97 protein-coding genes and 1 riboswitch (2 of these 98 running past the window's edge) are annotated in these 115,343 nt (G+C 54.3%); of the genes, 50 read left to right on the top strand and 47 right to left on the bottom strand.

Annotation, left to right across the window (positions count from 1 at the left end; genetic code table 11):
* From N512_RS0104145 to N512_RS0104110, 8 genes are all read left to right on the top strand, one after another.
* Positions 1-722: the 3' portion of an ABC transporter ATP-binding protein gene (locus N512_RS0104145; protein ID WP_028779504.1), read on the top strand. Its footprint begins 1 nt before the window's first position; only the last 722 of its 723 coding nucleotides appear in the window; its start codon straddles the left edge of the window (only 2 of its three bases are visible, at positions 1-2); the stop codon is at positions 720-722.
* Between the two features lie 11 nt (positions 723-733).
* On the top strand, positions 734-2,044 hold the full coding sequence (locus N512_RS0104140; protein ID WP_028779503.1) for an ABC transporter permease: 1,311 nt from the start codon (positions 734-736) through the stop codon (positions 2,042-2,044).
* 10 nt (positions 2,045-2,054) lie between these two features.
* Entirely contained in the window at positions 2,055-3,254 is a 1,200-nt protein-coding gene (locus N512_RS0104135) for an ABC transporter permease (protein WP_025008869.1), read from the top strand.
* A 126-nt stretch (positions 3,255-3,380) separates the two neighbouring features.
* Positions 3,381-4,805, top strand: coding sequence for a sigma-54-dependent transcriptional regulator (locus N512_RS0104130; RefSeq protein ID WP_028779502.1), 1,425 nt, complete (start codon positions 3,381-3,383; stop codon positions 4,803-4,805).
* Entirely contained in the window at positions 4,802-6,136 is a 1,335-nt protein-coding gene (locus N512_RS0104125; protein WP_028779501.1) for a sensor histidine kinase, read from the top strand. Before N512_RS0104130 ends, N512_RS0104125 begins: the two co-directional genes overlap by 4 nt.
* 164 nt (positions 6,137-6,300) lie before the next feature.
* Positions 6,301-6,723 carry a curli production assembly/transport protein CsgE gene (locus N512_RS0104120; protein WP_037474129.1) on the top strand — a complete coding sequence of 141 codons (423 nt, stop codon included), beginning with the start codon at positions 6,301-6,303 and terminating at the stop codon, positions 6,721-6,723.
* 12 nt (positions 6,724-6,735) lie between these two features.
* Positions 6,736-7,128, top strand: coding sequence for a curli assembly protein CsgF (locus tag N512_RS0104115; RefSeq protein ID WP_028779499.1), 393 nt, complete (start codon positions 6,736-6,738; stop codon positions 7,126-7,128).
* The gene (locus N512_RS0104110; protein WP_025008874.1) at positions 7,125-7,910 is read left to right on the top strand and encodes a CsgG/HfaB family protein; all 786 of its coding nucleotides are present in this window, start codon (positions 7,125-7,127) and stop codon (positions 7,908-7,910) included. Before N512_RS0104115 ends, N512_RS0104110 begins: the two co-directional genes overlap by 4 nt.
* A 192-nt stretch (positions 7,911-8,102) precedes the next feature.
* Here the strand turns inward: N512_RS0104110 and N512_RS0104105 are convergent, their stop codons facing one another.
* Together N512_RS0104105 and N512_RS0104100 are read right to left on the bottom strand one after the other, a co-directional pair.
* On the bottom strand, positions 8,103-8,717 hold the full coding sequence (locus N512_RS0104105; protein ID WP_044735184.1) for a TetR/AcrR family transcriptional regulator: 615 nt from the start codon (positions 8,715-8,717) through the stop codon (positions 8,103-8,105).
* Positions 8,714-10,162 carry a coniferyl aldehyde dehydrogenase gene (locus tag N512_RS0104100; protein WP_028779497.1) on the bottom strand — a complete coding sequence of 483 codons (1,449 nt, stop codon included), beginning with the start codon at positions 10,160-10,162 and terminating at the stop codon, positions 8,714-8,716. The genes N512_RS0104105 and N512_RS0104100 overlap by 4 nt, the downstream gene beginning before the upstream one ends.
* A 199-nt stretch (positions 10,163-10,361) precedes the next feature.
* On the opposite strand from N512_RS0104100, the gene N512_RS0104095 reads away from it, so the two are divergent.
* A complete protein-coding gene (locus N512_RS0104095) occupies positions 10,362-10,745 on the top strand; it encodes an STAS/SEC14 domain-containing protein (protein ID WP_028779496.1) in 384 nt (127 codons plus the stop codon).
* Positions 10,746-10,796: 51 nt separating this feature from the next.
* On the opposite strand, the gene N512_RS22220 is transcribed toward N512_RS0104095, so the two are convergent.
* Positions 10,797-12,041 carry a lysozyme inhibitor LprI family protein gene (locus N512_RS22220; protein ID WP_197021428.1) on the bottom strand — a complete coding sequence of 415 codons (1,245 nt, stop codon included), beginning with the start codon at positions 12,039-12,041 and terminating at the stop codon, positions 10,797-10,799.
* 89 nt (positions 12,042-12,130) lie between these two features.
* Between N512_RS22220 and N512_RS0104085 the strand changes: the two genes are divergently transcribed.
* A complete protein-coding gene (locus N512_RS0104085) occupies positions 12,131-12,562 on the top strand; it encodes a universal stress protein (protein ID WP_028779495.1) in 432 nt (143 codons plus the stop codon).
* 25 nt (positions 12,563-12,587) lie between these two features.
* Here N512_RS0104085 and N512_RS0104080 read toward each other — a convergent pair whose 3' ends face one another.
* The 3 genes from N512_RS0104080 to N512_RS23680 form a co-directional block, all read right to left on the bottom strand.
* Positions 12,588-13,139: a DUF924 family protein gene (locus N512_RS0104080; RefSeq protein ID WP_443018266.1), complete on the bottom strand. Its 552-nt coding sequence runs from the start codon at positions 13,137-13,139 to the stop codon at positions 12,588-12,590.
* Positions 13,140-13,176: 37 nt separating this feature from the next.
* On the bottom strand, positions 13,177-14,505 hold the full coding sequence (locus N512_RS22215; RefSeq protein WP_051472646.1) for a PH domain-containing protein: 1,329 nt from the start codon (positions 14,503-14,505) through the stop codon (positions 13,177-13,179).
* 155 nt (positions 14,506-14,660) lie between these two features.
* Entirely contained in the window at positions 14,661-15,209 is a 549-nt protein-coding gene (locus N512_RS23680; protein ID WP_051472645.1) for a PH domain-containing protein, read from the bottom strand.
* Between the two features lie 225 nt (positions 15,210-15,434).
* On the opposite strand from N512_RS23680, the gene N512_RS23980 reads away from it, so the two are divergent.
* Positions 15,435-15,740 carry a winged helix-turn-helix domain-containing protein gene (locus N512_RS23980; RefSeq protein ID WP_025008880.1) on the top strand — a complete coding sequence of 102 codons (306 nt, stop codon included), beginning with the start codon at positions 15,435-15,437 and terminating at the stop codon, positions 15,738-15,740.
* Here N512_RS23980 and N512_RS0104060 read toward each other — a convergent pair.
* From N512_RS0104060 to N512_RS22200, 8 genes are all read right to left on the bottom strand, one after another.
* On the bottom strand, positions 15,642-16,700 hold the full coding sequence (locus tag N512_RS0104060) for a hypothetical protein (protein ID WP_028779493.1): 1,059 nt from the start codon (positions 16,698-16,700) through the stop codon (positions 15,642-15,644). The genes N512_RS23980 and N512_RS0104060 overlap by 99 nt on opposite strands.
* 206 nt (positions 16,701-16,906) lie before the next feature.
* Positions 16,907-17,248 carry a DUF2956 domain-containing protein gene (locus N512_RS0104055; protein ID WP_028779492.1) on the bottom strand — a complete coding sequence of 114 codons (342 nt, stop codon included), beginning with the start codon at positions 17,246-17,248 and terminating at the stop codon, positions 16,907-16,909.
* Positions 17,249-17,417: 169 nt separating this feature from the next.
* Positions 17,418-18,263 (bottom strand): heme ABC transporter ATP-binding protein, encoded by an 846-nt coding sequence (locus tag N512_RS22205; RefSeq protein ID WP_081737081.1) that lies wholly within the window; start codon positions 18,261-18,263, stop codon positions 17,418-17,420.
* 8 nt (positions 18,264-18,271) lie between these two features.
* Positions 18,272-19,291 (bottom strand): iron ABC transporter permease, encoded by a 1,020-nt coding sequence (locus N512_RS0104045; protein WP_037474124.1) that lies wholly within the window; start codon positions 19,289-19,291, stop codon positions 18,272-18,274.
* Positions 19,292-19,293: 2 nt separating this feature from the next.
* A complete protein-coding gene (locus N512_RS0104040; protein WP_025888647.1) occupies positions 19,294-20,133 on the bottom strand; it encodes a heme/hemin ABC transporter substrate-binding protein in 840 nt (279 codons plus the stop codon).
* Positions 20,134-20,196: 63 nt separating this feature from the next.
* Positions 20,197-20,604 carry an ExbD/TolR family protein gene (locus N512_RS0104035; RefSeq protein WP_025008886.1) on the bottom strand — a complete coding sequence of 136 codons (408 nt, stop codon included), beginning with the start codon at positions 20,602-20,604 and terminating at the stop codon, positions 20,197-20,199.
* Positions 20,601-21,317 carry a MotA/TolQ/ExbB proton channel family protein gene (locus tag N512_RS0104030; RefSeq protein ID WP_028779489.1) on the bottom strand — a complete coding sequence of 239 codons (717 nt, stop codon included), beginning with the start codon at positions 21,315-21,317 and terminating at the stop codon, positions 20,601-20,603. The genes N512_RS0104035 and N512_RS0104030 overlap by 4 nt, the downstream gene beginning before the upstream one ends.
* A gap of 14 nt (positions 21,318-21,331) precedes the next feature.
* Entirely contained in the window at positions 21,332-22,138 is an 807-nt protein-coding gene (locus N512_RS22200) for an energy transducer TonB (protein ID WP_051472644.1), read from the bottom strand.
* Between the two features lie 427 nt (positions 22,139-22,565).
* Here N512_RS22200 and N512_RS0104020 point away from each other — a divergent pair, with 427 nt between their 5' ends.
* The 4 genes from N512_RS0104020 (at position 22,566) to N512_RS22195 (ending at position 27,572) form a co-directional block, all read left to right on the top strand.
* Entirely contained in the window at positions 22,566-24,617 is a 2,052-nt protein-coding gene (locus N512_RS0104020; protein WP_028779488.1) for a TonB-dependent hemoglobin/transferrin/lactoferrin family receptor, read from the top strand.
* A 68-nt stretch (positions 24,618-24,685) separates the two neighbouring features.
* Positions 24,686-25,177 carry a heme utilization cystosolic carrier protein HutX gene (gene hutX, locus N512_RS0104015; RefSeq protein WP_231473518.1) on the top strand — a complete coding sequence of 164 codons (492 nt, stop codon included), beginning with the start codon at positions 24,686-24,688 and terminating at the stop codon, positions 25,175-25,177.
* A complete protein-coding gene (gene hutZ, locus N512_RS0104010; RefSeq protein WP_025008892.1) occupies positions 25,174-25,707 on the top strand; it encodes a heme utilization protein HutZ in 534 nt (177 codons plus the stop codon). The genes hutX and hutZ overlap by 4 nt, the downstream gene beginning before the upstream one ends.
* A gap of 62 nt (positions 25,708-25,769) precedes the next feature.
* Entirely contained in the window at positions 25,770-27,572 is a 1,803-nt protein-coding gene (locus N512_RS22195; RefSeq protein WP_081737080.1) for an ABC transporter transmembrane domain-containing protein, read from the top strand.
* A gap of 2 nt (positions 27,573-27,574) precedes the next feature.
* Here N512_RS22195 and N512_RS22190 read toward each other — a convergent pair whose 3' ends face one another.
* Genes N512_RS22190 through N512_RS0103990 form a run of 3 tightly spaced genes read right to left on the bottom strand, consistent with a single transcriptional unit; the run spans position 27,575 to position 30,147 of the window.
* The gene (locus N512_RS22190) at positions 27,575-28,324 is read right to left on the bottom strand and encodes a PepSY-associated TM helix domain-containing protein (protein WP_051472641.1); all 750 of its coding nucleotides are present in this window, start codon (positions 28,322-28,324) and stop codon (positions 27,575-27,577) included.
* Complete coding sequence (locus N512_RS22185; RefSeq protein WP_156029050.1) at positions 28,321-28,884, bottom strand: FMN-binding protein; 564 nt, start codon at positions 28,882-28,884, stop codon at positions 28,321-28,323. Before N512_RS22185 ends, N512_RS22190 begins: the two co-directional genes overlap by 4 nt.
* 42 nt (positions 28,885-28,926) lie before the next feature.
* Positions 28,927-30,147: a porin gene (locus N512_RS0103990; RefSeq protein WP_037474121.1), complete on the bottom strand. Its 1,221-nt coding sequence runs from the start codon at positions 30,145-30,147 to the stop codon at positions 28,927-28,929.
* A gap of 401 nt (positions 30,148-30,548) precedes the next feature.
* Between N512_RS0103990 and N512_RS0103985 the strand changes: the two genes are divergently transcribed.
* Positions 30,549-31,277 carry a DUF3581 domain-containing protein gene (locus N512_RS0103985; protein ID WP_028779485.1) on the top strand — a complete coding sequence of 243 codons (729 nt, stop codon included), beginning with the start codon at positions 30,549-30,551 and terminating at the stop codon, positions 31,275-31,277.
* Positions 31,278-31,279: 2 nt separating this feature from the next.
* On the opposite strand, the gene N512_RS22180 is transcribed toward N512_RS0103985, so the two are convergent.
* A complete protein-coding gene (locus N512_RS22180; RefSeq protein WP_037474118.1) occupies positions 31,280-33,259 on the bottom strand; it encodes a GGDEF domain-containing protein in 1,980 nt (659 codons plus the stop codon).
* A 370-nt stretch (positions 33,260-33,629) separates the two neighbouring features.
* Positions 33,630-35,228, bottom strand: coding sequence for a TerC family protein (locus N512_RS22175; protein WP_051472639.1), 1,599 nt, complete (start codon positions 35,226-35,228; stop codon positions 33,630-33,632).
* Positions 35,229-35,475: 247 nt separating this feature from the next.
* Between N512_RS22175 and N512_RS0103970 the strand changes: the two genes are divergently transcribed.
* The 10 genes from N512_RS0103970 to N512_RS0103925 all read left to right on the top strand — a co-directional run bounded on the left by N512_RS0103970 (position 35,476) and on the right by N512_RS0103925 (position 51,004).
* On the top strand, positions 35,476-38,487 hold the full coding sequence (locus tag N512_RS0103970) for an ImpA family metalloprotease (RefSeq protein ID WP_028779484.1): 3,012 nt from the start codon (positions 35,476-35,478) through the stop codon (positions 38,485-38,487).
* 195 nt (positions 38,488-38,682) lie between these two features.
* Positions 38,683-39,297, top strand: coding sequence for a CDP-alcohol phosphatidyltransferase family protein (locus N512_RS0103965; protein WP_028779483.1), 615 nt, complete (start codon positions 38,683-38,685; stop codon positions 39,295-39,297).
* A gap of 25 nt (positions 39,298-39,322) precedes the next feature.
* On the top strand, positions 39,323-41,092 hold the full coding sequence (locus N512_RS0103960; protein WP_037474115.1) for a bifunctional alpha/beta hydrolase/class I SAM-dependent methyltransferase: 1,770 nt from the start codon (positions 39,323-39,325) through the stop codon (positions 41,090-41,092).
* Entirely contained in the window at positions 41,092-42,477 is a 1,386-nt protein-coding gene (locus N512_RS0103955) for a phosphatase PAP2/dual specificity phosphatase family protein (RefSeq protein WP_037474113.1), read from the top strand. The genes N512_RS0103960 and N512_RS0103955 overlap by 1 nt, the downstream gene beginning before the upstream one ends.
* Positions 42,470-42,898: a hypothetical protein gene (locus N512_RS23675; protein ID WP_051472638.1), complete on the top strand. Its 429-nt coding sequence runs from the start codon at positions 42,470-42,472 to the stop codon at positions 42,896-42,898. The genes N512_RS0103955 and N512_RS23675 overlap by 8 nt, the downstream gene beginning before the upstream one ends.
* A gap of 19 nt (positions 42,899-42,917) precedes the next feature.
* On the top strand, positions 42,918-43,556 hold the full coding sequence (locus tag N512_RS0103945) for a lysophospholipid acyltransferase family protein (protein ID WP_025889733.1): 639 nt from the start codon (positions 42,918-42,920) through the stop codon (positions 43,554-43,556).
* The gene (locus tag N512_RS0103940) at positions 43,553-44,476 is read left to right on the top strand and encodes a phosphatidate cytidylyltransferase (protein WP_025008904.1); all 924 of its coding nucleotides are present in this window, start codon (positions 43,553-43,555) and stop codon (positions 44,474-44,476) included. The genes N512_RS0103945 and N512_RS0103940 overlap by 4 nt, the downstream gene beginning before the upstream one ends.
* Before the next feature lie 99 nt (positions 44,477-44,575).
* A complete protein-coding gene (locus N512_RS0103935) occupies positions 44,576-45,433 on the top strand; it encodes a pirin family protein (protein ID WP_028779480.1) in 858 nt (285 codons plus the stop codon).
* A gap of 352 nt (positions 45,434-45,785) precedes the next feature.
* On the top strand, positions 45,786-48,146 hold the full coding sequence (locus N512_RS0103930) for a TonB-dependent receptor plug domain-containing protein (RefSeq protein WP_051472637.1): 2,361 nt from the start codon (positions 45,786-45,788) through the stop codon (positions 48,144-48,146).
* 68 nt (positions 48,147-48,214) lie between these two features.
* Positions 48,215-51,004 carry a M16 family metallopeptidase gene (locus N512_RS0103925; RefSeq protein ID WP_051472636.1) on the top strand — a complete coding sequence of 930 codons (2,790 nt, stop codon included), beginning with the start codon at positions 48,215-48,217 and terminating at the stop codon, positions 51,002-51,004.
* A gap of 92 nt (positions 51,005-51,096) precedes the next feature.
* Here N512_RS0103925 and N512_RS0103920 read toward each other — a convergent pair whose 3' ends face one another.
* From N512_RS0103920 to N512_RS0103865, 12 genes are all read right to left on the bottom strand, one after another.
* Positions 51,097-54,171 carry an efflux RND transporter permease subunit gene (locus N512_RS0103920; RefSeq protein WP_028779477.1) on the bottom strand — a complete coding sequence of 1,025 codons (3,075 nt, stop codon included), beginning with the start codon at positions 54,169-54,171 and terminating at the stop codon, positions 51,097-51,099.
* Positions 54,171-55,232 carry an efflux RND transporter periplasmic adaptor subunit gene (locus tag N512_RS22165; RefSeq protein ID WP_081737079.1) on the bottom strand — a complete coding sequence of 354 codons (1,062 nt, stop codon included), beginning with the start codon at positions 55,230-55,232 and terminating at the stop codon, positions 54,171-54,173. The genes N512_RS0103920 and N512_RS22165 overlap by 1 nt, the downstream gene beginning before the upstream one ends.
* A gap of 196 nt (positions 55,233-55,428) precedes the next feature.
* Complete coding sequence (locus N512_RS0103910) at positions 55,429-56,562, bottom strand: site-2 protease family protein (protein WP_443018264.1); 1,134 nt, start codon at positions 56,560-56,562, stop codon at positions 55,429-55,431.
* Between the two features lie 113 nt (positions 56,563-56,675).
* Complete coding sequence (locus tag N512_RS0103905) at positions 56,676-57,038, bottom strand: DUF4144 family protein (protein WP_025008910.1); 363 nt, start codon at positions 57,036-57,038, stop codon at positions 56,676-56,678.
* 94 nt (positions 57,039-57,132) lie between these two features.
* Positions 57,133-58,803, bottom strand: coding sequence for a DUF342 domain-containing protein (locus N512_RS0103900; RefSeq protein ID WP_028779474.1), 1,671 nt, complete (start codon positions 58,801-58,803; stop codon positions 57,133-57,135).
* A gap of 301 nt (positions 58,804-59,104) precedes the next feature.
* Positions 59,105-60,139, bottom strand: coding sequence for a class I SAM-dependent methyltransferase (locus N512_RS0103895; protein WP_028779473.1), 1,035 nt, complete (start codon positions 60,137-60,139; stop codon positions 59,105-59,107).
* A gap of 124 nt (positions 60,140-60,263) precedes the next feature.
* Positions 60,264-61,580, bottom strand: a complete 1,317-nt coding sequence (locus N512_RS0103890) for an alkaline phosphatase (RefSeq protein ID WP_028779472.1) — start codon at positions 61,578-61,580, stop codon at positions 60,264-60,266.
* Positions 61,581-61,587: 7 nt separating this feature from the next.
* Complete coding sequence (gene gshB / locus N512_RS0103885; RefSeq protein WP_025889743.1) at positions 61,588-62,547, bottom strand: glutathione synthase; 960 nt, start codon at positions 62,545-62,547, stop codon at positions 61,588-61,590.
* Between the two features lie 43 nt (positions 62,548-62,590).
* Entirely contained in the window at positions 62,591-63,322 is a 732-nt protein-coding gene (gene rsmE, locus N512_RS0103880; protein WP_028779471.1) for a 16S rRNA (uracil(1498)-N(3))-methyltransferase, read from the bottom strand.
* A gap of 18 nt (positions 63,323-63,340) precedes the next feature.
* Positions 63,341-64,096: an endonuclease gene (locus tag N512_RS0103875; protein WP_443018265.1), complete on the bottom strand. Its 756-nt coding sequence runs from the start codon at positions 64,094-64,096 to the stop codon at positions 63,341-63,343.
* Between the two features lie 95 nt (positions 64,097-64,191).
* Positions 64,192-64,761 carry a SprT family zinc-dependent metalloprotease gene (locus tag N512_RS0103870; RefSeq protein WP_037436206.1) on the bottom strand — a complete coding sequence of 190 codons (570 nt, stop codon included), beginning with the start codon at positions 64,759-64,761 and terminating at the stop codon, positions 64,192-64,194.
* Positions 64,762-64,832: 71 nt separating this feature from the next.
* Positions 64,833-65,981 (bottom strand): pyroglutamyl-peptidase I family protein, encoded by a 1,149-nt coding sequence (locus tag N512_RS0103865; protein ID WP_028779468.1) that lies wholly within the window; start codon positions 65,979-65,981, stop codon positions 64,833-64,835.
* Positions 65,982-66,171: 190 nt separating this feature from the next.
* Between N512_RS0103865 and blaOXA the strand changes: the two genes are divergently transcribed.
* A complete protein-coding gene (gene blaOXA / locus N512_RS0103860) occupies positions 66,172-67,041 on the top strand; it encodes an OXA-55 family carbapenem-hydrolyzing class D beta-lactamase (protein WP_028779467.1) in 870 nt (289 codons plus the stop codon).
* A 196-nt stretch (positions 67,042-67,237) separates the two neighbouring features.
* On the opposite strand, the gene N512_RS0103855 is transcribed toward blaOXA, so the two are convergent.
* On the bottom strand, positions 67,238-68,149 hold the full coding sequence (locus N512_RS0103855) for a LysR family transcriptional regulator (RefSeq protein ID WP_025008920.1): 912 nt from the start codon (positions 68,147-68,149) through the stop codon (positions 67,238-67,240).
* Between the two features lie 121 nt (positions 68,150-68,270).
* Here N512_RS0103855 and N512_RS0103850 point away from each other — a divergent pair, with 121 nt between their 5' ends.
* The 3 genes from N512_RS0103850 (at position 68,271) to fusA (ending at position 76,764) form a co-directional block, all read left to right on the top strand.
* Positions 68,271-72,824, top strand: coding sequence for an ATP-binding protein (locus tag N512_RS0103850; protein ID WP_028779466.1), 4,554 nt, complete (start codon positions 68,271-68,273; stop codon positions 72,822-72,824).
* Between the two features lie 154 nt (positions 72,825-72,978).
* Positions 72,979-74,412 (top strand): diguanylate cyclase, encoded by a 1,434-nt coding sequence (locus tag N512_RS22160; RefSeq protein WP_051472634.1) that lies wholly within the window; start codon positions 72,979-72,981, stop codon positions 74,410-74,412.
* Positions 74,413-74,673: 261 nt separating this feature from the next.
* Positions 74,674-76,764 (top strand): elongation factor G, encoded by a 2,091-nt coding sequence (gene fusA / locus N512_RS0103840; RefSeq protein WP_025008927.1) that lies wholly within the window; start codon positions 74,674-74,676, stop codon positions 76,762-76,764.
* A 333-nt stretch (positions 76,765-77,097) separates the two neighbouring features.
* On the opposite strand, the gene arcA is transcribed toward fusA, so the two are convergent.
* Positions 77,098-77,814 carry a two-component system response regulator ArcA gene (arcA, locus tag N512_RS0103835; RefSeq protein WP_025008928.1) on the bottom strand — a complete coding sequence of 239 codons (717 nt, stop codon included), beginning with the start codon at positions 77,812-77,814 and terminating at the stop codon, positions 77,098-77,100.
* A gap of 560 nt (positions 77,815-78,374) precedes the next feature.
* Between arcA and N512_RS0103830 the strand changes: the two genes are divergently transcribed.
* From N512_RS0103830 to N512_RS24755, 4 genes are all read left to right on the top strand, one after another.
* On the top strand, positions 78,375-78,809 hold the full coding sequence (locus tag N512_RS0103830) for a DUF3293 domain-containing protein (RefSeq protein WP_025008929.1): 435 nt from the start codon (positions 78,375-78,377) through the stop codon (positions 78,807-78,809).
* Between the two features lie 82 nt (positions 78,810-78,891).
* Positions 78,892-79,068: riboswitch (Lysine riboswitch) on the top strand.
* A gap of 136 nt (positions 79,069-79,204) precedes the next feature.
* Complete coding sequence (lysC, locus tag N512_RS0103820; RefSeq protein ID WP_025888665.1) at positions 79,205-80,572, top strand: lysine-sensitive aspartokinase 3; 1,368 nt, start codon at positions 79,205-79,207, stop codon at positions 80,570-80,572.
* On the top strand, positions 80,562-81,668 hold the full coding sequence (locus tag N512_RS0103815) for a succinylglutamate desuccinylase/aspartoacylase family protein (protein WP_037474109.1): 1,107 nt from the start codon (positions 80,562-80,564) through the stop codon (positions 81,666-81,668). The genes lysC and N512_RS0103815 overlap by 11 nt, the downstream gene beginning before the upstream one ends.
* A gap of 192 nt (positions 81,669-81,860) precedes the next feature.
* Positions 81,861-85,730 carry a S8 family serine peptidase gene (locus N512_RS24755; protein WP_028779464.1) on the top strand — a complete coding sequence of 1,290 codons (3,870 nt, stop codon included), beginning with the start codon at positions 81,861-81,863 and terminating at the stop codon, positions 85,728-85,730.
* A 152-nt stretch (positions 85,731-85,882) separates the two neighbouring features.
* On the opposite strand, the gene asnC is transcribed toward N512_RS24755, so the two are convergent.
* Both asnC and rluA read right to left on the bottom strand, forming a co-directional pair.
* Positions 85,883-86,344 (bottom strand): transcriptional regulator AsnC, encoded by a 462-nt coding sequence (gene asnC / locus N512_RS0103805; protein WP_025888669.1) that lies wholly within the window; start codon positions 86,342-86,344, stop codon positions 85,883-85,885.
* 108 nt (positions 86,345-86,452) lie between these two features.
* Positions 86,453-87,130 (bottom strand): bifunctional tRNA pseudouridine(32) synthase/23S rRNA pseudouridine(746) synthase RluA, encoded by a 678-nt coding sequence (gene rluA, locus N512_RS0103800; RefSeq protein ID WP_025008931.1) that lies wholly within the window; start codon positions 87,128-87,130, stop codon positions 86,453-86,455.
* A gap of 197 nt (positions 87,131-87,327) precedes the next feature.
* Here rluA and N512_RS0103795 point away from each other — a divergent pair, with 197 nt between their 5' ends.
* The gene (locus tag N512_RS0103795) at positions 87,328-89,436 is read left to right on the top strand and encodes a winged helix-turn-helix domain-containing protein (RefSeq protein ID WP_028779463.1); all 2,109 of its coding nucleotides are present in this window, start codon (positions 87,328-87,330) and stop codon (positions 89,434-89,436) included.
* 188 nt (positions 89,437-89,624) lie between these two features.
* A complete protein-coding gene (locus tag N512_RS0103790) occupies positions 89,625-89,813 on the top strand; it encodes a hypothetical protein (RefSeq protein WP_025008933.1) in 189 nt (62 codons plus the stop codon).
* Between the two features lie 204 nt (positions 89,814-90,017).
* Here N512_RS0103790 and N512_RS0103785 read toward each other — a convergent pair whose 3' ends face one another.
* Genes N512_RS0103785 through N512_RS0103775 form a run of 3 tightly spaced genes read right to left on the bottom strand, consistent with a single transcriptional unit; the run spans position 90,018 to position 91,267 of the window.
* Positions 90,018-90,308 carry a hypothetical protein gene (locus N512_RS0103785; RefSeq protein ID WP_028779462.1) on the bottom strand — a complete coding sequence of 97 codons (291 nt, stop codon included), beginning with the start codon at positions 90,306-90,308 and terminating at the stop codon, positions 90,018-90,020.
* Between the two features lie 33 nt (positions 90,309-90,341).
* On the bottom strand, positions 90,342-90,860 hold the full coding sequence (locus N512_RS0103780; RefSeq protein ID WP_028779461.1) for a class I SAM-dependent methyltransferase: 519 nt from the start codon (positions 90,858-90,860) through the stop codon (positions 90,342-90,344).
* Entirely contained in the window at positions 90,857-91,267 is a 411-nt protein-coding gene (locus N512_RS0103775) for a hypothetical protein (RefSeq protein WP_025008935.1), read from the bottom strand. The genes N512_RS0103780 and N512_RS0103775 overlap by 4 nt, the downstream gene beginning before the upstream one ends.
* 390 nt (positions 91,268-91,657) lie before the next feature.
* Here N512_RS0103775 and fccA point away from each other — a divergent pair, with 390 nt between their 5' ends.
* The 3 genes from fccA (at position 91,658) to N512_RS0103760 (ending at position 95,547) form a co-directional block, all read left to right on the top strand.
* Complete coding sequence (fccA, locus tag N512_RS0103770) at positions 91,658-93,442, top strand: fumarate reductase flavoprotein subunit FccA (RefSeq protein ID WP_025888678.1); 1,785 nt, start codon at positions 91,658-91,660, stop codon at positions 93,440-93,442.
* Between the two features lie 198 nt (positions 93,443-93,640).
* The gene (locus N512_RS0103765; protein WP_028779460.1) at positions 93,641-94,630 is read left to right on the top strand and encodes a 2-hydroxyacid dehydrogenase; all 990 of its coding nucleotides are present in this window, start codon (positions 93,641-93,643) and stop codon (positions 94,628-94,630) included.
* 179 nt (positions 94,631-94,809) lie between these two features.
* Positions 94,810-95,547, top strand: a complete 738-nt coding sequence (locus tag N512_RS0103760) for a dienelactone hydrolase family protein (RefSeq protein ID WP_028779459.1) — start codon at positions 94,810-94,812, stop codon at positions 95,545-95,547.
* Here the strand turns inward: N512_RS0103760 and N512_RS0103755 are convergent.
* Positions 95,544-96,089 (bottom strand): mechanosensitive ion channel family protein, encoded by a 546-nt coding sequence (locus N512_RS0103755; protein WP_025008938.1) that lies wholly within the window; start codon positions 96,087-96,089, stop codon positions 95,544-95,546. The two genes, N512_RS0103760 and N512_RS0103755, sit on opposite strands and share 4 nt — an antisense overlap.
* A 93-nt stretch (positions 96,090-96,182) precedes the next feature.
* Between N512_RS0103755 and N512_RS0103750 the strand changes: the two genes are divergently transcribed.
* The 5 genes from N512_RS0103750 to N512_RS0103730 all read left to right on the top strand — a co-directional run bounded on the left by N512_RS0103750 (position 96,183) and on the right by N512_RS0103730 (position 101,423).
* Positions 96,183-96,926 carry a spermidine synthase gene (locus N512_RS0103750; RefSeq protein WP_028779458.1) on the top strand — a complete coding sequence of 248 codons (744 nt, stop codon included), beginning with the start codon at positions 96,183-96,185 and terminating at the stop codon, positions 96,924-96,926.
* Between the two features lie 89 nt (positions 96,927-97,015).
* Positions 97,016-98,554 carry a leucyl aminopeptidase gene (locus N512_RS0103745; protein ID WP_028779457.1) on the top strand — a complete coding sequence of 513 codons (1,539 nt, stop codon included), beginning with the start codon at positions 97,016-97,018 and terminating at the stop codon, positions 98,552-98,554.
* A 190-nt stretch (positions 98,555-98,744) separates the two neighbouring features.
* Positions 98,745-99,314: an alkyl hydroperoxide reductase subunit C gene (ahpC, locus tag N512_RS0103740; protein WP_028779456.1), complete on the top strand. Its 570-nt coding sequence runs from the start codon at positions 98,745-98,747 to the stop codon at positions 99,312-99,314.
* A gap of 104 nt (positions 99,315-99,418) precedes the next feature.
* The gene (gene ahpF, locus N512_RS0103735; protein WP_028779455.1) at positions 99,419-100,978 is read left to right on the top strand and encodes an alkyl hydroperoxide reductase subunit F; all 1,560 of its coding nucleotides are present in this window, start codon (positions 99,419-99,421) and stop codon (positions 100,976-100,978) included.
* 196 nt (positions 100,979-101,174) lie between these two features.
* Positions 101,175-101,423, top strand: coding sequence for a hypothetical protein (locus N512_RS0103730; RefSeq protein ID WP_025008940.1), 249 nt, complete (start codon positions 101,175-101,177; stop codon positions 101,421-101,423).
* A gap of 78 nt (positions 101,424-101,501) precedes the next feature.
* Here N512_RS0103730 and N512_RS0103725 read toward each other — a convergent pair whose 3' ends face one another.
* A complete protein-coding gene (locus tag N512_RS0103725) occupies positions 101,502-101,702 on the bottom strand; it encodes a hypothetical protein (RefSeq protein ID WP_025008941.1) in 201 nt (66 codons plus the stop codon).
* Between the two features lie 165 nt (positions 101,703-101,867).
* Positions 101,868-103,268, bottom strand: a complete 1,401-nt coding sequence (locus tag N512_RS0103720; protein ID WP_028779454.1) for a hypothetical protein — start codon at positions 103,266-103,268, stop codon at positions 101,868-101,870.
* A 288-nt stretch (positions 103,269-103,556) separates the two neighbouring features.
* Between N512_RS0103720 and N512_RS0103715 the strand changes: the two genes are divergently transcribed.
* Entirely contained in the window at positions 103,557-105,449 is a 1,893-nt protein-coding gene (locus N512_RS0103715; RefSeq protein WP_028779453.1) for a methyl-accepting chemotaxis protein, read from the top strand.
* A gap of 118 nt (positions 105,450-105,567) precedes the next feature.
* Here the strand turns inward: N512_RS0103715 and N512_RS0103710 are convergent, their stop codons facing one another.
* Together N512_RS0103710 and N512_RS0103705 are read right to left on the bottom strand one after the other, a co-directional pair.
* Positions 105,568-105,987, bottom strand: coding sequence for a hypothetical protein (locus tag N512_RS0103710; RefSeq protein ID WP_028779452.1), 420 nt, complete (start codon positions 105,985-105,987; stop codon positions 105,568-105,570).
* Positions 105,988-106,496: 509 nt separating this feature from the next.
* A complete protein-coding gene (locus N512_RS0103705) occupies positions 106,497-106,913 on the bottom strand; it encodes an organic hydroperoxide resistance protein (protein WP_025008945.1) in 417 nt (138 codons plus the stop codon).
* Positions 106,914-107,026: 113 nt separating this feature from the next.
* Here N512_RS0103705 and N512_RS22155 point away from each other — a divergent pair, with 113 nt between their 5' ends.
* The 3 genes from N512_RS22155 (at position 107,027) to rlmC (ending at position 109,866) form a co-directional block, all read left to right on the top strand.
* On the top strand, positions 107,027-107,458 hold the full coding sequence (locus N512_RS22155) for a MarR family winged helix-turn-helix transcriptional regulator (RefSeq protein ID WP_037474106.1): 432 nt from the start codon (positions 107,027-107,029) through the stop codon (positions 107,456-107,458).
* Positions 107,459-107,471: 13 nt separating this feature from the next.
* Positions 107,472-108,659: an FAD-dependent oxidoreductase gene (locus N512_RS0103695; protein WP_028779450.1), complete on the top strand. Its 1,188-nt coding sequence runs from the start codon at positions 107,472-107,474 to the stop codon at positions 108,657-108,659.
* A 73-nt stretch (positions 108,660-108,732) separates the two neighbouring features.
* A complete protein-coding gene (gene rlmC, locus N512_RS0103690) occupies positions 108,733-109,866 on the top strand; it encodes a 23S rRNA (uracil(747)-C(5))-methyltransferase RlmC (protein WP_028779449.1) in 1,134 nt (377 codons plus the stop codon).
* A gap of 11 nt (positions 109,867-109,877) precedes the next feature.
* Here rlmC and N512_RS0103685 read toward each other — a convergent pair whose 3' ends face one another.
* Genes N512_RS0103685 through N512_RS0103670 form a run of 4 tightly spaced genes read right to left on the bottom strand, consistent with a single transcriptional unit; the run spans position 109,878 to position 113,008 of the window.
* Positions 109,878-111,071 (bottom strand): ATP-binding protein, encoded by a 1,194-nt coding sequence (locus N512_RS0103685; protein WP_028779448.1) that lies wholly within the window; start codon positions 111,069-111,071, stop codon positions 109,878-109,880.
* Positions 111,068-111,778 carry a response regulator transcription factor gene (locus tag N512_RS0103680; protein WP_037474101.1) on the bottom strand — a complete coding sequence of 237 codons (711 nt, stop codon included), beginning with the start codon at positions 111,776-111,778 and terminating at the stop codon, positions 111,068-111,070. The genes N512_RS0103685 and N512_RS0103680 overlap by 4 nt, the downstream gene beginning before the upstream one ends.
* Positions 111,775-112,149, bottom strand: coding sequence for a DUF3019 domain-containing protein (locus tag N512_RS0103675; RefSeq protein WP_037436155.1), 375 nt, complete (start codon positions 112,147-112,149; stop codon positions 111,775-111,777). Before N512_RS0103675 ends, N512_RS0103680 begins: the two co-directional genes overlap by 4 nt.
* 7 nt (positions 112,150-112,156) lie before the next feature.
* Entirely contained in the window at positions 112,157-113,008 is an 852-nt protein-coding gene (locus N512_RS0103670) for a MipA/OmpV family protein (protein ID WP_028779445.1), read from the bottom strand.
* A 683-nt stretch (positions 113,009-113,691) separates the two neighbouring features.
* Between N512_RS0103670 and chrA the strand changes: the two genes are divergently transcribed.
* Both chrA and N512_RS0103660 read left to right on the top strand, forming a co-directional pair.
* Positions 113,692-114,840, top strand: coding sequence for a chromate efflux transporter (gene chrA, locus N512_RS0103665; RefSeq protein ID WP_028779444.1), 1,149 nt, complete (start codon positions 113,692-113,694; stop codon positions 114,838-114,840).
* Between the two features lie 100 nt (positions 114,841-114,940).
* Positions 114,941-115,343, top strand: partial view of a methyl-accepting chemotaxis protein gene (locus tag N512_RS0103660; RefSeq protein ID WP_028779443.1) — the beginning only. Its footprint extends 1,256 nt past the window's final position; 403 of the gene's 1,659 nt are visible here — the first part of the coding sequence; the start codon lies at positions 114,941-114,943; its stop codon lies off the right edge, out of view.

Below are 115,343 nucleotides of genomic sequence, written 5' to 3'. Positions count from 1 at the left end.
TGTTAACCATGAAAAATATCAACAAGGTGTTCAAAACGGATTTAGTGGAAACCCATGCGTTACGGGATTTCAATCTGTCGGTGCAGGAGGGGGAATTTGTTGCCGTGACCGGACCGTCGGGCTCGGGTAAAACCACCTTCCTCAATATCGCAGGTCTGCTCGAAGGCTTTACCCATGGCGAGTATTTTCTCGATGATGTCAATATCTCCAACCTGAGTGACAACAAGGCTGCGGCCATTCGTAATGAGAAAATTGGTTTTATCTTTCAGGGTTTTAACCTTATCCCTGACTTGAATCTGGCGGAGAATGTTGAAGTACCACTGCGTTATCGCGGCTTTGGCGCCAAAGAGCGCCAGAAGCGGGTGAAGCAGGCACTGGAGCAGGTGGGCCTGGGGGCGAGGATGAAGCATCTGCCCTCACAACTCTCGGGTGGTCAGCAGCAGCGGGTGGCCATCGCCCGCGCCTTGGCCGGGGAGCCGAGATTCCTGCTCGCCGACGAACCTACGGGTAACCTGGACAGCCTGATGGCCCGCCAGGTGATGGAACTGCTGGAAGAGATCAACAAGGCCGGCACGACCATCATCATGGTGACCCATGACCCGGAGCTGGCCCGCCGCGCCCAGCGCAATATTCAGATAGTGGATGGCCAGGTGTGTGACTTCAGCCGTTATCAAACCGAACAGGCGCCGCAGCTGGATGTGGCCGAACAAGTGGCCAGCTAAGGAGCGCGAGCATGTTTATTTACTATGTTGACCTTGCTTGGCGCAGCATCAAAAAGACGCCGATATTGTCGCTGTTGATGGTGTTGGCCATCTCAGTGGGGATAGGGATCACCATCACCACGCTGAACGTGTATAGCATGATGTCCTTCAACCCGGCCGGGGATCGCGCCGAGCAACTCAACACAGTGCAGCTGTGGAGCCAGGGACCCGATTCCTGGGATGAGTTTAACTCGCTGATCACCTTTCAGGATGCCATGAATCTGCGTAAGGGGGATCTTCCCAAATCGCAGGCCGCCATGTTCCGCAGTGGTATGGCGGTGCAAACGGATGACCCTGAAGTTCTACCCATGTTGCAGGGCGTCAGGGTGACAGACCGCGGCTTCTTCCCGCTGTTCGAAGTGCCTTTTCTCTATGGCAACGTTTGGGACAAATCAGTGGATGAGCAAGCGGCCTATCAAGTGGTTATTGGCAGAAAGCTGAACCAGAAGCTGTTTGGCGGCGAGAACAGCGTCGGCAAGACTGTCTATCTCAACCGCAAACCCTTTCAGGTGGTGGGCGTGATAGCCGACTGGAACCCTCAACCCAAGTATTACGATCCTACCAGCGGCGCCTTTGCCAGTGCCGAGCAAGTGTATATTCCGTTTTCGCTGGCCGCCCATGAAGAGTTTCCGATTTGGGGGAATGTCTCAGGTTGGAAGTATGAGCGTCTGGACAACTATCAGGACAGACTGGTTTCAGAGAAAGTCTGGCTCGAGTACTGGGTCGATCTGCCAAGCGCAGAAGACAGAGCCGCCTATAAGAACTTCCTCGCTCAGTATGTCGAGCAGCAAAAAGAACTGGGGCGCTTTACCGATGGCAAGTCTCCCTCTGAGTCGGCGCAGCTGTCCGATGTAGACGCCTGGCTGGAGAAAAATCACGTAGTGCCCGAGGACAATAAGATTCTGGTGGGGCTGAGCATACTGTTTCTCAGTGTTTGCCTGGTCAATATTCTGGGGTTGATGCTGACCAAGTTCCTTAAGCGAGCTCCCGAGGTTGGCGTGCGCCGCGCCATTGGGGCCAGCCGCGGGCAGATCTTCTCTCAATACATGGTCGAGGTGGGCGTGATCGGGCTATTGGGTGGCTTTCTCGGCCTCGCCTGGGCCTGGGGAGCACTCTATAGCCTGTCGGCGCGCTTCGGGGTTGCCGAAGGGCTGACGCACCTGTCTTTGAGTATGTGGTTTATCACCCCCGGGATAGCGGTAGGTACCGCCATGTTGGCGGGTTTTTATCCGGCTTGGGTTGTGTGCCGCACTAAACCAAGCGTTTACCTCAAGAGCCAGTAAGGGATTGACTATGCTAAATATTAAACCGGTTTTCAGCAGCCTGATGCGCAGCAAGAGCGGCCCGATACTACTGCTGATGCAGATCATCTTATCGGTGGCCATAGTCGCCAATGCCAGCTTTATTATCCATGAACGTTTGACCATGATGCAGCGTGATTCCGGGATTGCCGAGCAGGAGATCCTGGCCTTTACCGTCTACAACTTCGACCCCAATATAGATACCAAGCTGCAGAACAAGGTCGACCAGCAGATCCTCCGCCGCCTGCCCAATGTCGTCACGGCGACGTCCACCAATATGTTGCCGCTCAGTGGCAGTGGCTGGTCCACCACGCTGAATCTGGGGCCGGATCCGGAAACGTCCAAGACGACGCCCCAGCTTGCCATGTACCTGGGGACAGAGCACACCCTGGAAACCTTGGGGGTCAAGTTGGTGGATGGGCGTAACTTCTACGCCAACGAGATCAATGATGATGTTAACGGCAGCAATAAGCTGGTGATCATCAGCAAGGCGCTGGCCGATGAGGTTTGGCCGAATGAGTCCGCCGTGGGCAAGACCCTCTGGGCCGACAGGGACGAGAATGTCACAGTGATAGGTGTGGTCGACAAACTGCAGGGTGCTTGGGTGGACAGCAAAGATCTCGAGTACAGCCTGATCCAGAACGTCGATTACACCGGGCATTTCTACATGGTGCGGGCGCCGAGTGAGCATCACAAGGCGCTGAAAGAGCAGATCCTCGAGGCCTTGATGAAGGAAAACCCCAATCGGGTGATCGATGATTTCCAATCTATCCAGGAAGTAAAGCAAAGCTCCTATCGTGACCACGAGCTCATGGTCAGCGTGCTGTCCATGATGGTGATTTTGCTGCTGCTGATCACCAGTTTAGGCCTGACAGGTATGGTGATGTTCAACATTCAGCGCCGCACCAAACAGATTGGCACCCGGCGGGCCTTGGGGGCCACCAAGGCCGATATCCTGAGTCTGTTTCTGACGGAAAACTACCTTATCTGTATCGCCGGAGGGCTGTTGGGGGCTTGTCTTGCCGTGGTGTTGGGGCAACAACTGATGCAGCACTATGACCTGCCACAGCTCGACCTCATCTATCCGCTGCTAACAGTGGTGGGCATGTTGCTGGTGACGACAGTGGCTGTGGTCTTGCCTGCCCGCAGGGCGGCGAATATCTCACCGGCAATGGCGACCCGCAGCGTCTGAACCGCCTGCCGCCCATTCGAGCCGAGGGCATGGCTCATGCAGTTTGGCTCGCGTTGGCGGTAGCTTTAGGGTAGTTTTACTCATAATTTTTACAATAGATATAACAGGATGTAACAAGCAGGCATGATGGATACTGTACTCGTTGTCGATGACAATCAGGCCGTATGTCAGGCGTTGTCGCTGATGTTGGAAATTGCCGGTTACCGGCCGCTCAGTTGTCAGAGCCCTCAGGAGGCGCTGTACTTTATTGAGCAAGAAGAGGTCAGCCTGGTGATCCAGGACATGAATTTCAGCCGCGACACCACCTCGGGGGAGGAAGGGCGGGAACTGTTTCACGCCTTGCGCAGTCGCCAGCCGCAACTGCCAATCATCTTGCTCACCGCCTGGACCGAGCTGGAAATGGCAGTGGAATTGATGAAGGCCGGGGCCGCCGATTATCTGGCCAAGCCCTGGGATGACAACAAGTTGCTCAACAGTGTCGCCAACCTGATTTCCCTCTACAAGCTGCAACAGGATAACCAGCAGTTGCAGCAGCGTGAGCAGCAACGGCAGGCGGCTTTCGACGGCGCCGATCTCTGTGGCTTGGTATTTGCCAGCGCTGCCATGGAGCGCTGTGTTGATCTGGCGTTGCAACTGGCACGCTCGGATGTCTCTGTGCTGATCACAGGTCCCAACGGCGCTGGCAAGGATAAGTTGGCGGATATACTGCACGCCAATTCGCCACTGAAACACAAGCCACTCATTAAGGTCAATGTCGGCGCCTTGCCGATGGAGCTGATGGAGGCCGAGTTGTTTGGCGCCGAGGCCGGTGCGTTTACCGGCGCCACCAAGGCCCGTATCGGCCGTTTCGAAGCGGCCGATGGCGGTACCCTGTTTCTGGATGAGATAGGCAACCTGCCGCTGTCCGGGCAGATAAAACTGCTGCGGGTATTACAGACCGGCGAGTTTGAACGCCTGGGCAGCCACCAGACCCGTAAGGTCAAGGTCAGGCTGCTGAGTGCCACCAACGCCGATCTGCGCCAGGACATTATCGAAGGCCGTTTTCGCGAGGATCTTTTCTATCGCCTCAATGTGGTGGAACTGGCATTGCCGCCATTGGCGCAGCGCAAAGACGACATCTTGCCGCTGGTGGAGCACTTTTGTGCCGCCGCGGCCTTGAACAAGAGTGCGGCGCTGAGCAAGAGCCTTACGTTGGACAAGAGTGCCAAAGAGGCACTGCTGGCCCACGACTGGCCCGGCAATGTACGCGAGCTGGAAAACGCCTGTAAACGCGCGGTTTTGCTGAGTCGCGGCGAGTCTTTGAGCTGCAGTGATTTTGGTTTGGCAGCGGGAACCGCCTCGAAAACTATCTTGGATTCAAGTGTCGGCCAAGCTCCAGAGAGCCATGGCCAACCAGCCGGGGCAGAGGAGCCGGGCAAGGCGGAAATAGAAGCGGCGCTGGCCGAGCACGGCGGCGTTATCGCCAGGGTTGCCAAGTCATTTGGCATCAGCCGTCAGGCGCTCTATCGGCGGATGGAGAAGTTTGGTATCGACGGCAAGAGGCAGGCATGACAGGGGAACTCAGTCTAAGACACAGGCTGCTGCTGGGCATGCTGCTGAGCACCTTGCTGGGTTTGCTGCTCGGGTGGCTTTGTCTGTTGTGGTTGGGGCCTGAATGGTTATGGCTGGCGGCGGTGGCAGGGTTGCTGGCAGCTCTGGGCATAGGGCTCAGGTTAACCCGAACCCTGGGTGACAGCCTGGCGGGGCTGGAAATCGGCATGCTTAACCTGATTGATCGAGATTTTAGTGTCTCGTTGCCGGACAGCGGCATCAGCGAGCTGGATAGACTGGCTCAACTGTTCAACGAGGCGTCGGCCCGACTCAGGCAGGAGCGGCAGCATATCTATCAGCGGGAATTGCTGCTGGATAAGGTCATTCAAAACTCGCCCAATATCATGCTGCTGTGCGATAGCGTGGGTCATATCATTTATGCCAACGACGCCGCCAAACATCTGTTCAATGCCAGGAAAGGCCTGGAAGGAAGCAGCCTCTCTGAGCTCAAAGCCAAGGTGAGCGAAGAGATGCGCCAAATGTTGGAGAGTGAGCGCGATGGCCTGTTCAATCTCGGCTTGCCGGAAGGCGAAAACCAGAGCTGGCACCTGAGTCGCGGCCAGTTCAACCTCAATGGTCAGCAGCATCAGTTGCTGCTGCTCAAGCAGATGACCCGTGAGCTCAACCGCCAGGAGGTGGCGGTGTGGAAGAAGGTGATCCGGGTAATCAGTCATGAGCTCAATAACTCGCTGGCGCCTATTGCCTCCATGGTCAACTCGGGTCGGCGCTTGACCACAGAGAACCGCGATCCCAAGCTGAGCCTGATTTTCGATACCATAGAAAATCGCACCAATCATCTGGGGCAGTTTATCGAGGGTTATGCTCGTTTTGCCAAGCTGCCCAGCCCCAGGAAACACGTTATTCCATGGGCCCGCTTGCTGCCTGAGTTGGCTGAGCATTACGCCTTTGTCTGCCGGGAGATCCCTACGCTGACTTTGCTGGCCGATGAGGTGCAACTGGAGCAGGTGTTGCTGAATCTGCTCAAAAACGCCCATGAGTCCGGCTCGGCACCTGAGGAGATTGAGCTGCAGATAGCCAGCCGCTCTGGTTGGCGCAGTGATGCTGCCGACCCGGTTGCCGGCGTCAGTATCTGCGTGATGGATCGCGGCAGTGGCATGTTAGCAGAGGTGTTGTCGCAGGCGCTGTTACCCTTCTATTCCACCAAGCCTCAGGGCAGTGGCCTGGGACTGGCGTTGTGCCGAGAGATTGCCGAGGCTCACGACGGTCGTCTCAGCCTGCAAAACCGTCAGGATGGTGGCTTGTTGGTTCAGCTGTGGTTACCGCAACAATGAGTCATACTTTCGGGTGATTTTCAACGGATCTCGACTCAGCCGAAATAGCTATTTTTCAGGTAAATATGTCGGTGGCGGGTGACTCGGTTCCGGCGCTGCTGTTAATGTAATGCTCTTGTTAAAGGAATGGCCTTTTCAGGCAACAAAGGGAATTTTCGGGGACAATGCCGCACTCTGTCTTGTTATCCATGCGCTGTATCTTGTGCTTACTGATGCTGACACTTCCGTCTGCTCCGGCGTTGGCCGCAGCCGAGGCGGATGACATAGAGATCAGTGGCCTGGTCATAGACAGAACCCTGACCCGCTTTGGCAAGGATTTTGGTTTTTACTACTCGGGGTATTGGCGGGATCTGCCCTTTACCCAGGGATTCAATGTCACCCTTTACGAAACGGTTTTCCCTCAGGCCGGCACCTTGCTGACACTGGAGGTTAACGGTACCCGTATTTACCAAACCCATTTTGGCCGCAGAGCCAGTCCCATCAAGGAGCGGGCCGAACAGGCGATTCTCTTGACCATAGATTATATCGCCTCGGTCAGAGCCCAATCCATGACAGGGGAATTGGGATCCAATTGGGATGGAATTTAGGAAGCAAGCACAATGACACTCAGGATGTTAATCGTAGCCGGCACCTTGCTGGCTTTTTCGGGGCAGGCCACCGAACTGGTCTATACCCCAATCAACCCCAGTTTTGGCGGTAACCCTCTCAACGGTTCGTTTCTGCTGAGCAAAGCCCAGGCCCAAAATGACAATCAGGCCGCCGGCAATGAAAAGGACTTTGTTACCCGCTTCAAGGAGTCGCTGGAGCGTAACATTATCAACTCCATCACCCGCGGTGTGGCCGACGGTGAGATAACCGACGGTGTGTATGACACGGGGGACTACCGCGTCGAAGTCGCCTCCACAGGTAACGGCGTGATGTTGACCATTACCAACCTGCTTTCCGGCGAAGTCACAGTGATAGAGATGCCTATCTATGGAGGTAATCCATGAGGTGGCTGGCACTGGTTCCACTGTTACTGCTGGGGGGCTGCAGCCTGGTTCCCAAGCCTGATTTGAATATCAATGAGGCCCAGGTAAATCCCTTGAGTGAAACCATGAAGGCGCTGCAGTCGCGTCCCGGGCCGCGTTTTCCTATCCCGGTTGCGGTTTACTCTTTCCGGGATCAGACCGGGCAATATAAGCCCCAGGCCAATGTCAGTTCCTTCTCGACCGCAGTGACCCAGGGGGCCACTTCCATGTTGGTGCAGACTCTGCTGGATTCCAGGTGGTTTACCCCTGTGGAGCGGGAAGGACTGCAGAACCTGCTGACCGAGCGCAAGATCTCAGGTAAGCAGCAGGGGCGCAATAATGAAGTGCCGACCCTGACCAATGCCAGGCTGCTTCTGGAAGGCGGGATCATCAGCTATGAAACCAACGTGGAAACCGGCGGCAGCGGCGTGGAATACTACGGCATAGGCGCCTCCGAGCTGTATCGGGAAGATCAGGTGACCATTTATCTCAGGGCAGTGGATGTACACACAGGCAAGGTGCTGATGTCGGTCAATACCACCAAGCGGGTGTTCTCTCAGGAGATGCGTGCCGGTCTGTTTCGATACACCAGTTTGAACCGCCTGGCAGAGGCCGAAGTGGGCTTTACCACCAATGAGCCGGTACAGTTTTGTGTGTTGCAGGCGATAGAACTGGCGGTCTCCGAGCTTATCGATAAGGGGAGCCGCATGGGGTACTGGAGCGCCGAGGCTTCGGGCGACGACAACAGCCTGAGTCAGGGATAAACAGCTTGAGCGAGAGAGCAACAGCTTGAGCGATAGATAAACCGCAGTTTGTTGATTTTCAAAAAGAAGGGCCCGCAATTGCGGGCCCTTCTTTTTGACTAACTCCAGGGCGTTCATTTCAGCTGGCTCATTTCAGAAGGCCGATTTCAAGCGGCAGGTTTCCGGCTGCCATTGGATTTTGACTCCAAATGGCTAGGCTGCCACACCGCGCCAGAATAGGCGAAAGCTGGCGTTTCTGGCCTCACTGGTAGCCTTCTGAGGCTGGTTGCAGAAGAAGCGCGCCGCCGCCAGGAACTGGCTGTGGCAAGCTTCCAGCAACAGCTCTCTGGGTAAGTCTGCCAATACCCCTTGGTTGATGCCCTGCTCCAACAGTTCAGAGATAAAGCCGAGAATGCCATGCATTGCCTGCTGCCTGACCGCTTCACTGACACTGGGTGACATGGCGTATTGCACAAAGAAGCTCAGCTTCAGAGGCTGTGCCAGCGCCCAATCTAGCCCGGCCTGCCACAGCATTTCTGCCCGCCGCGGTAATTCAGTGGTGGTAGCCGGCGCCTTTGGCAAGCTTGCTGAAATGGCGTCGGCAAACTCTGTCTTGATGGCCAGAAACAGCTGGTCCATCAGGATTTCTTTACTGCTAAAGTGATGGAACAAGGTGCCCGTGGCCACGCCGGCGTGGCGGGCTATGCTGGCGGTCGAGGTGGCATAGAAACCTTGCTCGACAAACAGTTGCAATGCGCTGCCCAGGATCTGCTGCTTCTTGTCCTGTTTGCCGCTCAATGCCCGGGTTGCTTCGTTGCTGCGCTTCATCTGAGAAACACCTTCAGCAGCAGCTTCTGGATCCCCTTGCCGTAGGGCGGATGCACCAGTTTGCCGGTATTGAGTCGCCCCCGGGACAGCACAGTGCGGGCGTGGCTGAAGGTGCGAAACCCTTCCTGGCCGTGGTAGTGCCCCATGCCGGACGGACCTATGCCACCGAAGGGGGCATCGTCGGCGGCCACATGAAACACGGTTTCATTGATACAGACTCCGCCAGAGTGGGTTTGGGACAATACTTGCTGCTGCACTTCTTTATCGAAACTCATCAGATACAGGGCCAAAGGTCTGGGGCGCGCCTTGATATAGTCGAGCGCCTGCCCCAGCTCTTGATAACTGACCAAGGGCAGCAAAGGGCCGAAGATCTCTTCCTGCATCAGTTTCATATCGTCGCTGACCTTGGTCAGCAGCAAGGTGGGCCATTTGCGCTGTTCGGCACTGGGCAGTTTGCTGAGTGGTTGCTCGCGGTCGGCGGCAAATACCTGTGCCCCTTTGGCGGTGGCATCTTCCAGGAGGGCGACCAGCCTGGCGGCCTGACGCTCGTTGAGTATCTGGCCATAGTCCGGGGTGTTGGCAAAGTCGGGGTAGAACTGCTGGAAGCGGCGCCGATAGGCGCTAATAAACTCGGCCTCTTTACCACTGGGGCAGAGAATATAGTCGGGGGCGACACAAATTTGCCCGGCGTTGAGGCACTTGCCGTAGATGAGGCGTTCTACCGCTGTCTCCATGGGCATGTCCCGGGCGATTAACACAGGAGACTTGCCTCCCAGCTCCAGGGTGACAGGGGTGAGATTATCGGCCGCCGCGCGCATTACATGGCGTCCTACCTGAGTCGAGCCGGTAAACAGCAGATGATCGAAGGGCAGGGCGGAGAAACTAGCGGCAATCTCGGCTTCCCCTTCAATCACACAGACCTCGGAGCCATCGAAGACTTCGGCCAACAGGGTACGCAGGGCGGCATTGGTGTGGGGAGTAAATTCAGACAGCTTCAACATGGCGCGGTTACCGGCGGCAATGACTGTGGCCAGCGGACTCAAGGACAACATGATAGGGAAGTTCCACGGCACTATGATGCCCACCACACCTTTGGGTTGATACTCCACCCTGACGCTGGCCGGGGCCAGCAATAATCCGGCATGGCGGCGACTGGGTTTCATCCAGCGTTTGAGGTGCCTGAGGCTGTAGTTGATCTGGGTAACGACCGGCAGTATGTCGGAGATCAGGCTATCGTCGGTCGACCTGTGGCCATAGTCGCGACTGAGTGCATCCGTTAGGGCCTGTTGGTGTTTCAGCAAGGCTTGTTTCAGCGCCTTGAGCTTGGCCTTGCGCTCGCCAAGGCTTGGCATGGGGGCGGCACTGAAAGCCTGGCGCTGCACGGTGAATTTTTGCAGTAATTGCTGATTCTCCACTGTGAGCGGCTCTGGGTTAACAAGCGACATTTTGCCTCCTTCGGCAGCCATTAAGCTGCCTTTAAAGTAACCGACTGATTAGTCGGTCTGATGTTAGTTCAGTCTGCGCCGGTTGGCAATAGCAGAGCTATATTTGATATGGATCACAGAATGCATCACGGCCGCCAACTAGACTGAAATCGAATAGATGGGGCCTTGTTTTTGAAATCGTTGACATAAGGAATTGATGATGAGCTTGAACATGCATGGTATTTCAATCGGAATTGAGCGTTATGGTGATGACGATTTCTTTGTCACCATGAAAGCCGTGGGAAAACTGACCCACGAAGACTATGAATACATGGTGCCTATGCTGGAATCGGCGATAGCCGGTGTGAAGGATCCGGATATTTACGCTCTGCTGGATGTCACCGAAATGGATGGTTGGGAAGCCAGGGCCATGTGGGACGATCTCAAGTTGGGGATCAAGCATGGACGCCATTTCGAGAAGATTGCCATCATAGGCAATACCAGTTTGCAGGAATGGATGACCAAGATGGCCGACTGGTTTACGCCAGGGGACATGAAGTTCTTTGTTGATCGCCTCGACGCCATTGACTGGCTGAAAGACTAAATCGCTTTGCCATGAAACGCCCGCGACCTGTGAGGAGGTGCGGGCGTTTTTTTATTGCCATTCCAACAGGGTTTTGAGCTGCTCGCTACGCTCCTGAGTCAAGAGTGCCTGCCACTCTTGCTCAGTGGTGGATTCCTGGAGCGCGGCAAATAGGCGTGCATTGCTGTCGCGGTATTTAAGCCACAACCTCTGCACCGCGCGAAGGTCTTCTTTGGTCACTTCAAACATATAAAGCTCGGGGTCATCCGCCGGGCGCAGTTTCTTCATCAAGGCGCGGTACACCTGGTTGAGCTCTTTGTCGGCGCCGGCAAAGTCAGGGAAAGTGCTCACCACTTGCTCTCCTTTACTGAGTATTTCCAAACGTGTCAGATAGTTTTGCCGCTGCTCGCTCTGGGAGCCGATAATAAAGGCGCTGCGACCACTGCCGCCATGGCCTTCCTCCCTTGAGGTTTTCGCTTGTAGCCACAGCTCGAATGCGCTGTTGGCCGGCTCGAGTAATTTAAGCGGCGCTTGCCCCAGGCGTTGCTTGATGCTTTGGTTGATCCCTTCTTGTTTGGCGAGGCGCTGTTGCTCCAGTCGCTGCTCTTCCCGGGAGGCGCAAAAGCCCATTCCCATACCACTGGTAATAGCGTTGCAGAGATCAAATTCAGTGGTCTGTTTGGCACCAGGGTCGAGTTTGAGCCTGTCTTTGACGGCGATATCCAGCTCGGCCGGTACCTCGGCGCCATAACAGATGAGCTGCAGCACCTGGCGATCATAATTGTTGCCATCTTGCAGTTTGGAGAGGTTTTCAGCCTGTTGCCACAAACGATAGCTGTAGCCTTCCTCTAAGGGAGCGCTCAGAGCATTAAGCCGGTTGAAATCGGGCTTGTCCGCATAGATGCAGGCATCCAGTGTGGTTTGATAGTCGAAGTTAAAGTCCGGATGATGACTTTGATACTGTTTTAACACCTCGCCCAGCCTGACAGGATCGGCACTGTTTTCTGTGCCGCCGCGGGTCAACAGGCGATCTGTCAGGTAATAGAATGCCTTGGGGTGACCGGCCCTTGCTGCCTGGCTTAAATGCGCTATGTCTTCGGCCAAAGGTAAAGAATAACTGTAGCTCAGCATGAAGTGGGCTTCGCTGCTGCCAAGGGCCGCCGCCTGCTCATAGAGCGGCTTGGCCAGCGGGCTCTGTCCGGCTTGTTGCAGCGCCTTGGCACGCTCTACCAGGCTGGCGGCATCCTCGGCGTAAACTGGGGTAAAAATAATCACCAATAGGCTTACTGCCGCGGGTAAATGGAGTAAAGTATTCATAGGGTGCTTCAAAATATTGCAATATAACTTGTTGATATTATTCGACAGGTATCTCATCAGTCGATGCCTGTCGTGTCAAGGAGGTCACTATGCGTAACAAAGATATCCTCTGGCCCACTGATTTCAGTGATACAGCTGCCAATGCATTGAGGTATGCCATTGAAATGGCCAACCTTTACCATGTTGGGCTGCGTATTTTGCACGTAGTGGATCAGCCCATAGGTGATGAAAACTATCAGTTGTTGATCATCACTCCGGAAGAGTTGGCGCAAACCATGGAGAAGGCCGCCGCCGAGAAGATGCATGAGTTGCTGGCCAAGCTGAACAGTCCGCTGAAAATTGAAACTGTCATTCGCCGCGGTGACGCAGTTGAGGAGATCCTGGCCGAAGCCGAGTCTGCCGATGTCGGTATGATAGTGATTGCCAGCCACGGTCGCAGTGGCCTGGCCCATTTTCTCAGTACCAATGTGGCCGAGGCCGTGGCCAACAAGGCTAGCTGCCCCGTGTTGGTGGTGAAGTAACAAGTCGATGCGGCTTGAATGAGTACTAGAACGAGGAGCCGGGCTGCTCGAGAAAGGCCAGCTCCTCGGCGGTCGACTGCCGTCCCAATATGGCATTGCGATGGGGATAACGGCCAAACCTGTCAATAATCGCCTTGTGCCTCAACTCAAAGTCATAGTTGTCCTTGGTTTGTTCCGAGGCGAACAGTTTCTGTGCCTGCTGATGAATAACCGCCGACTCGCTGTGCATAAAGGGCATATAAAGAAATGCCAGCATAGGGGCTTGCAGCTGTTTGTCGGCGCCTATGCTGATCGCCTCCTGCGCCAGAGCCAATGCCATGGGATCGGCACTGAAGGCATCGGGAGTATTGCGGTGAATGTTGCGCGAGAACTGATCCAGCAGCAAAATTTCCGCCAGGCGCCCTTGTGGCGTTTGTCGCCAATGCCATAACTCGCCCTGACGGGCAGCATTCAGCAAGGCACCGAAACGATGCTCAATTGTGTTGTCAAACTCAGGATCCTTGACCCACCAAGCCTTGGGGCTTATCTCTTCAAACCAAAAATGGATTATCTGTTGTGGCCTGTACTCGGAAGCGATTTGAACTGACATGGCAATTCCTTCTATTTGAATGGGATTAAATCCAGTTGCTGTGATCATGGGCGATAAGCCCAAGGGTTTGCGCCGCGATATCCTGCGCCTTGGCCAGCGGGATGGCAGGCAGTGTCAGTTCGCCGCTGGCCAGCCCAAGTTTGAGGCTCGCGAGGCCTCGGCGTTTTTGCCCCCGGCTTTGGATCAGCTGCAGATGTTGCACCTTGCTCAGCGATACCAACTGCCAACTGTGGCCTAGGAGCCCTTTGTGGATCCAGAGATCGTTTTCAACCTGCCAAAAACCCCATTGACGATAGCGCAGATAAAGCGCCAGGACAGCCAACACTCCGGCCAGCAACAGCAACCAGGTCTCTGCTGCCGAGCCGGTAAATGCCCATGTCAGCGGCGCCGGCGTTAAGCACCACAGCGCCCTATGGTAAAACCAACTCGGGTGAATGGGGTGCCAACGATTCGGAATACGGTCGGCCTTGCTGCTTCTTTGGTTGAGCCTTTTTAGCAGGCGATGCACTTCGCCTCTACCGAGCGATGGCACCAACATGTGATTGTTGCTGCCGCCTTCCACCTCATTGCCTTTTACCTGCTTGAAGCTCAGAGTCCAGCGTTTCAGCCAGCGGGCCAGCAACGGCTGCTGCAAACTGATGAGTTGAATTCTGTGCTGCTTGAGTATGTCTTGCTGGTGGGATAGCAGGCCGCCGCTACGCTGTAATGTTTCCAGTTCCTGGGTCAGGCGATAGGGGGCATATTTCAGCAGCGCCGCGACTATTGAGATCAAGGAAAACAGCAGATAGCCAAGGAGCAGAAGGCCGACAAGGAACCCCAGCTCCAGCAGCAGGTTGCCACTGAGCTGCTGCTGATGCCAGCCGAAGACTTGTGTCAGCCCCAGCTCCATCAGTTGACTGCCTTCGAGCTGGCTGAGTACCGGACCTGCGATAACGGCAAACCAAACAAAATTATTCTGATACAGGCCAAAGAGTGCCAGCTCTGCCAGAGACTTTTTCACCAGTAAGCGGGAGTTTGGCGGTGCTGAGGTGGGGGCGCTTTCGTCTGTGTCGGCTCGTTTCATCAATTGCCGCCTCAGTGATTCGGCCTGAGCTTGGGTGACTGCACTTAAGCAGGCTTCATCCTTGGCCGAACCCGCAGTTTCCACTATCAAGTTACCCAGTCGCAACGGCTTGAAGTAAAAAGGCTGTTCCAGACGCACATTCTGAATTCTGTCTATCGGCAGCTCGACTTTGCGCTTGAACAGGGCACCGCTGTGGACCTCGAGTTGTCCTCGAGTCAAGCGATAACGGAATTTGCGCCAGCTCAACAGCCCATGGGCAAAAATCACTATCAGGGTCAATGCCAGTGCCAAGGGCAGCCAGACGGAGTCAAATCCCTGCTGCCAGCCGGTATAGAGGATAGGTACCAGGGCATAGCCGTTGCTGAGGAAGTGTTTCAGGCTGGTGAGGCTGAAACTGATGATCGCCCAGGGTGAGAGCGAGTGTCAGTTGGCTTGCTGCACCTGGCTCAATTCGGCGTCTCCATCGAGGTTTCACCGCCATCCTTCCCCGCCAGAGACAACAGATGTTGGCGCAGCGCTTCGGCTACTTCAATATCCAGCCCGGACAGGCTGACCTCGGCCGCCGAACTGCCGGCACTGTAGCAGCGCAAACTTGTCAGCCCGAAATGGCGCTGCAATGGCCCCTGAGACAGGCTCACATGTTGCAGCCTGCTGGCCGGCATGGCGGTATGGCTCTGCCACCAAAGCCCTTCACGCAGCAAAATGCCATATTCACAAACGCCATAAGCCGTGGCTTCGGCTTGTTTTTGATTGAGCCAGGTCTTGAATCCCAAAAGCAGCAGTGCCAGCGTGACCGAGATGATGACTCCAAGACCACTCAGCTTGGCGCTGAGCAGTAACGCAGGCACTAGCAGCAGTATGACCAGCACCATCAGCAGCAGGTTTTGCCACAGCAATTGTTGGCGGTAGCGGGGAGACAAAGGGGTCAAGGGTTGGCTGTCAAAGCCCAACCACTGCTGCTGAGGCAGGGGTGAGTGGGGCGAGCGGGTATCCATGTGCTTTGAGTCCTTGAGGCATTGACCTGACTATAGCAATAGAGAGTTTGTCGCTTCAAGCCGCGAGCTTGGATGGCAGAGACTTGATGCAGTTCCGGATCCTGAGCGATTGCACTTGTGTTAACAACTGGATATCAAGTAGTTTGGTAGCAAGACTTTGTTGCCCGTGTGGCGCTTGCCTCCCAAACGCGCCGTTACTGGCTGTAAACCATCAGGACGATGAGTATGTTCCAAGCCGATAAGGTATCCAAACAGCAAACCGCCTTTCTGCGTAAGCTCTATCTGGCCCATCTGATAGACGATACCCAACATAACCTGTTGTCCTTACAGAAGGAAACCGGTATGCCGCGCCGCACCTTACAGGACGCCATTGCCGCCTTCGGCGATATAGGTATTCAGGTGGACTTTATCCAGGATGGCCGCCGGAATAACTCAGGGCACTACCACATCCGTACCTGGGGCCCGATTAACAGCGCCTGGGTCGGCACTCACCTGGAGCAGATCCGTGCCCTGCTGTTCGCCGACAGTTGAATCCGCCTGTTGTAACAGCAGCATACCGGCCAGAACCGCCTGGATATGGCGTTGCTGGATAAATTCATAGTAACGCTGATCCTGCAGTTGATTGCCTTTAGCCTTAAACTCGCACTGCGTCTGCATTCCCACTACTAGATCACCATTGCTGCCAAATGGCGGTAACTCCAGGTTATAGCCTTTGAAATAGTTGTGGGGCAGTTCTTTGTTCCAAAACAGTTGCCAATGATTGTTCCCGCAGTTGGGAATGGGCTCGGCCATGGCCGCCAGGGTTTGCCGTGCCAGTAGCTCACGAATGGCATCATAATTCAGCTTTGAGTCGGTTGTCGGGCATGGTAAATCCTCCAGCTCTATAGTAACCGGCGATGAATCTATCGGATCCTTGATGCCATAGAACTTGGCTCTGTGCTCCCCCTTGAGATAGTGGGTAAGCTTGGTTGTGAACAGCGGAAACAGGCCAACAAGGGACGGCCCGTGATAGACGGGGGTGACATGGGCGGGCACGCTGACATCCTGCAACAGATGCAGCAGGGCACCGACAAAGTAATCCCGCTGGGCCGAGTCATTGGCTATGGTTAACCCAAGTTGCGCCCTGGCCCATAGGCGTTGCTGTGACATATTGACAAGGCCGGGCTGCACTGTCTCTTTGTCCGTTTTATCCGGATGATAAAAGTGCCAGTTGCCAACGCGGCGATAGGCCGGAAACAGTTGATCACTCCAGGGATTATCATACAGGGAAGAGGGCAGTTTGGCGGCGCCTTCATCCATGGCCAGGTTGCCGTCCTGCAGTCGCTGTAATCTGGCAGGGTTGACTACTTCACCGCGGCATTGCGCCAGTTTCTGATAGCTGAGTTCGGTGAGGCGCAGGTGTCCGGGTTTGGGATCATAGGCCATTGCTGAGTTGCAAAGCAGTAAGCTACACAACAAAGCTACGCCGGCCGAGAGAGTAGTGGTTTTCATCGAGTCTTCCTGACAGGCTTCCTAAAGGGTGAGTCGCAAAATCGCGGGTGCGACCAAGGTTTATTTAATAGCTTTCGCCGCTCATTTTCGCTAAATAAATCCGCTTCTATGCGCAGCGACAGAGTAGCCCTGTCGCGAGTTGGCACTGTTTACATTTTTATGGCCAAGCCCGGCTTTTTCAAGTCTGGTTTTTAAGACCAGGTTTTTCAAGCCAGGTAGAGAGCAAACCCAAGCCAGCTAAGGCCAAGCAGTATCCAGGGAAACAACAGCAGCCACTTGGGGGCATGGGATGGCGTTATTTCTGCCGCATCTGCGCTGTCATCCGAGTCGTGCTGGAGCCTGTTTTTCTGTCTCAGCTCTTGCTTGCGCGCCTTGTCTCTTGCTCTGGCCTTGGCCTTTTGTTGCTTCTTGTATTCGGCAATGCCTTTCTCTATGCCCTGGGCAATGAGGCGGGTTTGCTCCTTGGTCTGCCCCGCCTTTTGAGTGGCTTTGGCCATGCGCATGGCTTCGGTTTGGGTTTCGTTGGAAATCGCTGGCTTCTTGTTCATCTCTGATGGGGTTGATGACTGACCCAAGGATTATACCTGCCTGCGTGGAGTTCTGACCACAGACGGCTTCACATCAAAGGCGCTTGTCGGTGCTGAACTTGTTCGGGGTCAAATGCTCTTATGGCAGGGCCATATTGCAAGGGCCTTTATTGTCAAGATTTTGATCGCTTCAAAAATAGAGTCTCTGCCCCTGCGCGTCGGCGAAGGTGCCCGGTTCATAGTGCCAGACCCTGGAAATCAGTTCAGGCGTCAAAGCCTGTTGGGGCTCGCCCTGAACCAGGAGTTTTCCTTTGTCCATAACCAGCAACTGATCGGCATAGTGACTGGCCTGGTTGAGGTCGTGCAGCACGGCCAATACAGTGTAGTCCTGCTCATGAGCCAGCTCTCTGGCGAGCCGCAGTACTCTGTGTTGCTGGGCCAAATCCAGCGCCGAAGTGGGTTCATCCAGCAAGAGTACAGGCGAGTACTCGGCCTGGGCCAATTGAGTCAAAACCCTGGCCAACTGAACCCGCTGGCGTTCACCGCCGGACAGTGCCGGATAGCTGCGCTCACTCAGGTGAGCCAGATCCAGACGCCACAGTTGCTGCTCAACCAGTTGGGCGGCATCTCTGGCACTGAGACTGAGAGGATACAGGCCCATGGCTACCACTTCACGAACGCTGAAGGGAAAGCTGAGACTCGAGTGTTGCGGCAACATGGCCAGATGCCTGGCCAAGGCTTGCTTCGGCCACTGCCCAAGAGGCGATCCGTGAAGGCTTATCCGCCCGGCATCGGCCTTGAGCTCCTGAGTCAACAACCGCAGCAGACTGGACTTGCCGGCGCCATTGGGCCCCAGTAGAGCGTAAAATTGGCCGCTTTGCAGTCGGCAACTGACATCGGTCAGCAAGGGCTTGTTGTCGACTCTGGCATGTAGATGTTTGAGCTCCAGTACTTGCTCAGTAACTGCGGTGGACTCAAATGATATAGCCGGTGTTTGTGCGGCAGCTGTCGTGGTCACGGATTCGAGTGAAGGCATGGAGTACCTCAATAAAGCTTACGTCGCTGACTCAGCAGCAGATAGAGGAAGAAGGGAGCGCCGAGCAGAGCCGTCATCAGGCCGACAGGGATCTCGGCCGGTGACATCAAGGTGCGGGCCCCTGAGTCGGCCAAGGCCAGCAGCACGGCGCCGAGAATGGCACTCAGCGGCAGCAGTTGGCGATGATCCGGCCCCTTGAGCAGCCGCACCAGATGCGGTACCACCAGTCCGATAAAACCTATAATGCCGGTGGCCGCCACGGCAACACCGACACCCAAAGAGCAGAGTAAGATCAACTTCAGCTTGAGCCTGTCTACCTCTATGCCCAGATGACGCGCCTCGGATTCGCCCAGCAGCAGGGCGTTGAGCGCCAATGCCTGTTTGTTGAACTGCCAACTCACCAAGGCCAGTACCGGCAGACAGATAAATACGGATTGCCAACTGGCACCGGCGATGGCCCCCAGTTGCCACAGGCTGAGATCCCGCAGTGCCATGTCGTTGGCAAGGAAAGTCAGCATGCCAATTCCGGCACCGGCCAGGGCGGTAATAGCCACCCCGGCCAGCAAGAGTAACACCACTGAGGTGCTGCCACCTGAAGTGGCGAGCCGGTAAACCAGTAAACTGGTTGCCAGACCGCAGAGAAAAGCACCAAGGGGGACGGCATAGCTGCCAAGATGTGGCAGTAGCACTATGCAGATGGCGGCTCCCAGCGCCGCGCCCGAGGACACACCTATGATGCCGGGATCCGCCAGAGGGTTACGAAACAGGCCTTGCATTACGGCGCCGCACTGCGCCAACAGGGCGCCGACAATCAGTGCCAGCAAGGTTCTCGGCAGACGGACATTTTGCACTATCAGGGCATTGGCTTCCTGCCCGGCGGCGACTGAGCCAAACAGGGAGTCGATTATATCGCGCAAGCCTATGGTCACAGGCCCGGTTGCTATCGAGAGCAATGCGGAAAACACCAGCAGGCTGGCGAGTCCAGGCCAGAGCCAGGGATGGCGGTGGATGGGCAGCACGGCAGCCATGATTATTGCTCCAGCAGTTCCTGATTCAGGGACTCGGCTGCTTCAATGGCGGAGATACCCAATCCCCCGAGTAATGCCTGAGGTTGAAGATCCCGGATCAAACCGGCTTTTCCGGCCGGAGTATGGGCCAGTAGCGGCATGCTCTTCAGTAGCTTATCGGCTTGAGGCTCGGGTTGCTCGCTGGCGCTTGAGAGTAAAATCAGCTCTGGCTTGAGCGCCAGAATGCCTTCCTGAGACAGGCTACGGTAGCCGCTGAAGTCGGCGGCGTTGGTGGCACCGGCCAGCTGGATAATGATATCGGCGGCCGTATCGGCGCCGCCGACTCTGGCGGGACGCTCTGACTGCAGCAACATAAACATGACTCTGGGTGGATGTTCGAATTTGGCCGCAGATTGCGCCAACTGCTGTAACCTGCCACCCAGGGTATCGGCCAGTTCGGTGGCGGCTTTCTCCTTATTCAGGGCCTTTCCCAGCGTGAGGATATTTTGCTGTAGTTGCTCGGCGGTATCGGCCGCCTTCAGGGTGATAACCGGCACACCGGCCTGTTTTACCAGGTCTATGCTGCTGGCCGGTCCCATCACAGAGGTGCCAATCAGGAGATCCGGTTTTTGCGCCAATATGCCCTCGGCTGACAGCATTCTGTGGTAGCCGAGTCTTGGCAGTTTCAGCGTCTTTGGCAGGGCGCTGCTGGCGTCGACAGCCACCAGTTGTGGGGCGGCATCCAATGCCAGCACCAATTCAGTGACACCGGCACCGGCACTGATCACTCGCTTGGGGGGCTCTTCAGCGGCAAAAAGCGGCATGGCGAGCAGGCCACAGAGGAAGATAAGAGAGTTTTTCATTCTAGCTCCAAAATAATTCAGGGACTCACGCCACAGACTTGTGTCTGAGGTTTTATCAGTTGTTTAGGGTTCCATCAGGACCCGGGTCTGGCTGATCTCCAGCCGCTGCAGCAGACTCAGCAGTTGCATCAGCGGCTGGACTCTTGCCTCCTTGTCGGCGGCTACCACCAAGGTCAGTTCGGGATTGTCGGCCAACGCCTGAGTCAGTGCCTGCTCGAACGCGTCGAACCGGGCAAATTTTTGTTCGTTGAGCGCCCAGAACGGCGCCTGGGGTAACACGCTTACCGTCAATTGAGTCTGTGCTTGTGGGCTCAACGTCGTGGCGCTGTTATCCGGCACTTCAATCGGCAGGCTCAATAACTTGGGATTGGCTGTGAGCAGCAAAAACACCAGCACAATGAAGATGATGTCTATCAAGGGGGTTAGATCCAGGCCGCTATCCAGGCCATGCTCTTCCTTAATTTCAATCATGACAGCGGCTCCGGATGGCGACGCTTGCCATTGATTTGACTGAGTTTGGTCAGGTTAAAAGCAGCGTAATCATTGTCTTCGCCCTGCAGTGGAACCCCTTCCAGCCAAAGGTTGAGTTGATTCAGTACATGGGCGCAGGAGGCCACTGAGCGCTCGGCCCAGAGTCCGAACAGCTGCGCTCCCAACAGCGCGGGTACGGCGATCAACAGGCCGGCGGCTGTGGTGTACATGGCCAATCCCAAGCCCGAGGCCAACAAGGCCGGAGTGATACTGTCACTCTGATTGGCGCCAATATCGTTGAACATCTCCAGTAGCCCCAGCACAGTGCCGAGCAACCCCAGAAGCGGGCTGATGGCACCTATGTATTGCAGCAACTTGAGCCCGGCGTGGAGTTTGCGTTTCTCCTTTGCCAGCCAAAGTGACAACAACTCTTCCCGCAGCGCCTTGGGTTGTGCGGCCTGTCTCAGCAAATGGCGGGCACCGCAGGAAATCAGTCCCCGGTTATCTTTCAGGCGTTCAAGCAGGCTGTCACAACTTTCATCCAGTGTGCCGCTGCGCAATTCACCGAGCCAGGATTGGCGCCTGAACAGGCTCGGCAACAAGATGGCAAAGCGCTCCAGCAATATCATCAGGGTCAGAAAGGCGCAGATGAGCAAAGGCCAGGTGAGATCGCCAAGTTGCTGGTGCAGGCTTTGGTACAAACTTAATTCCATCGTGTCTCCAACTGTTAATTAAGGGCGAAGCGAACCGGCACCCTGACTTTGAAACGGGCGGCTGAGGCTTGGGAAGGAATGCTGAACTGCCAGTGGCGTACGGCGGCCAATGCCGCTTCATCCAGAATGGAATAGCCTGAGCTGCTGACGAGCAGGGCGTTTTGGGTTTTGCCTTGATGATCAAAGAAGATGTCCACCAAAGCCGTGCCCTCAAAGCCCCGCTTGCGGGCGAGTCTGGGGTAGCTCGGCGGCGTTGGCGGGCTGGCAAATACAGGCTCAGCCAGCTCTATGGTGTGATTCAGCCCTGGGGTGCCGGCTGTTTGAACCGGCGACGAAGGAATGCCCGGCTTCTCCTCACGGGGCACAGGTTCTGCTCGCGGAGTCGTTGAGGCGTGTTTCGGTTCAGATTTCTCTGCTATCTCTCGAGGCTTTTCCTGAGTCGGTAGTGGCTTGCTCATCTTTGAGGCTTGTTTCTGACTCGTTTTGAGCGGCTTGGTTTTGAGCTGCTCTGACTTTGGTGGCTCAGGTTTCGCCACATTCTGTTTCAGCGGTTCTTGGTGTTGAGGGGCTTTATGTTCAGCTTCTTTATGCTTAGCGGATGGGGCTTTTGCCGCAGTGTGGCTTTCGGCGTTAGCAGCCTGGTTTTGAGTCTGGACAGAGGCAGTTTGGGCCGCTGCAGCAGGGGCTGCGCTGAAACTCAGCTGCAAACCGCCCTTGGTGGGCATTACCAAAGGATCTGGGGTGGCTGTCTGAGAGGCTAATACGGCACTCTGAAGTGACAATGCCATGAGCGCAAAACCACAATAACGCTTGGGGGTCACGCCGTTACTCCTGTTTACAACCGCTTGTTGCGGCTGGTGAATGTTCAAATTCAACTAAGCAATGACCCGTAAGGCTCAATGCTGTTCTGTCTTGGGTCGGCTCTGTCCCTGAGCCGCCACCATTCCATGTTTCCTGCCTTTACTGTCCGGCCAGCCTTTACCGTTTGGATAGCGCCGCTATTCTGCTGCTACAGACGGTACCACTCCCGGAACTTACCCTTCCTTTGGGTTAAGATATACGAGCGTAAATAAGATCGCAAATGATAATAATTATTATTTGATCCTTTTCTAAAGCTAAGCTAGAGTGCCAGCTTAAGTGGTGTTATCCCAGGCCTGCGGCCCTCTGTCTCAACTTGTTTTTCAGAAACACCACTTCCATGAGAAAGGCTGGAGATACAGCCTGATAATCTGTTTGAGGATCAAGATGATGAATAGAAAGCCGCTGGTTATGGCTATTACTCTGGCATTGGGAACCCCCTTCCTGAGTCTGGCCGCTGTTGCCGAGCAGGTGAAAACAGCAGAATTTGATGAGGTGCTGGTAAGTGCTACCCGCATTCAGGAGAAAGTCTCTGAGTCCAGCCGCAGTGCTGCGGTTGTCGGCGAAGAGCAGTTGGCCGAGAAGCAGGGCGACTCGGTGGCCGAAGTGCTCAAGACTGAAGCCAACATCAATATCGCCAATGGCCCCAGGGCGTCTGCCCAGCAGGTGGAAATTCGTGGTCTCAGTGGTCAGAGGGTATTGCAGACCATAGATGGCGCCAGGCAAAACACCAGCGCCGGCCACAGAGGTACCTTCTTTATGGACCCTGAGCTGCTCAGTTCTGTTGAGGTGGTACGCGGCCCGGCTTCCAGCCTTTGGGGCAGTGGCGCCATAGGCGGTGTGGTATCACAAAACACCAAGTCGGCCAGGGAGATGCTCGACGAAGGCCAGAGCTTTGGTGGTTATCTAAAGCAGGGCTATGAAACCAATGGCCAGCGCAGCAAGAGCAGTGGTGCCATTTATGGCACCAAGGGCAGTATCGACTGGTTGTTGAACGGCAGCTACAGCGATGGTGACAACATCAAGGCAGGTAATGACAATACCCTGGAAAACAGTGCCAGCCGCAGTCGCAGTGGCTTGGCCAAGTTCGGTTGGCAGTTGGATGAGGCGCAAAGGCTGCAACTTTCCGGCAGGATCAATGAGATCTCCGAAGCCGTGCCCAGCAACCCGGCCACAGATGTCAGCAACAGTGTGCCTCTGGTGCGCCGCGACAGTAAAGATTCCAACCTGACCCTGGACTACAGTCTGGCACCAAGTAGCAACGCCCTGCTGGATCTGGATGCCAAGTTCTACTGGAATAAGACAGATTATGATGAGAATCGCCTGACCAAGGGCCAGTTCGACACTACAGAATATGAGACCCTGGGGTTTAGTATTGCCAATCGCAGTCAATGGCAGGGGCTCAAATTAACCTATGGTCTGGACGGCTACCGCGACCAGATAGAAACCTTCCGTGATGACAGCGGCCAGAGCGGTCAGCGTCCCGGCAACATAGATGGTGAGTCTCGGGTGTGGGGCGCTTTCGTGGCCGCCAATATCGCTCTGGGGGAAAACTGGTCATTGGATCCGGCGCTGCGTTACGACAGCTTTGAAAACGAAAGCAATAACCTGGGCCATTCCAGTGATGACGATGCCTTGTCTCCCTCGTTGGCACTGGTGTGGAAGACAGCACCATGGCTGACACTCAGCGCCCGTTACGATGAAGCCTTCCGCGCGCCATCAGTGGAGGAGATGTACTCCAGTGGCACTCACTACTGTATTCCTCCCATCCCCAATTTCTTGCCCAACGGCCTGTGCAATACCTTTGAGGTCAATGAAAACCTCAAGGCTGAAAAGGCCAAGAACAAGGAACTGAAGGCCGATATGCGCTTTGCCGAGCTGGCGGGCAACGATGAACTGGCTCTGAGCCTGAGTGTATTCAGAAACGATGTCGATGACTTTATCGAGCAGCGGGTGACCAATCCTCTGCACGGCATCCCCGGGCTCGAGCAGAACACCCGCTGGGATAACGTCGACAAGGCCAGACTGACCGGCTTCGAGCTGACAGGAAAGTATCGCATCAATCAGACCCGCTTATCGCTCAGCTACGGCCAGACTGAAGGCAAAGACAGACATGATGGGGGCTATCTGGCCAATATTCCGGCCAACAAGCTGGTGCTCGACTTGTCGCAGGGGATCATGGCGGGCGATATGAAGCTGGGAACCCGGGTCAGCTATAACGCCAGTCAAGACAGGGTGCCCGAAGATAACCCGGTTAACCGCTACCAGGACTACACCCTATGGGATGTGTATCTGGCTTGGGAGCCTGCCATGGGGACCTTCGAAGGGCTGCGGGTCGACTTTGCCATTGAAAACATTGGCGATGAAGAATACATCCAAGCCTGGCAAACCCTGATGGATCAAGGGCGCAACTTCAAGCTCTCGGCCCGTTACCGTTTCTGATGGAGCAACAGATGCAGATAAGCGATACAACAAGGGCGGCCGCTGGCCGCCTGCAGATAGCAGCCGCCATGCTGGAACACCCTGAGTGGTTGCCGGCCGATGCCGCCGCCAATCTGGGGATTTCTGAACTTGAGGTGGTGCAGGCATTACCGGCCGAGCAGCAGCAATTCTTGCCGCTGGAATGGCTGGAAACCCTGCTGCAGGCACTGCCTGAGTGGGGCAAGTTGACCACCATAGTCACAGTTGCCGGGCAGATATTTGAATTTAAAGGCGACTTCCCCAAGGGAAAGACGGCTCATGGCTACTTTAACCTCTACAGCAAGGGAGATGGCCTGCATGGCCATCTGAAATTGGAGAATTTCAGCGCCATCGCCTTGATAAGTCGTCCATTTCGGGGCACTGAAAGCCATTCGATTAACTTCTTTGGCCCTGATGGCGCCATCGTTTTTAAGGTCTATCTGGGCCGGGATCAACAACGCAAGCTGCTGCCGCCACAGTTGGCACTGTTTGCCGACTGGCGTCACCGCGGTGAAGTGGTTGCCAAAAAGGGGGAAATATGACCAGTGAAAACCAACGCCTGCAGGAAAAACTGCTGCCGGAAATCGAAGATTTCAAACAGGGGCGTACCACCTTGCAGTTGGCGACCCAGGACGCCAACGGGATCCCCAATGCCAGTTATGCGCCGTTCGCGCTGGCCGATGATGGCTTCTATATTCTGGTAAGCGATCTGGCGCGTCACGGTATTAACCTCAAACAGTCACCGCGGGTATCTGTGATGCTGGTGGAAGACGAAGCCGAGGCGCGCAGCGTGTTTGCCCGCCGCCGCCTGACCTTTGATGCCGCCGCCGAACTGATAGCAAGAGACAGCCAGGGCTTTGCCAAAGGGGTACAGGTGCTGTCCGGACGCTTCGGTGAGATGATAGATAACCTGGCGGCATTGACCGATTTCAACCTGTTTAAGCTGGTGCCCGAGCGCGGTCTCTATGTCAAAGGCTTTGGCCAGGCGTTCAGTCTCAGCGGTGCCGAGTTGTTGGATGTCAACTGGATGCGTGATGGCCACCATGGGACGCCCAAGGCTGTGCCTGCCTGAGCTGGACTCATCGGCGCTTTGGCGCCACAATCCTGATTAACAGTCATTGTCTGGATTTTCGCTTGTCTGCTCCTCAAATCGCTTCGGCTCGGATCCTGCCCTGGATCCTGAGCTTTCTTAAGCCTTATCGTCTACGAGTCGCCCTGGCGCTGCTGTTTTTGCTGCTGGGGTCACTGGCCTGGCTGGCCCTGGGGCAAGGGGTTCGCTTGATAGTGGATGAGGGCTTTATGGCCGACAACTCGGGCCGCCTCAACGAAATTGTGTTGTTTATTCTGGGGATCACCCTGGTCAGTGCCGTGGCCGTGTTCTGCCGCTTTTATCTGATGACCTGGCTCGGTGAGAAAGTCAGCAACGATATTCGCCGCTTGGTGTATCACAGGTTACTGGAACAAAGCCCGGTGTTTTTCGCCCGCTTGCGCACCGGGGAAATAATCTCCCGTTTTACCGCCGACAGCACTCTGTTGCAGACAGTTATCGGTTCTAGCCTGTCGATGGCACTGCGCTCTTCAGTGACCACTATAGGTGGCTTGGTGATGATGGCTTTTACCAGCATCAAGCTCACGGCCTTGGTGCTGCTGGCCGTGCCGCTGGTGTTGGTGCCTGTGGGTTTGCTCGGGCGGCGGGTACGCAAGCTTGCGCGCACCAGTCAGGACAGTGTCGCCGATCTCGGCACCTATGTGGATGAAACCTTGCATGAGATCCACACGGTACAATCCTATGGTCATGAGGCTCGCGATCGCGACAATTTTGACGGCTACCTGGCGGCGGTGATGCGTGCTGCCAGTGGCCGCATCCGCTATCGCTCGGCGTTGATCTCCTCTGTCATGTTGCTGACTATCGGTGCCATAGTGGCTGTGACCTGGGTGGGGGCCAGAGACGTAATGGCCGGTGTGGTCAGCGCCGGTGAGCTGTCGGCATTCATGTTTTACGCCATGATGGTGGCCGGCGCCGTGGCCACCATAAGCGAAGTGATAGGGGATATTCAGCGGGCTGCCGGTGCCAGCGAACGCTTGATGGAGCTGGCCGAGTCCAAGGCAAATATTGCCGAGCCGGCCAAGCCGCTGGCGCTGCCCAGTCCGCTCAAGGGAGAACTCAAGATAGAGCAGCTGAGTTTTGCCTATGATGAGGGCGCAGCTGTGCTTGAGGATCTCAATATCCATATTCAACCCGGTGAACGGGTGGCTCTGGTTGGGCCCAGCGGCGCCGGCAAGAGTACGTTGTTTCAGCTGCTGCAGCGTTTCTATCAGCCGAGTTGCGGCCGCATTCTGCTCGACGGCGTCGATATCGCTTCTGTATCATTGGCGAGCCTGAGGGCGCAGTTTGCCCTGGTGCCCCAGGAGTCGGTGATCTTCGCCACCAGTGTGCTGGAAAATGTGCGTTATGGCCGCCCGGAGGCCAGCCTGGATGAGGTGGTTGCCGCCTGTAAGGGCGCCAGAGCTCATGAATTTATCAGTGAGTTTGCCCAGGGGTATGATACCTATTTAGGTGAGCGTGGCGTGCGCCTTTCCGGTGGTCAAAAGCAGCGAATTGCCATTGCCCGCGCCATCTTGGCCCGCAGGCCTTTACTGCTGCTCGATGAAGCCACCAGTGCCCTGGATGCGGTCAGTGAAGTCAAGGTCAAGCAGGCTTTGGATGAGTTGATGGCGGGACGCACCACCCTCATCATAGCCCACAGGTTGGCGACAGTGCTCAATGCCGACCGTATTCTGGTGCTGGAGCGGGGGCGATTATTGGCCAGTGGCAGCCACAGCGAGTTGATGCAAACCAGCCCGCTGTACCGTGAGTTTGCCAGTCTGCAGTTGCTCGCGCCCGATAGTCTGGCCGGTAGCTCAAACGAGCCCGGGCAGGCATCATCGCTGGCTTGATCTCAGCGCTTCTGTTTTAAATAAATGATCAGGCCAGTCACGGCCAGCAATAATAAGGCGATCGCCGCTAGATCCATCAGATAACTGCCGGCAGCGCCGAAGATTCGGCCGCTGTGAAGATCCTGAAGAACCCTGTGCCAGGACAGGCGACTGGCGCGAATATCTCCGAGCAACTGCTGCGTTTGTATCTTTGCCCCTTCGAGTGGTTTTATCCAGGGGAGGGCGACCAGGCTGGTGGCCGCTTGCCAATCCAACAGTTCGCTGTCGCTGCGATATTGGCCCCGGGATGTTTTCAGCCAGACACTGCCGGACTCGACCGCCATGGCGTTTATCTGCGGCGGCAAACCTGTCAGCTCGGTTTGGGTTTCCAGCACAGCAAGATCCTGGCTCAAAATCGTCAAACTGTTTCGGGTCAGCAGTAGCCACTTGTCTTCAAAGGGGGCTATGGCCAGTATCTCATCGGTTTTCTCGGCTAGCGGCGTGCCGGCTATCCAGGCCTGACCCTTACTGCTGCCCGCCAGCGGCTGGGCTTGCCAGACTTTGACATCTTCCGGGGCGCCAATGCCGTAATAGTCTTGCAGCCATTGCCAGTGCACGCCTTGGGATAGGTTCAGCTCACGGCTGTGATTCAAGGCCAGGCCGGTCAGAGTCAGCAGCAACACAAGCACACTGCTGATGATGCCAATACGTCTGTGCCAGGGGCGCAGGGTGCGCAGGAGACGGACTCGAAAGTCCGGATGTTTACGTGTCATCTGGGCTCGCTGTGTTGTTGCAGACCGTGTTGCAGGCTGAGTTGCCGGTCAAGATAGAGGGCGATGCGGGCCAGTTTGGTCAGGGCCCTGACGGAAAGTGTCGCTCCGGTAATGCCATCTATATGTTTGTCCAGCTGTTTATCTTTTGTGAGTGTCGCCGATTTAAATTGGTCGGTAAAGAAGTCGTGCCTGACCTCATCGCCGCGGCTCTCGCGGTAGATAAGCACCTTGGTGCGATAAATCTGCCCATGGCGCACCTGAATGCCCACAGTGATTGGCGCTTCTTTGCCAATTTCCTCCAGGATCCAGACAGTGTCGTCTCCCTGCTGCCAATAGCGGGTACGCAGCGGCCGAAAATCGTGGGCCAGTATCTCTTCTATGACCTGGCGTTGCTCGGCACTGAACCAAAAAACTTTGGCTTTCGCTTGGTCTTGACCTTTACCTTGGGCTCCCAAGGCCTGGGTGACAAAGTCTGCCGGACTTTGATAAACGCTTTGCGCCGCCTGGGTTTGAGTGAATGGCAGCAAAAACAGTGAGAGTAGTGCAATAAGGGTCTTCATAAGTGCCTCAATGAGGGCGCCCCAGAGGGCACCCAAAGATCATCAGAACTGATAACCTACGCCCAGATTGAACCCATCTGAGTCTGACTTACCGCCACGTTTTTCGTAGTCGGCCTTGAACACCACATTCTCGTGCAACCAGTAGTTGATACCCACATTGGTTTGGGTTTCTTTGGTGTCTTGATTGTCACCGGCGTTGTTGTCCCATTCGTTGTAGCGGGCGAAGATACCGAACTGCTCGTTAAAGCGGTAGGACGGTTCTATGTACCAGCCATTTTGCTTGTCGCGGCCCAGGGCTTCGGCTTCAAATCCATCTATGTCCCACTCGGCATAGAGGGCTCTGATGCTGAAGTTTTCTATGTGGTAGATGGCGTGCGCCGACCACATCAGGGCCGAGGCTGTGTCTACAGCGGCTTCGCCTTGAGTCAGATCCGATTGGTACTGCACCGTGGCGGCCAGCTCCAGGCCGGGAACGGCTGTGTATTTCACCCGGCCGGTATAGGCCAGATCGTCAGCCTTGGCCTCGGAAACCTTTTGGCGACCGCTTCTTGGCTTATAGGCATTTTTACCTGTGGTAGGGACATTCAGGCCCGAGGTCACGGCCGCATCGAAGGCCAGTCCGGGAGCCGCCTGGATATTCATTGCCAGACCCGCTTCCCACCAGGTAGCCGGGAGTATGTCTTTCTCAACCGGGTTGCGCTCGACACCATAAAATGCCGGTGGCTCGTGGGTTTCATTGATGATGCCAACCGGCATCAGGAACAGACCCGCCTTGGCGGTCAGTGCTTCGTTGAAGTCGTGCTCTATGTAGGCCTGCTCCAGCTCGACTTCGCCATTTTGACCATCGCCTGAGATGGAGTGCTCCACTTCCAGCTCGGAGAAGAAACGGGTGTTTTCGGTAAACTCATGGCCGAAGAAGAGCACGAAACGGTGGAAGTCGAACTCTTTCTTATCCTCGCCCAGCTTGTTGTCTATGTTGTTGTAGTGCAGCTCGCCATAGCCGCCAATAGTGGTGGCGGTTTTTTGCGGCGTAGCATCTACCACCTCGGCGGTCTGTTCAACCCGCTCAGCAGTTTGCTCGACATGCTCGGCAGTTTGTTGCTGACGCTTTTCGGTTTCTGCCAGACGGCGCTCCAGATCCTTGAGGACTTTTTGTTGCTGTTCGATGATTTTGCGCAGCTCCTGAGTCTCGTCCGAGGCGAACGCCTGCGGGCCGCACAGGGCTGTCAGTAGCGCACTGGCAATGAGAGTTTTCTTGATCATCTTGCTTCCCGTTGTGATGTTACTGTTGTTGAAATCGGGCGAATTCTAGCAATTGATTTAATAAATGCAAACGATTTGCATTTATTAATGTGATAAAAATTAACAAATGTCAGCATCTGTAAACTTGCTTGTTATTGTTATGGTTTTGTCTGAAAACGGATGCTTACAATGTAAGTTTTTGATCTTTTTATTAAAGTATTAAGACTATGTTTTAGTCGCAAGGGGAGAGCCTGACGTCATTCCCGGATAAATCCGCTGAAGTGCGATTGCTGAATTTTTGAACTTTCAACCTTGGTCGGAAGCCTGGGGCAACAGATCGGGTGAGTTATTTGTCAAAAGGCGGTTAAACTGGTCGGCCTTTTTATTCCGGTTAGCCTTGGCTTTGTGAGTGTTCGAACAAGATGTTTCTAGTTGATTATTTTAAAAGAGAAAATAACCAAATAACCATAGGCCGCAAACAGGCCAGTGATTTTGCCAAGGGTGTAGCAGGGGATTTCAATCCCATCCATGATGAGGATGCCAAACGTTTTTGTGTTCCCGGCGATCTCCTTTTTGCCCTGGTGTTGAACGATTATGGCCTCAGCCGCCGGATGCAGTTCAAGTTTGAAGGCATGGTAGGAGACGGCGTATGTCTGCATTTTCCCAGTGACCAGGGGGCCGAGCTGGCGATAGAAGATGAGCGCGGCAAACGCTACCTGAATGTCCATCGCGATGGTGAAATGCGCCACTGTGAACGACAGTTGGAGTCCTTTATCCGTAGTTATGTGGCTTTTTCCGGCCTCAACTTTATCCATGTTTTGGTGCCTTTGATGCGTGAGCATCAGGTAACCATCAATCCGGCGCGGCCATTGGTTATCTATGAAAGCATGGGCTTTGAGCTGGACACCCTGGAGTTTGAGCAGGTTAAACTGGAACTGGTTAACAGCAGTCTCAAAGTCGATGGCAAGCGCGGTGATGTGACGCTGGATTTCGCGCTTATCAGCGATGACAAGCAGGTGGGCACCGGGCGCAAGACCTTGGTACTCAGCGGCTTGCGCCCCTTCGATGAGGCGGCTGTCGAGGCTATGGTCAGCGAGTATCAGGCGCGCCGCGATGGCAGCTGGAATGGCTGCTCACAGACAAACGCCTAAATTCAAACTGCGGCGGCTTCTGAGCCCGGCGCCAGCCTGCTTTCGACCCGGTTACGCCCCAGCTGCTTAGCCTGATACAGGAGTTTATCTGCAGTATCAGTGAGTTGGCTGAAGCTCTGGCTGCCGTCGGCGTCCAAAGCCACCCCCTGACTGACGGTGAGCCTAAGCGGCTCACCACTTTCCAGGGTGAATATGTGTTCGGCCACACTTTGCCTCAGGGTTTCGGCGACAGCCACAGCGTCATTCAAGCCGGTATTGGGCAGCAATAACATAAACTCTTCACCGCCAACCCGAGCCAGCAGATCATCTTCCCGCAGCGAGGTTTTCATGACCTTGGCCAGTTCGGTCAGCACTCTGTCGCCGTTATTGTGACCATGGGTATCATTGACCTTTTTAAAATGGTCAATGTCGAGAGTAATCAGTGCCAACGGGCCATGGCTGCTCCGGGCCTTGGCCGGCAGTAATACTTCTTTCAGCCGGCCAAGCCACATGCGCCACTTTGGCTGCGCTTCCTGGCTTTGCTCCTCTGTGGCCTGATGGTACAGCAACCAGCCGGCCAGATAGCGGCGGTTATAGAGGCCGGTGAGGCTGTCAGTCTTGGCCAGCAGTCCCCACTTCAAGCGTGAGCGGTTGAGCCAGAGAATGACGGCGGTGGCCAGCAACAGCAGCAACAGGATTATGCTGCTGATGATATTGAGCTGATTCAGGGTAGTGCGGTTGGTTTCCAACTCCAGCTTTTGCAGTACGTTGTTCCAGTTGAGATCTTGGTTCTCAAACTCGAGGCGCTCTAAGTTAAACAGCAACTGTTGGCGATCCAGGTTACTGACCAACTCTTTGGAGCTGTATGCGGCGAAGCGCTGCTGGTATTGCTCCAGCACCTCGTAGGCGCGCTTGAAATTGCCCAACCCGGCAAAGCCTTCGGCGCTGACCTTTAACAGCTCTATCTGAGAGCGCAACAAGGTTTTTTCCTTGGCAAAGCCGATAAGCAGAGGGTCGACATAGACAGCCATCTCGGCATACTGATGCTTATTGAGCAAGTCCTGGGCCTTGAGCAGTTGAAAGCGACTGGTGTAGAGGGTTGAAGTCTCGCGATACTGCAGGTTGTCGGCCAGTTGCAGGTGCCTGGACATGGATGACACATCTTCCAGCTCCCGGTACTTCAGCGCCAATTCCACATTGATGCGAAAGCGATACAGGCCGTAACCCAGTACTCTGGCCAGCTCCAGCGCCGCTTGATACCTGTCAACGGCGACTTCAGCCTTGCCTTGACGTTCAGCCAACTGCGCCAGATCCAATTGCACCAGCATCTGGTTGTAGGACATCCTTCTGTCCTTGAAGAAATTAAACGCCTTCTTGAGCAGTTTTTCAGAGCGTTCAAAGCCGTTGAGGCGCACCAGGAGGTGGCCCATGCCAAAGGAGATCCGCTCAAGCAACTCCTTGTCCTGGCTCTGATCGGCAGCGTCCAATGACAGCATCAGGCTGGCGTAGGATGCATCCAGCTTGCCTTGCTGCTCAAATGCTTTGCTCTTCAGTAGCAGGGCTTCGGCCTGAACCGCCTTATCGGCAGAGTTCTGGTTGCGATCTATTATTTTTTGCAGTTCGCTGATGGCCTGTTTGACCTTGCCGGTTTGCAGCATTACCTGTACCAGTCTCAGCTCCAGCAGGGTATGTTCGCTGGTTCCGGCATCCGCCAGTTTAAGGCCCTCTTTGGCGGCTTGCTCGGCGGCGGGGACCTCATGCAGCAGCAGAGACACTGTCGCCTTGGTCAGATAAAAACGGGTCACTAAGGGCTTGGGCAGGTCCTTGAGCTGATCGCCTTCCATCTCGTACAACTGCGCCTGTGCCCGTTGCGGCAGGGAATAGAGTTGGCTTTCGGCCCCTTTAAGCAAGCGGGAGAATTGCTCTGCATTGGCCGCCAACAAGGTCGGGCTCGCCAGAACCATAAAGATTGCGATCAAGGGGTGGCAGAAGCGTTTCTTCATACTCTTAGTGCTCTTTGAACCGAAAATGTCTGATAAAAGTCATATTTTGGAGAGATTATCGCGTTCGCTGACGGGGTTTGTCTAATTATTCGCTACTAACTACCCGGATTTGGGAATTGTCTGATAGAGGTGGGGTGATTAAAAAAGCTACATCATGGCCGAGCCTGAAGCTAACCCTGGTTGAAATCCAAAGTGAGGAGTTCACCGTGAGTTGCCTTGAAAGTGCTTCGAAAAAGAAGTGAGTAAAGAAAGATGTTAATCAAGAGAAAGAAGCTGAAACTTCAGTAGGATGATGGTTGAAATGAAATCCGGGTAAAGCAAAAGCTGCGCCGATAGCCAAGCAATGCTGGCTGCTATCGGCGCTTGTTGATCAGTTTTCTGCCAGCGTTTGATAGGGGCCGTCGCTGGCTGGGCTGTTGTCAGTTTGCTGATCAAGACGGCTTATTCTGACTTCGGCTATCTGGTGTTGATTCATCGCCGTTACCTCAAAGCGCCAGGGCATCAGAGTCAGTACGCTACCTGCTTCCGGGATCCGGCCAAAGCGTGCCAGCAGCATGCCCGCCAGGGTGACGTACTCGTGATTATGGCTCTCGAGTTCGTCGCAGCCCAGTAGCTTCTCCAACTGATGCAGATTTATGCTGCCGCGAGCGCACCAACCATCGCCATCAATGCGGATCTCTTCGGCCTCGTCTTCCTGAGGCAGTTCGCCGACTATGGCTTCGAGAATGTCGTGGCCGGTGACCAGTCCCAATAGGGCACCGAATTCGTCCGTGACCAGTGCCATATCTGCCTTGGCGCGTTTCAGCTCTTCCAACAAACGGAATACGCTGATGCTTTTCGGCACTATTACCGGCTTGTGGCCGGGGCGCAGACTCTGCAGTGGCCGTTGTTGTTCTATGGCTGCCAGCAACTCCTTGGCACTGACCAGTGCCACGACCTTGTCTATGTCGCCGTCACACAGGGGATACTGGCTGAAACTGTCGCCATGCAGTTGCTGTTTTATCTGCTCGGGGCTGTGGCTGAGGTTGATCCAGCTTATTTCGGCCCGAGGCGTCATAATGCTCTTGATGCTGCGCTCGGCCAGAGTCAGCACCTCGCCGACCATGTTGCGTTCATCTTCGGCAAAGCACTTGCTCAAGGCGCGCTCAGTTTCGGGCACCTCTTCATCTTCTTCAATTTCCTCAAACTGTTTCTTGCCGCCCATCAGCTTGAAGATGGCGTTGGCCGTCCTGTCCCTCAAGGGTTTACGGGACTCACGTTGTTCGAACCTGCGTTGCCCCAACTGGTTGAAGAACTCGATCATGATGGAGAAACCTATGGCGGCATATAGATAACCTTTGGGAATATGGAAACCAAAGCCTTCGGCTACCAGGCTGAAACCTATCATCAGCAGGAAACTGAGACAGAGCACCACCACGGTTGGATGGGCGTTGACAAAGCGGGTCAGCGGTTTGGAGGCCAGTAACATCACTGTCATGGCCACCACTACGGCTGTCATCATCACCCAGAGTTCATCCACCATGCCGACCGCGGTGATGATGGAGTCGATGGAGAATACCGCATCCAGCACCAGTATTTGGGTAACAACTATGCCAAAACTTGCGTAGGCGACTTTCTGGCCAATTTCCGGCTCTTTGGACTCCAGCCTTTCATGCAGTTCACTGGTGGCCTTGAACAGCAGGAACAGACCACCGGATATCAGGATCAGATCCCGTCCGGAAAAACTGAAGTCGGCAAGGCTGAACAGAGGTTGGTTAAGGGTAACCAGCCAGGACACCACGGCCAACAGGCCAAGGCGCATCAACAGGGCCAGCGACAGGCCTATGACCCGGGCTTTGTCTCTTTGATGTTGAGGGAGTTTTTTAACCAGAATGGCAATAAATACCAGGTTGTCTATGCCGAGAACTATCTCGAGGATGATAAGGGTAAAGAGTCCGATCCATATGTGTGGGTCGAGCAAAAGTTCCATAGTGGTGAACCAAGGGCCTCAAAGTGGGTTTAACTTGGGCCTATTGCAGCACAAATTGGGCGGAATGCTGAATTAATTATGGTTAATCCTTTGCTGGCGCAGCAGTGCTTGAACGAGTGTCAAAAAACTGCCTTGGAGTCATAAAATTTACGTATTGTGTATTATTTAAAAACTTGATTATAAAGGTTTTATCTTTCCGTGTCAGACTTTAGAATTAACCCAAAATAACAAATGGGAAACATCTGTGATGGCAAGAAAAAAGCCCCTGTTGCTGCACTCGATATTACTGGGTAGTTTACTGCTTGGCGCTTGCGGCGGTGGTGATGATGAAAGTGGCGCCGGGTCAAGCGACGATAATCTGCAGCCGCCTGCCGGCGTCAATCAAGCGCCCAAGGGTGACGATATTCAGCTGGCTTATGACAGCTCGCTGCAGAGTATTGCGGTCAACTGGCAAGGTTATGTGTCAGATCCCGATGGCGATCCCTTGCAGGCCAGCATTGCCGAGCAGGGCAAGCTGGGGCAGTTCAGTCTCGATGGCGATATGCTGAGCTACAAAGCAGATAAAGATGCCAAGGGCAGCGATCAAGGGCTATTGCAGGTCAGTGATGGCCGCGGTGGCAGTGTCAGCCTCAAGTTGGCAGTTTTTGGTGTGGACGGCCAAAGCCCTCTGGAGCGGGCGCTGGCAAGCGGTGATGCAAGCGGGCTGAACCCGGATACTCTGCTTGAGGCGATTGCCGCGCAGATAACGCAGCTGCGCTCGAATGAGCAAGCCCTGCGGCAAAGGGTATTTGCCGATACGGCGCTGGCCTATGCTCCAGGCAACCGAACTCAATTGTTCAATATCATCGAGCCGGAAATGGCCACACCTCTGCTGCGTGCCAACACGGGGCAGGTATTGGCCGTCGCCGGCGAGCAGCATACCGGGCGCTTTGCAGCCTTTGGTACCCATTTGTTTGCCCGTTTCCAAGCCGGTGAACTCACCGCCATGGAGCCAGCCAATGACAATCTACTGGCTTGGTTGCTGAACAGAGCGCAAGCGGCAGAACTGCAGCAACCATTGACCGTGTCCTTGAGCTTTCTTGGTGGCCAGGAGAGTGCCAGTCGCAGTTGGCTGCAAGGGCGGTTTCCCAATTGGACCATCAAGAGTTGTAATCAGGTCGCTACTTTGGAAGCCTGTATCGCCGATGCCCAGTTGTTAATCAGTGGCTGGCGCGCGGCCGATACCGATGCCGGGCAGATAGCCGGCGTCTATTCCCGGGCGCTGGCATCGGGCAAGGCACTCTATTATCAGCACAACTGGTATGAAGCGACCAATGCGGTGGCCGACGCCATTGCCGGAACCATGGGGGTCAGTTTGCCCTATGGCGGTAACTTCTGGGCCAACGCCGCTGCCGATTGGTCTTCGGACACGGCCATAGCGGCCGCTTTCCCGCTGCTTGGCGGTGAGCAGCGCCTGACACAGCACCTTATTGATGATGACTTCAACTTTGACTGGTCCGGCTGTGAAACCTATGTGGGTAAAGTGAGCTGTGACAAGGTCAACGGCTTTGAGTCTGAGTTCCTTGCCGGTGCCAGAGCGCTTAAAAACTCACTCAATCAACTGGATAGCCGTGGTCAGGTGTTGTTCGGCAACGAGGGGCGCAGGCTGCTGAAACTCTTTGTGTTGCTGGGCGATCTTTACCGTGCCGACATAGCTTATCCCATGGATAAGGACACCACGCCGCAAGGGCGTTTTCTGGCGGCCTACCTGGCCGACCACTTGGCGCTGTATTTGAGGGGGAATAATCCAGCGCAGCCGGATTTGGGCAATTTCAGCGATCCTTTGCCGCAAACGCTGACTCTTGAGAACGTCAGCCTGGAAATGGCACTGGGCAAAGAGAGTGGTTATCGCGGCAGCGGTTTTTACTTGTTGCCCGGCCAGAGCGTGCGTCTCGAGCGTAAAGACACACTGCCGCTGACGGTCAAGGCCTTTATCAATACCCAGAGAACCGGCTCAACCCGGGAATTCAATAACCAGGGATACCAGCGCCCCAAATTTTTGCGCTCGGTCGAGCTGACCCTGAAACCCGGGCAACCTCTGACCCTGAGTAGCCCTTATGGCGGGACTTTGATGCTGCAACTGCCAGCCGGTGAGGGCGTGGTGAGTGTTGAAGCGCAAAATGTACTGGCCTATCCCTACCTCAAGGATTTCAACCAAGCGAGTGGCTATTTGACGGCGCTTGAAACCAGCCCGCTGAGCTGGGCCGGGCTGCGCACCGACTTTGTCGAAATTAACTCCCGCAAGCATATGATGAAACAGTTCATTTATGCCGAGCCTTACCGCGGCGATGTGGAGCAGGCCCTGAATGATGTTTGGCGCTATATGATCAAGGGGACCTATGATCTGGCCGGCTTCAGTGGCGAAGGACTGGCGCTGGCTCCCAGCGTGGCCGCCCGCTGCGCCCTGCTGGGGTGGGATTGCCAAAATGAACAGATCCATGCCAAACCCAAGGTGCAGCACATCAATGTCGATGAGGCGGCACACTGCGGTGGCGGCTGCTCGGGTAACCCCTATGATCAAGCCTGGGTATTGAGCCCCTTCGGCTGGGGCGAGAGTCACGAGATAGGCCACAATCTGCAGCGTAACCGGCTGAAAATCTATGGTGGCCGCTCCGGTGAAGTCTCCAATAATATTTTCCCTCTGTACAAGGGCTGGCAACGCTTTAAAGATAGTGGTGAGCGGATCGCCAGCTGCGATCGCCAGTCGCCTCAAACCACCTTCGAGTGGCTGAAACAGGCGCAAAACAGCAGCGATCCTGTGACCTCTGTCTACGACAAGCTCTGGAGTCAGACCGGCACCTATGACAACGCCGGGCCCAGACTGGATTTCTATCTGCAGCTGGCGGCATTGGCCGAAGAGCATGCAGGTTTGGACAACGGCTGGCAGATTTTCACCTTGCTCTATTTGCATGAGCGTCTGTTCAGCCATGCGATTGCCGACGCCGCTCGCTGGGTCGGAATGAAGGATGCACTGGGCATGAGCAGTTATATCGATGCCCCGAACTTGGATGGCAACGACTTCATGCTGCTCAGCCTGTCGAAGTTGCTGCAACTGGATATGCGTCCCTGGTTTGATCTCTGGGGTGTGCGTTATCAGGCCCAGGCCGCTAACCAGGTAGCTGCCTATGGTTACCCGGCCGCCGAAGCCGTGTTCTATCGACTTTCGAGCCAATGTGCTGAGCTGGCGGTGCCCAAGCTCACTCTGGATGCCAACTGGTAACTGAGAGGAAAGGGCGCTTCGGCGCTCTTCCCCTATTGCCGACAGCGCTGCAATCGAGGCGTGATTCAGCCGCGGCTTTTTCCCTCAAGCACTTTGAAGCACACTAAAAATCAGGCATAGTGCACTCTGGTCATTTGCTCGATACTCAAGGATGACTGTGAGAACTTTCCTTTCTCGATTAGGATGTTGTAGCCAATGAGTTTGTCTGTTTATCAGTTGAAATCCCGCTTTCAGGGCCTACTGAGGCCACTGGTTACCCGTCTGTATCGGCGCGGCGTCAGCGCCAATCAAGTCACGTTGTTGGCGGCGCTGGGTTCTATACTGCTGGGAACCCTGTTGCTTATCTGGCCTCATCCTTGGCTCTTTGCCCTCATCCCGGTGTGGATGCTGAAAAGAATGGCGCTCAATGCCATAGATGGCATGTTGGCCCGCGAGTTTGGGCAGCAATCCCGTCTCGGCGCCTATCTCAATGAGCTCGCCGATATTGTTTCGGATGCGATACTCTATCTGCCTTTTGCCTTGCTAGGTGGTGTGGAACCTGCACTGGTGATCGCCCTGACCTTACTGGCCGTTGCCAGTGAATACGCCGGGGTGCTCGGCCTGATGGTGGGGGCAGAGCGCCGCTATGATGGCCCCATGGGCAAGAGCGATCGCGCGTTTGTCTTCGGTATTCTGGGGCTGGCCGTCGCCTTGGGTTGGTTGACGCCATTCTGGCTCAATTTGATCCTGTCATTGGTTCTCCTGTTACTCTGCCTGACCATATTCAACCGGGTAAAATCCGGTTTGAAGCAGGGCGAGAGCGCAAGTTAAGTTGTTTATCAAAGGAATGAAATATATGGATAATGCCGCAAGGGTACCCGAGGAACACTTTTTTACTACCCATGATGGATTCCAGCTGTTTTATCGTTTCTGGCCGGCGCTGGAAACCAATGAACAAGAGGATCCCGGGGCCGTGTTGCTGTTTCACCGTGGCCATGAACACGGTGGCCGAATGGCGCACCTGGTGGATGAACTGGCGCTGCCTGAGCAGGCTTTTTTCGCCTGGGACGCCCGTGGTCATGGGCAATCACCGGGCGCCAGAGGCGACAGTCCCTCCTTTGGTACCAGTGTCCGCGACATTCAGACCTTTGTGGAACACATAGAGCACAAACATGGTTTCAGCCAAGAGCAGCTGTGTGTGGTGGCCCAAAGTGTCGGCGCCGTGCTGGCCAGCACCTGGGTGCATGACTATGCGCCTTCTATTCGTGCGCTGGTGCTGGCGTCGCCGGCCTTCAGCGTCAAACTCTATGTGCCTTTTGCTATCCCTGGGCTCAAGCTGCTGAAGAGCCTCAAGGGCAACTTTTTCGTCAACAGCTATGTTAAGGCCAAGCTGTTGACCCATGACCCAGCCAGACAATACAGCTTTGAGACAGACCCACTGATCGCCAGGCCGATCTCGGTCAATGTGTTGTTGGGACTCTATGATGCCGCCGAAAGGGTGGTGGCCAATGCCCAGGCGATTACTGTACCGACTCAGGTACTGATCTCGGGCGCCGATTATGTGGTTCGGCGCCAGCCGCAGCAGCTGTTTTTTGAGCGTTTGGGTTCCCAGCGTAAAGAATTGCACCTGCTGCCTGGGTTTTACCATGACACCCTGGGAGAGCTGGACCGGGCCGACCCGATAGCCAGGATTAGACGCTTCCTGCGGGCCAATATCGCCTCGCCGCAGGCGGCAGTGAATTTGTTGCAGCAAGATAAATTCGGCCCGAGCTGCGCCGAGAGTGAATCGCTCGCCGCCCCTCTGCCCGAGGCTTCCTGGCAGGCCAAGTACTGGCAAGCCACCCGCGCAGTGATGAAGCTGGGGGAGAAATACTCAGAGGGTATCGCCTTGGGGTTCGAGCGCGGCTTCGACTCGGGCAGCACCCTGGACTATGTCTATCGCAACACACCCTCCGGCAAGGGGGAGTTTGGCCGCTTTGTCGACAAACAATATCTCAATGCCATTGGCTGGCGCGGCATACGCCAGCGTAAACGCCATATCGAAGAGCTGCTGGCGCAGGCGCTGTCGACGCTGAGAAAGGAAGAAAAGCCGCTGCATTTGATGGATGTGGCCGCCGGACATGGCCGCTATCTGCTGGAGAGCCTGGCGAACAGCGATATCAAGCCCGATTCTGTGCTGCTGCGTGATTACAGTGATATCAATATCCGCGACGGCCGCGCCCTCATCGATGAGCTTGGTCTCGGTGACATAGTGCGCTTTGAAAAGGGCGATGCCTTCGACTTTGATTCGCTGGCGGCGGTCGAGCCCAAGCCAACCCTGGCGGTAGTCTCCGGCCTCTACGAGCTGTTTGGTGACAATGAGATGGTGTCCCGCTCCCTGGCGGGTATTGCCGCGGCGCTGGCGCCCGGAGGCCTGCTTATCTACACGGGCCAGCCCTGGCATCCGCAGCTGGAATTCATCGGCCGGGCCCTGACCAGCCACAGAGATGGTCAGCCTTGGGTGATGCGTCGCCGCAGTCAGCAGGAGATGGATCAACTGACCAAAGCCAACGGCTTTCACAAGTTGACTCAAAGAGTGGATGAGTGGGGCATATTTACCGTGTCCATGGCGCGTAAGGCCGACTGATGCCTGAGTTGCCCGCCCGTCGACGCGAGGTCGGCACCATTCGCCGGGGCCTGCTTTGGCTGGCCTTGTTGGCGCCGTTTTTCTTTGCCAGCTATGGTTTTGCCAATTGGTATGCCTCGCAGCAAAGTGAGGTTCCCAGTCTGGTGTTTTCCTGGGAGCACGCCATTCCGCTCTGGCCCTGGACCATAGTGCCTTACTGGTCGATAGATCTTCTCTACGGCCTGGCGTTTCTGCTCCCCCTCAGCCGCAAGGGGATAGACAGACTGGGGCTCAGGCTGCTGAGCGTACAGCTTCTGTGTATCGGCTGTTTTCTCATCTGGCCACTTAAATTCAGTTTTGAGCGCCCGCCGCTCGATGGCGTTTTTGGTGGTTTGTTCGATCTCCTGATGGGGTTTGATAAGCCTTTCAATCAGGCGCCCTCTTTGCACATCGCCCTCTTGGTGGTGCTCTGGAGTGAATACAGTCAGCGGGCCAAGGGCGCCTGGCGTTATCTGCTCCACGGCTGGTTTGCCTTGATTGGCCTGTCGGTGCTGACGACCTGGCAACATCATTTTATCGACCTGCCCACAGGGCTGGCGGCCGGTCTGTTCTGCCTCTGGCTGTGGCCACGAAATTCGTTCAGCCGCTTGAGTTTGGCGAGGGAACCCCGCAGGCTCAAGCTGGCAGCGACTTATGGCGTGGGCGCCGTCTTGCTGCTGCTCGCGGCCTTGCTCTGGCCCATGAGTCTGCTTGGCATGCTGCTGTTTTGGCTGGCCTTGGCGCTGGCCATGGTGGCGCTCAATTATCTCCTGTTTGCCGCCGCGGGTTTTCAAAAGAGTGAGCTGGGCCATCCCAGCTTCGCCAGTCGCTGGCTGTTGTTACCTTATCGTTTGTTTGCCTGGCTCAATATTCGTTTCTGGACCGGTGGCCAGGTGGCGGCGCAAGAGGTGCTGCCCGGGGTTTGGCTCGGGCGCATGCCCACCATGAGTGAAGCGCAGCAATATGATGCGATATTGGATCTCTGCGCCGAGTTGCCTTTCCCCTATTCAGGCAAGGCCTTGCTGACACCCGCTCGGGGGATGACCGAAGGCAAGCTCAAATGGTATCAGCCCATGCCCATGCTGGATTTATGTTTGCCGGATGAACAGGACTGCCTGGAAGCGGTCAGGCGGCTCGAGTGTTTGCGCACCTCAGGTACTCTACTTGTATGTTGCGCCTTGGGTTATGGCCGTAGCGCACTGGTATTGGCGGCCTGGTTGCTGCTGAGCGGTCGGGCCGGCAGTGCCCTGGATGCCGCAAAGATGATTGCCGCCGTCAGACCCAAGGTGGTTTTCAAGCCAGAGACTCTGGCTTACCTGGAGCGGCTCAAGTCCGGTTTTTGCCCGCCAGAGGTGCAACATGCCTGAGTCGCAGCAGCGGGATCTGGCAAAATTGGTGGCCACTTTATTAGGCAATGCTGCGCCGCTGCGCTGGTTCAGTGCCGTTTTGATGTTGGCACCTTTGCTGCTTATCTGGGGCGGCAAGCTTCAGGGATGGCCGGAACTGCTCAGTGCCCTGTTGATGGTGCTTTTCGGACTGGCCGGACAGTATTTTGGCCTCAGAGTAGCGCTGGATGCCAAGCTGTTTGCCGCCCTGGCAGGGGAGCATTCCTGCGAACGTCTGGATCACAGCATGCAGCAGCTCGGATGGCTTAAAGAAGAGCAGGCCGGTCGCAGCATGCTGCTGCGCGCCCAAGGGGCGCAGGCGCTGCTAAAGCGTCTGTTCCTTTGCTTTGCCGGGCAGGCCGCCGCGTTGGTGTTGTTACTCGTCTGGCGCTTTTTCCTGTAAGAGGAGTTTACCCTTATCTATGGATACCCTAATCGGCTGGCTCGCGGGATTGACCGCCTTTGGGATCACCTCGGCGGCCAGGTTGGTCACCGGTGCCCGCGCCCTGTGGCTTGGTTGCCGCGCCAATCACAATCAGCGGCTCTACTTTGCCAATCACAGCAGTCACGGTGACTTTGTGTTGCTGTGGGCATCACTGCCTGCCTTGCTGAGACGCAAGACACGTCCGGTTGCCGGCGCCGAGTATTGGCAGAAGACGGCGCTGAGGCGCTTTATTATTCAGCGGGTATTCAATGCCGTGCTTATTCCAAGAGAGAGCCATGGTGAGGGCAATCCCCTGGCGCCGGTGGAAAAGGCGCTGGCCGAGGGTGACTCGTTGATCTTCTTCCCGGAAGGGACCCGTAATCTGAGCGAGGCGCCATTGTTGCCGTTCAAGAGTGGAATCTATCATCTGGCGCACTCGCGCCCGGATCTGGAGCTGATCCCCGTGTGGATTGCCAACCTCAATCGCGCCATGCCCAAGGGGCGTTATCTGCCGTTGCCGCTGCTCTGCACTTTGAGTTTCGGCACGCCTATCAAGCTGCAGCCGCAGGAAACCAAGGTGGCCTTTCTCGAGCGTTTGCGTTTGGCACTATTGGCGATGTCGCGGGAGGAAGTATGAACCAGACACTGTGGTTGTTTGCCGGTATAGGCCTACTGCTGGTGGTAGCGACCCTGATAGGTCGTTTGCTGGCCTGGCGTAAGGGCAACAACGCCGTTATTGCCAATCTCAATGCCAGAATCGATGCCTGGTGGATGATGGTGCTGGCTATAGGTATCGCCTTCCTGTTCGGGCTCTATGGGGTGATATTGCTGTTTGCCCTGGTATCTTTCTATGCGCTCAGGGAGTTTTTAACCCTGACACCGACCCGGGCCAGCGATTATCCAGCCCTGGTCGCCGCCTTCTATTTTGCCTTGCCGGTGCAGTATCTGCTGATCGCCATCCATTGGTACGGCATGTTCAGTATCTTTATTCCCGTGTATCTGTTCCTGCTGATGCCGATTCTGGCAGCACTTGGCGGCGACACTACACGTTACCTTGAGCGTACCGCCAAGGTGCAGTGGGGGCTGATGATAGCCGTCTATTGTGTCTCGTCGGTGCCGGCGCTGATGACCTTGAAGATAGAGGGCTATGAAGGGCGTAACTTGCTGCTGATCGCCTGGCTTATTTTGGTGGTGCAACTCTCCGATGTGCTGCAGTATTGCTGCGGCAAGCTGTTTGGCAAACGCAAGGTGGCACCCAAGCTGTCACCCTCCAAGACCCTGGAAGGCCTGGTCGGTGGGGTATTGCTGGCGACGCTGGTGGGTACCTCGCTGTTCTGGATCACCCCATTTACCCCCTGGCAGGCGGCAATCATAGCTTTACTGGTGAACCTGCTCGGCTTTGCCGGAGGACTGGTGATGTCGGCCATCAAGCGTGACCGCGGCGTCAAGGATTGGGGCCATATGATAGAGGGCCACGGCGGCATGCTGGATCGCATGGATTCTGTCTGTTTTGCTGCGCCGGTTTTCTTCCATGTGGTGCGCTATTGGTGGGTGTGACCTTTCTATAAAGTCGAAGACTCATAGCGGATAAATGCGCTTTTTGTTGTTATTTGTCGGCAGTAAGCTGGGGCTATTCCAAAGTGAAGGAGCCCAATGATGAAAATATTGCAAATACTGCCGGCGCAACCCACCTCTGACGGCGATGGGGTCAATATCAGCCGGGTCGCCGATTTTCAGGCTCTGGCGTTGGATCCCTATCTGATGCTGGATGAGATCCGCTCCGACGATGAACGCGATTATCTCGGCGGTTTTCCGCCGCATCCCCACCGCGGTATGGAAACTTTTACCTATATCCGCAAGGGCGGCTTTGAGCACAGGGATCAACTGGGCAATGTCCGCGCCATCCGCGAAGGCAAGGTGCAGTGGATGAGTACCGGCCGCGGTGTGGTCCACTCCGAAATGCCGCTGGCCGATGCCAAAGAGGGGTTGCATGGCTTTCAGATCTGGCTCAATATGCCGGCCAAAGACAAGATGCGGCCGCCCAGGTATCAGGATAGCGCTGCCGATGAACACCAACAGCTTGAAACTGACGGCGCCAGCCTGAGACTGCTGGCCGGTGACTGGCGTTTCGCCGGTATTGAAGCCAGTGCTCCCTTGACCGGGTTGGCCGGCGATGCGGCGATTGCCGATTTGACGCTGGCGCCTGATGCCCAAGCCGAGTTGGATCTCAGTCATCTGGGGCGACTGGCGCTCTATCTGCACAGTGGTGAATTGCAACTGCCGGATGGTAAACAACTGGCCGCCGGTAATATGTTGCTGCTCGACAGTCGTTATCCTCTCGAGCTGCAAGCCGGTTTCAAGGGCGCGGGCCTGCTCATTCTGGCCGGTAACCCCATTGGTGAGGCCGTGGTGCAGATGGGGCCTTTTGTGATGAATACCCAGGCGGAGATCCTGCAGGCCATTCGTGACTACCAAAACGGTGATTTTGGTGAGATCCCATCCGGTTCCGTTTAACTGACATAGGCAACAGACGGCTGCTTTGCTGTGGCCGCCTCTTGCTTTTTTCCGCCTAAACAGCACATCAGTGCTGACACAAATGTAAATTTTTAAGATTTTTTCGTTAAAAAGTCATCTGGAATACGGTGCGGTTAACCTGTGATAGGTTTTGCCCAACCCCACCTTTGATTGATTTTAAAGGTTAGCCTGGGCCTGATTGTTTGCTCCTTTCTCAAAAAGTTACCAAAAGTTAAACTTGTGGCGCTTTTTACAAAACATTCTTATTACCTTGGCTGAATTTTGGCTATCTTGTCGGGAAATATTTTGCCTGTAACAATTATGAGAATCATTCTCATTGGTCAGGTTTTATATGCAATACCCCGCACCTTCTGCCGTGGCTTTGGCTGTGGCAGCCGTACTCTTTTGCGCCGCATCCGGCGCCGAAACGCTAAATAAACAAGCGCCCTCTTCGAATGAGTCGCCCGAAACCAGCGCGGTTGTGACAGTCAAAGACAGAGCCGATAACGGTTTGGATGGCAAAAGCACTCTGGATGAGCAGATGATCCGCCGTACCCCTTCGGCCGATGGCAACTTGAGCGACTTGGTCAAATCCAACCCTGCGGTGCGCCTGGAGGGTCTGGATGAAGGGTTTAGTGGCGGTGAAATCAAACCGTCGAAGATCTCCATCTATGGCGCCGAGTCTGAACAGACAGCGTTTCTTATTGATGGCATCAATATCAACAACGATCTGGATCCCAGCTCAGGCCTGTTTGACGGCAGTGTCGGGGTCTTGCCGGGGATGAGCTCAGAGCAGGCCTATTTTTTCGATGCCGCCATGCTGGCCGGGATCACCGTTTATGACAACAATGTGCCGGCCAGCCTGGGAGGCTTTACCGGCGGGGCCGTAGTGGCCGATACCCTAAGCTACAACGGCGTCAACGGCGGCCAGCTGCGTTACCGTACCAGCCGCAGCAGTTGGACCAGCCAGAAGGTTGATCCCAATATTAACGAGTTTTTGCAGCAGGCCAGGCCCGACGGGGGCAAGGCCATCTATCAGCCCGATTTTGTTAAACACAGTTATTCGGGGCAGTGGCAGCAGGGGATTAACGACGAGCTGGGCATGGTGCTGGCCTTTGGTCAACGCCGCTCCAGCATTCGCCAGAGCCGGATCATGGATGCAGAAGGTACGGTTGATTCTCAGGATCAGAGCCGCAGATCGGACAACCTGTTGTTGAATCTGGCCTGGACGCCGGATCCCCTGACCCGAATCGACTGGGACTGGCGTTATTCGGCCTACAGTGAAGGCCTGTTTATGGGCGAGAACATAGACAATGACTTTGAAGACAGCCACTCGGCACTGGGTTCGACCCTGAGTCTGGAGTGGGAGTTCAGCCTGGGAAGTTTGTCCCTCAAGGCGGCCTACGACAGCTTTGAGGATGAGCGTCACTCCCAGAGTGATACTGTGCTGGTGATCAGTGATGCCGATACCGGGCTGGATTACCAGAAGGGGGGCTATGGCGACAGTCGTCTCAAGCAGCGAAATCTGCAACTGCTGGCCGATGTCAGCTTCAAACGCCTCTATTGGGGCGATGTCAGTCACAGCCTGGAAACCGGCTTGAGTTTCCAGCAGACCGACTATGATTTTTACCGCCCAAGGGAGGTCAATCAGGAGATCCGCTTGATAATGTCGGGCATGGAGATGCCGCTCGATGAACAAACCGTATTGGCCGGCAGCATAGACACCCGCCACCGCAACTCGGCGGCTTATCTGCAGGACACCATTAAATTCGGCTCCTGGCAATTCCGCCCCGGGTTGAGGCTTGAGCATGATGACTACCTGGATAATCTCAACCTGGCGCCGCGGCTGGCACTCAACTGGGATGTCGTCGAGGGCACCCGGGTGGATATCGGGCTTAACCGTTACTATGGCCGCTCTTTCGCTTCGATGAAGCTGGCGGATGAAATACTTAAACTCAGCCAGGATCACACCCGCAGATACGAAAGCATCAAGGATCTGAAAACCCCCTTCTCCGATGAGTTGACCCTGGCGCTGCACCAGAATCTGGGCAATTTAAGCCTGAGTGGTCGCTATACCCTGAGGGACTATCGCGAGCGCCTGGTGACCCATAGAAGCCAGGTAGGCAGCGTCAAGGTGGACGACTATCGCAATGGCGAAGACTACAAGGTTCATGTCTACACCCTGCAACTGAATAACATAGCGCCGCTGACCTTAGGTGCCAGTCAATGGGAGTGGTCGCTGGCGGCCGATTGGCTGGAGACAGATCGCAACGATCTTGATAAGGCGATGAACCCGGATGAGGCGGTGATGCTCGATGGCGCCATGATGAGCCGTCGCCAGATGGAGCAGAAGGTCAACTCATCCCAGGAAGAGTGGATGGTGCGTCTTGGGTTGGATATGGAGTTACCGGCCTGGAATATCACCTGGGGCAACAAGCTTTACGTCAAGGCGCCGGTACGGGGATATGAGTCGGTAAACAGCCAGGCGGCGCTGGAGATGTACCGCAGCTATGACTTCGGCAGTCACACCCAGTGGGATAGCCGTATTCGCTGGGAGCCGCAGGCGCTGGGCGGTGAGGTTTATCTGCAGCTGGATATCAACAATGTGCTCAACCAGGTACGCCAGTATAGCCTCAAGGCCAACCAGAACGGCGAATACGGCCTCTATACCCCAGGGCGTCAGTTCTGGCTGGAAGTGGGTTATCGCTTCTAAACCCTGAGTGGTGGTGATGGGCAGCTTCACCGGAAGCTGCTTTTTTGTTGAGTTCTGGAAATCCTGAGATGATTGTTAAAACACGATTCGGCCGCCTGATGATGGCGGCGATGGCTTGCCTGCTGGCGGCCTGTCAAACCAGCGAGATGCTGCCTCTGAACAGCGATCCTGACTTGGTTCAGGGCCGGCTGGACAATGGCTTTCGCTATTATCTGGCCCCCAACGATGCCCCGGCCAAACGCGTGTATCTGCGTTTGGTGGTCAACGCCGGTTCCATGCATGAAGATGACGACCAAAGGGGCGTGGCCCATATGGTCGAGCATATGGCCTTTAACGGCAGCAAGCACTTTAAGGGCAACAGCGTCATCAGCGCGCTGGAGGATGCCGGGCTGAAGTTTGGCATAGATGTCAATGCCTTCACTGACTTTGAAAATACCGTCTATCTGCTCAATCTGCCGGATAACCGGCCGCAGACTCTGGAGCTGGCGCTTAGAATTATTGCCGACTGGGCGGCAGAGGTGAGTATTGCCCGCGACGATCTCGATGCCGAGCGTGGCATAGTGCTGGAGGAGTGGCGGGCAAGGCTTGGGCCTATGTTGCGCTTGGGGGACAAAAAGTCCGCCATCGAAATGGCCGGTTCCCGTTATGCAACGCGCGATCCCATAGGCGATCCCGATACCATACGCCAGGTGTCCGGCAAGCGGGTGGCCGACTTTTATCGCCGCTGGTATCGGCCGGATAATATGGCGTTGGTGGCGAGTGGTGATATAGATGTCGCCAAGTTCAAGGCCATGGTCGAGCAATATCTGGGAGCCATGCCCGCGGCCACTACACCACTGGAAACCGTGGACTTTGGTATACCGCTGCAAGATGGCCTGAGGGCCGCCAAGGTGCATGAAGTCGGCGCCGAAGAGCCGGCGCTGGAACTGAGCTTTTTCTCGCCGCTTGAGCCGGATTATTCGCGGGCCGGTTATCGCCGCGAGCTGGCCGAGCAGATAGCCGGGCGTATGCTGAATCTGCGTCTGCAGCAGTGGGAGAAGCAACATCAAGACTGGCTGCTGTCGGGCGCTTTCTTCTCCTCGGCCATCGGCCGCGAGACCAGGCAGAGCATTTTCACCTTGCAGCTCAAGAAGGGGGAGTACCATAGCGCCGCCAGTGCACTGTTTGATCTTCTGGCCACCCTCAAGCAGCATGGTTTCAGCGATAAGGCCGTGGCTTCCCAGCTGAAACGCCAACTGAAATTGGAACAGCGCCGCGCCGACAAGGCGGTTTTCAGCATAGATATTGCCGGCGACCTGGTCACTACCGCAGCCAATCTCGACCCATGGCTGAGCTATAAAGACAGAGCCCGGCTCAACCTGGAGCTGATTGACTCGCTGACGACCGAGGATATCAATCAGGCGCTGGCGCGTTTAACGGCGCCAAGTTCCCGCTTATTGCTGCAGACTCTTGGGGCCGGGGAGGTGTCGGCGCTGACGAGTGCTGAAGCCAATGCATTGTGGCAGCAGAGCATGAGCAGGCAGCACAGCGACTTTGACGCCGGGCAACAGACCTCTGAGATGCCCGAGTTCAAGGCCGAGGCCGGCAGCAGTCGCTTTATCGGTGAAGCCGCCGATGGACGCCTGAAGGAGTATCGACTCAGCAACGGGTTACGTCTGGTATTCAGCCAATCTGATCTCAATCCGGGTGAAGTGCACTTCAAGGCCTTGACTGTCGGGGGGATGGGCAGTCTGGCGCCTTCGGAGGCGCAAAAGCTGCGTCTGGCGGTGAACCTGGCGGACGAGTTCGGCGCCGGCGAGGTGCCGCAGCAGGCGATCGACCACTATGACAGCGACTATCCTCTGGTGCTTTCCAGTTTGCTGGACGGCCAGACGCAAGGCTTTTCCGGCTGGGCCCACAGGGATGATCTGGCGGCGTTGTTGCAGCTGTTTCGCTTCAAGTTGCAACAGGTACAGTTTGCATCGAATGCCTTGAAGCACTGGCGCGAAGAGTATCAGGCTACCCGGGCACAATATGCCAATGATCCAGGGGAACAGTTTGCCCGCACCATAGATGCCAAGCGCTATCCCGGAGTGCCGACGGTTTACAACCCGGCTACCGAGTTGCTGACGACCCTGACCGAGGATGAGCTGCTGGCCGATTATCGTCGTCACATGCTGGGAAATACCGACTTTACTCTGTTCTTTGTCGGCGATATCGACGAGGCGCGTCTCATTCGCCTGGCCGAGCAGTATCTGGCCGGGATTGAGGTAAAAAGGGAGGCGCGCAAGCAATACCAAATTCGGCCGGCGACCCCAAAGGAGCGTCTGCAGATGCCTGTCTCTGGTGAGCCCAGAGCCGAAACAGAGGTCTATCTGACCTCCTATCCGCAGCCTTGGTCAGCAAAGCAAGCTTATCAGTTGTCGTTCATGGGGGAGCTTATTCAGGAGCAGCTGAGGCTCAAACTCAGGGAGGAGGCCAGCGGCGTTTATGGGGTAACCGCTTGGTTCTGGCAGGAACCGGGGGAAGATTTCAGCTCGGGCCGTATCAGCTTCAGCAGCGATCCGGAGCGGGTCGATGAACTGATCCAGCAATTGCATCTGGTGCTCAAGCGGATGGCTGATGAGGGCGTATCGCCCCATTCGCTGGAAAATAAGCGCCGTCAACGTCAGGACAGGCTGCAGCGGGAGCTTAAATCCAATCTCGGTTGGCTGGAGGCGGTCAGCCAAAGCTATATGGCAGTGGGCGGGCCGCAGCAGATAGGGCAAAAAGCTCGCTTCAATGAGGAGGTCACAGCCGCTGAACTGAATAGCCTGCTTAGGCAGTTTATCCGGCAAAGCCGGGTCTTTGAGGCCGTGATGCTGCCGGCAAGCGAGTAAAACTCAGGCAAAAAAGCGCCACCCCCGGGGTGGCGCTTTTTTTGAGAGTTGGAAAGTGGGTGAGTAAGAAGTGATAGAGCGTTGGCGAAACCTTAGATCTTGCCTCTGAGCTTGGCCAGCACATCTTTTTGTTTTAACTGGCTCATGGCTAAGTAGGCCACAGGCACCACAAACAGCGAGAAGAAGGTGCCCATCAACAAGCCACCCACCAAGACCAGGCCTATGTTTATCCGTCCAAGAGAGCCGGGGCCAGAGGCTATGGCCAATGGGATGGCGCTGAGGATCATTGCCAGCGAGGTCATCAAAATAGGACGCAGCCTTGAGCGGGCGCTGGCCATGGCCGCATCGAGGGCACTTTTGCCGGCCTGGCGCTGCTTATTGGCGAACTCGACCAGCAAGATCCCGTGTTTGGTTACCAGGCCTACCAGAGTCAACAAACCTATCTGGGAATAGATATTCATACTCTGGCCAAAGAGGTTGAGAGTCAGCAAGGCTCCCACCAGACACAGGGGCACAGTGAGGAGAATGATCAAGGGATCGACAAAGCTCTCAAACTGCGCCGCCAGGATCAGATAGATAAACACCAAAGCCAGCAAAAACAGTGACTGAGTGCCTGCCTGGGAGTCCATCAGTTCTTTGATTATGCCGTTGTAGGCATAGCCCTGTGATGGAGCCAGCAGCGACGGCAGTTGCTCATCCAGCCAGAGTTTGATCTCTCCCGGGGAGTAACCCGGCATAAGATCGGCGCTGATTAGGGCGGCGTCGCGACCCATAAAGGTCTTGATATTCGACTCAGCGGTTGCCTGCTTTATGGTGACAAATTGCGACAGCGGCAGCGCCTCACCCGATTCAGAGGTGACATACAGCTTACTGAGCACATTGAAGTCGCCCAGCATCTCCAGGTTAACCTGAACCTGGATAGGGTAGGTGAAGCCGTCGTCCGAGTGCAGATCGGCGGCTTTGACCGAGCCTAAAAAGGTCGACAGCGCATTGGTCACATCGCTGTAGCTGGCGCCGGAAAGGATCACCGAATTGCGATCTATGCTGAGATCGAAGCGTGGCAAGTCCCTGAGGGTCGAGTTGTTGATATTGGTCAGCCCGGGATAGTCCTCCAGCAGTTTAACCACCTTCTCGGCGGTGTGGGCCAAGGCATCTTTGTCTCTATCCAGCGTCATCAACTGCAGTTGCAGATTGGTGGGGATATTCAAGCCGTCGGCGGAGCGAACACTGAACGACATGTTGTAGGCCGACACCTGCTGTTTGGCTTTGGCTATCAGTTGATCTATCACTTCGGCGGCAGTGTCACTGCGTTCTCCCCAAGGTTTCAGCAGCACATGGTTGACCGGGCCGCCTTCGATATAAGCCAGATTGGCGGCTACATTGGGGTTGTCATCCATAACGCTGTTGAGCTCGGCGTTGTGATTCAGGTGATATTGGCGGCCAACGCCGGTGGGGCCCTTGGCGCTGGCGTCAATAAAGCCGCTGTCTTCTGTGGGCAGCAGTACCTTGGGCATGTACCAATAGAGTACGCCACCCGAAACGACCAGCAGCAAGGCGATTGCGGCCAACAGACGCTTACGGTTGAACCAAAGCTCCAGTTCCTGGCTGTAGCGCTCAATTAAACGCTCCAGTCCCAACTCGACCCGCTGAAACCAGGCAGGATGTTTGTGGCTTTGCTGAATCAAGTAGGCACTCATCATGGGCGAGAGGGTCAAGGCCACCACCCCTGAGATGATCACCGCCGCCGCCAGAGTGAAGGAAAACTGGCGGAACAGATCGGCCGTCAGTCCGGACATCAAACCTATCGGCAGATAAACGGCAGCCAGTGTCAATGTCATGGCTATGATGGGAAAGATGATCTCCTGGCTGCCCTTGATTGCAGCATTAAAAGGCGTTTCACCTTTTTCTATATGGCGGTAGCAGTTTTCCACCACTACGATGGCGTCGTCCACTACCAGACCTATGGCGAGGATGATTGCCAATATGGTCAGTACATTGATACTGAACCCCAGCCAGGCCATAACGGCAAATACCCCTATGACACAGACGGGAATGGTGATAATCGGAATTGAAGCGGCTCTGAGTGAGCCGAGAAACAGCACCACAATCAGGGACACCAGCACTATGGCTTCCAGTAAGGTAGAGAAGCCCTCTTCGATAGAGGCTTGAATAAAGTCGGCTTGGTTATAGACCAACTGCATCTTGAGACCGGCCGGCAACTGGTGTTGCATCCTGTCGATTTCGGCACGTATGGTTTGTGCCACTGTCACTGGGTTGGCGTTGGCCAGCGGCAGTATTTGCAGCGACATCGCCTGATGTCCGCCAATGCTCAAAAGGCTGGGCCGCAGGTTCTCTTCGCCCATCACGACATTGGCGATATCCTTCACCCGGATAATTTTTTCGTTATCGACCCGGATCACCAGATCGCGAATATCTTCTATGTTTTCAACCTGGCTGAGTGGGTTGATGGAGAAGTCGCGGGACTTGCCCACTATGGTGCCCGAGGTAAAAGTGGCGTTATAGGTGCTCAGGGTGGCTACCACATCGGCGGCCTTGATATTGAGTGCCTTCATCTGATCCGGGTTAAGCCAAACCCTGGCGGCGCGCTGTGAGCCACCATAGGGGCCCCATACAGCGCCCACACCGGACAAATGTTTGAATTGAGGTACAAGCTGCTGGCTGATGTAATCATACATCTGCTGCTTGGTCATACCGCCCTCGTTGACAAAGCTGATGATATTGCTGGCGGAATGGGTCGCCGACACGTCATCTGTCACTCTGGGCTTGTCTATCATGCTTTGGGGAAAGTCGTTGATGGCTTCAACGCTGGAGCGCAGCTTGTTCATCAAATTGGTGTATTCGATGTCATCTATCTCTTTGCTGAAGTTGATGGACAGAGTGCAGCTGCCTTCCTGACAGTCGGTGGTCATGGTATCGACCTTATCCAGCCCGGAGGCGGCATCGATAAGCTTATCGGCGACATTCTCGGACATGAATTCGGCGCTGGCGCCATTGATGGATGCGCTGACCGAAGCCGAGTGAGTGTTGTAGTCAGGGAAGTATTGAATCGGCAATTTGCCGAAAGACACCAGGCCGATCAGCACTATCATTATACTGATCACCGAGGCGAAAATTGGGTGGCGAATACAGATTTCCGGCAGGCGCATCAGAGTTGGTCCTCTTCGGTGGCCAATAAGGCATTGGTCAGGACTCTGACTTCACCTCCCTCTTGCAGGTTCTGCATGCCTGTTCGCACCACAGTATCTGAATTTTGCAGCCCCGACTTGATGATGACATAACCGTCATTGGTGTTGCGCCCAAGTGACACAGGGCGCTTGCTGACTTTTTCGCCTTGCAGTACCCAGACAAAGCGTTCTTCATTATTGGCAATGACGGAATTTTGTGGCACCAACAAGTGCTTGATCCCCTTGCTGAATATCTGCTTTACGTTGGCAAACATTCCGGGAGCCAAGGCATGATCCGGGTTGCTCAGTTGCGCATGAACCTCCACCCGGCCCGAACTCTCATCGACTGCCGGCGCCACATAGCTGACCAGCCCTTTGAACTCGCGTCCCTTGTAGGCCTCCACTGTGAGATGCACCTCCTGACCGCGCTGCGCCTTGCCGAACTCGATTTGGCTGATGGCAAAATGCACTTCAACCGGATCCAAGCGGTACAGGGTTACCAGAGGTGTCTCTGCGGTTATTTGGGCACCGATAGAGGGGGTAAAGGAAGTTAATTGGCCATCGAAGGGGGCGATGAGGCTGTAATCGGCAAGGGTGGCCTGTTTCTGTTTGAAATCGGCGGCGGCCAGTTGCACATTTTCTTCCAGCTCATCCACATCTTGTTTTGACAGGGAATCCGGCTCTTTGGCCAGCAGGCCTCTGACTCGTTCCAGTTTGGTTTTCGCCAGAGCCAGCGTGCTGCGGGCCTTGTCGACATCGGCTTGGGCCTTGACACTGTCGAGCTCGGCAATCAAGTCACCCTGTTTGACCATGTCTCCGTTTTTGAAGTGGATAGCCGTGAGTTTGGCGCTGGCGTTGAAACTGAGGGCCACAGAGTCGATAGCCCGAATTTTACCGACTTCGTTGGCGACATCTCTAAAGGATGCCTGTTTCACCGTTTCTACGGTTACCGGAGGGGGTTGAACCTCCTGCGCCGAGAGTGATAGGGAAATTGGCAGACAAAAGGTCAGTAACCAAAGACTGGAGCCTGAAAGTATTTTCATAAACGCCCTGTATCATGGATTAAGCGGTAAGCAATTCAGTTTACCTTAATCAGGATCCAGGGCATTCCGACAATTTAAGGCATTGGTGATCTATCTTTGTGATTTTTGATCCCAATAGAGATTTTCAGGCACTAATTTGCCTGAATGTAGCACCCAGGACGCGCAGCTGTGGCAGCCTTGCAACCTGAGTGTTAAATCAGCTTTGCAATATCTTGAGTGGTAGTCCCAGCATGTCATCACCGCTGCCGGCCAGATGCCAGATAACAGCCACCAGGGCCGCCACTGTCAGTAGATACCAGACAATGGAAAACACTTGCCCATACCTGTCCAGCGGCAACAGATGACTGTGATGACGCTGTTTCCACTCAAACAGAATCTCGGCGCTGCCTATCAACAACAGGAACCCCAGCAGTGCCAGCCCCAGACTGTAGCTGATAAATACCCCTATGGCAGCACCCAGAATACAGGCGATAAGGCCGATAGCGCTGTTCATCGAAAAGCTGATGCTCTTGAGAATATGCCCGCCATCGAGCGGCAAAATAGGCAGCAGGTTGAACAGGTTGAGCAAGGCGTTGAAGGCCGCCAGACCGGCAAAGAAGGGATTGCCTGTGATCCAGTAGGCCACGAGTGCCGCCAGGGACATTAACAGGCCAAAGGTTGGCCCCATGATGGAGATCACCACGTCTTGCCAGCGGGTGTTGATCTTCTCATCGGACAAGGCCAGGCCGCCCATGAAGGGGATGAGGTAGATACCCTTGGTCTTCATGCCAAAATATTTCATCGCTCGGATATGGCCGTACTCGTGAAACACCAGGCAGGCAATCAGAGCCAGGGCAAACTGCAGGGAAAACAGCCAGGAGTAGGCGGCAATACTGGCTCCTGCCAGGACAACCTTGATCACCTTGGCGCTCTTGAGCAGTTTGAAGCCCAGAGACACCAGCCCCACCAGACTCAGTTTCTGCTGTTTTAGCGGCGCTATGTCCGGTGTTTGCCGCTCAATATCTTTGCTATTGCGGCTGCCTTCAATAGTGACTTGCTCATCGATGAGCAAGCGATAGCTCAGGTCAAAGGGTTGCCAGTTGAGCTGGGTTTCCAGGCATACCTTGATGCTGCTGCCATCGGCGCGACTGAGGCTGAACTCATGGCTGCCAATGCCTTGGTCATCGGCGCTGGCGGCTTGTTGTGAGACTAATTGGTTATCCCAAAAAAGTTGCTGCCAACCCGCCATGGAACCTTCCAGCCTCAGGGGCTTCCCTAAGCAATCTATTTTCAGAAGTTGCAAATCTATGACTCCGGTGAGAGAAAACGCGCCGATTATACCCATGGGCATCGGGCTTTGTCAGGGAAGGTGCGAACATGTCCGTGGGGGCTCTGCATCGGCTTACAGGTTTGGATACAAGGCGCAGTTCGCAGTAAATGGCCCAAGTCCTTTGCCAGAACGCCTTAGAGACTGTCCAGATAACGCACCATCTCCAGTCCTTGGGGAAAAGTGATAAAGGCCAACTTGGCAACGCAGCAACTGCCGAGCGCGGCGGCGTGCTTTTGCACCAACAACTTTAGATCTGTGAGTTCGAGCTGCGTATGGCTCGGGCCTATTTGTGGCAATGAAGCCAGTACAGGTTCGTCACAGCGAATGGCCGGAAGTATGGGATAACATAAGCCGCCGGAATCTATCAGTTGATCGCCCTGGCAACTCAGGTGTTGATTCAGGCAGATATATTCCAGCCAGTCTCTTTCATTCTCGAGATACACCAGTTCGTCCGAATCTGCCGGTTTCAGAATGGCTGGCCAGGCTGGCTGTGTCATAGGGGCTCCAGGAATAAGCTGTCCCCAACACCATATCACAACGGCCTGGCGTTGCGATTAATTATCCCGCGTAGAACCGAGGCCCGGTTTAATATCAGCCGCGACTGCTGTAGTCGAAATGGACTTCTCCGTTTTGGTTTTGAACCACACAGGGGCCATGTTCCCTCTGGGTGCGCTGTTGCGCCGGGCCTATGTGAATTTCCACATTGGAGTAGATATGCTTCAGGGCTTCGACAAAGTAATGGCGATAGTAGCCTTCGGTTTCCGCCTTCAGCAGCTCGAGTTCGGTTTCTTCCCGCACTCGCTCATCATCGACACGGTGTTTCTCTTCCAGCATCATTTTGACCTGCTCGACCATGGCCGGATCTGCCTGCCATTCGCTCTTGGGTGGCAGTTTTCTCAGTCTGGCTTCCATATCCAAACCGGCTACCACCAAAATCCGGACACTTTCTTCCAGATCTTTGAGGTTTTGGCGGTACTCCCCCAAACGCATGGCGCAGAAGAGATCTGTCTTGGTATCTGCTGTAGCGCCTATGGCGACGGCCTTGATGCCTTTTTCCGCCTTGGCAATTCCTCCCACCAGATCTCCGCGGCGGCCGTTGGCGTCGCTGACTGTGAGTTTACTGTCGGTACGGCTATTGCTGTGCAGCAGCTGCTTGGTCACCAGGATATCGCCCTGGCATTGGAGATCGGAATATTGCACAAACTGGGCCGATATCTGCCCCTTGGCTCTGATTTGGGTCGACAACTCATTGGCGCGGATCTGCCTGCCTATGATGCCCTTGCTGACGGTTACATCCCCTTCGGCCATCAAGGATGCCGAGTCGACAAAACCCATGACAGTGATATCGCCACTGCTCTTGACCTGCATCCCCTCGTGGACGTCGCCACTGATAAGGATACTGCCCTTGAAGTCGACATTGCCGTAGCCCACGTCCACATCTTTTATCTGCAATACATCATCTACCTGCATGCCGTTGCGGACTTCCACCGGCTGACCGGCAACCGTGGCGATAAGCTTATTGCTGTCTTTGGCGCTGAACTCTGTACCTTTGCCGGCCACCATCTCCAGATCTTTCCCCGGCTTGGCCGGCAACACTTCGCCGAAGACATTGTATCCTGGGGTGCCTTGAGTGACGGGGATCCTTTCCATCAAGAGATCGCCGGCATTGACCATGATGACTGCGCCCAGGTTACGCATGTCCACTGTGCCATCCTCCCGCTCCTGTGGGTGTAGCAGGCGCTCACGGGCCAGGGGCACTTTGCGATCCAATCTGGCATGGTTGCCGTTCACCGCTGCCTTGCCATTGGCAATAGTGCCTTCTATGGTTTCGCCCGGTTTACTCTGCTTCAGGCGTTTGAGCATGGTTTCTATCTTGATTTTCGACAGTCCCATGCAGATCTTCTCTTCTTTCAGGCGGCGAAGAATGTCCGGCAAGGTGATCTCTTTACCGCCCCAGGCGGCAGTGAGGGTCATACCGGCTTGCATCTTATCTTTACTGGGCTGGAGTGATATCTGGCCGTCACGGCGCTCGGCTATCTGAAAGAACTGCTCGAACTGACCATCTTCTTCGGCGTAAAGCTTATTGACGTCCTTGACGGCTTTGGCGATTTGACTGTCCAGCGGACAGAGATTGGCGAAGTCTGGTAGGGCCAACAGATGACGTATGGCTTCCTCGGTCACGGGGCCATGGGTTTTGGGGATGAGCCTCAGCTCGGCAAATTGCTTATTGCTGCTGAGTTCAACGAGATCCGGCGCCAGCATATTAAAGTTATCCAGGTTAGTTATACCCTTCCTTTTCGAAGTTTAAACATCGAGTACCAAGCTGTTTGTTGACGCCATAACTATGCTATGACGAGACAACAGGCGCGTATCGACTGAATCAACTCCTGTACGGAATGGTACTATTATTATTTTCCCGACTGCTGTTGAGTATAGCAACATAAGCTCGCCAAAACGAAGCCTGTTGTTAACATATTATTAGCAGTTGCTCAAAAGATAATAGCCCTGAATACTTATAAAAATCTTTGATCTCTTAGCGAAAAGTTACCAAAATTGCCCGGCGTTACTTTTTGTTACTGATATTCCGGTAAAGCTTGTATTTGTTGTTTTCGGCAATCACGTTCACGTTACCGAAATGGGCCGCGATTGTATCGCTGTAGGGCAGGTGACGATTGGCCACTATCTGCCATATTCCTCTGTCCTTTAGCCTGTTGGCGCTGTCGGCGATAAAGCTTTCGGCAATATGGGTGGTGGCTGCCAAGCCATCGTGAAACGGCGGGTTGGAGATGATGGCGTCGAACTCGCCCTGAGTGGCGCTCAAGCCATCGGATGGATAGACTTTGGCGCTCAGGCCGTTGGCCTTCAGTGTCAGCTCACAGGACAGCAGCGCCATGGCGTTGATGTCGACACAATCCAGATTAAGCTCCGGCTGGACCTTGAGCAGGGCGGCGGCAATCACTCCGGCGCCGCAGCCAAAGTCCAGCACCCGGCCCTCGAGCTTGGGCAGATGAGACAGCAACAGCTCAGTGCCCAGATCCAGGCGTTTTTCACTGAATACCCCGGCCATATTGCAGATTTGTATGTCCCCTTGGGGAGTGGGCAAGCTGTAATGGCTGACAAAGGCTTCAATATCCAGCGCAGTTGGGCTGGCGATGGCCTCGGCGGCAAACAGCAGGCAGTGACGGGCGTTGTCCAGTTTGGCCGCATTGCTGAACCAGCGGCTTTGCTGTTTGGCAAACGACTTTATCCCGCCTTTGTTTTCCCCTATGACCAGTAGTTGACCTCCCGGTTGCAGGTGCAGCGCCGCCAGTTCCAGCAGATAAGCGAGCAGCGGCTTGGCCTTGGGGTAGTAGACCACAACCGTCTCGAACCTGTCAGTATGGGGCAACTGGTGGCCAAAGTAACAATGGAGCTCGGCCTTGGCTTGCGACTTAAGCTGTTGGAAGTGATTGAAATCCAGCGCCAGGGCATCGACTCTGGGGCACAGGTTCAAAAGCTCTCTGGCGCAGCTGTCGCTCTCATTGTTGAGCAGCAGCAGGCTTTGGCCTTCAAATAGCGCACTGTTGCGCAGCAGTAATTGCGATGGCGGTGTCAGCAACATTGGGGACTTCCAAGGATAAAATCTGCCGCGCATTATAGCCAATCAGTGGCGGCAGCGGGCAAGAGTTATGGGCGGCAAACATAAAAAAAGCGGCCAAGGCCGCTTTTTGCAAGGTTAAGCATTACTGAGCAGCCCTTTGCCCCTTGGGCAGTAAGCTTATCAGTTTGGAGGCGATATCCGTGTTGTCCTGGTTGCCGATAAACAGCTCGGCGCCCGGGCCTGTGGCAAACACCTGCACATCTGTACCCGTATGGCCGCCGGTGGTCCAGCCGGTGTTGGAGCGGCGATCCACTTCCTGTTTGATAGCGCTGGCCAGCGTCTCTTTGCCTTGCATTCTGGCCTTGGTCAATTGTTCAAGCAACGCGGGGTCCAGCTCAAAACCCAGGCCTTGAGCCAGCGGCGCTTGCCAGTCTTCTGCGGTCAATGCAGCGGCGGCCAGGGTATCAATACTGGCAGACAGCCCCTTGAGCACCTCTGGGTTCCAGGCATATTTGCCCTTGCTGCCGATGGAGAGACCGCCGGTATTGTGATCTGCGGTGGCCACCATCAGGGTATTGGGGTTTTGGCGCACGAACTGTTCGACCACTTCCATGGTATGGGCAAATTCATCCATCTCCGCCATGGCGGCGGCGATGTCGTTGTTGTGACCGGCCCAGTCGATCAGGCTGCCTTCAACCAGCAACACAAAGCCGTTGGGGTTTTGTGACAAGAGCTCCAGTGCCTTGCCTGTCATGGTGCTGAGGCGATGGCCGTTCTTGTCGTCCAGCACCCAGGGCAGTTGCACTTCGGCAAACAGGCCCATTACCTTGGGCTGTTTGATGCTTTCAAGCGCGCTGAACTCCTGCAAAATTTGATAGCCCTTGGCATCAAACTTGGCCAGCAGCTCCTGATCGAAGTATTTCTGGCCGCCCCCCAGCATCACATCGGCATCCGTTTCCAGATACTTGTTGGCCAGCTCAACATAGTTTTTGCGACTTTCGCTGTGAGACAGAAAGGCCGCCGGTGTGGCGTGATTTATCTGGGAAGTGACCGCCACTCCCGTGCTCATGCCCCGCTGCTTGGCCTTTTCCATTATGGTTGGGATGGGCTGCTTCTGGGGGTCGACCGAGATGGCGCCGTTATAGCTTTTTACTCCGGTTGCCAGCGCAGTTGCCGCGGCGGCGGAGTCGGTGACATAGCCACTGACTCTGGCGGGGTAGGTACTGGCCATACCGACCAACAGGCGATCAAATACCGTCTGTTCTATCTCTTCGGTATCCGGGTTGTCATTGAAATACCGGTAGGCGCTGGTATAAGCCGGCCCCATGCCATCACCGACCATGATCACGATATTTTGGGGTCTGGAAGGGGCGGGATTGGGCAACTGATTGGCATCGGCTGTCAGTGGCAGCAGCAATGACAGCCCCAGCAATGCGCCCGTGAGTTGGCTCAGTTTCATCAGAGTCTCATCCTTGTTGTTTTTGTTGCAGTCTTTGCTCAATGGCATTCATCAGCATGCCGGTGATATTGACATCGAAAGCCGCTTCAATCTCTTTGATGCAAGTTGGGCTGGTGACATTGATTTCGGTGAGCTTATCCCCAATCACATCCAGACCGACGAAGATCAGGCCGCGCTTTTTAAGCTCAGGGCCCAGGGCTCTGGCAATGGCCCAGTCACTTTCTGACAGAGGCTGGGCAACACCGCTGCCACCGGCCGCCAGGTTACCGCGGGTTTCGCCCTTCTTGGGGATACGCGCCAAACAGTAGGGTACAGGCTCGCCGTCGATGACCAGAATACGCTTGTCACCCTTGGTGATCTCAGGAATAAATACCTGCGCCATGGCATAGTTTTGGCCGTAATCTGTCAGGGTTTCTATAATAACCCCCAGGTTGGGGTCGTCCTGCTTGACCCTGAATATGGATGTGCCGCCCATGCCGTCCAGTGGCTTGAGGATTACATCGCCATGCTGGGCATGGAAAGCGCGTAACCGCTGCGGGTCACGGCTGACGAGTGTCGTGGGGGTAAACTGGCTGAACCAGGCGGTAAACAGCTTTTCATTGGCATCACGCAGGCTCTGTGGCTTGTTGACTATCAGTACCCCGGCCTCTTCGGCGCGCTCAAGCATGTAAGTGGCGTAGATATATTCGGTATCGAACGGTGGGTCCTTACGCATCAGAATCACATCCAGCTCCTTGAGCGGCGTGTCGGTCGCTTCACCCAACTGGTACCAATCAGTGGGATCTTCCTGAACCTTGAGCGGCCGCATCTTGGCCCAGGCTTCACCCTGCAGCAGCGCCAGATCCTGCATCTCCATGTAGAAGAGCTCATAGCCGCGGGACTGCGCCGCCAACAACATGGCGAAGCTGGAGTCTTTCTTGATGTTGATATCCTTGATGGGGTCCATCACTATGCCGAGCTTGATCATGATGCCTTTCCTTTATTCGTTGCGCCCACAGGGCAGAAAATGGTTAGCCCAGATCGCCGAATCTGAGTTGCAATGCGGTAATGGCGGTTAGCGCCGCAGTTTCGGTGCGCAGTACTCTGGGGCCGAGCAGAACTTCGGTAAATGCCTGGGTTTCTGTCATGGCAATTTCCTGCTCCGACAGGCCGCCTTCCGGACCTATCAAGAGCCGCACCTTGTTGTTTGGCAGTTCAAGGCCATTGATGCCGTGAGCGGCTCTGGGATGCAGATTGAGTTTCAGTGCCGTCGTGGGCTCGGCGCACCAGGCTGCCAGCTCCATGACGGGTCTCACTTCAGGGACCCGGCTACGGCCGGATTGCTCACAGGCGCTGATAACAATTTTTTGCCACTGCTGCAGTTTCTTTTCCAACCTGTCGCCGCTGAGTTTAACGCCGCAACGCTCTGAAAACAGTGGCGTGATGGTGTTAACCCCCAACTCTACCGATTTTTGTAAGGTGAAGTCCATGCGATCGCCGCGGGAGATCACTTGCCCAAGGTGCAGATCCAGGGGGGACTCAGAGGGATTGTCCATGGCAGACAGCACGTGTACATCCACGGCTTTCTTTCCGGCGCTGACGATAGTGGCCTGATAGTCTTTGCCGTCACCATTGAACAGGCTTATCTGCTCGCCGCTGGTCATGCGCAGCACTCGGCCGACATGGGCGCTGGCATCATCATCCAATGACAGAACTTGGCCTGGGGTTATCGGGCCTGTGTGATAAATTCTCGGCACTCTCATGCTCTGTATTCCTTAGGCTTATTCTGCGCTGCCGCTGAGGCCGCTTTGGTTGCAGGCTTTCTGCACCAATGGGTTGTGATTGCCCTGAGAGGCGGCTATTGCCTGATCTCGCCGGCACTCAATAGTATCAACTGGATAGCTTTTGTCCCACGCCTTGAACAACTTTAATTGGCTGGAGGCTATCTTGAGCCCATAGGTCTGCTGCATGTAAAGGTAGGTACGGGCGATGCGTCCTCTTGCCTGCGCCGGCGGTTCTGCCTTGCGGCCCTTGAAGTCGACTGTCATCTGACACTGGCCATATTGGTTTGGCTTGGCGTTCCACTGACTGAACCTGAAGTTGGATCTGTCGCCATTGACCTCTCCCACGGCCGGCACCAGATTGTGCAGGTCGGCCTCCATGCGCTTAAAGATTTTATCTTTGCTGCTGCAGTTCTTACGGCCGCCGTTTTGCCAGCACTGCAACTGATGGCCAAACTCCCAGGCAGGCACTATGTGCTCCCATTCGATGCGGTTGGCACGGGTCTCTTGTTTGCGAATCTGATAACCGCAACTTGCCAAATCCGGCTGCCATTTCTTGCCTTCCATTTTGATGGCGCAGCCACAGTAGAAACTGACTGCCGGCAGCGTTTGACTGTAAATCACCTTGGCGCGTTTCTTGGCTTCGGAAAAACTGCTTGGATGGCTGGGCGATGCCAGCACAGAAGAGGCCGCCAAAAGCAGCGGCAGGGCCACAAGTGGCCGCAGGTGCAATGAAATCACGCTATTCCCTAAAATCATAACTTCGGGTGCCGACAGCCGATACATCAGGTGCCAGACTTGGAATTGTTGCAGCAGATAGTAAAAGAAGCCGCCAGGCTTGGCAACTTGGCTCAGGATGGCTGAGGGCTAAGCAGTTGGCCGCAGCGGCGGCATTGATATTTAGCCTGTCCCCGCACGACCTTATTATGACGGCGAATGCTCAGCTCTACTACACCGCAGCCACATTGATAGGGCAGGGTTCTGGGTTTGACCGAGCTGATATCCATCGAGTGAGTGGTACGCGGCGCCAGGCCATAAATCCGCCGCATCAGGCTCTGCCACTCCTTGCCATGAGGTCGGGTCTTGCCATGCAGTTGGAAACAGAGCAGGTGGCAAATCTCGTGTGGAACCACCTCATGGGTGAAGGTGTGCAGGTTTTGCTCCAGTAGCACCGGATTGAAGCGCAAGCGGTTCTCGGTTGGATGAGCGGTACCGGCGCTGCGGCCTCGCAGGGCAAAGCTGACCGAAGGGCGCTTTAGCGCTCGGCCCAGGGCGGCCTCCGCCTTGAGATAGCAAAGCTCTATTGCATCGAGCACGGCCTGCTGCGCCTCACTAGCGGCAACTTCAGGCTGTGGCTCAGGTGCTTGGTTGTATTCAGAAGTGCCGGCGTTTTTAAGGGATCTGAACAACTGACTCAGCATGAGAAACTCAAATTGGCATGAATTGGTGGCAAATAAGCAGAGGCGCAACTGCGCCTCTGTTGAATCAGGGATTATAAACTTTTGGCCGCCGCTGTCAGCATGGCTTTGACCTGCTCGACAATTGCCGCTTCGGTAGCGGGTTCGAAGCCGGCAATTCTCGGGGTATGAATATGCCCGGTGGGAATACGGCTGCCGAGTTGGTTTTGCAGCAGGATAGCCCGGTAGGAGATCTCATTGGACAGGTAACCGCCGCCAGACCCCTCCACCGAAGTGCTGTTTTGCAGTTCGCTCAGGCTGCTTGCCTGAAACTCGCCACGGGAACGGGTGCTGACAGTATGGTTGTCGTTGGCTTTCCAGCGGCCGTTTACGCTCTGCATGGCTGCTACCGGCAGGGAGAACTCGACAAACTCAGGGCCATTGAGGGTGTCGTTTTCCAGCTTGGGTGGCAGAGGTCGCTGTTTACTGGCGCCGGTAAAAACATTGCGGTTGTCCGGGGCTTCGGCGCTGCGGTTGCGGCCCGGAAAGCGTTCCAGATCGAAGTCGCTGCGCCCCATACTGACAGTGACCACCATGTCGACACTCTTGTCGCGATAAACCGGGGTCAACAGCGACTCTATGATGCCCTCATCAAAGTCAGCGAAACGTACCGGGATCATCACTGTCTCTATCTGTGCCTGGCGGCCGTTAACCGAGAAGCGGTAACCATCCAATGCCAGGGCAACCAGACCTGAAGGGTTGCTCTGCTCTATATTGCGATCGAGAAAGAAGGGGTCGAATCCGGTCAGCAGTATCTTGATGCTGGCATCATCCTTAAAGTCAATATCGCTGAAGCCTCGGGATGACTTTTCCACCGCCTTGGTCAGTATTTCTCTTTGCCAGGAGGCGATATTGAACTTGGGCGACTGTTTGCCCAGCTCTGCTCGCATCTGCAACCGGCTCCAGTAAAGGGAGCGGTCGTCGCTGTGACCTGACTGCACATCTCTGACCGCCTGTTGCCATAGGCGTTGCCCCTGGTGCGCCACCATCTGGGTAACCTTGAGCTCATCGGTATGTTGACGGTATTTCGTTACCAGATCATCTGTCAATGCCTGATAGCGCTGGATGACTTGAGGCATTTTTTCGTTGGCGGCAGGCAGGCGATCCTCTTCGACACCGGCCTGAGCCGACAGAGAAACCAGAGTACCCGACAGCAGGGCTATGGCCAGGCTGGGCTTAAACATGGCAGTTCCTTTCGCTTATAGAGTTGTAAAGTAATGCGTTTGTTAAGTATGCAACACTCGCCAGCAACTGGAAAGCTATCTGTTGCCTTGCCAGATTGTTGCCACAATTGAGCAGGGCTTTGCCAGACCATTATTCACTCCAGGGCTGTATGCTTGTTGCTTTGGCCGCCGGGAATAATAGGGGAATGAGATGAATAAAGGTTTGCACAGAAAGCGCCTGAGTAAGCGTTTGCTGCTGCCCATGTTGCTGTGTTTATTGGCTCAACAAACGCAGGCTGTGGCAGCTGAGCAGACCAAGGTCAGTGACGTCGGCTCTGAGGTCACGGCCGAGGGGTGGCAAGAGGTACGCCGCTGGGACAAACTGTTCGAATCCGCAGGTGTTAAAGGCAGTTTACTGCTTTGGGATCAAAAGCGTTCTTTGGGGCTCTCCAACAATCTAAGTCGCGCCGCCGAAGGCTTTATTCCGGCTTCCACCTTCAAGATCCCCTCCAGCCTTATTGCGTTGGAAACCGGGGCGGTGCGCGATGAAACCAGTCGTTTTAGCTGGGACGGAAAGGTTCGTGAAATTGCCGCCTGGAACAGGGACCAGAGTTTTCGCACCGCAATGAAGTACTCTGTGGTGCCTGTGTATCAGCAGTTGGCCAGGGAGATAGGCCCCAAAGTGATGGCGGCTATGGTGCGGCAGCTGGAATATGGCAATCAGGATATCGGTGGCCAAGCGGACAGCTTCTGGCTCGACGGCCAACTGAGAATTACAGCATTTCAACAAGTGGATTTTCTAAGGCAACTGCATGACAACAAGTTACCTGTGTCCGAGCGCAGCCAGCGAATTGTCAAACAGATGATGCTGACCGAAGCGAGTACTGACTATATCATTCGTGCCAAGACAGGCTATGGTGTGCGGCGTACGCCGGCCATAGGTTGGTGGGTCGGTTGGTTGGAGTTGGACGACAACACTGTCTATTTCGCCATTAACCTGGATCTGGCCTCGGCCGGCCAGTTACCGTTGCGCCAACAACTGGTGAAACAGGTGCTCAAGCAGGAACAGCTGCTGCCTTGAGTCTGGCTGGCACGGAATAGAGAACCAAGACATAAGTCAGAGAAGGTCAACGGGTGTGCTGTGTTATCTGACTTCGACAGGCCCAGGCATGCCTTCAGTCAGATGCCTTGAACGCCAATTGCTGTGCAAGTCACTCTTTACATCACGAGAGTGCCACGAGGACTAATTCGCACCTTCCTTCATCTGCAAAGATTGGCTACATCATCAAAGATTGCAGCGACTCCTGACTGTTGAAGCGCTTGGTAAAGAAGTCCAGAAACACACTGATATTGGTCGCCAGTTGTCGACGGGAGGAATAGACGCCATAGACCTTGAAGGGTTCTATGGGCCACTCCTGCAGCAGCGGCACCAGGGCACCGCTGGCCAGCTCGTTCTTGCATACCGAATGGGACAACATGGCGATGCCAAAGTCATCCAGTGCCAGCTGCTTGACCATGATGGCACTGTTCACTCGAGTGCGGCGCCTGAAGCTGGCCATGGTTTTGCGGCTACCCTTGCCCAGCGGCCAGATGGGGGCCGAGCGTGAGGTGCCCAGCAAGATACCATCGTGACGGGCCAGATCTCTCGGGGTTGCCGGCGTTCCTTTGGACTTGAGATAGCCGGGGCCGGCCACCAGAATTGGCTGACGTTCAAACAGGAGCCGGGCGACGAGATCCGAAGGCTGCAGCGGGCCATACTTGATGGCGATGTCATAGCCTTCGCCCACCAAGCCCACATCGGCATCGGTAAACTGAACATCCAGTTCGACCCCGGGATAAAGCCGCATAAAGCCGCTGCAGAGATTGGCGATTAACTCTTGGCTGAATGAAACCGGGATTGCAATCCGCAATGAACCGGAAACATCGTTATGGGTATTCTCGATTGTGGCCTTTGCCGCTTCCACTTCGTTGCAGATGCTGTCACAGTGTTGATAAAAGAGCGCGCCCACCTGAGTGAGGCTTATTGAGCGGGTATTTCGTTGCAGCAGACGGACCCCAAGCTGTTGTTCCAGTTGGGCGATTTTTCGGCTAATGGTAGACTTTGGCAGGCCGGTTTCACGGGCCGCCTGAGAGAAGCCTTCTGCTCTGACCACTGCTGCAAATAGGAGCATCCCATTCAAATCTGGCATGTTTTTATTACTGTCTCAAAAATGGAACATAGCGTCTAAGGCAGTTTAATGGCATTTGACGGGATAACAAAGGTATATTTATTGGCTAAAAAATTTCAGAGGCTTAGCAGAGGATCGATAGATGACCAGCAAGAAGCAGCCCGCAAACACGACTCAAGCCCAGACTCCGGATCCCCTGTTTCTGCAGGCGGAGCATTTGGCTAAGGATTTTTCGCTGTTCCCAGAGCACAGCAAACAGAGCCTTTCTGAAGAGATAAAGGGTCTGTTGGATGACGATGCCATCCAGAGTAACTTAAAGTCATTGGCGCAGTTGGATGTGGATGGCTATGTTGCCAAAGTTATCCAGCCTACCCAGGACAAGAACCGCCCAGGTGCCAAGCGAATCATTGCCGATCTGAAAGGCAAGATGATCGCCGAGAGCCACAACGGCCCATTCTACAGCGCTGAAATAGAGCTTAACTTTGGTGGTCGTAACCGCCGCATCGGCTTTATCGCCCAGGAGCGCACCACGGCCAACGGTGCCTGGATGCCCGAGCACCACCTGCAGGCCTGTGAGGCGATTCGTCATTTCGCCGAATTGTCCATGCCCATAGTTTACCTGATTGATACCCCCGGAGCCGATGCCGGTGAGGTGGCCAACAGCCATAACCAGGCACATTCTATTTCCAAGGCGATTGCCGAGAGTGCCAACGTCGATGTGCCGACTCTGGGTATAGTGATTGGCGCCGGCTACTCGGGTGGTGCTATCCCACTGGCGGCGGCCAATATACTGTTGTCGCTGCGTGATGGTATTTTCAACACCATTCAGCCTCAGGGCCTGCAGAGCATCGCCCGCAAGTACAACCTTTCATGGCAGGAGTGTGCCAAGTCTGTGGGTGTGTCCCCGGAAGAGCTCTATACCTCAGGTTGTATCGACGGCATTGTGGATTTCTCTCCTTATGATCGCGACGAGCGTCAGCACAACCTGCGCCGCGCCATCATCAGCGCCATCGAAGCCATTGAACGCGCCGCAGTGCAGTTTGTAAAAGAATCCGATGACCTGCGCGAACACTATGATCGCAGCCTCAAGCGTTTCCTCGAACCTTCCAAGAGCCTCAAGGCATTGGAGTCCAACGCGGAAATGTCGGTTGCCATCAGCCCGACCATGCACCTTAACCTGTTCGGCAGCGCCTACCGTTATCTGCGTTATTTGACTCTGCGCAGCCGTATTCACTCCATCTCCATGGATCAGTATGGTCGCCTGTCCAAGGTGAGTGTGCCCGAAGGGGATCTGTTGGCCCGGATCCAGAAGGAGCAGGAGAAGGTGTTCCAGGCTTGGCTGTCCAGCCCGGATAAGCTGGTTTACGACGAAGAACTCAACAAGCTGTGGAGTAACTTCATCTCCAAGCGTGATGATGTTTCCACCGAGCGTAACATGCTGACCCGTCTGATCCTGGGTGAGCCGAAAGAGAACTACAAGAAGGCCCGTAAGGCGCTGCTGTTCAACATTGGTTGGTCTTTGTATCACCGTTGGAAGAGTAATGCCGCCAACAACTTCAAGGGGCTTATCCACTATCTGGAAACTCTGCCGGCAGAAGTGACTCAGGCGCCTTGGCCTGAACTGAACCAGCTGACAGTACTGGATGTAGTGGTCAATGAAGAGCTGCGTGAAGACTTCATTTGGCAGTGTTACAACATCCTGATCTTTAACGCGCTGTACGACAATGTCGTGGGTAACCTGGCCTCTATCGCCAAGGAAGCCATGATGGCCAAGAGCCTGTCGCGTCAGTCTGTTGATGGCCTGCTGCACAAGTCTATCGACCGGGCGATTTCCACTCAGGATACCGCCAACGACAAGAGCAAGTTCTACAAGTGGCTGAAGTACTTCATGTCACAGTCCAACCGCGCCGAACTGCTGACCAAGACAGAGCAGTGGAAGAGCGTGGGTTTCCCACAGCTGAACGATTCGCTGTTCGTTATCCTGACTTACTTCTTCGAACGTCTGTTGCCGGAATACTTCGACAGTGAAGAGGACAAGGGCAAGTACACAGGTGCAATCAACCCGGTGCGCATCGGTCGTCGTAAAGACTTCTGGAACCGTTTGACCATGGGGTATCAGGATCTGCTTATCCAGAAGGTGCTGCGTGACGAGAAGAAAGCCGGCAATATGACCTGGGAAAATATCATCGCCAAGTTCTTCAAGAATTTCGATGAGATCAATGGCGACAAGATGTCGGCCAACTTGCTCAACTTCCCGGGCTTCCGTCTCTCTATTGAAGATGCGCTCGACAAGGGCATTCGCCCCTGTGGTTTGATCACGGGTCTGGCGGACTTTGAACATGGCGGCAAGGCGCTGCGTGTCGGGGTTGCCGTATCCAACACCGCCTTCCAGGCCGGTGCTTTCGATATGGCCAGTGCCGAGAAGTTCTCTGCGCTGCTTATTGAGTGTGCCAAGCGCAGGCTGCCGGTGATCTGCTTTATCAGCTCCGGCGGTATGCAGACCAAAGAAGGGGCTGCTGCGCTGTTCTCCATGGCCGTGGTAAACGACCGTATTACCCGTTTCGTGCGTGACAACGAACTGCCTGTGCTGATGTTCGGTTTCGGTGACTGTACCGGTGGAGCCCAGGCATCCTTCGTGACTCACCCTCTGGTGCAGACTTATTATCTGTCCGGTACCAATATGCCGTTTGCCGGTCAGATGGTGGTACCAGCTTACCTGCCATCCACTTCGACTCTGTCCAACTACCTGTCCAAGGTGCCCGGAGCGATGAATGGTCTGGTCAACAACCCATTCAGCACTCAGCTCGATGAACAGCTCAAGAGCATAGATCCTCTGATGCCTATGCCAAGCGCCGAGATAAGTGATGTGCTGACCAATGCTCTGTCGACTCTGGTGGTTGAAGTTGAAGAGGTCAGTGAGGAGATAGTACAGGACGATCCTCGTGCCCTGATGAAGCCTATCGACAAGGTGCTGGTACATGCCCGAGGCTGTACTGCGGTGAAACTGATCCGCAAGGCTCACGACAATGGCATTAATGTGGTACTGGTGGCGTCCGATCCTGATATGACTTCGGTTCCTGCCGACATGCTCAAGGAAAACGACAAGCTGGTTTGTCTCGGCGGTAACACTTCCGACGAGTCCTACCTGAACGCTTACTCAGTGTTGAAAGTGGCCGAGTATGAGCAGGTAGACGCACTGCACCCAGGTATCGGCTTCCTGTCGGAAAGCCCACAGTTCGCCGCCCTGTGTGTGAACAACGGCGTGAACTTTGTTGGCCCAAGTGTGCACTCGATGACAACCATGGGTAACAAGTCCAACGCCATCAAGACCTCTCAGGCGCAGAATGTGCCCGTGGTACCAGGCTCTCACGGTATTCTGACCAACGCCGAGCAAGCGGTTAACGTGGCCAACGAAATCGGCTACCCAGTGCTGCTCAAAGCGGTACAAGGTGGTGGCGGTAAGGGTATCCAAGTGGTTAAGCGCCCCGAGGATATGATTGGCCTGTTCCAGAAAACCTCCACCGAAGCGGCTGCCGCCTTTGGTAATGGTGACCTGTACCTGGAAAAATATGTGACTTCACTGCGTCACATCGAAGTTCAGCTGCTGCGTGACAAGTTCGGCAACACCAAGGTACTGGGTCTGCGTGACTGCTCGGTGCAGCGTAACAACCAGAAGGTGATTGAAGAGTCCGGTTCCACCATGCTGCCTGAAGAACTCAAGCAGAGAGTGATGGAATACACCCGTGCTCTGGGTGATGCCACCGACTATATGGGCGCAGGTACCGTTGAGTTCATCTATAACCTGGATGCCAACGAAGTCTACTTCATGGAGATGAATACCCGTCTGCAGGTAGAGCACCCGGTAACCGAAGCGACTTCAGGTATTGATATCGTCAGCGCGCAATTTGATGTGGCAGCCGGTCGCTCCATTGAAGATCTGCAGCCGCAGGAAATCGGCTATGCGATGGAAGTGCGGGTGACAGCCGAGAAGGCTGCTCTGGACAGCCAGGGCATACTGCAGCTGGTGCCAAACCCGGGTCTTATCACTGAGTGCGTGATGCCAGAGCGCGATGATGTGGAAATCATCTCTATCGCGGCCGATGGCAAAGAAGTGTCGCCATACTACGACAGCCTGATTGCCCAGATCATCATCCGCGGTGAAAGCCGGGACGATGTGATTGCCAAGATGTATGACTATCTGGATCAGGTGGTCATCAAGGGTATCGCCACCAACATCCCGCTGCTGAAGCGGATCCTGGCCGACGAGACCTTCCGTGAAGGCGTGTATGACACCAACTATCTGCCGCGCCTGATGGCCGAGCTGGATATCCCTGCCCTGATCGCCGAAATGGAAGCCGCCGCCGAAACTCAAAGTGTGGATACCGAATCGCTGCGTGTGGGTGAGTCCAACGAGCTCAAGGTGTTGGCTCAGGGCGCGGGTATCTTCTATACCTCTCCGGCGCCGGGCGAAGCCGACTTCGTCAAGGAAGGCGACATAGTGACTGTCGATCAAACGCTGGCATTGACCGAAGCGATGAAGATGTTCTCTCAGGTGACACTGGCAGGCTTCAACCGCAAGGGTGCCGAGCTGTATCCAGAGGATAAGAAATACCGCATTGAGCGGATCCTCAACAGCAATGGCCAACAGGTCTCTCAAGGCGATCTGCTGTTTGTGGTCTCCCCTGTGGAAGACTGAGGCTGCTGATTGTCAGTAACCCGAAAAGACCCGCCATGTGCGGGTCTTTTGTTTCTTAACGGTTGGATTCAATTTCAGATGGCGCAGCATATGACCAGAAGCTGATGTTTTTGAACTAATATTGAATGTATCCTGAATCGCCGGAGCTTACAGATTGCTGAGATATTTGCGGCCCATATTGTTTGGCAGCCTTTTACTGGCAACGGCCGCAGCCAATGCAGTCACGATTCCCTATTGTGTCGACCCCGACTGGATGCCCTATGAAGGCATAGACCAAGGCAAGCACGTGGGGATCTCTTCCGGCTTTCTTGAGCTTATCGATCAGCAGACAGATTGGCAGTTTCAGCTGGTGCCCACCGAAAGCTGGCAACAGACATTAGCCTACTTGAAGCAGCAACGCTGTGTATTCACCCCCATGCTCAACTACACTCCCAGGCGCGCTGAGTTCTTATATTTCAGCGATATTTATAGCCGTTCTCCCAATGTGTTGGTTTCCCGCCGCGAGCAACCCTTTCTGCAAAGTATGGAACAGGTCGGTGATAGAAGCCTGGCGATCCCCAGAGGCTACCGCTTGCTGGATTATGTGCGCCAGAACTATCCCAAAATCCGCATTATTCTGGCCGAGACAGAGCAGCAGGGATTGGAGATGGTCTCCAGCGGTGAGGCGGATCTGTTTATCGGCTCTATGTATTCCATCAATGCCCGCATTCAGCAGAGTGGGTTGTTCAATCTCAAAATCGCCGGTTGGGCCGGGCCAGAGGATCAGTTCCGGATGGCGGTAACAGAGAATGCCAAATGGATGTTACCCGAGCTCAATCATTTACTGGCGCAGATTTCCGATGAACACAGGGCCAGGCTGTACCGGCAGTGGAGCAATATGGCGGTGCTGGAACAGACAGATTACCGAATGTTCTGGCAGTTGTTGGCGGTGGCAACATTGATCTTCGGTGCCTTGCTGGCACGTAACCGCTGGATTAGTAAATACAACCGCGAGTTGACAGCCAAGAATCAACAACTGGAACAATTGCGCAATCAGTTGCTGGAAACCAACAGAGAACTGGAGTTCATTTCGACCCATGATCCTTTGACCAAGTTATATAACCGTCACTATTTCCACCGACACTTCGCCGCCGAACACCGCAGTAACTCGGCGCAAGGGCACACGTCGCTGATAGTAATAGACATAGATTTTTTTAAAGAGATCAATGATCGTCATGGCCACAGTGTGGGAGATTCGATTCTCAGCGAACTGGCGGCTCTGCTCAAAGATGGTGCCCGTGAACAGGATCTGGTGGCACGCTGGGGTGGTGAGGAGTTTATGATCATCTGCCCGGATACCGACTGTGTACAGGCGGGGCGTTTATGTGAACGCCTGGCACTGGCGATGAAGGTTTATCCCTTTTCAGCCGGTGTTAGCCTGAGTTGCAGTTTTGGACTGACAGAACTTAAAGCCGGTGAATCGATCTGGAGTGCATTTGACCGGGCGGATTTGGCCTTGTACCGGGCCAAGTCGGAAGGTCGCAATAGGATCTGCTGCGATCCCGAATCCGATCGAGCCGATAAAATTAGCTCAAATTCGTCAGCTTAGCGCTGTAGCGGCGCTTTTATACAATCAATTTCTGCATTAATCGCTCGAATATAGAAAATATTGAATTTCAACATATTGAATTTAATGAATTTTATTTTTGTTGCCCGTCTGTGATGACAAACTGGTGAAAATTGAAACTGCTGATTGCAGCCTATAGGGGTTTCGGTGTTATAATACGCGCCTTATTTATGGGGTTCCGTCTGTCGCAGCTTTGAAGTGGCATACTCCGTCTCCTATTAACTAATCATTTGAAGTTGAATCATGACTGACTTATCAAAATACAGAAACATTGGTATTTTTGCTCACGTTGACGCGGGTAAAACCACTACCACAGAACGTATCCTGAAACTGACCGGCAAAATCCACAAGATGGGTGACAGCCATGACGGTACCACCACTACTGACTTCATGGAGCAGGAAGCTGAGCGCGGTATTACCATTCAGTCTGCTGCGGTAAGTTGCTTCTGGAAAGATCACCGCTTCAACATCATCGATACCCCCGGACACGTTGACTTCACCGTTGAAGTATATCGTTCTCTGAAAGTTCTGGACGGCGGTGTTGGTGTATTCTGTGGTTCCGGCGGTGTTGAGCCTCAGTCCGAAACCAACTGGCGCTATGCTAACGAATCTGAAGTTGCCCGTATCATCTTCGTAAACAAGCTGGACCGTATGGGTGCCGACTTCCTGCGTGTTGTTGGTCAAATCAAGCGCGTTCTGGCTGCGACACCACTGGTTATGACTCTGCCTATCGGTATCGAAGACGAGTTCAAGGGTGTTGTTGACGTACTGAACCGCAAAGCCTATGTATGGGATGAGTCTGGTCTGCCAGAAAACTACTCTGTAGAAGAAGTTCCAGAAGACATGGTTGATCTGGTTGAAGAATACCGTGAGCAACTGATCGAGACTGCCGTTGAGCAGGACGACGACCTGATGGAAGCCTACATGGAAGGTGAAGAGCCTTCTATCGAAGACCTGAAGCGTTGTATCCGTAAAGGTACCATCAACCTGTCATTCTTCCCCACATACTGTGGTTCTGCTTACCGTAACAAGGGTATGCAGCTGGTTCTGGATGCAGTTGTTGACTACCTGCCATCTCCAACTGAAGTTGAGCCTCAGCCTCTGACTGACCCAGAAACTGGTGAAGAAACCGGTGAAGTCGCTACTGTATCTGCCGATGAGCCACTGCGCGCTCTGGCGTTCAAGATCATGGATGACCGTTTCGGTGCCCTGACCTTTATCCGTGTCTACTCTGGTAAGCTGAAGAAAGGTGACACTATCCTGAACTCTGCTACCGGTAAGACAGAGCGTATCGGCCGTATGGTTGAGATGCACGCTAACGATCGTAAAGAGATCGATTCTGCTCAAGCCGGTGACATCATCGCTGTTGTAGGTATGAAGAACGTTCAGACTGGTCACACTCTGTGTGATCCTAAGCACGAATGTACTCTTGAGCCTATGATCTTCCCTGAGCCAGTGATCTCTATCGCTGTAACTCCTAAGGACAAAGGCGCTTCTGAGAAGCTGGGTGTTGCTCTGGGTAAGATGGTTGCAGAAGATCCATCATTCCAGGTTGAAACCGACCAAGAAACTGGTGAAACCATCCTTAAGGGTATGGGTGAATTGCACCTGGACATCAAAGTAGACATCCTGAAGCGTACTCACGGTGTTGAACTGACTGTTGGTGCTCCACAGGTAGCTTACCGTGAAACCATCACTCAAGCCGTTGAAGACAGCTACACTCACAAGAAGCAGTCTGGTGGTTCTGGTCAGTTTGGTAAGATCGACTACCGCATCCGTCCAGGCGAAGCTGGTAGTGGCTTCAAGTTCACCTCCAGCGTTGTTGGTGGTAACGTACCTCGTGAATTCTGGCCAGCAGTTGAAAGCGGTTTCGAAGACATGATGAACGAAGGTCCTCTGGCTGGCTTCCCAGTACTGGACGTTGAAGTTGAACTGTTCGACGGTGGTTACCACGCAGTTGACTCCTCAGCGATCGCGTTTGAAATCGCTGCCAAGGGTGCATTCCGTCAGTCTATGCCTAAGGCCAAGCCTCAGCTGCTGGAGCCTGTGATGAAGGTTGACGTGTTCACTCCAGACGATCACGTTGGTGACGTTATCGGTGACCTGAACCGTCGTCGCGGTATGATCAAGGATCAGGAAGCTGGTCTGACTGGCGTACGTGTTAAGGCTGACGTGCCACTGGCAGAAATGTTCGGTTACATCGGTCACCTGCGTACCATGACTTCTGGTCGTGGTCAGTTCTCCATGGAGTTCTCTCACTATGCTCCATGTCCTGCCAACGTGGCTGAGACTGTTATCGCAGAAACCAAGGCTCGTAACGCAGCCAAGAAATAAGGATTAATTATCCTGATAAAAACCCGCCTTGATGGCGGGTTTTTTTATGGGCGAATATCCAGTGCCGCGAAGCCAGCAGAATCAAACTTGCACTCAGCTCGGCGGATGCCGATGAATATCAATGGGCAATCGTATGGCAACTGTTTCTGAAAGTGGCATATGTGGCAAAGGAGCTACCTAAGATAAAGGAGATAAAGGAGCTGGGATTGGCAGAGAATTACCGTGAGGAAGCCACTGCGAATATCAGTAGCTGGGGGAACCGAAATAGGTGAGCAGATAAACAAAAGCCAGCTCGATAAGCTGGCTTTGTGCAGGGCCGATAAGGCGTGTTTATCAGTCTTCCAGGTTACCGCAGAAACGGTAGCCTTCACCGTGGATGGTGGCGATGATTTCCGGTGTATCAGGCACACTTTCGAAGTGCTTACGAATACGACGGATAGTCACGTCAACAGTACGGTCGTGTGGCTTGAGCTCTCGGCCGGTCATTTTCATCAGCAGCTCAGCGCGGCTGAGGATCTTGCCTGGGTTTTCCACAAAGTGCAGCATAGCGCGGAATTCGCTACGTGGCAGCTTGTAAGATTCACCCTGTGGGCTCACCAGAGAACGGCTGTTGATTTCCAGGCTCCAACCATTAAAACGATAGTATTCAACGGCAGCCTTTTCTTCAATTTCAGCGCCAGAGCTGTTGACACGAGTCAGCAGGTTACGGGCACGAATGGTCAGTTCACGAGGGTTGAACGGCTTGGTGATGTAATCATCGGCACCGATCTCCAATCCAAGGATCTTGTCCACTTCGTTGTCACGGCCAGTAAGGAAGATGAGACCGATATTGTTGATTTCGCGCAATTCCCGCGCCAACAGCAAACCATTCTTACCTGGCAGGTTGATATCCATAACCACCAGGTTCACCTTGTTTTCCTGCAAGGCTTTGTGCATCTCTGCGCCATCATTGGCTTCGGTTACCACATAACCTTCTGCCTCGAAAATACTTCTCAGCGTGTTACGGGTAACGGCTTCATCTTCAACGATCAGAATGTGCGGGTTTTGCATGTTATTTACCTAATTAAATCAGTTTATCTAACCATGAGCGCGGGTGACGCTCCGCTATACTCTCTAAAACGCCAACATTCACAGGGTTCACGTAAGTGCTGTTCAAAACTGAAATGAAACGGCAACACACTTCATGATTAGCAAAAAGTATGCTCTCCACCCGGAGAGGCGCGAACTGTACTGTCTAGGATTCCCAGTGGCGGGATTTAGTTCCTGAAAGACATGGAAAATCCAGAAAATGTCATCTTAAAACCAGATTACATTTGGTACAGAGTCGTTATCGATAGAGACTTATGCTGTAGCGTAATGGCGCTAGCCGGGTCACACACTTAACTCTAAGCCTCTGTCGATACAATCCATTGTACTAGGATTGGGCATTTGTTAACAAATGAAATGTTAACAAATTAATGTTCAACTATGATCTATATCACAAGTTTTTGCGTTACCTATTGAAAGATAAGCATTTTGTATTTTGTCTTACTGTGAGCTTGCTCACGGGGCTAGGGGAATGCAAAAGCCTTTGCTAGAATAAATCCGGTTCATTAGAGACAGATACTACAATGGATGCTGCATTTGAAAGTCTCTGGCAGTACTACCAGAGCGCATGCTTTTTATTGACTCAGTCGTTTTCTTCCGCTGTTCCTTTCGCTATTGTCACCGCCCATAATCCCCTTGGGCAAAAACTCACTTCTTGCCAAAACCGCCTTCTCGATCGGCAGCTACAACACGATATTGATAAGCTGGGCATTCCTTACCGGGCGATCATAGGCGCTGCCGATGATCTCAGTCATATGGAAAAAAGCTGGGCTCTGTTTCTGGATAAGGCTGCGGCAATCGAACTGGCATCAAAGTATCGACAAAATGCCCTTTACTACGTTGATAGTGGGCTCTTGACCTTGGTGCCTTGCCTGAAAGGGGAGCGAGAGGTGGCGCTTGGACAGTTTGCTGCCAGGGCGCGCCTGGTCAGCGAGTTACCCGAGCTCAGTGACGGATGAGTTGAGGAAATTTCATCCTGTGCAAATTAGCATTGACTTCATAAGGACTTTATTGCTAATTTTTTCATCCCTTTCGCGAGAAAGGAACAGAAGAGGTGCGTTAACTAGGTAGTGAGTCAGAGGAGGCCAATTCTCCAATGACGGCTCATGAGGGAGATTAACGCCGAGGTCGGGATGCGTATTGGCTATGCTTCCGGTCGGTTGGTCAGGCTGAATCCTGGCGACTGTCACCTGGTTTTGGTGGAGAGCTTCTGGTGACGATCGCTGTTTCCCTGCTATAGGGTGCGTTATCTCTGCACCAGGCTCTTCGAACGTTATCTGTTCGGAGCTTAACTCATGAAATCTATTCTCGTTATCGACCTTTCCCTGTTACCTGCCTGTGGGGGAATGCGCTGATGTCTCTTGTTGTTGCCAAGTTTGGTGGTACCTCAGTTGCCGATTATCCGGCGATGAATCGCTGTGCCGATATAGTGCTTGGAAACCCGGCCACCCGTCTGGTTGTGGTCAGTGCATCCAGTGGCGTAACCAATCTGTTGGTGGAGCTGTCTCAGGCAGACATGGGGGATGAGCGCCGTCTCAAGCTATTGAAAGAGATAGCCACCATTCAATACGCAATTCTGGATAAACTTGGCAGACCGGCAGATGTTGCCGCGGCGCTGGATGCTTTGCTCAGCCGCATGGCAACGCTCAGTGCCAGGTTATTGCAGGCGCCGAGTCATGCTATGGTCGATGAGATCCTATCTTTGGGCGAACAGTGTTCTTCAGCGCTGTTTGCCGCGGTATTGAGAGAACGTGGTGCCAAGGCCAGCGCCTTTGATGTGCGCCAGGTGATGCGTACCGATAGCCATTTCGGTAAGGCCGAGCCACAAATCGCCGAGTTGAAGCGACTGGCGACAGAGAAATTGCAACCTTTGCTTGAGCAGCAACTGCTGGTGACCCAGGGCTTTATCGGCGCCGATGCCGATGGCCGAACCACTACGCTTGGGCGTGGTGGCAGCGATTATTCTGCGGCCCTTTTGGCTGAGGCGCTGGAAGCCGATGCGGTCGAGATCTGGACCGATGTAGAAGGGATTTACACCACGGATCCCCGACTGGCTCCCAACGCCAGGCCTATCGCAGAAATCAGTTTTAATGAGGCGGCAGAGATGGCTACTTTCGGTGCCAAGGTGTTGCACCCTGCCACCATCTTGCCGGCGGTGCGTCAACAGATCCAGGTGTTTGTCGGCTCCAGTCGGGCACCGGAAAAAGGTGGCACCTGGATCCGTCACCAAGTGGAAGATGAGCCGGTATTCAGGGCCGTTGCGGTGAGACGAGATCAGACCCTACTTAACTTGCACAGTTTGCAGATGTTGCATGCCCAGGGCTTTTTGGCAGAGACCTTTGCCGTGTTGGCGCGGCACAAGATCAGTGTCGATCTCATTACCACCTCAGAGGTGAACGTGTCGCTGACGCTGGACAAAACGGGCTCAGATTCGGCCGGCAAGGGGCTTCTGACCGAAGCCCTGCTGCAGGAATTGTCGCAAAACTGCCGTGTGCGGGTGGAAGATAAGCTGGCTCTGGTGGCCATCATAGGCAACAAGATAGCCACTACTGCCGGGATCTGTCGCCGGGTATTTGAAGTGCTCGAACCCCACAACGTCAGGATGATCTGTCAGGGCGCCAGTCCGCACAATCTTTGTGTCTTGGTGTCGGAAGCCGAAGCCGGTGATGTTGTTGCCGCTTTGCATCGTAACCTGTTTGAAGGGGCTCAGGATGCAGCTTGAACATCTGCCGGTTGGGGAGCTGGCTGCCGGCCAGCCCTTGACCATACCTGTTTATCGCTTCAAAGGTACCAGCGATGCGGCGCCCAGCGTCTATATTCAGGCCAATGTGCATGGCGCCGAGGTGCAGGGCAATGCGGTGATTTTGCAGTTGCTGCAGTACTTCAAGGCTCATCCGCCTCTGGGAGATATCACCCTGGTGCCTCTGGCCAACCCCTTGGGGATTAACCAGAAAAGCGGTGAGTTTACCTTGGGCCGTTTCGATCCCATCACAGGTATCAACTGGAACCGAGCCTATCTGGATCAGGCCGTCCACCTGGATGACTGGTATCTGCAGCATAGTGAGCTGCCGGAGCAAGCACTGTTTGACGCTTTTCGTCGTCTTCTTATTGCCAACTGTGAACAGGCATTGGCCAATCCCTGGGGAGTGACGACCGGGCAGAGATTGGCGCTCAATCTGCAAAAACTGGCGCACGGCGCTGACATAGTGCTGGATCTGCACACCGGCCCCAAGTCCTGTAAACATCTCTATTGCCCCGAATATGAGCTGTCCGCTGCCGGCTACTTTCATATTCCCTATACCCTGGTGATGCCTAAAGGTTTTGGCGGCGCCATGGATGAAGCGGCCTTCAATCCCTGGTGGCAGCTCAGCGACTATGCCAATAGCCGGGGCAGAGAGCTGAAAGTCGCAGTGTCGGCCTTTACTTTGGAGCTTGGCAGCCAGGAGCGTATCGATCTTGCCGATGCCAGCCGAGATGCGGAAGGCATATTAAGTTATCTGAGCTATAGAGAGGTGATAGCCCAGAGCATACAGCCCGAGGTGATGTCGCGTTTTGCTTGTATGCTGAAAGACTATCGGAAGTTTCACGCACCTATGGCAGGTATGGTGGAGTATCTGGCCGAGCCGGGAGTACCTTTGGCTGCGGGCGCGCCTCTGGTCAATATGCTCAGGCTCGACCGAGTCGATGCCGGCACTGAAGTCACCAGGCTCTCGCTCAATGAGGATGTGATCCCTGTGCTGCATTTTGCCTCGGCGTCTGTGCACCAGGGAACTGAGCTCTACAAGGTGATGACCAACTACTTCACTCTTTCTGGTTAAGTCAAAGCCGGATATGAAATCCTTTTTAGCGTCTACCATTCTGTAACTAGCTGATAATTTGTAATATTTTGTGTCTTTTGTTTCTTGTTTGTATCAATTGATGTTACAAGAATTAATCCCTTTGTATTAAGGGAGTGTTTTTGAGCATGGAAACATAAAACAACAATAAGCAGTCTTATAGGGAGTAGACAAGTGAAGAGTCAAGTTGCAATAGCCGTTTCAGCAGCGCTGTTATCTATGGCATTCCATTCAGAAGCCGCGCCAGTGAGCGTATCAGATCCATTTATTTCGTCGGATCTGCTTAGTGCGTCCAGCGGCCTCAAAGGACAACAGCAAGGGGTGGGGCAACATAAGTTTGTCAAAGAGCCTGGACTTGCAGAGGGTAAATACACTTATATAGTGCGCCTTAAAGATCCCTCTGTGGCGAATTATGCCGGTGGTATTGCCGGGCTTGAAGCCACCAGTCCACAGCGAAGCCAAGGGCTGGCGCCCCAAAAGGCTCCCAAGCTGAATACCGCCAGTGTGGCGGTGAAGTCCTACGTGAAGTATTTGAATGCCAAGCAACAGAACTTTTTAATGAGTGCCGCGGCCCAAGGGGTTCAGTTGCAGGCCAAGGCCAGATATCACTATGCCTTTAATGGCCTGGCGGTCACCATGGATCAGCAGCAGGCTGAAGCCCTGTCCAAGTTACCCGAAGTGGCGTTCATTGAGCGGGAAAGCCTCTATTCAATGGATACCGACAGTAGCCAGAGCATGATAGGTTCTCCCAAAGTGTGGGACGGCAGTGCAACAGGGACCCGGGCTATGGGAGAAGGGGTCATAGTCGGGGTGATCGATTCGGGGATCAACAGTGATCATCCATCCTTTGCCGACATTGGGGGAGATGGTTATGACCATACTAACCCCTGGGGGCAGGGGGTCTACGTCGGTGACTGTGCGGCAGAGTTTTCTGACATGTGCAACGACAAGCTAATCGGGGTCAGAAGTTATCCCGAGATTACCGATAGTTATGATGATGAAGAGGTCTTTGGTCCAACACCTCCTGCCAAGAATGGTGAGGATTATGGGGGCCATGGTTCTCATACTGCCAGTACTGCTGCGGGCAATATCCTTAAGAATGTCCCCTATGTTGCCGGTGAAGTTGGTGAGGCTCAGGGGGACGGCATTGAGACCGGGCTCGAGTTTACACAGATCTCCGGGGTCGCCCCCCATGCCAACATTGTTGCCTATCAGATCTGCCGTCCGGGCAACAATGGCGATAGATATTCAGGTTGTCCCACATCGGCGATTCTCAAAGCGTTGGATGATGCCATTGCCGACGGTGTGGATGTGATCAACTATTCCATCAGCGGCGGTGGTTTCCCTTGGTCAAGCGCGACAGAGATGAGCTTCCTGGCTGCCCGTAATGCCGGCATCTTCTCTGCCGTATCGGCCGGAAATACCTCTGCCTCGGTTAGCCAAGTTCCCTTTTCTTCACCCAAAAATGCGCCCTGGTATACCTCAGTCGCGGCATCTACCCACAACCGGGAAGTGCGTTCCATTCTGGAGTTCAACGGTGACCAACTGGACTACACTCAGGGAACCGGGCCGGTAATGACTACAGATATCAGTGCACCTTTGGTGTATGCCGGTGACTTGGCAGCTGATAATTTCGAAGGTTGCAACGCCTTTGCCGCCGATGCGTTCAAGGAACAGTTGGCGCTGATTAAGCGCGGCGGTTGTAACTTTGCCGATAAGGTCAATAATGCCAAAGATGCGGGGGCAGTAGGGGTTATCGTCTTTAACAAAGACGGTGAAGGCAACGTCAGAACCAAGATGTCCGGACTGGGCAACACCAGTATCCCTTCTGTTTTCATCGGTAATATTGATGGCTTGGCCGTTGTGGATGCGCTGGCGGCTACGCCAGGGCTGGTGGCCAAAATCAATGCTACTCCATCGGCCGTTGAGCGTCAGGCAGATGTGTTGGGCGACTTCTCTCTACTCGGGCCAAATCGTTACTTCGATGTGATTGCGCCTTCGATTTCTGCACCGGGTGTGGACATCTATGCCGCTTATGCCGATGAGCAGTATGGCCATGAAGTAACAGGGACAGATCCTGCCGATTATACCCTGATGTCCGGTACTTCTATGTCCAGCCCTCATGTGGCGGGCGCCGGGGCGCTGCTGAAGTCGGCTCATCCTGAGTGGACACCGGATAATATCCGTTCAGCCTTGATGCTGACGGCAACTACGGCCAGTGCTATGACCAAGGCCGATGGCAAGACTACCGCGGATCCGTTTGATGTGGGTGCCGGCCGGATCCGGGTTGATTTGGCCGCCAAGACAGGGCTTATCATGGATGAGTTGGCGGACAATTATGAGTTTGCCAATCCAGAACTCGGTGGTGATCCCAGACGTTTGAATCTTCCCAGCATGTCTACTAGCCGATGTGTTAACAGTTGCAGTTGGACTCGAAAAGTCATGGCTACCAAAGACGGCGTATGGAGCGCTGCCGGGGTGGCGACGACTGAAGGGCTGAAAATAACTGTTTCGCCTGAAAACTTTACTCTGACCAAGGGGCAGTCGCAGGTGGTGACTGTCACTGCCGATATCACAGGAGTGAACTCAAGTGATTGGGCGTTTGGTAACCTGCTGTTGACCTCGAGTAACCACCCTGATGCGGCCATGCCTGTGGCGGTTAAAGCTGCCCGTGACAATTTGCCGGACAGTTTAACCATCAGAGCGGGACGAGATGCCGACGAGCTGACTTTCAGCGAGCTGAAATCGCTGGATATGACTGGACTGGATGCAGAAGTATCTGCCTTGGCACTGGCCGACAGCTTTGAAGGCGTGCTGAAGCAAGATTCGAATGTTGGTAGCTTCCTGGACGACATTACCGATGGTGTCGCCTTCGTCGCCTACAGGGTTGAAGAGGGGGCAAAGCTATTCAATACCACTATTACTGCCACCAATTCCCCGGATTTGGATCTCTATGTGGCGATAGACAGAGATAGTGACGGGTCGTTGGATGCCCTTGTCGGCCAATCGGCCAGAGCCGGTTCTGATGAATCTGTCAGTATCAGTAATCCAGAAGTCGGTGACTATTATATTTTTGTGCAAAACTATGAGGCCTCGGCCGCCAATGCCGAAGATCCCTTCACCTTGAAAACCTCTGTGGTAGAGGCAGGTCCGGCTCAGGACAACTTTACTCTGACCAAGACGGGTGACAATGAGGACTTCTCACTGAAATTTGCCTGGAAGGATAATTTTGACGCCAGCGACCTGGGTTATGCCGTAGTAACTCTGACGTCCAGTGATACCAATGTCGCTGCCAAGAACCTGCCGGTTGCTTTCAGCCGAGTCGTTGATGATGTGCAGATGCCTGAGGCCAGTATACTCAGTGGTGAGATGACCCCTGGGCTGCCAGTAACCATGACTGTAACTATCGCTGCCAATGCTTCCCCGGAGGCTCGGGAATATCAAATCAAGGCCATGGTGCCGGAAGGACATGAAGTCACGGCTATCAGCGACCAAGGAGAACTGGCTCAAGGAGTATTGAGTTGGACTCATGTGATGCAAACCGGCGATCCGGCCAAAACGCTGAGCTTCAAGTTTATCCCGCGTAAACAGGGGCAGGGCAATAAGCTGATATTGAGCAATACCGTAGTCAATGATACCGCCGAGGTGCTGACTCAGGAGTATCTGTTCGATGTTAAAGAAGGGGCCCCTGTTATTAAAGTTGATGCACCGGACCGAGTGGCAGAGCGCAAGAGCTTTGTTATCGATGCGTCTGCCTCGGCCGATCCCAATGGCGATGCTGTCAGCTATCAATGGACTCAGATTGCCGGTGCACCACTGAAGTTTGACAGCTCGGCGGCCAAGCTGGAGCTGACGGCACCTGAAGTGGGAGGCTCTGGCGATTTGCTGACTTTCAATCTGAAGGTGAGTGACTCCAAGGGTAACAGCACCACAGAAACTGTCAGCATAGTGGTCTTTGACTTCGAGCGTGACAGTGGTGGTTCGCTGGGTTGGTTGTCGCTGCTATTGCTGCCTTTGGGGTGGCTGCGCAGGAAATCGAGCTAAGGAAGGTGCGAGCAAGTCCTGTGTGCTCTGCGTTGGCTTACAGGCCTGGATGTAAGGCGTGGTTTGCAGCAAATGGCCATAGTCCTTTGCACCTTCCCTAAGCCTTAAACTGAAAAAGGCTGCCAATTTGGCAGCCTTTTCTTTATCTGTTGTTAAGGTTTTACCGCCCTGACAATTGGATTCTGCAGACTTATCAGGGTCTCGGTAGATTGAATTTCGTCTATCGACTGGATACGGTTAATCAGCACGTGCTGCAGGGCATCTATAGATTGACACATCACTTTGACAAATACGCTGTAGTTGCCTGTGGTGTAGTAGGCCTCTACCACTTCTTCCAACTCATTGAGCTTGGAGATAGCGGCGGGATAGTCACCGGCACTCTTGAGATTGATGCCGATAAAGCAGCAGACATCATAGCCCAGAGCTTTGGGGTTAACCGTTATTTGGGCACCGGTGATAATACCTGCCTGTTTCATCTTTTCGACCCTGACATGAATCGTGCCTGCACTGACGCTGAAGCGTTTGGCCAGCTCGGCAAAAGGAGTTCGTGCATCCTGCATCAGGGCTTCCAGGATCTGATTGTCCAGTTGATCTCTTTGAAATGATGTATCCACAGCATCACGCCTAAATTGCTTATAATCAGGCATGAATCTACGTGTTTTATTGTAAAATTGCCAGTCTTATGGCGACTTTTGGCTCAACATCTATGGTGACGTTAGCCGTTATTGCTCACCTTCGGGCGCGAGAAAAGGCACAGGTGCACTGAAGCTCATGGGTTCGCCCGAGTAGGGATGCTTGATGCTGAGGCTGGCGGCATGCAGCAGCAATCTGGGAGCCAATCTTTTTGCCCAGGAGTCGGCGTAGAAACCATCGCCCAGAATGGGATGACCCAATGCCATCATATGCACCCTGAGTTGGTGTGAGCGCCCTGTGATGGGGATCAGCTTGACCAGAGTTGAATAGCGCCCCTTGCTGATCACTTCATAGTGGGTCAATGACGGCTTACCCACTTGATGATCGACTTTCTGTCTGGGTCTGTTGGGCCAGTCGCAGATGAGTGGCAGTTCTATACTGCCTTGAGTGGCCTTGATATGGCCGGCGACTCTGGCGTAGTAACTCTTTTGGGTTTCCCTGTCTCGAAACTGACGTTTCAGCTCCCGTTCGGCACTGCGCCTCAGTGCCAGCAAGAGCACGCCCGAGGTGGCCATATCCAGGCGGTGAACCACTTGTGCCTGTGGATGTTCGGCCAGGACTCTGGCATAGGCGCTGTCGTGATGGGCCGGATCCCGTCCGGGAACCGAGAGGAGTCCTGAAGGTTTATTGATGACTATGATGTCCTTGTCTTGATAGAGAATATCCAGCCAAGGTTCGGTTGGCGGATTGTAGACAAAATCTGACATGTCATGGCCTCAATGAAAACGGATGGCAAAGATAACCGCGACTGCAGATAGATGCAAGCTCTTGGGCGTTGCTGCATCCAGGCTTCAGAGCAGGCTGGGAATTATTCGCACCTGCCTTTGGTTAATTTGAGCGCTTTACTTCTCTTTTACAACATGGGCAATTAGTATCTTAGTGTTTGAATTGAAAATGGATTGATATGGGAAGGCGCTCAGGTTACCTGTTGGAAGATTGGTTGGTTGACCCTCAGATGAGTACGCTGAGCCGCGAAGAGGCTCAAGTGCGGCTCGAGCTCAGGGTGATGCAGGTATTGCTGTGTCTTATCCATCATGCCAACACCCTGGTGAGCCGTGAAATGTTGATCCAGGAGGTTTGGCACGGCGGCATAATTACGGATAACGCCATTAACCGCATTATCGGCTTGCTGCGTCAGCATCTGCAGGATAATCCCAGAGATCCACGTTTTATCAAGACAGTGCCCAAGCAGGGCTATGTGTTGATAGCGAGAGTACGCGAGACGACACTTGATGACGATTCACTGGATGAACCTTTACCGGCAAAACTGGCAGACGTCGAGACTGAGCAAAAGATAGCAGCAGGCGGCAGCAAGTGGGGCTATTTGGGCGGCGCCTTCGGAGTGCTGGCGGCGGGTATTGCAAGTTGGCTCTATCTGGCTCCTGTCCAGGAAAACCCCCAGCTTGAGTTGACAGATGTGGCCATCCGGCGTTTGACTCCACTGACTTCGCTCAATGGTCAGGAGGTGGACCCCAGCCTGTCCCCCGATGGCAGCATGCTGGCATTTTCCTATCGGGAACTGAACGCCGATAAGTGGCATATTGAGCTGATGGCGCTCGGCGACAGAGTCATCAAAACCATTCCGGTTGTGGATGATTACAGTCTGCGCTACCCGGCCTGGCGACACGATGGCAAGGCCTTGGCTTATTTGGCATTCAGTGAGACTCAGGGCTGTCGCATTATGGTGACAGAGCTGACCGAAGAGGGGATGCGAAGCCGCATAGTCAGCCAGTGCCATCAGACGACACAGTCGACCAGCATCGCCTGGAGTCCCTCTAACCGCTCGCTGTTTTATGTCGATGCCGAAGGGGTTGAAGGTTTCAAGCGCGTTTTTCTGCTCAGCCTCAGCGATGGTCGGCGTCAGCAGTTGAGTCAACCTCATGTGGTGGGACGCGGTGACTATGCCTTGGCCTTGTCTCCCGACGGTCATAGTCTGGCCGTGCTGCGCAGTATCAACTGGTTCGACACCCAGATCTTACTGTTCGATATCGAATCCGGTGATTGGCAAAACCTGCAGCGGGTGGGGTATCCACTGCGCAGTATCGCCTGGGATAAAGGCGGTAACGCCTTGGTATACCGAGGTGAAGAGGGACAACTTCACCGCTTGCAACTCAAACCCCGTAAGTTAACCCGGCTGACGAGCGTGTTGCAGGAAATCAATTCTCCCTCGGCCAATAGTGCCGGACGCATGGCGGCGGTTGTCGGTGAACTGTTTGAAGAGGAGATCTGGTTTTGGTCATCGCCCTTTGATGAGACTTCCAAACCGCAGCGCTTTGTGGCGTCCAGTCGCCGTGATACCGCCGGTACCTTACGCCACGATGGCAAGGAGCTGATCTTTGTTTCCAATCGCAGCGGCTTGCCACAACTATGGCGTCGGGACGAACAGGGCACGGAGAAACAACTGAGTCGCCTGAGCACTTTTTCCCATATAGATGAACTCAGTTATTCAGCCGATGACAAGCTGGTGGCCGGCAGCCTCAACCAACAGGTGTTTGTCCTCAACCCTGAAAACGGTGAACTCAAGTTTTTCCCTCAGCTGGGCAATGTTCGTAATGTCAGTTGGGGGCGCAGCAGCAATGAACTGCTGGCGGCGGTCAGCGTCGATGGTCGCTGGCAGATAAACAGTCTGCTGTTGGACAGTGGCGAGCAGCAACCTTTGCTGACGGATGGCTTTTCCGCCAAGTACGCCGCCGACGGTACTCTTTATTTTACCCGCCTGTACAAGAAAGGGATTTGGCGCCTGAAACAGGGCGTCGAAGAACTCTTTTATGAGCAATACACCCCCCACTTCGGCAGCAGTTGGCAACTGGCTTCCGAGGCACTCTGGTTGCTGCGGCCCAACGACAATGCCATGGGCATTCTCAAGATAGATCTCCACACGGGCAAGAGAGAGGGGCGCGACATTCCGATGGAGAAAGTTTCCCCAAGATTGCTGTCAGTGACAGATGACGGCCAGATTTCGCTGGCATTATTGGGGCCTGCCAATACCGATATAGTTGAAGTAATTAACTGATTTATAAGACATCACCTTTCCGTCACCTTTTCATTATGGTGCTTTTCCCTGCCTGAGATAGCTTTAGGGACAAGGTTGATTGCCTGACCACCAAAGCGCTTGGTTTTTACCCTGAGTACCGGGCCAAAAGGTCAAAGCAATCTCGGGCGCAGTTTGCGCCCACCCATTTCCCAGCAGGAGAAAAGACGATGAAAAGTTTGAATCAGTTTGTGAAAAATGCGATTGGATTTGCGTTACTTTCTACTCTGTTTGCTTTACCGTTACTGCTGGCGTCGACACCCACCAAGGGCAAGGATGAAGTCAATACGCCATCTCTGTGTGAGCCGTATCCAGAGTGTGTGATTTACAAGATCCCCGATGAGTCCATCAATCTATAACCGTCAGTGGAGGCCATCATGTTGCAGGTCACTCTCTATTTGGTTGGTTCACTGAGCGCTTTTGTATTGGTGTACTACCTGTTTTTAAACTTGGTTCTTGCGTCCGAAGAATCAAGGTTGCTCGACCCTAAGGACAAATAACTCTCCCTTTCCAAGCCAAAGGGGCACGGTGGAAACCGCGCCCCTTTTTATTTATCCGGAAGCTTAGGAGAAGCTGTGACCGCCCACATGCATGATGCAAAAGGTCCAGACCACGAAAGCCAGAATACCGTGTACCAGAGCATAGAAGGCCTGATCCAGGCGACGTAGGCCGGCTGCTTGCCAGATAAGGTGCAGGTGCAGTCCAAGCACCAGAGGGAACAGTAACAACAAGGGATAGAGGGCGAATGGACTGGCATCTCCCAGCAGAGGCCGGGTCAACAACGACCAGAGCACCATAAAGGCGGTGATCAGCGGAGGCAGGGCAAGCCGATACTGCTCGGGATAGGGAAACATTACAGGTCCTTGATACAGCTAAATAAAGGCGGATCAGCGAACGGCTCTGGCTATCAATTGAGCCTTGGCTTGCAGCATTCCCGTTTCTCCGCCGGGCATATGGCCTTCAAAGTAATGTAAAGTCTCGAATTTGGCAAATCTGTGTTGTAGCTCACTCTGATTCAGCAAGAAGTCCGGGTTACTGGGGCGGCCAAACTTGGCCTGTTCCTGAGTAAAGGTCTCGTAAAACAACAAACCACCGGGTTTGAGCTGTTTGGCTATCCAAGGCAACGAGGGGCGGTGCAGGTAGTTGAACACCAATACCACGTCGAAAGGGCGCAGATCGGGCTTGTCGCCCTGCTCAAGGTCCCATTCAATGAATTGGCAGTGAGGATACTGGCGCCATAGGTCTTCAAAGCTCTCGGGATTGCGATCGATGAAGGTAACCTCGGCGCCTTGTTTGGCAAACCAATGGCCATTGCGCCCGGAGCCGCAGGCCAGGTCCAGCACTCTGAGCTCAGGTGTTATCTCAGTGTGCCGCTCAAAGGCTGTGATCAATTCTGCTGTGTTCATCCCTTGATCTCCTTGCGGCTGTCTATTCTGCGTCTGTGAACTATAGAATAATGCCGCAAGCCCGCGGGTCCGTGTGACACTATGACCGACAGCAAAACCACAGTCACAAGCAACTCGCTCTTGTAGCTTGCCAGAGGAATAAACAGCAGGATCAGCAGCAGCTTCACCAGAGTCAATACCCCTTTCAGTTGGATAAGCCAGCGCCAATCCCTGACTATCTCCCACAGCATCAGGCAACTGCCGCTGGCCATGGCCATTATCCAATAGAGCTGCCAGCTTTCTCTGGGTACCGACAGCAAAATACCGCCACCGGCTCCGACAATTCCCAAAATGTGCAGGGCTCTGAGGCTGGTCTTACAAAGGCGCTGCAGCCAAAACTGCTTTTCAGACATCTGTGCTTTAGCCATGGCGATTATATCTGTGATCCAGAATACAAATTTTCCGTTAGCTTAGCAGCATTCGCCAATTGGCGACTATGCTTGATCCTGTATTTGTCGAGTCTTCTCACATGGAAATGCAGATCCCCAAAACGTTAACTTCGTCAGCTATACGGTACGTTAGCCGTGATTTGTATCAATATGTGACCGACTAATCTGCAAGAGTGCACAGAAATGCGGATAGGTGGCGTCGAGAGAAATCTTTTTGTGACTCAGTTAAATATATGCCTAAAGGGGTAGTGATATCTTCTGCCATGGGAGATATGTCGTGCTACAGCCTTGGTATAAATAACTAAAAAGCAATGTGGTACGAAATAGCTATATATGAGTATGTGAAATAATATGGTGGAGGAACACTCTATGTTCACGGGAGCACTTAAGAAAACAGCACTGGCTGCTCTGATTTCCGGCATGATGGCCGGTACAGCTTATGCCGGCGCAGATGTATTGGCGGATTTTCATGGTGAAATGGGCGGGTGCGATACTTGCCACGTTTCCAAGAAAGGCCCGACCGATGACAACCTGACCCATGAGAACGCCCAGTGCGTTAGCTGCCACGGTGATCTGAAAGAGATTGCTGCCGGTGAAAAAGATCTGAAGATTTCTCCACACAAGTCTCACCTGATCGGTGAAATCGCTTGTACTTCTTGCCACAAAGGCCATGAAAAATCAGTTGCTTACTGTGACGCTTGCCACAGCTTCGGCTTCGATATGCCATTCGGCGGCAAGTGGGAGCGTAAGTTCGTTCCTATCGATGTGCAGAAAGATGCTCAAGACAAAGCTATTGCAGCCGGTCCTCGTGAAACCACTGACGTGGTTATCATAGGTTCTGGTGGTGCCGGTCTGGCCGCCGCAGTATCTGCTCGCGACAACGGTGCCAAAGTCATTCTGCTGGAAAAAGAGCCTATCCCAGGTGGTAACACCAAGCTGGCTGCCGGCGGTATGAACGCTGCTGAAACCAAGCCTCAAGCGGCTCTGGGTATTAAAGACAAGAAAGAGATCATGATTGAGGACACCATGAAAGGTGGCCGTAACATCAACGATCCTGAGCTGGTTAAAGTTCTGGCCAACAACTCTTCCGATTCTATCGACTGGTTGACTTCTATGGGCGCCGATATGACTGACGTAGGTCGTATGGGTGGTGCCAGTGTTAACCGTAGTCACCGTCCAACCGGTGGTGCCGGTGTAGGTGCTCACGTTGCCCAAGTATTGTGGGACAACGCTGTTAAGCGCGGTACCGATATCCGTCTGAACAGCCGCGTTGTACGCGTACTGAAAGATGATTCAGGCAAAGTGACCGGTGTTCTGGTTGAAGGTAAGTACACTGGTTACTACGTGATCAAGGCTGATGCCGTGGTTATGGCTACCGGTGGTTTCGCCAAGAACAACGACCGCGTTGCCAAGTACGATCCTAAGCTGAAAGGCTTTGCTGCTACCAACCACCCAGGTGCAACCGGTGACGGTCTGGATGTTGCCATGCAAGCCGGTGCCGATACCCGCGATCTGGAATGGGTACAGGCTCACCCAACTCTGTCTCCACGTGGTGGTGTGATGGTAACTGAAGCCGTACGCGGTAACGGTGCTATCCTGGTTAACCGTGAAGGTGACCGTTTCGTCAACGAAATCACTACTCGTGACAAGGCTTCTGCGGCCATCCTGAAACAGAAAGGTGCCAGCGCCTTCCTGGTGTTCGATGACTCAGTTCGCAAGAGCTTGAAGAAGATTGAAAACTATGTCCACCTGGGCATTGTTGATGAAGGTAAGACCCCTGAAGAACTGGCCAAGAAGATTGGTGTTCCAGGTGCCGAACTGGCCAAGACTATCGCCAGCTACAACGGTTTCGTGAAGTCTGGTAAAGACACTCAATTCGAGCGTCCTAACCTGCCTCGTGAACTGGGTACTGCCCCTTACTACGCTATCGAAGTTAAGCCAGCTGTACACCACAGCATGGGTGGCGTGAAGATCGATACCAAGGCTGAAGTGAAAGCCAAAGATGGTCATCTGATCCAGGGTATGTATGCTGCCGGTGAAGCAACTGGTGGTGTTCACGGTGCCAACCGTCTGGGCGGTAACGCTATCTCTGATATCGTAACCTTCGGTCGTATCGCCGGTGCTGAAGCTGCCAAGTACGCTAAAGAGCACTAGGCCAAACTAATTCTCCGATAGCACGGAGTCGGGGCGCTTGAGCCCCTCATCAAAAAAGCGGACTGTCAGGAGTCCGCTTTTTTCTTTTTGTTGCGCTGCATCATGTTTCCGGTGAGATTGTCTGTGCCAGGCAAAGACAAGTTTAGGTAATTCACTTACACTTTTAGCTATCATTCCAATTACCGGGTCATAAACAGCATGAAGATAGGTTTTTTCAGCGCCAAGCGTTACGACATGCAGCATTTCAACCGTACCAACCAGGCCTTTGGGGCTCAAATAGAGTACTTCGACGTGCGCCTTTGCATGCAAACAGTGAAACTGGCTTACGGATTCGAAGTGATCTGCGCCTTCGTCAACGACGAACTCAATGACGAGGTGCTGACAGAACTGGCCGCCAATGGCACCCGGATCATCGCCATGCGCTGTGCAGGCTTTAATAATGTCGACCTGGATGCGGCCAAGCGTCTGGGAATGAACGTTGTCAATGTCCCTGCTTACTCCCCAGAATCTGTGGCCGAACATACGGTCGCCCTGATGTTGACCCTGAACCGCAAGATCCATAAGGCGTATCAACGCACCCGGGATGCCAACTTCTCTCTCGAAGGTTTGGTTGGCTTCAACATGTTCGGTAAGACTGTGGGCGTGGTCGGCACAGGGAAAATCGGTATCGCCACCATCAAGGTCTTGCTGGGCTTTGGCTGTAAAGTACTGGCGTTTGACCCTTATCCCAACCCGCAAGTAGAGGCGCTGGGTGCTCGTTATGTCACTCTGGATGAGATGTACCAACAGAGCGATATCATCAGTCTTCATTGCCCGCTGACGGCGGAAAACCGTCATCTGCTCAACGCAGACAGCTTTGCCAAGATGAAGCCGGGCATGATGGTGATTAACACCAGTCGTGGCGGCTTGCTCAACGCCATAGATGCCATGGAAGCGCTCAAGCTCGGACAGATAGGTTCGTTGGGGTTGGACGTGTATGAGAACGAGAAAGAGCTGTTCTTTGAAGACAAGTCCAACGAAGTGATCCAGGACGATGTATTCCGGCGTTTATCGGCTTGCCACAATGTGATCTTTACCGGTCACCAGGCGTTTTTGACCGAAGAGGCCTTGGGCGCCATCGCCCACACCACACTGTCCAATGTACAGAAACTCCTCAGCGGTGAGCGTTCGGGTAACGAGCTTTTCTAAGGAAGGTGCGAACAAGTCCCATGCGTGCTCTGCGTCGGCTTACAGGCCTGGATGCACGTGGTTCGCAGCAAATGGCCCTAGTCCTTTGCAAGAATTCCCTAAAGATAAATACTGACACCCGACTCCCCGATTGCTAGATTGAGGTTACCGCATCGGGGAGATGCTCATAGGGAGGTGTCATGCTGGTTACACAGAGTCTTCATCAACTGCCGACGGCAAGCGGCAGCATGCAAACCCGGGTCTATCGTCCCGATAGCGAGGGTTGTTTTCCCGCCATCATTTTTTACTCGGAAATCTTTCAGGAAACCGCACCTATAAGCCGCATGGCTTGTATGCTGGCCGGTCATGGCTTTGTGGTATTGGTGCCGGAGATTTTCCACGAGCTCAATCCGCCGGGCACTGTGCTTGGTTATGATGACAGTGGCAAGGACAAAGGCAACAGCGATAAGCTGAGCAAGCCATTGGAAGCCCACGATGATGATACTCAGGCGTTGGTGGATTTTATCCGGGCTCAGCCCTGGAGCCGCGGCCGGATTGGTGCCATGGGCGTCTGCATTGGCGGTCACCTGGCATTTCGCGCCGCCCTTAACCCCGACATAGCAGCGGCATTTTGTCTCTATGCCACAGATATTCACAGCGGCGCTATCCCGAGTGCGCCGGGGAATGACTCTCTGAGCCGCTGCCGGGATATTCGCGCCGAGTTGATGATGATCTGGGGCAAGCAGGACCCCCATGTGCCGAGTGAAGGGCGCCGTCTCATCCAGCAAAGGCTGGAGCAATGCCAGACCTTATACAGCTGGCAGGAGCTCAATGCCCAGCACGCCTTTATGAGGGATGGCGATCCCCGTTATGACCCGGCATTGGCGTTGCAGATGTATCAGCAGGCGCTGACGCTGTTTCAGCGCAGGCTCAATTAATCCTGCTTGGTCAGTTGCTCCGGCTCTGTCTCTTGTGCCTGCGGCGCCGAGGCATTGCTGGGTGCCAGCTTCAGCACGGCTTTTTGCAGTATCAGGTTGTTGGGGTAGGTAACAGTATCGCCGTTGTCGCGGCGGATAAGCACGTGGAACAGCCCCACTTCCAACAATACCCCGGTAATATCTTCATCCTTGTCGACGACTTTGATCCGCTCACCGACCTTGTAGGGAAACACAAAAAAGATCAGCACCCCGGCGGTGAGGTTACTCAGTATCGACCACTGGGCCACCAAAGCCACCCCCAGCACTGCAAATGCCGAAGACACGAACAGTGAAACCTCCTGATAGCCGAGTCCCAGAGAAACGGCCATCAACGACAGAGTGACAAAGAACAACAGATAGCTGATAAAGCGGGTCACCAGGCTGGTACGGGCGGCGCTGACCTGTTTCTTGTCCGCCAGGGTTTGCACCGCATTTTTCAGCGCCCGCTGCAGAAAGAAAAACACCCCGAGATAGAGGCAGGCAATCAGAATATTGTGAGTCATATGGCGTATGCTTCTGTGAGAAATAAGGCATTTGCTGGCATACTAGCGACTTTGTCACAGGGGATAAACTCCCCAACCGAGAATTATTCAAGCATGGCAGATTATCGCACCTTAGTGCAGCAACAGGATGAATGGGGCAGCGTCGCTGTCCTCGATGATGGCGACTGTCGGATTTTGGCCTTCGGCGAACACGACGAGCAGAGCAAACTGTTGAAAAAGGCCCCCCATGTACCGCAGCACACCTATGTGCAGGCCATGCTGCTGGCGCTTTTGTACCTCAAACCCAAGAGTGCCATCATTTTGGGGTTGGGCGGCGGCGCCTTGGTGCATGCTCTGAGGCATTTTGATGCCGCTATCAAGCTGACCGCGGTTGAGTTGCGCCCCCTGGTGCTTGAGTTGGCCAAGAGCCATTTTCAACTGCCACTGTCGAAAAAGCTGAACCTTATCAATCAGGATGCCAATCAGTTTCTGGCCAGTGCCGAGCACAAGAAGGTAGATATTATCTTCGCCGATCTCTACGGCTCTGAAGGGGTGGATGCCGGTCAGCTGAGCCAAGCCTTTATCGAGCAGAGCCTGGCACTGCTCAAGAGTGAAGGTTTGCTGGTGCTCAACTGCTGGAAAGAGCACAGTCAGGACAGAGGCCTGCTGGCTCGCCTGCAGCAACATTTCCCCGATGTGCGGGCCTGCCTCACGGGGGGCGGCAACTGGGTAGTGTTTGCCTCAAGGACACCGAAAAACTTTACCAGTGCCGGGCTCAAACAGGGCGCCGCCGGCTTGTCTGCTGTGCTGGACTGCGATCTCGGCCGCTCTCTCAGTCGCTTCGAACTCTGGCAGTAGGCTAATTTGTAAGGGATTGTTAAGGGCACTAGTCCGTAAAAGCCCTGATGTTATATTTGTCTGCCCCTCAATAATGATAAGCAGTACAAATGAATAAAAACAAAAGATTAGCAGTAAAACTTCTGACCCTATCCTGCCTTATGGGCGCTGGGACGACACAGGCCGAACAGTATGAGTTTGCCACTCAAGTCGCCCCGGCCAACACCTTGGTGATGTTCCAGCATCAGGATGGCACCCTATACTCGGCCGCCGGATTGCAGGCGGATACCCGCAAACAACTGCGGCGCGCCATTGCGGCCGCCAACTTCAAAGGCCAGGAGGGCGAGCTGCTCGAATTGCTGGCCCCCATTGGTACCCAAGCAGAGCGCCTGCTGCTGCTCGGGCTTGGGGATGCTGAACTGACGCCGGGGGAGACAGCCTTGCTGGGGGGCAAGCTGTCCAATCACCTGGAAGCCGTCAAACAACCCAAGGTGGCGGTATGGGCCGCTGATATCCCAAATAGCCAAGGGTTTATCGCCGAATTGACCCAGGGGATTTCCCTGGCTAGCTACCGCTATCGTGACTTCACGGCCAAGCCGCGCACCGAAAAACAGTACCATTTTGCGGTCGCCGAGCCCAAGGTAGCCGAGACCAATCACCTCAAGTCGGCAGCGATTGCCGATGGAGTGGCGCTGGCGCGGGATCTGACCAACAAACCGGCCGCCGAACTCTATCCCGAGTCCTTTGCCGATGCGGCCAAGGAACTCAAGCGTCTTGGCGTCAAGGTCAAGGTGTTGGAACCCAAAGACTTGGCCAAACTCAATATGGGCGCGTTGCTGGCCGTGGGCAAAGGCAGCGAGCGAGGCCCAAGACTGGTAGTCGCACACTGGCAGGGCAGTGATGATGCTCCGGTGGCGCTGGTGGGGAAGGGGATTACCTTTGACTCAGGCGGCTATAACATCAAGGCGACCGGCACTTCGATTGCGCGGATGAAGTCAGATATGGCCGGTGCCGCCACAGTGTTGGGAACGGTCAAGGCGATGGCCGCCTCCAAGGCGCCGGTTAATCTGGTGGGTATCATGCCGCTGGCGGAAAACATGGTCTCGGGTCGTGCGATGATCCCGGGGGATGTGATCAAGACTGCCCAGGGGCTGACGGTTGAAGTCCTCAATACCGACGCTGAAGGACGCCTGGTGCTGGCCGACGGTCTTTGGTATGCCCGCGAGAAATACCAACCACAAGTGATAGTGGATGTGGCGACCCTCACAGGGTCCAAGGTGCGTGCCCTAGGGGTGGAGTATGCCGGCCTGTTCAGTGACTCTGAACCTTTGGTGCAGCAACTGACCTATGCGGGGCAGCAGGTGGGGGAAAAGCTGTGGCGCCTGCCGCTGGATCCGGCCTACGGCGAAGAGCTGCATTCCAGCATCGCGGATTTAACCAACACAGGCCGTGAAGGCAGCGCCGGGGCTTCTTCGGCAGCGATGTTTCTCAAGCGTTTTGCCGGTGAGCAACCCTGGGCTCATCTGGACATTGCCGGTAATGCCCTGGTCAGGAGCGACACTCAACTGGCTCCGGCCGGTGCTACCGGTTATGGTGTACGCCTGCTGAGCCATTGGTTGGAACAGCATAAGTTCAGCGAGAACCAATAGATCAATAACTTGCCCGGGAGCGAAGGGTAATCGCTTTTTTTCGCTCCCGACACAAGTTCCTCTGAAAAACCGATTAAGGCAACAGCTTTTATCCGTTATCTTATTTTAGACCCTTTGGTTAATATGACTTCCATCGACGGGCAGCAATGAAGTTGACCCGGACAATTCAAACTGAAAATGGGAGCATACAATGACTCAGTCAATCATCAACTCTGTAATCAAACCCTTTAAAGCGACCGCCTTCCACAAAGGTGAATTCGTTGAGCTGACCGAACAGGATCTGCTGGGCAAGTGGTCTGTAGTTTTCTTCTACCCAGCCGACTTTACCTTCGTTTGCCCAACTGAACTGGGTGATATGGCTGACCACTACGAAAAACTGCAAGCCATGGGCGTTGAAGTTTACTCTGTGTCTACCGACAAGCACTTCACTCACAAGGCATGGCACGATACTTCCGACACCATCAACAAGATCCAATTCCCAATGATAGGTGACCCAACCGGTGAAATCAGCCGTAACTTCGGCGTGCTGGTTGAGGAAGACGGTGTTGCCCTGCGCGGTACTTTCGTCAGCAACCCTGAAGGTGAAATCAAAGTCGCTGAAATCCATGACCTGGGTATCGGACGTAGCGCCAGCGAGCTGGTTCGTAAGATCCAAGCTGCTCAATATGTTGCCACTCACGACGGCGAAGTTTGCCCTGCCAAGTGGCAGCCAGGCGACGAAACTCTGGCTCCTTCTCTGGACCTGGTTGGCAAAATCTAAACAGCCAGCCTGACCCAGAAGGCTCCGAACCTCCCCCTGCAAGGGTTCGGAGCCTCTTTCCCCGCACTATTTCTGTTTTCCTTTAGTCTGATTCTGGAGTCATCATGTTGGATGCGAATCTGAAAAATCAACTGCAAACCTATCTGCAGAACCTCAAGCAACCAGTTGAACTTGTCGTATCTGCAGATGAAAGCCCAAAGTCCAAAGAGCTGTTGGCTCTGGCACAGGATATTGCCTCGCTGTCTTCCCTGGTCAGTGTGACCGAGCAGTCACTATCCCGTACCCCGGCGATGCAGGTTACCTCAATCAAGGGCTCTGACATACGTTTTGCCGGTTTGCCCATGGGGCACGAATTTACCTCACTTGTGTTGGCTCTGCTGCACACAGGTGGGCATCCCATCAAGCTGGAGGCCGAGCTGATCGAGCAGATCCGCAGCCTGCCAGGGGAATATCATTTTGAAACTTTTGTTTCTCTGAGCTGCCAGAACTGCCCGGATGTGGTGCAGGCGCTCAATATGATGGCGGCGATCAACCCGCGGATCAGCAATACCATGATAGATGGTGCCCTGTTCCAGGATGAGGTTGAGCAGCGCAACATCATGGCCGTGCCTTCGGTTTATCTGAACGGCGAGCCTTTTTCTGCCGGCCGCATCAGCCTGAAAGAGATACTCAATAAACTGGATACCAATGCCTCTGCCCGCCAAGCCGAGAGCCTCAACCAGCGTAAGCCCTACGAAGTACTGGTGGTTGGCGCCGGGCCTGCCGGTGCATCAGCCGCCATCTATGCCGCCCGTAAGGGACTGCGCACTGGGCTGTTGGCCGACAAGTTCGGTGGTCAGGTCAGCGAAACCGTGGGCATTGAAAACTTTATTTCGGTCAAGGCGACTGAAGGCCCCAAGTTGGTGGCAAATCTGGAAGAGCATGTTCGCGACTATGAAGTGGATGTGATGGATAACCAGAAGGCGGTTCGCCTTGGCAGCAATGGTCTCTATGAAGTAGAACTGGAAAATGGTGCCGTACTCAAGAGCCGTACTGTCCTGTTGGCCACAGGAGCTCGCTGGCGGGAAATGAATGTTCCCGGTGAGCAGGAATATCGTGGCCGCGGTGTGGCTTATTGCCCTCACTGTGATGGCCCGTTGTTCAAGGGAAAACGGGTTGCGGTGATCGGCGGTGGTAACTCGGGTATCGAGGCGGCTATCGATCTGGCCAACATAGTCGAGCATGTGACTGTACTCGAGTTTGACAGCAAATTGCGCGCCGATGACGTGCTGCAGCGCAAGGCTAAATCTATGGGTAACATCACCATCATCACCCAGGCGCAAACGACTGAAGTCCTTGGTGATGGCAGTCGGGTTATCGGGCTCAACTACACAGACAGAGCCAGTGGCGAGCAGCATAATATTGCGCTGGCAGGTATCTTTGTGCAGATAGGTCTGGTGCCCAACACTGAATGGCTGCGCGGTACTGTGGAATTGACTCCACGCGGTGAGATCATTGTCGATGAACGCGGTCAGACTTCACTGCCAGGGGTGTTTGCCGCCGGTGACGTGACCAACTCGGCCTACAAGCAGATCATCATCGCCATGGGTAGCGGTGCAACCGCCTCTCTGGGAGCCTTTGACTACCTGATCCGCCATTCAGAGGATGAATCGGCAGCGGCTTGATGGGTTAACCACTCAACAGCCTTTAGCAACACAGCAGCCGGCCAAGTGCCGGCTTCTTTTGTCTAAGGCAAACCTTTGGTTCAGCTGAGCGTCAGTCTCTTTGGGTTAATTTGAACCGTTTAGGGTCAATGCCGGTTGGTGGAAAATGACCTTGCCACTCGATTGCCTTGGCATTCCAGGTTTGGAGTAAATAACAATGTCTGCATCTTATTTGGCAAAGAGCGCCTTGTTGCCTTTGCTGTTGGGTTTGGGGAGTCTCGGTGGCTGCGCCGATATTCTCTGCTCTGCCCGTACCGACGAAGCGGTTGCCGATGGTTGGCAGGATCACAATCAGTGTGTGCGTCAGGCGGAAGACAACTTACGTCGTCATCAGCAAGAACAGCAAAGGCAGCAGGATACTGCGACACGTCAGGCTCTGCAGGAGGCATTGGCGCAGCATAAGTGAGTCTTAGGTTCGCCCATGTATCCACAATAAAAAAACCGGCTTTGCCGGTTTTTTGCTATCGCCAGAGCCTTGGGAATATCAGGCTGTGGTATTGATATTGTGGCCTATGTTACCAACCGGGCCGGCAGGTTCTTGTGTCGGCGTGGCGGCCTGGATAAGTTGCAGCGCGATTTCGCCTTCGGCTTCTTGTTGCTGCTTGGCCAACTGCGCGACTTTAACACCGACAGCGCCGGTATCCATATTGACCGACAGCGGCTGGGAGTTGAGAGAAACTGTCATGGCTTTCCTCTGGGTTGGAGAGTCGCTTCGGGACTCGGGCATGATACTGTTATCGGCATCAATAGCTATAACTTTAGCCTAAATCCTGCTTGTCCGGCAAAAAGCCAAGCCACCAATGGGCGACTTGGCTTCTTGCTGCTGCTCTGCACTTCAAGTCGTGAGCCATCAAGCGGCCTTACGGCGACGCTCCAATAGTTTTCTACCGCTGACTATCAGGATAGTGACGACTATGGCGCCGATAATCAGCCCCAATGCCAGGGTAACGCTCTGTAGCGCCGCCGGGTTGACCGCCAGGGTGCCGCCCAAGCCCAGCATCATGATACCGGACATCAGCTTCAGGGTCTGGCCCTCTTTCTCGGTCAACTTACGTTTACCAAGCGTCATGCTGAAAGCAATCACTATGATGGCCAGTGGGATCACATAGACAATGTTGTACAGCACCAGGTACATATAGCGCTCAAAGCTCGGCAGATTATGCATGGAGAGCACGCTGGTGTAGATCATAGGGAAACCCGCAGTACACAAGAGTTCATAGGCGTTGGCCAGAATCGCCAGCACTGTGGTGCCGGCTATCATGGTCGCCAGGCTGGAGGCGCTGGACAGCTTACCCATGCGCTTGATAAGCCCGGTGCGGTTTTCCGCCGACATGGAGAGGGTCACTTCTCCTTTGGTAACAAAGTAGTCCTTCACGTTGATACTGCCGGCGATCAACGCCAGTATTCCCGCCGCCAGAATAATCATCCCGCCATCACTGCCGGCCCCCAACAGCTGGAAGATGTTGAGCCAGGCGGTCATAAACAGGAAGTAAATAAAGCCTGAGAAAAACACGAAGATACCACCAACCAACAGCATACGACTGCGGCTCTTGGCGTTGACCATGATGGACAGCAGGAACAAGAGCACGAAGAAGGCGCAGGGGTTAAAGGCATCGACACCGGCCAGTACCAGCGTCAGAATTGGCAGCGACATGGTTTCAGGTGTCACCACCCCAACCAGAGGCAATTCCACCGGCTGCACTTCGGGCTCTGCCGCTAGAGCCGTGGCATCACAGGTGCCATCGCCACCGTCATTGGCGCAGGTGCCAAACAGCGGTGCCTGGGTTGAACCTGTGCTTGCCTGAGTGCTTGTTTGTCCCGGCATATCTTCCGGGCTCAACTGGCCGCCCGCCTGCAAGTAGCAGTTCTTGAGGCGGTTGAGCAGGAACTGACCTGTCACCTCTTCACTGGAATAACCGACTATCGCCTTGCCGCAGGTAGCCATATAGGGCACTGAGCGGGCTTCTGTTCCTGTCTCTGTGGCCAACTGCTGCCACAGCTCCTGAGTACCCGTGGCGCCCACCATCACAGAGTGCAGCTCTATCCAGGGGTAGCGCTCCGGCAGTGAGTCGATGAATGGATGCGCTTCAGCGCAGTGGGGACAGGTCTTGGACCAGACAAAATATAAAGGAATTTTGATCTGCCCTTGCTGATCCACCTGTTGCCACTGGATCTGCGACGCCGAATTTTCGGTTGCGGCAAGGCCTGCGCTGAAACTCAGTAACAGGCAGAGAAAGAGGTTTCTTAACATAAGCTTACCTGTGTAAGAGGGATTAAACTGTATCTGAATGACCCATAGCCCGGTTCAGGCTACAAGTACCCTACAAATACTTTACTCCAAGCCCTTGGTATCCATGATAAAGCAGCATCAAAACTGTTAGCAGACTCGAAAAAGTCCCTAAAGTGAGACACATGGACATTTGTTAAGCTTTGAGTAATAAAACCGCATTCGAATGGTGCCATTGTGGTAAGCGACTTCAGTAATTTACTTTTTTGCCGCTAAACTTTTACTCCACCCTAAAAATTTATAGGACTTCTTATGCAGTTCACGCTTAAAACCCGCTTACTGCTGGTCAGTCTGGGCGCCGTTTTGCTTACGGTTGCCGCCCTGGTTGGCCTCTCCTCCTCTTCCATTCGTGATAATGCCATGCAGCGAACCCAGCGCGAGGTCGATCAATTGGCGAACACCTTTGCCGGCGGCATAGGGCAGTGGATGTATGACAGACAAAAGGCGATCAGCAGCATCAAGGGCACGCTGCAGCGGAACCCTGAGGTCAATATCACCCCTTTTCTGATGCAGGCCCATGAGGCCAGCGGTTTTGCGCTGACCTACTATGGCGATGAGCAGGGCAACATGTACCGTCAGGATCCCAGCCTGAATACGGCTGGCTATGATCCCCGGGTTCGCCCTTGGTATCAGGATGCCAAGCGGGAAGGAGCCATGATAATGACGGCGCCTTATGTCAGTGCCACATTGCAAAAGCTGGTAGTCACCATAGCCGAACCGGTAATGAACAGCGGTCGTCTGCAGGGCGTGGCAGCGGCTAATCTCACCATAGATCAACTGACAGATGCGGTGCGAACCCTCAAGGTGCCGGGTGACGGCTATGCCGTGATGCTTGAACGCTCAGGCTTGATTATCAGTCATCCGGACAAGGACCTGAACGGCCAGCAGTTCAGCCGTCTTGGCAGTGCCTTCAATCCTCAGTGGCTCAGCGCCAGGATCAGCGCCAATACCCTGGATGAGATGGCATTCGACGGTAGCAGCAAGCTGTTTTACGTGGCGGCGGTGCCTCACACAGACTGGGCATTGATGTTTGTGATGGACAAGGCAAGCATCATGGACGAGGCTACCGAGCTGGCATGGTGGATGTCTGCGGTGGGCGTGTTGTTTTTGGTGGGCTTTGGTCTGTTGCTGGTATTGGTGTTCAAGAGCCAGTTCCGCGATCTGGAACGTCTGGCCAAGGCGCTCAACGATATTGCCGAAGGGGAGGGGGACCTCACAGTTCGCATCGAGACCCGTAATCAGCACGATGAGATAGGCATGCTCGCCGCCGGCTTTAATCGTTTTGTTGAACGCCTGCACGGCATGATTTCCCGTATGAGTGACATAGCCCAGCAGTTGGGAGGCCAGGCACAGGAGAGCCGCCATTCGGCCGAGAGTAACAGCCAGAGCATCGAAGTGCAGCAGGACGAAGTCACTATGGTGGCAACCGCTGTGACCGAAATGGCCAGTGCCACCGAGGAGATCGCCAGCAATGCCGAACTGACAGCACAGACGGCGCAGTCGGCGGTCGGCCTGGCAGGCAGTGGACAACAACAGGTGCTGCAGAGCCAGGAGTCGATTCGCGGTTTGGCGCAGGAAGTGGATACCGCCAGTCAGATCATCGGCGAGCTCAACGAGCACTCACAGAAGATCAACAGCATTTTGCTGACCATCAGCGGTATTGCCGAGCAGACCAATTTGTTGGCTTTGAATGCCGCCATTGAAGCCGCCAGAGCCGGTGAGCAGGGGCGCGGATTTGCCGTGGTAGCCGATGAAGTCAGGGTGCTGTCGCAGCGCACTCATGCGTCGACACAAGAGATCCAGACCATGATTGAGACCTTGCAAAAAACCGCTTCCAAGGCAGTTAATTCCATGGCTCAGAGTCATCAGATGGCCGAAACCAGTGTGATGGATGCCGAATCGGCCAGTGCCAGCCTGGAGCAGATAAGCCAAGCGATTACCCAAATATCCGATATGGCCAGCCAGATAGCTACAGCGGCCGAAGAGCAAACCTCTGTCACCAGCGAAATCAACCGTAATACCGAGTCGATTCGTGAGGTTTCTCAAACCCTGTCACTGGAGGCCAACAGCGCCACTGTCAAAGCGCAGGAGTTGGCGGAGTTGTCAGATTCGCTGCGCCGTGAAGTCGGCCGTTTTAAACTCTAGCGCAATGTCTAAGGAAGGTGCGAACAAGTCCCATGTGTGCCTGCATCGCTTACGGGCCTGTAAGCCACTTCGCACCTTCCCTAAGGGGCATTCATTTGTGGATCTTGAAAGTACTTAGTTATTCGGCGGCGCTTGGCTTTTCAATCGTCGCCATCATCTGTTGGTTATTACACCAATGCAGACTCACTTCGCGATTGTCTTTATGGGTTGCCGTGCGGATACGAGTGACTATGGGGTGAGAGAAGTGTGCTGCGGTTAAATATTCTTTAACCCTTTCAATTCGTCTATTGGCAAGCCACATATTATATTTTTGTAAATCTTCATCGCCGATAGACTTATCCATGTTGAATTCCAATAACATATAGCCGCTTGAATTATCGCTATTATCAGCAACAATTTTATCAAGTTGCAAAGAATCCTGGGTACTGAAATAAGAGCTGTTCTTGGCATAATCGACATTGCCAAGCAAAACGCTTTTCTCACAGGTGGCTTGGGTCGCGCCGGTAAACAGCAGTAACCCCAGAATCAGGGCGCGCATATCATTCTCCTTTGACTATGACTTTATTATTGCTCTTGTCCACTTTTGAGGCGCAAATTTAATCGATTGTCCAGGAAAAATCAATTTTATATGAATATCAACCTTTGCTGAATGACAGCGTCATAATACAGAATGAATGACGGAAAAATGTCGCAACAAATATAATTTTAATTGCTGCGACATTTATTTATATTCTTGCCAATAAATTGACTGAATATTAGGGAAGGTGCGAATAAGTCCTCGTGGCACTCTGGCTTGCACAGCAATTGGCGTTCAAGGCATCTGACTGAAGGCATGCCGGGGCCTGTCGAAGTCGGATAACGCAGAGAGCCGGTTGCTGTGAAAGCCCCGAAGGGCGTGGCTTACGGGCCTGCCTGCTGTGTTGTGCTTCTTGCAAAGGACTAGGGCCATTTGCTGCGAATCACGCCTTGCATCCAGGCCTGTAAGCCGACGCAGAGCACACATGGGACTTGTTCGCACCTTCCTTAGCTCTAAATAATATCAGAGCTTCAGTTGATCTTAATGTCATTCACAGTGAGCCCCACATCAAGGTTGTTGCGGGTGGCATTGGAGTAGGGGCAAACACTGTGGGCCTTGAGTACCAAGGCTTCGGCCTCGGCCTGCGCGAGCGGCAGAGTAACAGCCAGAGATACCTGCAGCGCAAACCCACCATCTTGACTGACCAAGCCGACATCGGCGGTGACAGGCGCGCTGGCAAGCTTAATTTTGCCCAGGCGCGCCACATGTAAAATGGCGTTGGAGAAACAGGCGGCGTAACCGGCGGCAAACAACTGTTCCGGATTGGCCCCGGCTCCTGTCCCGCCCATCTCCTTGGGATAGCTTAGGGTCAATGACAGGGCACCGTCATGAGTGGCTACTTCGCCGTTGCGGCCGGCTTTGGCTGTGGCTTGAGTGTGATAGAGCATAGTAGTTTCCTTAATTTAAGTTGTGCGCAATGTAATTGCTGGCAATGATAGATCGATATTTATTCTAAAAGCAAGTATATTGTGCGCAATTAAATTGTGTTTAGGGTTTGCATATGTCAAACGAGCCCCTGTGCCTGGAAAACCAGGTCTGCTTTTCACTATACAGCGCCGCCAATGCTATGGTGCGGGCCTACCGGCCTGTGCTGGATGCCTTGGATCTTACCTATCCACAATATCTGGCCATGTTAGTGCTTTGGCAGCACAAGGGCATCAGTGTCAAGGCGCTGGGTGAGCGTTTGCATCTGGACTCAGGTACCTTGACGCCCTTGCTCAAACGCCTGGAAACTAAAGGCTTGCTGTTAAGAGGCCGCAGTGAACAGGACGAGCGGGTGCGGGTACTGACACTCACTGATGCCGGGCTGGCTTTGCAGGCGCGCGCCGCCGATGTGCCTGAGCAGATGCTGTGTCGCAGCGCCATGCCGCGGGAGGAGTTGCAACAACTGAAAAGCTTGTGTGACACCCTGTGGCAGCAATTGGAACGTTAACGGAAAGAGGCTGATGGAACAGGTCGATCTGGCAATCATAGGTGGCGGCATCTCCGGCGTGGCGGTGGCACAGTGCGCGGCGGCGGCCGGTTATTCCGTGGTGCTACTGGAAAAGTCCACTCTGGCGGCAGGCACCTCCTCCCAGTCCAGCAAACTGATCCATGGCGGCTTACGTTATCTCGAATCCGGGCAACTGGATCTGGTGCGTGAATCGCTGCGGGCCCGGCGCGAGTTATTGCGTCTGGCGCCGACACTGGTCAAGGCCGTCCCTTTCTTTATCCCGGTTTATCGTGACAGTCGCCGCGGCGCCTTGACCCTCAGGGCAGGTCTCAGCCTCTACGGCTTGCTGAGCGAGTTTGACCGCCTAGGCCGTTTTCGTAGCCTGCCTGCCAGGGCTTGGGGGAGCTTTCCCGGGCTCAAGCTGGCGGGAATGACCCATATGTTCCAATACTGGGATGCCCAGACGGATGATGCCTTGCTGACCAAGGCGGTGGCCGACAGCGCCAGGCTGCTCGGTGCCGATATCCGCGAGGGTGCCGAGTGTTTGACGATAGAGCATGACCCTCAGGGATGTAAGCTGAGTTACCGGGATGCGGATGGCGACAAAATGTTGCACTGCCGCTTTCTGGTCAACGCCGCCGGCGCCTTTGTCAACGAACTGCTGGCGCGGGTGACACCGCCCATAGCCCAGACGGCAATAGACTGGGTGCAGGGGAGTCATTTGCTTCTGGATATTCCTGCGCCGCCCGGGGTGCTCTATCTGGAATCCTGCTTCGATGAGCGGGTGGTATTCGTGATGCCTTGGTACGGCAAGACGCTGATAGGTACCACGGAAACCCTCTGCCAGGGACCGGTTCCGCAGATCACCCGAGAGGAGATAGCTTATCTGCTGGGGATCTATCGGCACTATTTTGGAGGCACTGGCAGTTTTACGGGTTCGGTCACTACAGAGGCGCTTGAAGCCAAGGTATTGGCGCATTTCAGTGGCATGCGGGTGCTGCCCAAGGGCGATGGCGATGCCTTTGGTCGGCCGCGGGAGGTACAGTTGTACCAGCGTTATTCCCATCCTAGGTTGCTGACGCTCTACGGCGGCAAGTTAACCACCTTTCGTGCCACTGCCAAGGCGGTGACGGCAGAGATAAGCAAGGTACTTGGCAAACGCAGCCCCAAAGCGGATGTCGACAAGCTGATGCTGGGATGATTTTTAGGGTGAAACAGGCTAAAGTGTGCCGCTTTTGCCGCCGGGCTGAATTGGAAACTTGGGACATATCAGAGTGAGATGTGACTTTTTTGCGCAGGGCAAGTGCCGCTCCTGTACTCACATAGAAACGCCAATGGCGCAACAACTGGCCGCCAAGAGTGAGCAGTTGGCGCAGTTGCTCAGCCCCTTTACGCCCTTTGAACTCTTGGCCCCGGTCAGCGGGCCGTCCCTGGGTTTTCGCAACAAGGCCAAGATGGTGGCACTCGGGGCCGCCCATCAACCCATTCTGGGGATAGTTTCCCCGATTGGTGAGGCCGTGAGCCTGTGCGATTGTCCTCTCTATCCTGCCGATATGCAGGCCTTGCTGCATCGGCTTGAGCTGTTTGTGCGTCAGGCCGGGATCCCACCCTATCGGGTAGATAAGGCCAAGGGCGAACTCAAGTTTGTGTTGTTGACCCGCGCCGAAATCAGCGGCGACTTTATGCTCAGGTTTGTGTTGCGCTCCAGGCAATCCATCGAACGGATTGAGCGTGAACTGCCAAAGCTGCTGGCCGAGTTTCCTGCCATCAAGCTGGTATCTGTGAATCTGCAGCCGATTCATATGGCCAGGCTCGAAGGTGAGCAGGAGGTTTTTCTCACCGAGGCGCAGCGTCTGGAGGAGTCCTTCAATGGCGTGCCTCTCTATATCCGCCCCAAGAGCTTCTTTCAAACCAACCCACAAGTGGCGGCGGCCCTTTATCAGAGCGCCAAAGACTGGGTCAGTGAGCTGAAGCCTGAGTCGATTTGGGATCTCTTCTGTGGTGTCGGCGGTTTTGGGCTGCACTGTACCAATAAATACACAGAGCTTACAGGGATTGAAATCGAGGCTGAAGCTATCGCTTGCGCCAAGTTATCCGCCGAAAAGCTGGGGCTTAAGCGGGTGAACTTCAAGGCGCTGGATTCGGGCAGTTTTGCCGCGGCGCAGTCGGCAGGCCAGGTACCTGATCTTATGATAGTCAATCCGCCGAGACGCGGCATAGGCGCCGAGCTTTGCCAGGCCATTTCGACCTTTGCGCCGCCGCATCTGCTCTATTCCAGCTGTAACCCTGAATCTTTGGCCAAAGATCTGGCGGCCATCAGTGGTTATCGTATGCGCAAGGTGCAGCTGTTCGATATGTTTCCGCACACGGATCACTACGAGGTATTGGTACTGCTGAGTCGAGGCTAAGACAATGGCGCTTATTCTCTTGGCCAACACAGACTGATGGCGGCGCCGCCCAGAGTTTGCGAGTGGCTCAACTCCAGCCGGCCGCCGTGCCAGATGGCAATCTTGCGCACTATATAAAGCCCCAGGCCAAAGCCGCTGCCATCACTCTGTTTGGCATCTCTGGCAAAGGCCGCCAGTAGTTTTTTGCCTTTATCTTCAAAGCCCGGGCCATCATCCTCGACTCTGAGGCAGTTATGGCTTTCGCTTTGCTCGAAACTCACCTGTATCTCTTTTTCGGCGAAACGCATGGCATTTTGGATCAGGTTCTGGCAGGCCACATTCATTGCCGTCTTATCGAATTGTGCCTGGCCCGGCACAGAGTGAAATCCTATCTGGAAGTCACGGCTATAAAGGCTGTATTTCTGCTCAAGCGCCTGAATAAAGTCAGCGATGGATTGAGGCGAATGGCATAGTTCTCCCTGTTTATGTTCCAGGCGGGCAAAAGAGAGATAGTTGGCCGCCAACTGTTCTATCTCATCTATGTCCTGGGCCAGGCGCGCTGCGTATTGAGGCTCCATCTGCTGCTTGCTCAGCTCAAGGGCAAAGCGCATTCGCGCGAGCGGAGTGCGTACTTCGTGGGAGATGGTATGGGATAACTCTTTATGCATTTGGACAAAACTCACTATCTGGTGGCTCATGCTATAAAGCGCCTGAGCCAGCGGAAAGATAGCCGAGCTTTTACGTATGGTTAGCGGTTGCAGCGAAGGCTGACGGCCAAAGCGAATGGCGCTCTGTTGCAGGGTATGGAGATCGCGAAACACAGGCCAGATAAGCAAGATGGCGACCAGGGCCAGGCTGGAATAGAAACCGAGCAAGATCAAACTGGTGACATCCTCCCTGTCTTGCTTCTCTGTTACCGGGCCAAATCTGAGTAGCTCAGTGCCTGAGCCTTGCTTGTAGTAATAGAGCTCGCCACTGGAGTGACGCAGCGCCAAGGTCTGCCCCTCATTGAGTAGCTGTCTCAGGCTAGTGGGCAGTGCCAGACTGCCGGCGGCAAGAGTCGACAGATGCGCGCCCTGTCCCCGGGTCTGCAATAAGTCGTCCACCGAGATCAAATAGCTGGCCTCTTCGCTGCGATATTGATCTGTCAGTTGGCCAAAGCTCCACAGCAGCAGGGAGCAGGACAGCAGCAGAAACCCAAACAGTCGGTAAAACTGAAACTTCATGCCTGAATCCTGATCATGGCTTGATTGGGCTGGTAGTTGAACAGATAGCCCTTGCCGTGCACTGTGGTGATCTGCAGGCCGCTTATCTCCAGCTCATCGAGGCGTTTGCGCAGCCTGCTGACCTTGAGATCTATGGCTCTGTCCAGGCCATCATAGGCGCGGCCGATAAACTGCTCGAACAGATACTCCCGTGACAATACCCGCCCGGCGTTGATCACAAACACCCACAGGAGTTCAAACTCCTTGGTGGTAAAGGCCAATGCCGAGCCCGCCAGAAACACCTGCTGCTGATTGGGATCAAGCTGCAGATCGTGCAGACACAAAGTTTTGCGTCCGGGCAGCTGTTGCCTGTTACGAAGTTGAGTACGTATTCGTGCCAGCAGCAAGGGGGGAACCACGGGCTTGAGCAGGTAATCACAGGCGCCCAGCTCCAATCCCAGGATCTGATCGCCTTCACTGTCGCGGGCGGTGAGGAAGATAAGCGGGCAGGGATAACAGGCCGCCAAACGGGGATAGATACCAAAGCCGTCTTCACCTGGCAGCATCACATCGCAGAGGATCAGGCTGAAACTGTCACTGTCCTGACGGGCAAGCGCGGCTTCGGCATTGTCCAGATGAACCAGCTCGAAGCCTTCATTGGCCAGATAAGTGCAAATAAGTTCCGCCAGTGGCAGATCATCCTCAATCAGGAGTATTTTTTCTTTCATAGCAGATCCCAACTCAGGCCCCGCCGTCTGCGACTGACGGGCTCGTAGATAGCCACTCTGAGCAAGCGGCTGGCAACTGTGCGGTTTTGCTGATCCCTGAGCTCGATAAGCGTATCCCTGACCAGGCTTAATTGCAGCTTGTAACTGAAGTCACGGCGTTGATGAAAACAGGTCAAAGGCGCTGCGCTGTTGGCCAGCCAAAGGCACAGAGAGCGAGGCTGTTGACTGTGAAACTCGAGTTGCAGTTGCAGCTTGCATTCCGATTCTTGATTGGTCATGGCGCAGGTATCCGGCGCCAGCCAAAGCTCTTCCCCCAAGGCGCTTGCCCAGGGACTTATCAGCATGAGTAACCACAGTAGCCATCGATTCATAGAGCCCTCAAAACCGATAACTCAAACCGATGAAACCTGAGAGATAGCCATCCTTGTCTATCATGGGACTGTTGGTGATCCCCGAGTCAAGCCAGGTGTATTCGGTTACCATCACCAGGTTGATATCCTGCCACAGTGGCAGATTAACCAGCAGGCGGGCGTGATAATTGATACTGGCCGAGGGGGTGTAACTCAGTCTCAGCGGTCCGCTTTCTTCCGGCGTAAGCTGATAGTAGTAACGCACCAGGGATTCACTCTTGCGAATCGCGCCTAGCTCAAATCCTAAAGCACCCCAGGAGTAGAGCAGGCTCTTTTTCAATCTGAGCTGCAGCTCATTGCCGTCATGTACTCCGGAAATGTCCTGAAACAAGCCCAGATTGATATCCGTGTAGGGCGTGACCCAAGTGACGGAAACTCCGCCCAGATAGGAGATGTGACGCTGGATTTCGTCAAGGATAGGTTTGCTGTTACCGTTGGGGCGTACGACCTGTCCCTTGTAGGGGGAGAAGCCTATGATGTCGCTCAAAAACAATTTGTTGAGGCCATCAAACTCGAAAAAGAATCCATCTTCATTGAGCTTGGTTTGCAGATCGAATAACCAGTTGTCCGACTCATAGAGGCTGTAGCCCAGAGTAAAGTTTTCCAGATAGAAGCGTTCTGAGTAGTAGTTCCAGGATGGCAGCAGGAAGGTTTCTATCGGCTTGGCATGCACTCTGGGATTATCCAGGCGGCCATATCCCAGGGCGAGGGCAAGTCTGAACTCATCCACAGGGACAGTTTCCGTCGCATTTTCTTCAGTTGCCGCAGTCAGGGGCAACTGAAGACCAAGCATCAATATCGCGTACCACCATAGCTTCATAGCTTACTTCTTACTTCCTGCGAACTCTCAGTGAATCTAAACAAACGCTTGTTAAAAGTCTGTAAAAATTTAACCAAGTTACAAAATGCTACATAAGTATTATGTTTTTGGTTCTTTTGCGGTGATTGTATTTGATGTCTATGTGAATATCTATGCATTAAAATTGACAGGTGTCAAAAGTGGTGCTGCTTTGCTATATGGTGTATTGCTGGTTTTCGGTGTTATTTTTAGTGGGTTTGTGTTTATGGCTAAACTATGGCCGAGGCTTTTTTAACTGCATTGGCTATTAATTGTTTTGAATAAATATTGAATGTTTGAATTATGTTTCATTGAGGTGGGTGGAACCTGGTATAGAGAAAGCCGCCTGGAAACCGTGGCTGATTTCGAGCGAATACACTTGCCGGTTAGTGGGTGCAGATCTGGGTTGTAGTGAGATGATTTCCCGTCAACTTGACTCTCTTTTCCGTCTCGGAATTCACTCTTGGGAAGCGACGGACTTTGGCGGCTGTTCGCTGTTCTTGCCTCAATAGCGGCTGTTTGACAGGAGAGGACGGACTTTCAGTCGTCTGTTCATGGGTTTTTCTTATTGTGCTCCCACAGACTAAAAGCTGTTGATAATAAGATAAGTGTCACACTTATGTCATACAATGGAGCCGAACTGAACAAGGGTAGAGTGAACACAGATGTGGCAGATTTTTGTACGTTTTTTTTCCTTGGGGTTGGTGAGTTTTGGCGGCCCGGCGGCACACATAGGTTACTTTCGCAAGACTTTCGTCGAGGAGTTGGGCTGGCTCGATGACAAAGATTACGCCTCTTTGGTGGCGTTGAGTCAGTTTCTGCCCGGCCCGGGATCCAGCCAGGTCGGCTTTGCCATAGGTTACCGCCGCGGCGCCTTGCCCGGGGCAATACTGGCCTTTATCGGCTTTACCTTGCCTTCGTTCCTACTGATGTTTCTGCTGGCGGTCAGCAGCTATCAATACCTCTCCAGTGATTTATTTCAGGGGGTTATCGCCGGACTCAAGTTATTGGCTGTGGTGGTGGTCGCCGATGCTGCCTGGGGTATGTTCAAACAGTTTTGCCGCAGCCATATCCCCCAGATGTTGGCCTTGCTGAGTACTGTGATTCTGCTTTTGTGGCCGGGGAATTTGACCCAATTGCTGCTGTTGCTTGCCGGTGCCATTGTCGGTCTTTATTGGCTCAATCGTGAGGCACCAGCGCCGGCCAAGTCGGGAAGTATGCAGCTCAACTGGAGTGCTTTACTGATATTTCTGTTTTTATTGCTGCTCACCGGTCCCTTGCTTGCTCACCCTCTGGCTGAACTCTTCAAACAGTTTTATCAGACCGGCGCCATGGTATTCGGCGGCGGCCATGTGGTGCTGCCCTTGCTGGAGAGCCAACTGGCAAACAGCATAGATCATGACAGATTCCTCACCGGCTACGCCCTGGCGCAAGCCGTTCCCGGCCCCATGTTCAGTCTGGCCGCCTATCTGGGCGCCGAACTGTGGCCGCAAAATGCCCTAGTTGGCGCCTTGGTGGCAACGTTAGCCATCTTTCTGCCCGGTTTCCTGTTGTTGCTGGCGGTGATCCGAGGCTGGCAGGGAATCGCCAAACGCCCGAAAATGGCCGCCATGGTGATGGGGATTAATGCCACAGTCGTTGGTTTGTTGGCGAGTGCTCTCTATCAACCGGTATTTACCAGTGCTGTGACCCGCCCGGTTGATATGGCCATGGTGCTGGCGGGCTTTATGTTGCTCAAGCTGTGGCGTTTGCCCCTGGTGCTTTTGGTGCTCGGATTTGCAGCAATGGGCGCTATTTCCACTCTCTTCATGTAAAACAAATGGTTAAACTTTGATCTCAGGCATTTTTTATACGAACTTAAAGTGAACAAAGTTACTATAATTTGCAGATATTCCATTCCCGGGGGAAACCTAAGTGTCCAGTCTGAGTTTACGAAATAAGTTACTGCTGCTTGCCCTGTTGCCATTGTTGACTGTTTCCATTGTCTTGATGCTGGCGTCCTGGACAGTAGAGTCGGATGCGCTTGAAAGCGAAATTACCAATTTCAGAGAAAAGCTGCTCAACGAGCGTCGTCAGGAGTTGGTGCATGTGACCGAAGTCGCCAAAGAGATTGTCAGCTTTCAGCGCAGTCAGGGCGGAGACTATAAGGCGGCCTTGCGGGATGTTCGGTTTGGCAGCGCAGGTTATTTCTTTGTCTATGATGGCAAAGGTAAAAACCTGTTCCATGCCCTGTTGCCCAAGCTTGAAGGTACAGATCAGATAGGGATGACAGATCCCAAGGGAACCAAGATCATAGTAGGCTTGCTGAATGCAGCCC

This window comes from Shewanella sp. 38A_GOM-205m (genome assembly GCF_000518445.1).
GTDB lineage: Bacteria > Pseudomonadota > Gammaproteobacteria > Enterobacterales > Shewanellaceae > Shewanella > Shewanella algae.
The sequence above is the reverse complement of the archived record's forward strand: the minus strand, read 5'-3'. Positions and strand labels throughout refer to the sequence as shown.

Coding starts and splice junctions, on each gene's coding strand:
- N512_RS0103750 (WP_028779458.1), top strand. CDS start 96,183: ATGGCAGATTATCGCACCTTAGTGCAGCAACAGGATGAATGGGGCAGC.
- N512_RS0103775 (WP_025008935.1), bottom strand. CDS start 91,267: ATGGCTAAAGCACAGATGTCTGAAAAGCAGTTTTGGCTGCAGCGCCTT.
- N512_RS0104105 (WP_044735184.1), bottom strand. CDS start 8,717: ATGAAGCGCAGCAACGAAGCAACCCGGGCATTGAGCGGCAAACAGGAC.
- hutZ (WP_025008892.1), top strand. CDS start 25,174: ATGACCAGTGAAAACCAACGCCTGCAGGAAAAACTGCTGCCGGAAATC.
- N512_RS0103965 (WP_028779483.1), top strand. CDS start 38,683: ATGAGTTTGTCTGTTTATCAGTTGAAATCCCGCTTTCAGGGCCTACTG.
- fccA (WP_025888678.1), top strand. CDS start 91,658: ATGTTCACGGGAGCACTTAAGAAAACAGCACTGGCTGCTCTGATTTCC.
- N512_RS0103780 (WP_028779461.1), bottom strand. CDS start 90,860: ATGAACACAGCAGAATTGATCACAGCCTTTGAGCGGCACACTGAGATA.
- N512_RS0103715 (WP_028779453.1), top strand. CDS start 103,557: ATGCAGTTCACGCTTAAAACCCGCTTACTGCTGGTCAGTCTGGGCGCC.
- N512_RS22185 (WP_156029050.1), bottom strand. CDS start 28,884: ATGAAGACCCTTATTGCACTACTCTCACTGTTTTTGCTGCCATTCACT.
- blaOXA (WP_028779467.1), top strand. CDS start 66,172: ATGAATAAAGGTTTGCACAGAAAGCGCCTGAGTAAGCGTTTGCTGCTG.
- N512_RS0103925 (WP_051472636.1), top strand. CDS start 48,215: ATGATTGTTAAAACACGATTCGGCCGCCTGATGATGGCGGCGATGGCT.
- N512_RS0103670 (WP_028779445.1), bottom strand. CDS start 113,008: ATGAAGCTATGGTGGTACGCGATATTGATGCTTGGTCTTCAGTTGCCC.
- N512_RS0104055 (WP_028779492.1), bottom strand. CDS start 17,248: ATGAACAAGAAGCCAGCGATTTCCAACGAAACCCAAACCGAAGCCATG.
- N512_RS22190 (WP_051472641.1), bottom strand. CDS start 28,324: ATGACACGTAAACATCCGGACTTTCGAGTCCGTCTCCTGCGCACCCTG.
- N512_RS0104040 (WP_025888647.1), bottom strand. CDS start 20,133: ATGAAAAACTCTCTTATCTTCCTCTGTGGCCTGCTCGCCATGCCGCTT.
- hutX (WP_231473518.1), top strand. CDS start 24,686: ATGCTGGAACACCCTGAGTGGTTGCCGGCCGATGCCGCCGCCAATCTG.
- N512_RS0103815 (WP_037474109.1), top strand. CDS start 80,562: ATGCAGCTTGAACATCTGCCGGTTGGGGAGCTGGCTGCCGGCCAGCCC.
- N512_RS0103730 (WP_025008940.1), top strand. CDS start 101,175: ATGTCTGCATCTTATTTGGCAAAGAGCGCCTTGTTGCCTTTGCTGTTG.
- N512_RS0103680 (WP_037474101.1), bottom strand. CDS start 111,778: ATGAAAGAAAAAATACTCCTGATTGAGGATGATCTGCCACTGGCGGAA.
- N512_RS0103900 (WP_028779474.1), bottom strand. CDS start 58,803: ATGCTGGCGCCGGATCTCGTTGAACTCAGCAGCAATAAGCAATTTGCC.
- N512_RS0104135 (WP_025008869.1), top strand. CDS start 2,055: ATGCTAAATATTAAACCGGTTTTCAGCAGCCTGATGCGCAGCAAGAGC.
- N512_RS0103935 (WP_028779480.1), top strand. CDS start 44,576: ATGAAAATATTGCAAATACTGCCGGCGCAACCCACCTCTGACGGCGAT.
- N512_RS0103960 (WP_037474115.1), top strand. CDS start 39,323: ATGGATAATGCCGCAAGGGTACCCGAGGAACACTTTTTTACTACCCAT.
- N512_RS0104020 (WP_028779488.1), top strand. CDS start 22,566: ATGAATAGAAAGCCGCTGGTTATGGCTATTACTCTGGCATTGGGAACC.
- N512_RS0103990 (WP_037474121.1), bottom strand. CDS start 30,147: ATGATCAAGAAAACTCTCATTGCCAGTGCGCTACTGACAGCCCTGTGC.
- N512_RS0103765 (WP_028779460.1), top strand. CDS start 93,641: ATGAAGATAGGTTTTTTCAGCGCCAAGCGTTACGACATGCAGCATTTC.
- N512_RS0103830 (WP_025008929.1), top strand. CDS start 78,375: ATGGATGCTGCATTTGAAAGTCTCTGGCAGTACTACCAGAGCGCATGC.
- N512_RS0103910 (WP_443018264.1), bottom strand. CDS start 56,562: ATGCCCATGGGTATAATCGGCGCGTTTTCTCTCACCGGAGTCATAGAT.
- N512_RS0104125 (WP_028779501.1), top strand. CDS start 4,802: ATGACAGGGGAACTCAGTCTAAGACACAGGCTGCTGCTGGGCATGCTG.
- N512_RS0103930 (WP_051472637.1), top strand. CDS start 45,786: ATGCAATACCCCGCACCTTCTGCCGTGGCTTTGGCTGTGGCAGCCGTA.
- N512_RS22155 (WP_037474106.1), top strand. CDS start 107,027: ATGTCAAACGAGCCCCTGTGCCTGGAAAACCAGGTCTGCTTTTCACTA.
- N512_RS0103705 (WP_025008945.1), bottom strand. CDS start 106,913: ATGCTCTATCACACTCAAGCCACAGCCAAAGCCGGCCGCAACGGCGAA.
- N512_RS0103755 (WP_025008938.1), bottom strand. CDS start 96,089: ATGACTCACAATATTCTGATTGCCTGCCTCTATCTCGGGGTGTTTTTC.
- N512_RS0103710 (WP_028779452.1), bottom strand. CDS start 105,987: ATGCGCGCCCTGATTCTGGGGTTACTGCTGTTTACCGGCGCGACCCAA.
- N512_RS22205 (WP_081737081.1), bottom strand. CDS start 18,263: ATGCCTTCACTCGAATCCGTGACCACGACAGCTGCCGCACAAACACCG.
- N512_RS0103970 (WP_028779484.1), top strand. CDS start 35,476: ATGGCAAGAAAAAAGCCCCTGTTGCTGCACTCGATATTACTGGGTAGT.
- N512_RS0104100 (WP_028779497.1), bottom strand. CDS start 10,162: ATGTCGCTTGTTAACCCAGAGCCGCTCACAGTGGAGAATCAGCAATTA.
- N512_RS23680 (WP_051472645.1), bottom strand. CDS start 15,209: ATGGATACCCGCTCGCCCCACTCACCCCTGCCTCAGCAGCAGTGGTTG.
- N512_RS0103760 (WP_028779459.1), top strand. CDS start 94,810: ATGCTGGTTACACAGAGTCTTCATCAACTGCCGACGGCAAGCGGCAGC.
- N512_RS22175 (WP_051472639.1), bottom strand. CDS start 35,228: ATGGAACTTTTGCTCGACCCACACATATGGATCGGACTCTTTACCCTT.
- N512_RS0104035 (WP_025008886.1), bottom strand. CDS start 20,604: ATGATTGAAATTAAGGAAGAGCATGGCCTGGATAGCGGCCTGGATCTA.
- N512_RS0103890 (WP_028779472.1), bottom strand. CDS start 61,580: ATGAAACTGAGCCAACTCACGGGCGCATTGCTGGGGCTGTCATTGCTG.
- N512_RS23980 (WP_025008880.1), top strand. CDS start 15,435: ATGTTCCAAGCCGATAAGGTATCCAAACAGCAAACCGCCTTTCTGCGT.
- N512_RS0104115 (WP_028779499.1), top strand. CDS start 6,736: ATGACACTCAGGATGTTAATCGTAGCCGGCACCTTGCTGGCTTTTTCG.
- N512_RS0103985 (WP_028779485.1), top strand. CDS start 30,549: ATGTTTCTAGTTGATTATTTTAAAAGAGAAAATAACCAAATAACCATA.
- N512_RS0103945 (WP_025889733.1), top strand. CDS start 42,918: ATGGATACCCTAATCGGCTGGCTCGCGGGATTGACCGCCTTTGGGATC.
- N512_RS0104045 (WP_037474124.1), bottom strand. CDS start 19,291: ATGGCTGCCGTGCTGCCCATCCACCGCCATCCCTGGCTCTGGCCTGGA.
- N512_RS23675 (WP_051472638.1), top strand. CDS start 42,470: ATGCCTGAGTCGCAGCAGCGGGATCTGGCAAAATTGGTGGCCACTTTA.
- ahpF (WP_028779455.1), top strand. CDS start 99,419: ATGTTGGATGCGAATCTGAAAAATCAACTGCAAACCTATCTGCAGAAC.
- N512_RS0103920 (WP_028779477.1), bottom strand. CDS start 54,171: ATGCGCCTGCCGGAAATCTGTATTCGCCACCCAATTTTCGCCTCGGTG.
- N512_RS0104030 (WP_028779489.1), bottom strand. CDS start 21,317: ATGGAATTAAGTTTGTACCAAAGCCTGCACCAGCAACTTGGCGATCTC.
- N512_RS22165 (WP_081737079.1), bottom strand. CDS start 55,232: ATGAAAATACTTTCAGGCTCCAGTCTTTGGTTACTGACCTTTTGTCTG.
- chrA (WP_028779444.1), top strand. CDS start 113,692: ATGTGGCAGATTTTTGTACGTTTTTTTTCCTTGGGGTTGGTGAGTTTT.
- N512_RS0104060 (WP_028779493.1), bottom strand. CDS start 16,700: ATGAAAACCACTACTCTCTCGGCCGGCGTAGCTTTGTTGTGTAGCTTA.
- arcA (WP_025008928.1), bottom strand. CDS start 77,814: ATGCAAAACCCGCACATTCTGATCGTTGAAGATGAAGCCGTTACCCGT.
- N512_RS0104130 (WP_028779502.1), top strand. CDS start 3,381: ATGGATACTGTACTCGTTGTCGATGACAATCAGGCCGTATGTCAGGCG.
- N512_RS0103940 (WP_025008904.1), top strand. CDS start 43,553: ATGAACCAGACACTGTGGTTGTTTGCCGGTATAGGCCTACTGCTGGTG.
- N512_RS0103855 (WP_025008920.1), bottom strand. CDS start 68,149: ATGCCAGATTTGAATGGGATGCTCCTATTTGCAGCAGTGGTCAGAGCA.
- N512_RS22180 (WP_037474118.1), bottom strand. CDS start 33,259: ATGAAGAAACGCTTCTGCCACCCCTTGATCGCAATCTTTATGGTTCTG.
- lysC (WP_025888665.1), top strand. CDS start 79,205: ATGTCTCTTGTTGTTGCCAAGTTTGGTGGTACCTCAGTTGCCGATTAT.
- N512_RS0103785 (WP_028779462.1), bottom strand. CDS start 90,308: ATGTTTCCCTATCCCGAGCAGTATCGGCTTGCCCTGCCTCCGCTGATC.
- N512_RS0103865 (WP_028779468.1), bottom strand. CDS start 65,981: ATGTTTAAGCCCAGCCTGGCCATAGCCCTGCTGTCGGGTACTCTGGTT.
- rluA (WP_025008931.1), bottom strand. CDS start 87,130: ATGTCAGATTTTGTCTACAATCCGCCAACCGAACCTTGGCTGGATATT.
- fusA (WP_025008927.1), top strand. CDS start 74,674: ATGACTGACTTATCAAAATACAGAAACATTGGTATTTTTGCTCACGTT.
- gshB (WP_025889743.1), bottom strand. CDS start 62,547: ATGATCAAGCTCGGCATAGTGATGGACCCCATCAAGGATATCAACATC.
- N512_RS0103685 (WP_028779448.1), bottom strand. CDS start 111,071: ATGAAGTTTCAGTTTTACCGACTGTTTGGGTTTCTGCTGCTGTCCTGC.
- N512_RS0104140 (WP_028779503.1), top strand. CDS start 734: ATGTTTATTTACTATGTTGACCTTGCTTGGCGCAGCATCAAAAAGACG.
- ahpC (WP_028779456.1), top strand. CDS start 98,745: ATGACTCAGTCAATCATCAACTCTGTAATCAAACCCTTTAAAGCGACC.
- N512_RS0103905 (WP_025008910.1), bottom strand. CDS start 57,038: ATGACACAGCCAGCCTGGCCAGCCATTCTGAAACCGGCAGATTCGGAC.
- N512_RS0103725 (WP_025008941.1), bottom strand. CDS start 101,702: ATGACAGTTTCTCTCAACTCCCAGCCGCTGTCGGTCAATATGGATACC.
- N512_RS0103790 (WP_025008933.1), top strand. CDS start 89,625: ATGAAAAGTTTGAATCAGTTTGTGAAAAATGCGATTGGATTTGCGTTA.
- N512_RS0103870 (WP_037436206.1), bottom strand. CDS start 64,761: ATGCTGAGTCAGTTGTTCAGATCCCTTAAAAACGCCGGCACTTCTGAA.
- N512_RS0104120 (WP_037474129.1), top strand. CDS start 6,301: ATGCCGCACTCTGTCTTGTTATCCATGCGCTGTATCTTGTGCTTACTG.
- N512_RS0103720 (WP_028779454.1), bottom strand. CDS start 103,268: ATGTTAAGAAACCTCTTTCTCTGCCTGTTACTGAGTTTCAGCGCAGGC.
- N512_RS0103850 (WP_028779466.1), top strand. CDS start 68,271: ATGACCAGCAAGAAGCAGCCCGCAAACACGACTCAAGCCCAGACTCCG.
- rsmE (WP_028779471.1), bottom strand. CDS start 63,322: ATGAGAGTGCCGAGAATTTATCACACAGGCCCGATAACCCCAGGCCAA.
- N512_RS0103675 (WP_037436155.1), bottom strand. CDS start 112,149: ATGAATCGATGGCTACTGTGGTTACTCATGCTGATAAGTCCCTGGGCA.
- N512_RS0104085 (WP_028779495.1), top strand. CDS start 12,131: ATGCGTAACAAAGATATCCTCTGGCCCACTGATTTCAGTGATACAGCT.
- N512_RS0104095 (WP_028779496.1), top strand. CDS start 10,362: ATGAGCTTGAACATGCATGGTATTTCAATCGGAATTGAGCGTTATGGT.
- N512_RS0103955 (WP_037474113.1), top strand. CDS start 41,092: ATGCCTGAGTTGCCCGCCCGTCGACGCGAGGTCGGCACCATTCGCCGG.
- N512_RS0104110 (WP_025008874.1), top strand. CDS start 7,125: ATGAGGTGGCTGGCACTGGTTCCACTGTTACTGCTGGGGGGCTGCAGC.
- N512_RS0103695 (WP_028779450.1), top strand. CDS start 107,472: ATGGAACAGGTCGATCTGGCAATCATAGGTGGCGGCATCTCCGGCGTG.
- N512_RS0103795 (WP_028779463.1), top strand. CDS start 87,328: ATGGGAAGGCGCTCAGGTTACCTGTTGGAAGATTGGTTGGTTGACCCT.
- N512_RS0103745 (WP_028779457.1), top strand. CDS start 97,016: ATGAATAAAAACAAAAGATTAGCAGTAAAACTTCTGACCCTATCCTGC.
- N512_RS22220 (WP_197021428.1), bottom strand. CDS start 12,041: ATGAATACTTTACTCCATTTACCCGCGGCAGTAAGCCTATTGGTGATT.